Source organism: Bordetella genomosp. 2 (assembly GCF_002261345.1).
In the GTDB taxonomy this organism is placed as follows: domain Bacteria; phylum Pseudomonadota; class Gammaproteobacteria; order Burkholderiales; family Burkholderiaceae_B; genus Bordetella_A.
Window position 1 is genome coordinate 840,188 of sequence record NZ_NEVT01000006.1, and the last position, 113,028, is coordinate 953,215.

Genomic DNA, 113,028 nt, shown 5'->3' on the forward strand with positions numbered 1-113,028 from the left:
GCACGCCTGGACCTGTTGATGATATAACAGGCTGACAGGCGCCCGGCGCATCGCCCCGCCGCTTTTTCAGGCCGAACCCATGAGCTCACTGACCCAGACCCAGCAACGCGACGTCCAATACCAACTGCACTCCTACACCAACGCCGTCACGCACCAGCGCACCGGCCCCATCGTCATCGACCGGGGCGAAGGCGTGTATGTCTACGACGACCAGGGGCAGCGCTACCTGGAAGCCATGGCCGGCTTGTGGAGCGTGGCAGTGGGCTTCGGCGAGCAGCGGCTGGCCGACGCGGCGGCGCGCCAGCTGCAGAAATTGCCCTACTACCACACCTTCACGCATAAATCGCACGCGCCGGCCATCGAGCTCGCCGAACGCCTCATCGGTTATACCGGCGGCCGCATGGCCAAGGCGTTCTTCACCAACTCGGGGTCCGAGGCCAACGACACCGTGGTCAAGCTGGTGTGGTACTACAACAATGCGCTGGACCGCCCCGAAAAGAAAAAGATCATCGCGCGCCTGCGCGGCTACCATGGCGTGACGGTCGCCTCGGCCAGCCTGACGGGCCTGCCGGGCAACCACAAGGGCTTCGACCTGCCGCTGCCGCGCATCCTGCATACGGCGTGCCCTCACCATTACCGCCACGGCCAGCCCGGCGAATCGGAAGAAGACTACGCCACCCGCCTGGCCGACGAGCTGGAGGCGCTGATCCTGCGGGAAGGACCGGACACGGTGGCGGCGTTCATCGGCGAGCCGGTCATGGGCGCGGGCGGCGTCATCGTCCCGCCGCGCACCTATTGGCAAAAGATCCAGGCGGTATGCCGCAAATACGATGTGCTGGTGATCGCCGATGAAGTCATCACCGGCTTCGGCCGCCTGGGCCAGCGGTTCGGCAGCGACGTGTTCGGCATCGAGCCGGACATGATGGTGCTGTCCAAGCAGATCACTTCTTCATACCAGCCCCTGGGCGCGGTATTGCTCAATGCCAAGGTGGCGGACGTCGTGTCGGCCCACAGCGGCAAGCTCGGCACATTCGGCCATGGCTACACCGCCAGCGGTCATCCGGTGGCCACCGCGGTGGCCCTGGAGAACCTGGCCATCATCGACGAACGCGGCCTGATCGAGCATGCCGCCGAAATGGGCCAGCTGATGCAACAGGAATTGCGCGCGCTGGCCGACCATCCGCTGGTGGGGGAAATCCGCGGCGTGGGCCTGATCGCGGGCGTGGAGCTGGTGGCCGACAAGAACACCCGGCAGCCGTTCGACCCGCTGGGCAAGGCCGGCGCCCATGCCTACGAGCGCGCTCATGCGCATGGACTGATCGTGCGGGGCATCCAGGACACCGTGGCCTTCTGCCCGCCCCTGGTGATCGAGGCCGACCAGGTGCGCGACATGGTCCGGCGTTTTGCCGCCACGTTGGACGACGTCAGCGCATTCGTCGCCGCCTGAGAAGCTGCCCGGGCGGCCGCGTCCGCCGCCGGGCAGCCTTTCCTAGCGCCGCCGCGACCCCAGCAACGACCCCAGCACGCCGCGCACCAGTTGGCGCGCGAACGTGCGGGCCGTGCTCTTGACCACCGACTGCACCACGCCGTCGCGCCTGCCGCCGCGCGGGCCGGTGGAACCGAACAGCACTTCGTTCAGGCCATCCATCAAGCCGCCCGATTCGGCCGGCTGGGCGGGCGCCCGCCCGGCAGCCTGGCCCGGTCCTGCCTGCCCCGTCTCGGCCGGGGCTTCGGCGCTGGCGCGGGCGTTCAGTACCTCGTAGGCCGACTCGCGGTCCACCGACTGGGCATATTTGCCCGCCATTGCAGGATCCTGCAGGGCCTGGCGTTCGGCCGCGGTGGCCGGGCCGATGCGGCTGCCCGGCGGCAGGATCCAGGCCCGCTCGGTCGGCGCGGGCCGCCCCTTGGCGTCGAGCAGGGATACGAGCGCCTCGCCCACCCCCAGCTCGGTGATGGCGGCCTCGATGTCCAACCCGGGGTTTGGCCGCATGGTCTGGGCGGCCGTCTTCACGGCCTTCTGGTCGCGCGGGGTAAACGCCCGCAACGCATGCTGCACCCGGTTGCCCAACTGGCCCAGGACCGAATCGGGGATGTCGAGCGGATTCTGGGTCACGAAATACACCCCCACCCCCTTGGAGCGCACCAGCCGCACCACCTGCTCGATCTTGTCCAGCAGCGCCTTGGGCGCATCGTCGAACAGCAGGTGCGCCTCGTCGAAGAAGAACACCAGCTTGGGCTTGTCGGGGTCGCCCACCTCGGGCAGCTTCTCGTAGAGATCGGCCAGCAGCCATAGCAGGAAAACGCCGTACAGGCGCGGCGACTGCATGAGCTTGTCGGCGGCCAGGATACTGACGATGCCGCGCCCCTGGGCGTCGGTGCGCATCAGGTCGGCCACGTCCAGCATGGGCTCGCCGAAGAACTGCTGCGCGCCCTGCGACTCGAGCGTGAGCAGGCTGCGCTGGATGGCGCCGACCGAGGCCGAAGACACGTTGCCATAGCGCGTCTTCAACTCGGCGGCGCGGTCGGCCACGTTCTGCAGCATGGCGCGCAAGTCCTTCAGGTCGAGCAGCAACTGGCCTTCGTCGTCGGCGACGCGGAATACCAGCGTCAGCACGCCCTCCTGGGTGTCGTTGAGCTCGAGCATGCGCGACAGCAGCAGCGGCCCCATGTCCGACACCGTGGCCCGCACCGGCAGACCCTGCTCGCCGAACACGTCCCACAGCACGACCGGGCTGGCGCCCCAGGCGGGCTCGGGCAGCTCCAGCGTGGCCAGGCGCTCCTGCAGCTTGGGCGAGGCGGCGCCCGCCTGGGAGATGCCGGTCAGGTCGCCCTTGACGTCGGCCATGAACACCGGCGTGCCGATGCGGGAAAAGGCCTCCGCCAGCACCTGCAATGTAACCGTCTTGCCGGTACCCGTGGCGCCGGTGATACAGCCGTGGCGGTTGGCCAGCGCGGGCAGCAGCGCCAGGCTGGCCTTGGCGTTCTTGGCTATGACGAGGGGGTCGGGCATGGCAGCTCTCCAGGCAGCGCAAAAAAGGTGCCCCAAGTGTAGAGCGAGCGACGCCGATTGTGCGCACGGCCGCAACCAGGGGGGCCAAGCACGGTAAAATGCCATTTTTGCCGACATCATCTTCTGGGAAACCATGGCCGGACACAGCAAATGGGCCAATATCCAGCACCGCAAGGGGCGTCAGGACGCCAAGCGGGGCAAGCTCTGGACCAAAATCATCCGTGAGATCACCGTCGCGGCGCGCGCCGGCGGCCCGGACCCCGACAGCAATCCGCGCCTGCGCATGGCCTGGGACAAGGCCACCGACGCCAACATGCCCAAGGACAACATCCAGCGCGCCATCCAGCGCGGCGCTGGCGGCGCCGACGGCGACAACTACGAGGAAGTCCGCTACGAAGGCTATGGCATCGGCGGCGCGGCGGTCATCGTCGACTGCATGACCGACAACCGCACCCGCACCGTGGCCGAGGTGCGCCATGCGTTTGCCAAGAACGGCGGCAACCTGGGCCAGGAAGGGTCGGTCGCCTTCATGTTCAAGCATTGCGGCCAGTTCGTGTTCGCCCCGGGCACGCCCGAGGACGCGGTCATGGAAGCCGCCCTGGAGGCCGGCGCCGAGGACGTCACCACCGACGAGGAAGGCGTGATCGAAGTCATCAGCGCCCCGAGCGATTATGCTGCGGTGCGCAATGCATTCGAGGCCGCCGGCCTGAAAGCCGAAGTCGACGGCATCGTCATGAAGCCGCTGAACGAAACCGAACTCACCGGCGACGACGCCGCCAAGATGCAGAAGCTGCTCGACGCCCTGGAAGCCCTGGACGACGTACAGGAAGTCTATACCACGGTCGTATTCGACGAAGCGCAATGACCCGTCACCGGCGCGGCGAAAGGCGCCGCGCCGAACCTGTACGCCATGCGTGCCGCGGCATCGTCATGGCCACTTTAGAAAGCAACCCGACATGAAACTCCTGGTTATCGGTTCCGGCGGCCGTGAACACGCCCTCGCCTGGCGACTGGCCCGCTCTCCCCGCGTGCACAAAGTGTTCGTCGCGCCCGGCAACGGCGGCACCGAGCACGGCGACCTGCTGCAAAACGTACCGCTCACCAGCCCCGAGGACCTGGCCGATTTCGTGCAGCGCGAAGGCGTATCGCTGACCGTGGTCGGCCCCGAAGCGCCGCTGGCGGCCGGCGTGGTCGACCTCTTCCGCGCCCGCGGCCTGAAGATCTTCGGCCCCACCAAGGCGGCAGCCCAGCTGGAAAGCTCCAAGGACTACGCCAAGGCCTTCATGGTGCGCCACGGCATCCCGACCGCGCGCTACGAGACCTTCACCGACCCCGCCAAGGCGCACGCCTACATCGACCAGCAAGGCGCGCCCATTGTCATCAAGGCCGACGGCCTGGCCGCCGGCAAGGGCGTGGTCGTGGCGACCGACCTGGCGCAGGCGCACGCGGCCGTGGACGCCATGCTGGGCGACGGCAGCCTCGGCCAGGCCGGGGCCCGTGTGGTCATCGAGGAATGCCTGGTCGGCGAAGAAGCCAGCTTCATCGTCATGTGCGACGGCCGCAACGTGCTGGCCCTGGCCACCAGCCAGGACCACAAGCGCCTGCAGGACGGCGACGCCGGCCCGAACACCGGCGGCATGGGCGCCTATTCGCCGGCCCCGATCGTCACGCCGGAGCTGCACCACCGCATCATGCGCGAGATCATCCTGCCCACCGTGCAGGGCATGGCGCGCGACGGCATCCCGTACACCGGCTTCCTGTATGCGGGCCTGATGATCGCGCCGGGCGACGATCCCGACCGCGCCATCAAGACACTGGAATTCAACTGCCGCATGGGCGACCCGGAAACCCAGCCCATCATGATGCGGGTCAAGAGCGACCTGCTCGACGCCCTGGAGCACGCCGTCGACGGCACGCTGGACCAGGCCGACATCGTCTGGGACCGCCGCACCGCCCTGGGCGTGGTGCTGGCCGCCCACAATTATCCGGGCACGCCGCGCACCGGCGACGTCATCAGCCCGCTGCCGGCCGAGACGGAAGATTGCGCCATTTTCCATGCGGGCACCCGCCTCGAGGACGGCCAGCTCAAGACCGCCGGCGGGCGGGTGCTGTGTGTCACCGCCCTGGGCGATTCGGTGCGCATGGCGCGCGAGCGCGCCTACGAAGCGGTCGACGCGGTCCACTTCGATGGCCGCCAGTATCGCGGCGACATCGGCTGGCGCGCGCTCAGGCCCTCGCAACAGAAGGCCAAGCCGCAGGCCTGACCATGCAGGCAGCACCGATGAACGCGATCCCCGTTGCCGACGTCCACGCCTACCTGACCGGCCTGCAGGCGCGGATCGTCCAGGCCCTGGAACAGATCGGCGGGGAGAGCTTCCGCACCGATACCTGGCAGCGGCCGGAAGGCGGCGGCGGAGTATCGCGCCTGATCGAAGGCGGCCAGTTCCTGGAACGGGCCGGCGTGCTGTTCAGCCACGTGCAGGGTACGCGGCTGCCTCCTTCGGCCAGCGCCCACCGCCCCGAGCTGGCCGGGCGCACGTGGCAGGCCATGGGCGTGTCCATGGTGCTGCACCCGCGCAACCCGTACGTGCCTACCACGCACATGAACGTGCGCATGTTCGTGGCCGCCGCCCGGCCGGGCCACGACGAAAGCGACGTCTTCTGGTTCGGCGGCGGGCTCGACCTCACCCCCTACTACGCCTTCGAGGACGACGCCCGGCATTTTCACCAAGCCTGTCGCGCGGCGCTCGAACCGCATGGCGCGGAATACTATCCTCAGTACAAGCGCTGGTGCGACGACTACTTCTATTTGAAGCACCGCAACGAGATGCGCGGGGTCGGTGGCATCTTCTTCGACGACCTCAACGAGCCCGGGTTCGACGCCTCGTTCGCCCTGATGCGCTCGGTCGGCGACGCCTTCCTGCCGGCTTACCTGCCCATCGTCGAGCGTCGCCGCGACATGCCGTACGGGCAGGCGCAACGCGACTTCCAGGCCTACCGGCGCGGCCGCTACGTGGAATTCAACCTGGTGTTCGACCGCGGCACGCTGTTCGGGCTGCAGTCCGGCGGCCGGACCGAATCCATCCTGCTGTCGATGCCGCCCATGGCGCAATGGCGCTACGACTGGCATCCGGCCCCCGGCACCCCGGAAGCGGCGCTGGCCGCCTTCCTGCAGCCACGGGATTGGGCATGAACCGCATCGGCCTCCTGGGCGGCAGCTTCGACCCCATCCACCTGGCCCATCTGGCGTTGGCGCGCACCTCCCTGGACGAGCTGCAGCTGGCCCAGGTGCAGTTCATCCCGGCGGCCAACCCCTGGCAGCGGGCGCCCTTGCGGGCGGCGCCCGAGCACCGCCTGCGCATGATCGAGCTGGCCATCGACGGCGAAGCCGGCCTGGCCGTCAACCCTATCGAGCTCGAGCGCGGCGGCGCCACCTACACCATCGACACGCTGCGCGCCCTGCCCTCCGGCGTCCAGTACGTCTGGCTGCTGGGCGCGGACCAGCTCGCCAATTTCTGCACCTGGAATCAATGGCGGGAGATCGCCAAACTGGTCGACCTGGCCGTGGCGACCCGGCCCGGCTCCCCGCTGGCGCCGCCCGACGAACTGGCGCAATGGCTGGCCGCGCACGGGCGCCGCTTGCAGGCGCTGCCGTTCGCGCCCATGGACGTATCGGCGTCCGACATCCGCGCCCGGCTGGCGCGCGGCGAATCCACCTCCGGCCAGTTGGCGCCGCAAGTCGCCCGCTACATCGCCGACCATGGCCTGTACCGGTAAATCGGCCGGCCGGCTCCCCTGGCCGGGTTATATTTGAGAACATGGATATACAAAAACTGCAACGCGCCGTCATAGACGCCCTGGAAGACGTCAAGGCGCAGGACATCCGGGTCTTCAACACCACGCACCTGACCAGCCTGTTCGACCGGGTGGTGATCGCGAGCGCCACCTCGAACCGCCAGACCCGCGCGCTCGCTTCCAGCGTCGCCGACCGCGGGCGGTCGCTCAAGCTGGCCGGCATCACTGTCGAAGGCGAGGATACCGGCGAATGGGTCGTGGTGGACCTGGGCGACATCGTGGTGCACATCATGCAGCCCGCCATCCGCCAGTACTACAACCTGGAGGAAATCTGGGGCGACAAGCCGGTGCGCGTCAAACTGCTGCCCGGCTCGACCCGTCCCGGCGCGGCGGACAGCGGATTCGACGACGACGAAGGCTGAGCCGGCGTGAAGCTGATCGTCGTCGCCGTGGGCAATCGCATGCCGGCATGGGTCGAGACGGCCTGGAACGACTATGCCAAGCGGCTGCCCGCCGACTGCGCCCTGGAACTGCGGGAAATCAAGCCTGAACCCCGCACATCTGGCAAGACGCCGGCACAGATGATGGCGGCGGAAGCGCGCCGCATCGAGGCGGCGATTCCGGCCGGCGCCTTGCGGCTTGCCCTGGACGAGCGCGGCCGCGACCTCACCACCATGGCCTTGTCGCAACGGCTCGAGCAATGGCGCGCCAGCGGCCGCGATGCGGTGTTCCTGGTGGGCGGGCCCGATGGCCTGGACGAATCGCTGAAAAACGCCTGCGATGGCCAGATCCGGCTGTCATCGCTGACCCTGCCGCACCCGATGGTGCGCGTGGTGCTGGCCGAGCAGCTCTATCGCGCCTGGGCCATCCTGACCAACCACCCCTATCACCGCGCCTGAATGCCCATGGCCCCTGTCACGGATCCCGCGCCACGGCTCTACCTCGCCTCGGCCAGCCCGCGCCGGCACGAGCTGCTGACCCAGATCGGCCTGCCGCACACGGTCCTGACCGTGCCGGCTCCGCCCGGCGAGGACGAACCCCAGCACCCCGGCGAGGCGGCTGCCGATTACGTCCGGCGCACCGCGCGCGAAAAAGCCGAGCGGGCGGCGCTGTGGCTGGCGCAACAGGAATTGCCCATCCTGCCGCTACTGGCCGCCGACACCACCGTGATCCTGCGGGGACGAGTCCTGGGCAAACCCGTCGACCGGGCCGATGCGATTGCCATGCTGCAGCGCCTGTCCGGCGCCACGCACCAGGTGCATACGGCGGTCGTGCTGGGATATGAAGGAACACTGCGCGAGGCGGTGTCGATCTCTGAAGTGCGCATGCGGGAGTTGTCCGCCAGCGATATCGAGCGCTATTGCGATAGCGGCGAGCCCTACGGCAAGGCCGGGGCCTACGGGATCCAGGGCCTGGCCGGCGCCTTCGTGGCGCACCTGTCAGGCAGCTACACCGGCGTCATGGGCCTGCCCTTGTTTGAAACCGCCAATCTGTTGCGCCTGGCGGGTATCCATATACCTTGATCAGCGCGTCCGCGGCGCCTGCAACACCCGCAGGCAGGCCTGGGCCACCTGGGCCGGCGCGACCAGCTGGATATCGACCCGTCCCGAGTCTGGATATACGGCTTCCGTATAGGGGCGTGCCCAGAACCACTCGGGATTGGCCTCATTGAATATGCCGACATAGAGCACGCAGGCTCCCTGGCCGATATGCGACGGCCCGCAGTCGTTGGCCACGATCAGTCGCGCGTCCAGCATCAGCGCCGCCAGCTCTGCTACCGATCGGCCGCTGACCAGCTCGAAATCCGGTCGGTTGAGCGCCTGCAAGGCCGCCTGTTCGGCGGCTTCGGCGGGCCCCAGGATAAAACTGAAACGGGTCTGGGCGCCGAGCCGGGCCTTGAGCAGGTCGGCCAGCGCGACGAAGTTGCGTACTCCCCAGCGCTTGAATTCGCCATCGCCGCCGCCCGGGATCATGACGACATCCGCTGGCGGCACGGGCCGTTGCGCCAAGGCCGCGATGTGTTCGAAACAGGCGCGCGCCGCCGCCTCCGGCTGCACCGGCCGATACGTGCCGAGCATCAGCAGATTGGCCAGCCCGATATATTCGTTGATATCTTTGCGCCAGGCGTGCGACCACGCGAAGTCGAGCATGCGGCCATTCTGGAAGCCCAGCCGCACCTTGGGCCTGCGCAGCAGGCTGATGATGCCGTAGCGTTCGCTGCTGTGGTGCAGGTATACCGCCATGTCGGCCCGCCAGGGCATGGCCTTGGCGGCATCCAGCAGGCTTTCGGCCTGGACGTACTCGTCCACCCAGGGCAGCGCCAGATAATATCCCGACACCGCATGCTGTCCGACTACCCGCAGCGTGGCTTGCGGCCACCATTGTTTTAATTGATATAGCGCGGGAAACGAGACGATCTGGTCGCCAAACTTGGCCCGGCTGCGAATATAGACAACGACGTCTTCCATAGGCACCGTATTAATTTCCGGTAATGGAAATCCGGATGGTGCGCGATTCTAGCCCAAGGGCGGTGGGTCAGTCCCAGGGAATTATGAACAAATGGTTAGATTTTTTTCCGCTGCCTGAGCGCCGATCAGCCTTGGGGTGGCATTTTCCGTTTGTCCCAAAAGCAAAACCCCAGTGAGGGGAGCTCACTGGGGTTTTGGGGATAAGAGCCTGACGATGACCTACTTTCACACACGGATGTGCACTATCATCGGCGCGAAGGCGTTTCACTGTCCTGTTCGGGATGGGAAGGAGTGGGACCACCTTGCTATGGTCGTCAGGCGTAGCGGGTTGGGCGCAGGCCGAGTGTGGCCGGCGCCGCAATTCGGAAGAAGCACATCGCGCCCGGGATGGGGCGAGGGTTATGAAGTTTGTTTGAACGGCACTTGACTGCTACGCGCTCATACCAGGTCTATAAAACCCGCAGAGTTATAGGATCAAGCCGCACGGGCAATTAGTATCGGTTAGCTCAACGCATTACTGCGCTTCCACACCCGACCTATCAACGTTCTGGTCTCGAACGACCCTTCAGGGGGGTCAAGCCCCCGGGATACCTAATCTTCAGACGAGTTTCCCGCTTAGATGCCTTCAGCGGTTATCTCTTCCGTACTTAGCTACCCGGCAATGCCATTGGCATGACAACCGGTACACCAGAGGTACGTCCACTCCGGTCCTCTCGTACTAGGAGCAGGCTCCGTCAAGTATCCAACGCCCACGGCAGATAGGGACCAAACTGTCTCACGACGTTTTAAACCCAGCTCACGTACCTCTTTAAATGGCGAACAGCCATACCCTTGGGACCGGCTACAGCCCCAGGATGAGATGAGCCGACATCGAGGTGCCAAACACCGCCGTCGATATGAACTCTTGGGCGGTATCAGCCTGTTATCCCCAGAGTACCTTTTATCCGTTGAGCGATGGCCCTTCCATTCAGAACCACCGGATCACTATGTCCTGCTTTCGCACCTGTTCGACTTGTCAGTCTCACAGTCAAGCACGCTTATGCCATTGCACTATCAGCACGATTTCCGACCGTACCTAGCGTACCTTCGAACTCCTCCGTTACGCTTTGGGAGGAGACCGCCCCAGTCAAACTGCCTACCATGCACTGTCCCCGATCCGGATAACGGACCAAGGTTAGAACCGCAAACAAACCAGGGTGGTATTTCAAGGACGGCTCCACCGAATCTGGCGACTCGGTTTCTGCGCCTCCCACCTATCCTACACAGGCCGGTTCACAGTCCAATGCAAAGCTACAGTAAAGGTTCATGGGGTCTTCCCGTCTAGCCGCGGGTAGATTGCATCATCACAAACACTTCAACTTCGCTGAGTCTCAGGAGGAGACAGTGTGGCCATCGTTACGCCATTCGTGCAGGTCGGAACTTACCCGACAAGGAATTTCGCTACCTTAGGACCGTTATAGTTACGGCCGCCGTTTACCGGGGCTTCGATCAAGAGCTTGCACCCCATCACTTAACCTTCCGGCACCGGGCAGGCGTCACACCCTATACGTCGACTTTCGTCTTGGCAGAGTGCTGTGTTTTTAATAAACAGTCGCAGCCACCGATTCTCTGCGGCCCCATCGAGCTTGGCGCGCGGGCGCCTCACCCTACCGGGGCATACCTTCTCCCGAAGTTACGGTATCAATTTGCCGAGTTCCTTCTCCTGAGTTCTCTCAAGCGCCTTGGAATATTCATCCCGTCCACCTGTGTCGGTTTGCGGTACGGTCTCGTACAGCTGAAGCTTAGAGGCTTTTCTTGGAACCACTTCCAATCACTTCGCGAGACTTGCTCGCTCGTGCCACACCCTTGAATTACGCGCCCGGATTTGCCTAAAGCGCCTTCTCCAATGCAGCAACAGGGACATCCAACACCCTGATGACCTTCCGCGATCCGTCCCCCCATCGCACTGTACGACGGTGCGGGAATATTAACCCGCTTCCCATCAGCTACGCATCTCTGCCTCGCCTTAGGGGCCGACTCACCCTGCGCCGATGAACGTTGCGCAGGAAACCTTGGACTTACGGCGAGGGGGCTTTTCACCCCCTTTATCGCTACTCATGTCAGCATTCGCACTTCTGATACCTCCAGCAACCCTTACGAGTCACCTTCACAGGCTTACAGAACGCTCTCCTACCGCGTGTACAAAGTACACACCCGCAGCTTCGGTTTATCGCTTGAGCCCCGTTACATCTTCCGCGCAGGACGACTCGATCAGTGAGCTATTACGCTTTCTTTAAAGGATGGCTGCTTCTAAGCCAACCTCCTGACTGTCTATGCCTTCCCACTTCGTTTCCCACTTAGCGATAATTTGGGACCTTAGCTGGCGGTCTGGGTTGTTTCCCTCTTGAGTCCGGACGTTAGCACCCGGTGCTCTGTCTCCCAAGCTGGACTTGCGGGTATTCGGAGTTTGCCATGGTTTGGTAAGTCGCCATGACCCCCTAGCCATAACAGTGCTCTACCCCCCGCAGTCATACTTGAGGCACTACCTAAATAGTTTTCGGAGAGAACCAGCTATTTCCAGATTTGTTTAGCCTTTCACCCCTATCCACAGCTCATCCCCTAGTTTTTCAACACTAGTGGGTTCGGTCCTCCAGCACGTGTTACCGTGCCTTCAACCTGGCCATGGGTAGATCATCTGGTTTCGGGTCTACACCCAGCGACTGAATCGCCCTATTCGGACTCGCTTTCGCTACGCCTTCCCTATCCGGTTAAGCTCGCCACTGAATGTAAGTCGCTGACCCATTATACAAAAGGTACGCCGTCACCCCATTAAGAGGCTCCGACTGTTTGTATGCATACGGTTTCAGGATCTATTTCACTCCCCTTCCGGGGTTCTTTTCGCCTTTCCCTCACGGTACTGGTTCACTATCGGTCGATCACGAGTATTTAGCCTTGGAGGATGGTCCCCCCATCTTCAGACAGGATTTCACGTGTCCCGCCCTACTTCTCTTACGCCTAGTTCCACCAGCCAGATTTCGTCTACAGGGCTATCACCTGCTACGGCCGGGCTTTCCATCCCGTTCGACTATCTGATTGGCTAAATCGTAAAGGCTGCTCCGATTTCGCTCGCCACTACTTTCGGAATCTCGGTTGATGTCTGTTCCTCGAGCTACTGAGATGTTTCAGTTCACCCGGTTCGCCTCCACTGGCCTATGTATTCAGCCAGGGATACTGCTTGCGCAGTGGGTTTCCCCATTCGGACATCTGCGGATCAAAGCTTGTTTGCCAGCTCCCCGCAGCTTTTCGCAGGCTACCACGTCCTTCTTCGCCTGTGATCGCCAAGGCATCCACCATATGCACTTAGTCGCTTGATCCTATAACACTACCGTCTTATAGGACGCTGATATGTTTCGCGTTTGTGCCGTTCATAAGTTTCAAAGCCATCCCGATCCAACTGCGATCGGAATCTTGAGACTTGGAACTAAATCTATGCAATCACAACCCGTGCTCATTTTCATCGGCTCGCGCCGACTACTACATGAACACACTTTCGTTGTGCTTCTTCCTGATTGTTAAAGAACGATGTATAGCTCGCATTGGGCAAAACCCAACGCACAGGGCTGACTCGCAACCCTGGGCGTTGAACTCTGGCGCATGGTGGAGGTGAACGGGATCGAACCGATGACATCCTGCTTGCAAAGCAGGCGCTCTCCCAGCTGAGCTACACCCCCGTATCCCCTCATCCGCGGCCACTACCGGCCGCCGCCTCGGAAATACCTGGTGGGTCTGGTTGGATTCGAACCAACGACCCCCGCCTTATCAAGACGGTGCTCTAACCGACTGAGCTACAGACCCAAAAACCCTCTTCGGATCAGCAGTCAGGGTCGCGGCCCAGGGAGGACTCCCCCTCACCCAACGCCCGCAACCGATCCCGGCTACACATATAAACAACCGATAAGCGTGGACGCTTAATAGTCCGCACTTCAAGCTCTTAAAGGAGGTGATCCAGCCGCACCTTCCGATACGGCTACCTTGTTACGACTTCACCCCAGTCATGAATCCTACCGTGGTAATCGCCCCCCTTGCGGTTAGGCTAACTACTTCTGGTAAAACCCACTCCCATGGTGTGTCGGGCGGTGTGTACAAGACCCGGGAACGTATTCACCGCGACATGCTGATCCGCGATTACTAGCGATTCCGACTTCACGCAGTCGAGTTGCAGACTGCGATCCGGACTACGATCGGGTTTCTGGGATTGGCTCCCCCTCGCGGGTTGGCTGCCCTCTGTCCCGACCATTGTATGACGTGTGAAGCCCTACCCATAAGGGCCATGAGGACTTGACGTCATCCCCACCTTCCTCCGGTTTGTCACCGGCAGTCTCATTAGAGTGCCCTTTCGTAGCAACTAATGACAAGGGTTGCGCTCGTTGCGGGACTTAACCCAACATCTCACGACACGAGCTGACGACAGCCATGCAGCACCTGTGTTCCGGTTCTCTTGCGAGCACTGCCAAATCTCTTCGGCATTCCAGACATGTCAAGGGTAGGTAAGGTTTTTCGCGTTGCATCGAATTAATCCACATCATCCACCGCTTGTGCGGGTCCCCGTCAATTCCTTTGAGTTTTAATCTTGCGACCGTACTCCCCAGGCGGTCAACTTCACGCGTTAGCTGCGCTACCAAGGGCCGAAGCCCCCAACAGCTAGTTGACATCGTTTAGGGCGTGGACTACCAGGGTATCTAATCCTGTTTGCTCCCCACGCTTTCGTGCATGAGCGTCAGTGTTATCCCAGGAGGCTGCCTTCGCCATCGGTGTTCCTCCGCATCTCTACGCATTTCACTGCTACACGCGGAATTCCACCTCCCTCTGACACACTCTAGCCCGGTAGTTAAAAATGCAGTTCCAAGGTTAAGCCCTGGGATTTCACATCTTTCTTTCCGAACCGCCTGCGCACGCTTTACGCCCAGTAATTCCGATTAACGCTTGCACCCTACGTATTACCGCGGCTGCTGGCACGTAGTTAGCCGGTGCTTATTCTGCAGGTACCGTCAGTTGCCCCAGGTATTAACCAGGGCCGTTTCTTTCCTGCCAAAAGTGCTTTACAACCCGAAGGCCTTCATCGCACACGCGGGATGGCTGGATCAGGGTTGCCCCCATTGTCCAAAATTCCCCACTGCTGCCTCCCGTAGGAGTCTGGGCCGTGTCTCAGTCCCAGTGTGGCTGGTCGTCCTCTCAAACCAGCTACGGATCGTCGCCTTGGTAGGCCTTTACCCCACCAACTAGCTAATCCGATATCGGCCGCTCCAATAGTGCGAGGCCCGAAGGTCCCCCGCTTTCCCCCAAAGGGCGTATGCGGTATTAGCTACGCTTTCGCGTAGTTATCCCCCGCTACTGGGCACGTTCCGATACATTACTCACCCGTTCGCCACTCGCCGCCAGACCGAAGTCCGCGCTGCCGTTCGACTTGCATGTGTAAAGCATCCCGCTAGCGTTCAATCTGAGCCAGGATCAAACTCTTCAGTTCAATCTCTGTAGTTCGCGCACCGCTACCGAAGTAGCAGCACTTTGCTCAAAGGAAGTGAGGTTCGATGAATATCTTTGACATATTCAAGGTTCTTCACTTCGATGTGAGCACTTGGTTCTCTTTGGCCTGGCAAGCCCGGCTAAACCGGACCCGCCTCGCGCGGCCCACCAAGCGCCCACACTTATCGGTTGTTTCGTTGTTAAAGAACAGGTACCGCTTACTGCCCGCCAGCTGCTTCGCAACCGGCTTGCTGTCTCAGCAGCACAGAAACGAGATTATGAGGCCTTTTTTGAAACCTGTCAAATCGATCGGTGTCTGATTTGCCGCTTCCCGCTGCTCCGCCAAAACCACCGGCCGAACCGCGAAAAGGCGAGACTATACACGAATTTTTAGCCGCCTGCTAAACGTTCGATACGGGCCTGCGGCGGACGGTACCAGGCGCGCGATACTTGCCACGTGTCTGTCACCGTTTACTATTCGATCTGGACCATGATGCCCCACTCCCAGGCTATGACTGAAGACATCCTGATCAACGTTACTCCCTTCGAAACGCGGGTCGCCCTGGTGGAACAGGGCGCGGTCCAGGAATTGCACGTCGAGCGCAGCATCCAGCGCGGCCATGTCGGCAACATCTACCTGGGGCGCGTGGTGCGGGTGCTGCCCGGCATGCAGAGCGCCTTCATCGACATCGGCCTGGAACGGGCCGCCTTCATCCATATTGCCGATTTGCGCGAGAACCGCAGCGAGCGCAGCCAGGGCCTGACGCCGACGGCGATCGAGAAGCTGCTGTTCGAGGGCCAGACGCTGATGGTGCAGGTGATCAAGGATCCGCTGGGCACCAAGGGGGCCCGGCTGTCGACCCAGATCAGCATCGCGGGGCGCATGCTGGTCTACCTGCCGCACGATCCGCATATCGGCATCTCGCAGAAGATCGATTCCGAGGCCGAGCGCATCCAGTTGCGCGAGCGCCTGCAGGCGCTGATTCCGCCGGACGAGAAAGGCGGGCTCATCGTGCGCACCCAGGCCGAGGGCGCCACCGACGAGGAACTGAGCGCCGACCTGGAGTACCTGCGCAAGCTATGGAGCCGCGTCCAGGCCGGCGCCCGCAACCAGCCGGCCCCGGCCCTGCTGCACCAGGACCTGACCCTGGCGCAGCGCGTGCTGCGCGACATGGTGGGCCCGAACACCGGCGTGATCCAGGTCGATTCGCGCACCACCACGGCCGCGCTGAAAGAGTGGGCGCGCGTCTATACCCCCTCGGTGGCCGAACGCATCCAGCACTACAGCGGCGAGCGCCCGCTATTCGACACGGCCAATGTGGACGAGGAAATTGCGCGCGCGCTGTCGCGCCGGGTGGACCTGAAGTCGGGCGGCTACCTGATCATCGACCAGACTGAAGCCCTGACCACGGTGGACGTCAATACGGGCGGGTTTGTCGGCGGGCGCAATTTCGACGACACCATTTTCAAGACCAACCTGGAAGCCGCGCAGGCGATCGCGCGGCAGCTGCGGCTGCGCAACCTGGGCGGCATCGTGATCCTGGACTTCATCGACATGGAAGACCTGGAGCACCGTGAGACCGTGCTGGCCGAGTTGAAGAAGGCGCTGGCGCGCGACCGCACCCGCATGACGGTCAATGGCTTCACGCAGCTGGGCCTGGTGGAGATGACCCGCAAGCGCACCCGCGATTCGCTGGCGCACCAGTTGTGCGAGCCCTGCCCCATGTGCGAGGCGCGCGGCAATGTGCGCACCGCGCGCACCGTGTGCTATGAGATCCTGCGCGAGATCCTGCGCGAGGCGCGCCAGCTCAACCCGCGCGAGTTCCGCATCCTGGCGTCGCAGAACGTGGTCGACCTGTTCCTGGAAGAAGAAAGCCAGCACCTGGCGATGCTGGGCGATTTCGTCGGCAAGCCCGTGTCGCTGGAAGTCGAGACCGCCTATTCGCAGGAACAGTACGACATCATCCTGACCTGACCCCGGTGCGCCCCCGCCGCAGGCCAGCCAGCCGTGCGCCGGGGGTCGGCCCCGAGGGCGATCCCCGGCGCACGTCAGTCTTCGCGGAACTGCATGTTGTAGAGCGTGGCGTAGAGGCCCTGCGCGGCCAGCAGGTCGGCGTGCGACCCCTGCTCGACGATCTGGCCGCTGTCGAGCACGATGATGCGGTCCGCGTTCTGGACGGTGGACAGCCGGTGCGCGATGACCAGGGTGGTGCGGCCGCGCATGAGCCGCTCGAGCGATGCCTGAACCTGGCGCTCGGATTCGTTGTCGAGGGCGGAGGTGGCCTCGTCGAGGATCAGGATGGGCGCGTTCTTGATGAGCGCCCGCGCGATGGCCAGGCGCTGCCGCTGGCCGCCGGACAGGCGCGCGGCGTTCTCGCCCACCGGCGTGTGCATGCCCTGCGGCAGGCCTTCGACAAAGTCGAGCAGGTTGGCGGCCGCCAGCGCGTCGCGCACCTGTTCTTCGCTGGCCTGACCCAGCGCGCCGTAGCCCACGTTGGCCGCGATGCTGTCGTCGAACAGGACGACATCCTGGCTGACCAGCGACAGGTGCGAGCGCAGGCTGCGCAGGCTGAGTTCGTCGATGGGGACGTCGTCGACCAGGATGCTGCCGGAGTCCGGCAGCACGAAGCGCGGCAGCATGTTGACCAGCGTGGTCTTGCCGCTGCCCGAGCGCCCCACCAGCGCCACCGTCTGGCCCGGTTCGACCACGAACGAGACCGCGCTGACGGTATCGCGGTCGGCGTCGTCAAAGCGGTGCGTGACCTGGCGGAACTCGATCTTGCCGCGCACGGGCTCGGGCAGCGTGCGCTTGCCGGCATCGGCTTCCGGCGTCTGGTCGACCAGCGTGAAGACGCTTTCGGCGGCCACCAGCATCTTCTGCATCTTGCCCGCCAGGTTGGTCAGGCGCTTGATGGGGTCGAAGATCTGCGCCAGGGCCGCCATGAAGGAGGCGAAGCTGCCCACCGTGAGGGTGCCGTTGTTGGCCTGGCCGAGGGCGACCGCGATGATGGCCGCCACCGAGATCGAGATGCAGACCTGGGTCAGCGGCGTCATGGCGGCGTCGGCCGTGGCGGTGCGCATGGCGAAGCGGCGCAGCCGCGCATTGACGAACGAGAAGCGGCTGCGCTCGGCCTCGTAGCCGTCGAACAGCTTGATGACCCGTTGGCCGTCGATGCCCTCGCCCACCACCCGGGTCAGCTCGGCGTTCATGTTGACCGTCTCGCGGTTGATGCGGCGCAGCCGGCGGATGAACACCCGGGCGATCAGCACCGAGACCGGCAGCATGATCAGGATGATCAGCGTGAGCATCCACGACATGTACAGCAGCACGCAGATCAGGGCCACGACGACCAGGGTCTCGCGCACCAGCACGGTGATCACGTCGGTAGCGTAGCCGGTGACGTTGCCGGCATCGATGGTGAAGCGGTTGAGCAGCCGGCCGGTGTCGCCGCGCTTGAAATCGGCGTCGGGCAGGCCCAGCAGGCGCTCGAACATGTCGCGGCGGATGCCGAGCAGCACGTTGTTGGCGACCCAGGCCAGGAGATAATCGCTGAAGAAGTTACAGACGCCGCGCAGGAAGATCAGGCCGACGACCGCCAGGGGGATGGCCCACACATAATACGGCTTGGCGCCCGAAAAACCCTCGTCCAGCAGCGGTTTCATGATGACGGCCAGCGTGGGCTGGGTGGCGGCGGCGCCGGCCATCAGCACGATGGCCAGCAGCAGGCCTTTCCAGTAGGAACCTACGCGGCTGTAGACGCGCTTCCAGAGTTCGGCCTTGACCGGATGGGAACCGGCGGGTGCTTGGCGTGAGGCGGAATTCAAGGGGCGGCTCGCTTTAATACAATTGTGCCCGGGATTGTACCGTCCGCCTGCCGGAGAACCTGTTGCCCTCGATGCCCGAGATTTCCTGCCTGTATGTACGACTGCCCAACTGGGTGGGCGATGTCTGCATGAGCCTGCCCAGCCTGGAACTGCTGCGCGCCACCGGCCTGCCGCTGGTGTTGTGCGCGCGACCGTGGGCGCGCGATCTGCTGGCCGGCGTCCCGGCGCGCGGCTTCATTCCCATGCGCGGCCGCCTGCTGGACGACCGGCGCGCCGTGCGCGAGCACCAGCGGGCGCTCGGCGGCGATGCCGCGCGGGCGCGCGGCCTGGCCTTGCCGGATTCGCTGTCCAGCGCGGCCGTCTTCCGCCTGGCCGGCGTGCCCGTCGCCGGCTATCGCGACGACGGCCGCAGCCTGCTGCTGCGCTGGCCCATCGCCAAGCCGGCGGCCGGCCTGCACGCCGTAGAGTCGTGGCATTACCTGACCCGCAGCGCGCTGCAGCGCTGGGGGCTGCCGGCCGGCGACGCCCAGCCCGGCCCGCGGCTGCCCCTGCCCCTCACCCCCGAACACCAGGCCGCGGCCGACGCGCTGTTGCGTGAAACCGGCCTCGCCGGCCAGCCTTTCGTGCTGATCGCTCCCACCGCGACGGGCCTGCACAAGGGCCGCATCAAAGTGTGGCCCGGCTTCGATGCGTTGACGCGGACCCTGCAGGCGCGCGGCCATACCGTGGTAATGTGCCCGCCTCCCGCCGAGGCCGACGAGGCGCGCCGCAATGCGCCGACCGCCCGGCTGCTGCCGCCACTGCCGCTGGGCGCATTTGCGGCCTTGACCGCGCGCGCCGCGCTGGTGGTGTGCAATGATTCGGGGGTGTCGCATGTGGCCGCCGCCGCCGACGCGCTCCAATTGACGCTGTTCGGCGTGACCGACCCGGGGCGTACCGGGCCCTGGTCGCCGCGCGCGGTCTGCCTCGGGTCCGAGCAAGCCTGGCCCGAGGCCGCCGAGGTGGAGCGCCAGGCGTGCGCCTTGCTGGAATCGGCCTCCTGACCGGATTGTTTACATGACTATTACGCATTACCTGGCCAATCTGATCATCCCCCTGAATCTCTGCGTGACCCTGGTCGTCCTCGGTCTGGTGCTGGGCCTGTTCCGCCTGCGCCGCACGGGCGCCGCCCTGGCGGCCTTCGGGCTGGCCTGGGCGCTGGCCTGGTCGCTGCCGGCCACCTCGCTGTGGCTGGGCGGCCGACTCGAATCGCGCTATCCGCACCTGCCCCCGGCGCAGTTGCCGACCGCCGACGCCATCGTGGTGCTGGGCGGCAACACGGCCAACGGCCGGGCCAACTGGTTCCTGCCGTACGACAAGGAAACCGCCGTCGTGCGGGTGGACACCGCCATCAACCTGTACCGGGCGCATCGCGCCCCCAAGGTCGTGCTGTCGGGCGGCGCCCTGGAAGGCGACGTCAGCGAGGCGCGCGGCATGGCGTACCAGATGAAGCAGCAGGGCGTGCCGGAAAGCGCCCTGCTGCTGGAGAACTCCAGCCGCACCACGTATGAGAACGCCACCCTGACCGAAGACGAACTGAAGGAACACGGCTTCGGCAAGATTCTGCTGGTGACCTCGGCCCTGCACATGCCGCGCGCCATGGCGGCCTTCTCCAAGCAGGGCGTGGAGGCCATCCCGGCCTCGACGCCGCCGCAGATCGTGCTGCCGCCCGACGGCTCGGTGTCGCCCTGGATACCGCATATGCGCACCCTGGATGCGAGCCGCTCCATCATCAAGGAATACGCCGGCCTGCTGGTGTATTGGCTGCGCGGCTGGGTCTGAGCGATGACGCGCCCGGGGACGCTCGCCTGCCGGCCCGGCTGCGGGGCTTGCTGCATCGCCCCGTCGATCACCCGGCCGCTGCCCGGCATGCCCGACGGCAAGCCGGCCGGCGTGCCCTGCGTACAGTTGCTGCCGGATATGCGCTGCGCGATATTCGGCCATCCGTCGCGGCCGGACTTCTGCGGCGGCCTGCAGCCCCAGGCCGACATGTGCGGCAGCGACCGCGCGCAGGCGATCGCCTGGCTGGCGCGGCTGGAGGCGGCAACAGCGCCCGGGCGCTGACGCGGCCGCGGCTCAGCCGGCCGCCAGCAGCCCGGGCACGGCCAGCAGGCCGGCCAGCCGGGCGGCGGCGACCTGCTCCGGCGTGACCACGTCGGCCGTCATCAGGAAGTTGGCGGTGCCCAGGCACACGCCGCGGGCGACCACCGGCACATTGATCACCGAACGCAATCCCAGCGCCGCGATGGCGGCGTGATCGTCGAAGGCCTGGCGAATCGCCTCGCTGCCCTGCCCGATGAAAAGGCGCTGCTCGAGCAGCACCTGCCTGCCCCACTCCGTGCCGGCCTTGCGCTTGGAGCCGCCAGGCGGATAGGCCTGCGGGTTGGAGCTGTACAGGCGGACCACCGCCATGGGCCCGGGATCGTAGCGGTTGATGGTGCACAGGCGGTGGCCCAGCGCCTGGGCCGCGTAGGCATCGATGGCGCGGAACAAGGCCTGCGGATCGCGGTCGGCGCAGCCCCGCGCCAGGGCATCGACGTGCGGCAAGGCGCCGGCATAGGCATCTTGCATCATTGCAGCGTGATTCCCAGGTCGCGCACCAGCTTGCCGTACTTGTCGGCATCGCGCGACAGCGTCTCGGCGAACTCGGCCGGCGTGGTCTGCAGGACCTCCACGCCCATGTCGCCCATCTTCTTGATCACTTCGGGCTTGGCCAGCACCGCGTTGATTTCCTTGTTCAGCCGTTCGACCAGGGCGGGATCCATGCCGGCCGGCCCGAACGCGCCGTACCAGACGGCCAGTTCATAGCCCGGCAGGGTCTCGGCCACGGTGGGCACGTCCGGCAGCAGCGGCGAACGGCGGCTTTCCGTCACGGCCAGCAGCTTGAGCTTGCCGACCTGGACGTGCGGCAGCGTCTGGGTGCCGGCGCTGAACAGCAGCTGCGTGCGATCGGCCACGGTGTCCATGACGGCCGGCGCGCCGCCGCGGTACGGGATGTGCAGCATGCGGATGCCGGTGGCCTTCTCGAACAGCGCCGCGCTGAGATGGTTGGTCGAACCCGCGCCCGCCGAGGCATAGGCGATCTGGTCGGGCCGCGCCTTGGCGTATTCGATGAATTCGGCCACGCTGTCGACCGGCAGCGACGGGTTGACCACCATGGTGTTGGTGACCAGGGCCAGCTCGGCGATGGGGGTGAAGTCCTTCACGCCGTCGAACGGCATGCTGGAGTACATGGCCTGGTTCATGGTGTGGGTGCTCATGGAACCGACCAGCAGCGTGTAGCCATCGGGCGCGGCGCGCGCCACCTGGGCCGAGCCGATGTTGCCGGAGGCGCCCGAGCGGTTCTCGACCACCACCGGCTGGCCCAGCGACTGGGTCATGTGCTCCGAGAGCAGGCGCGCCAGGATGTCGGTGGAGCCGCCCGCCGCCCACGGCACGATGATGGTGATGGGTTTCTCCGGCCAGGCGGCCTGGGCCGTCCACGGCAGCAGCGCCGCGGCGGCGAGGGCCAGCGGCCCGAGGAATTTGCGTGCGGAAAAGGTCATGACGATACCCCCTTGCGTCCTGTGCGGACTGTTGTGTGAAACATGATGGCCGCGCTTCAGCGCCCGACGGCATACCCCTGCATGCCGCGCGGATTGGCGCCGGCCCGCAGCAGCAGGCCGCCCGCGGCGGGTTCGCGCGTGCAGGCGCTGACCCGCCCTTCGGACCAGGCCGGCCCGACCCGCACGTCGTGTCCCGCCGCGCGCAGCGCCTCGACCGTCTCGGCCGGGAAGCGCGATTCGAGCGTCAGGCGGTTGAGCACCGTGGTGCGCGGCCAGAACGAACCGGGAAAGTGGTCGACGTGCCAGGCCGGCGCGTCGATGGCTTCCTGCAGGTTCATGCCGAGGGCGGCATGGCGCAGGAAGAAGGCGACGGTCCATTGGTCTTGCTGGTCACCGCCCGGCGTGCCGAACACCATATAGGGCTCGCCGTCGCGCAGCGCCAGGCCGGGCGACAGCGTGGTGCACGGCCGCTTGCCCGGCTGCAGCGTGCCGGGCAGGCCGTCCTCGAGCCAGGTCATCTGCAGGCGCGTGTTGATGGAGAACCCCAGCTCGGGAATGGCCGGGCTGGACGACAGCCAGCCGCCGGACGGCGTGGCGGCCACCATGTTGCCATGACGGTCGATGACGTCCAGGTGGCAGGTGTCGCCGACGAAAATCTCGCGGCGCGCCCACTCCTGCACTGGCGGCAAGGCCGCAAAGGTGGGTTCGCCGACGCCATAGCGCGTGTCGGCGGCCGCCAGGGCGCGTTCGGCCGCCTGCAGGTCGGGCAGCCGGGCGACGCGGCCGTCCGGGCTGCCGGGCTGCAGCTGCGGCGCGGCGACGACGCCGATGCCGGCGGCGCGCTGGCGCGCGTAGGCATCGTCGAGCAAGGCCGCCAGCGGCACGTCGACGTGATCCGGATCGCCGTACCACGCCAGGCGGTCGGCAAAGGCCAGCTTGGCCGCTTCGGCCACGCGATGCACGAACGGCATCGAATCAGCCTGCAAACCTTCGATGCCCAGATGGCGCAGCATGGCGAGCTGCTGGAGGAACACCGGCCCCTGCGACCACGCTCCGCATTTGGCCACGGTATAGCGGCCGTAGTCGACCGTGGCCGGCGCGCCGTAGGTGGGACGCCAATCGGCCAGGTCTTCGCGGCGCAGCAACCCGGCGTTGCGTTCGCCGCTGCAGTCGCGCACTTGCTGCCCGCGGTAATAGGCGTCGATGGCCTCGGCGACGAAACCGCGATACCACGCCTCGTGCGCGGCCTCGATGCGGCCCGCCCGGCCGCCGGAGGCGCCGGCGGAAGCGGCCAGGATGCGCCGATAGGTGCGCGCAATGGCCGGCGTGCGGAACACGCTGTCCGGATGCGGCACGCGGCCGTCCGGCAGCCAGACGGCGGCCGAGGACGTCCATTCGGTGCGGAACAGCGATTCGACCGCGGCAATGGCCTGCGAAATGCGCGGCACCAGGGGAAAGCCGTGCTCGGCATAGGCGATGGCGGGCGCCAGCACCGCTTCGAGTTCCCAGGTGCCGTAGTCGCGCAGCAGCGCCAGCCAGGCGCCGAAGGCGCCCGGCACCGTAGCGGGCAGCAAGCCTATGCCCGGCACCAGCTCGAAACCGCGCTGCCGGAAGTAAGCGGACGTGGCCAGCGCGGGCGCCGGCCCTTGCCCGCACAGCTCGCGCACGCGCCGTTCGGATTCGCTCCAGAACAGTATCGGCACCTCGCCGCCCGGGCCGTTCAAGTGCGGCTCGACGACCTGCAGCACAAAGCCGCCCGCCACTGCCGCGTCGAAGGCGTTGCCGCCGCGCTCGAGCACGCCCATGGCGACCTGGGAGGCCAGCCAATGGGTGGACGAGACGACACCGAAAGTGCCGCGGATTTCCGGGCGAGTCGTGAAGGCGGGCGAAGTGGACACGGGCTGGTCAACGTGGAAGTGGCGGCCGAAGGCAGAGTATAGAAGCCATGAATAACGAATTTGCTTGTTTTATTCATGGCTTGATAACCATTCAGTTATATTTAGAAACCTGCCTCGACCTCGCCTTTGCCATGCGCCATGTCCACGCTCGTCCGCCTGACCAGCCGCCTGAAGAGCCGTCACCTGACCCTGCTGCTGGCCGTGGCGCGGCACCGGTCGCTGACCCGCGTCGCGCAGGAAGCCGGCGTGAGCCAGCCGGCCGCCACCAAGACGCTCGCCGAGATCGAGGACATCTTCGGCGGTCCGCTGTTCACGCGCTCGCGCCAGGGCTTGCAGCCCACGCCTCTGGGCCAGCTCGCGCTGGTGCGCGCCCAGCACATGCTGCAGGACCTGGAGCACTGGGCGGACGAAATCGACGCGCTGCGCAGCGGCCACGCGACGCACCTGAACATCGGCGCGGTGCCGTTCGTGTCGGGCCCGCTGCTCACCCGCGCGATCGAATGGCTGGGCAGCCGCCACCGCATCACCGTGACGCTGCAGCGCGCGACCACCGACCACCTGCTGCGGGCGCTGCGCAGCCACGAACTGGATTGCGTGATCGGCCGCGCCTCGGCCATTGCCGGGGCGCGCGACGTCTGGCACGAGCTGCTCTACCCGCAGCGCCCGGCGTTGATCGCCAACCCCCGCCTGGCGCGCCGCCTGGCGCGGCGCCGCCCCGACTGGCGCGAATTGGCGGGGATGAACTGGATCCTGCCGTCGCCCGCGACCCCTATCGGCACCATGGTCACCGAGCTGTTCGTGCGGGCCCAGGCCCAGCCGCCGGTGCCCATCGTGGAGACTTATTCGCTGGAAGTGATCGAGGGGCTGCTGGCCGGCCACGACGACTTGCTTTCGATCGTACCGCGCGACATCGCCCTGGAATTGTGCAAGAGCCAGCGCGTGGCGCTGGTGCCGTGGCAGTTCGACTGGGCCTTGCCGCCCATCAGCCTAATCCGGCGGGTGCGCGAGGTGCCGCTGCAGGCGGAAGAGCGCTTCGCCGAGATCCTGCGTGAACTGTGCGCCGCCATGGGCGGCGATTGAACGCGGCCCTCGCGCGGACACGCGGCCGGATGCCGCGCCCGGCGGCGGGCTGCCTCAGGCAGCCAGCGCGCGCTGATAGACAGCCAGCGTGGCCCGGGTGAACGTGGCAAGGTCGAAGGTGGCCACGGCGGTGCGGCGCGCGGCCGCGCCCATGGCCGCGACGCGGGCGGGATCCGCCAGCATGGCGCGCAGCGTTGCGGCGATGGCGGCGACGTCGCGCGCCGGCACGATCCAGCCGTCCTCGCCGTCCACCACATTCTCGGGCAGCCCGCCGGCATCGCTCACCAGGGCCGGCAGGCCCAGCGACATGAGTTCGCGGCAGGCATACGACAGTGCCTCGCGATACGACAGCACGAAGCCGGCATGGCAGCAGGCCAGCGCATCGCGCACGTCGTCCAGCAGGCCCGGGAACACCACCTGGTCCTGCATGCCGGCGGCGCGCACGCGCGCCAGCTTGGCTTCGGAGGGCGGATCGCCCGCTACGAGGATCAGGATGCGCTCGCGCTGCCCGGGCGGCAGGCTGCCCGCCGCATCGACCAGATCGAGCCAGCCCTTGCTGTAGTCGGTGCCGCCGGCGCTGCCCAGCAGCAGGCAGCCGCGCCAGCGGGGCCCGAAATAGCGGTCGCGCAAGGCCTCGAGCGCCTGCGGCGCCGGCGGCGCGAAATGATCGGTGTCGATGCCGTGCCGGATGGTAGTGATGGGCAGGCGCCGATACGGGGATTGTTCGAGCATGCCGCGCACGTAGTCGCTGACGGCAATGACCTGGTCGGTGGCCAGCCGCGCGCGCAGCCAATGCCCTACCGTGTCGAGCGGATGGTCGTTGTGTTTGGTGAACACCACGCGCGGGCGCCGGCGCAGGCCCGCCAGCGCCAGCATCACCTGCTTGTGGTCGCCCGTGCCGTTGACGTGGACGATGTCGTAGCCGCCCTGGACCACCAGGCGGCGCAACGCCGCCCGCTCGCCGAACCACGAGGCGGGCCGGGTCGAATAGCGCATGTCCACCGCCCGCGCGCCGGGGATCGCCGCGACGTAGCGGAACAGCCGGCTGGTGTCCGGGGTGGCCACGCAGACCTGGTGCGCGTCCGCCAACGCCCGCGCCAGGCTGGTCACGTACGTGGCATGTCCTCCACCGTTGCGCGGGTGGAAATTGGTGTAGAGAATCTTCACTTGCGGGCGTCGGAAAGGAAACTGAGCTTCGCGTAGCGGAAGAAGCTGCCGGCCGCCGCCGTCACCGCCAGCACCAGCCCGTGACGGCCATCCAGGAAGCCGCGACGGATCAGGTAGATGCGCACGAACGTCCAGAAGCCATGGCCGAGGGCGCTGAAGATGGTGGCGCGCTTGCCGCGCGCGTACATCATGGCGGCGGCATCGGACGAATAGCGATTGATCTTGGCGACCAGCGCGTCCAGGTTGGGGTACGGGTAATGCTCCAGATGGCCGCGCAGCCGCAGCGGCTGGCCCTGCGGCACGACGCGCTCGTGCACGGCCGCATCGTTGAAGCGCGCGGTGCCGCGCTTGAAGAGCCGCAGCACGTAGTCGGGCCACCAGCCGCTATGGCGGATGAAGCGGCCGCAGAAATCCGACAGGCGCGCGACTTCGTAGGCATCGGCCTGCGGCGCGGCCAGCACCGCCTGGATCTCGCGCGCCAGTTCGGGCGTGACCCGCTCGTCGGCGTCGATCGACAGGACCCAGTCGCCCGTGGCCAGGTCCAGCGCGCGATTCTTCTGGGGGCCGAAACCGGGCCAGTCGGGCGTGATCTCGACGCGCGCGCCGAAATCGCGCGCCAGCGCCACGGTATTGTCGGTGCTGCCCGAGTCGACCACGATGAACTCGTCGGCGAAGGCAACGGATTCGAGGCAGCCGACGATATGGGCGGCCTCGTTCTTGGCGATGATGATGACCGACAGCCTCATGCCCGGTTCCTCAAGCGTTTCTTCCAGCCCTTCCAGGCGTGATAGCGCGGTCCCACGACTGGATGGCGCGACAGCCAGATCCTGCGGTTGAGCCACGAGCCGCCCAGGTTGCGCACCGCGAAGCGGTAGATGTGGCCCGGATCGTTGCCCGGCAGGTTCTGGCCCAGCGCATCGGTGGTATACAGGTGGCGAAAGCCCGCCTCGCGGGCAGCCTGTACGTAATCGGCATCGAAATAGCCCTGCGGCCAGCAGAGGTGGTCGCTGACCTGGCCCAGCTCCTGGACCAGCATGGCGCGCGAATCGGCCAGCTCGCGGGCGATGTGCTCGCGCTTGGCGGCCACGTCGGGGCCGCATTGCTTGTCCCAGCGCGTGTGCGTGTGCGTGTGCGAATGGACCTCGAACGTGCCGGCCGCCAGCATGGCCTGCACTTCGCTCCAGCGCAGTATGACCTCGTCCGTGCGGCCCGCCGCCACCAGGCGCTTGGTCTCGCCGTGGTCGGGCGAGGCCGGCAGCGGCGCGCCCTGCCCCGCGTGCGGCCGCACCGCCCCCTGGCCGGCCCACCCGGTGACGAGGAACAGCACCGCCTTCATGCCATAGCGCTGCAGCACCGGATGCGCGTAGGTCCAGTTGTTGAGATAGCCGTCGTCGAAGGTAATGACCACCGACTTCTCGGGCACCCGGCCGCCGGCCAGGTAGGCGGCCAGCTGGCCGGTGCCGAGCGAGGTGTAGCCGGCGCGGGCCAGGCCGGCGATCTGCTGCTCGAACACCTCGGGCGTGACCGCGATCATGCCGCCCGAAGGGCTGACGTGGTGGTACATCAGTACCGGCACATTGGGTGCGTTGTTCATGAGCGCCGCTCCGCCAGCCATTTGCGATAGATCGCCTCGGTATTCTCGGCCAGCCGGGCAGGCGAGAACACGCCCTCGTCCCATACCATGGCGCGCCCGGCCGCGCCCATGCGGCGGCGCAGGTCCGGATCGTCGATCAGGCGCTGCAGCGCGGCGGTCAGCGCGGGCTGGTCCTGGACCGGCACCAGGATGCCGGTGACGCCATCGCGCATCATCTCGGGCACGCCGCCGACCTGCGTACCGATGACGGGCAGCCCGGCGGCCTGGGCCTCGACGTAGACCGTGCCGGAAGCTTCCTGCTGCGTGGCCAGGGCGAAGATGTCGAAACCCGCCAGCAGATTGGGCACGTCGCGCCGGGTGCCCATCAGGTGGATGCGATCTTGCAGGCCGAGCTCCCGCACGTAGGCCTGGGTCTGCTCGAACGTGGGCGAGCCGGCGCCCACGAACACCATGTGCAGGTTGGGCCGCTGCGCCATCAGCGGGCGGATGGCGTCGACCAGGTCCTTGTGGCCCTTGGCGGCGCGCATGACGGCGACGCAGCCGACCACGATGTCGTCGTCGGCCAGCCCGAGTTCGCCGCGCAGGGTGGAATGCTCGACCGGCGGCGGCAGCACCACCGGCGAGTACAGCGTGGCGATGTGCTCGGCCGGCACGCCGCGGCTGATCAGGTAGCGGCGCACGTACTCGCTGACCGTGGTGACCCGGTGCGGCAGCCAGGTGTACGACAGCATCGAGCCGACCTTGTTGGCCAGGTGGCGCGTGCGCACGATGAGCGGCGTGCCCGACAGGCGCGCCGCCGTGCCGGCGATGAGCGTGTCGATGCGGCTATGGGTGTTGACCACGTCGTAGCGGCCGTCGCGCAGGATGCGCCGCACGGCCGGGACGCCCTTCAGGTAGTTCGCCAGCCCGCCCATGGGAATGGTGTGCACCGTGAAGCCCGCATCGCGCAGGCGCGGCACCAGTTGCGCCTGCGGCTGGCAGACGGCCTCGAGATGATGGCCGCGCGCCCGCATGGCGTGCATTTCCTTGAAGATGCGGTGTTCCTGCCCGCCGAACGCGACGGCGGCCTCGGTGTGGAGAATGCGCAGCGGCTGCATCAGTAGGTGACCTCCACGCCATCGGGCTTGGCCCAGGCGGCCAGGTTCTCGAGCAGGGCATCGGCCATGCGCACGCGCCATTCCTCGCCCAGCCGCACCGTGCACAGGAAGTTGTCGCGCCGGTAGACGATATCGACGGGCACGCCGGGCACGCCGTTCTCGGGTTCGGCGCGGAAGGGGTTGAGCATCTGCCGCAGCCGCGCCGCGTCGGCCTGCCCGTTGAGCTTGACGCGCAACGATTTGGCGCGCGCCTCGCGGGCCAGCTGCAGGTCGTAGAGCTGTTCCGCGACGATGCGCATGCCGCCGGAATAGTCATCGTTGCTGACCTTGCCCTGCACGATGATGAGCTGGTCTTCGCGCAGGCGCGCGCGGTGCTTTTCGTAGAGCTCGTTGAAGACCGAGATCTCGACCTGGGCCGTGCCGTCGTCGAGCACCGCGAACACCATCTTGCCGCGCCGCGTCATCATGGTGCGCACGCCGGCCAGCACCCCGCACATCCATTGCAGGTCGCGCTGCGGCTCCAGGCGGGCCAGGGTCATGGGCACGATGCGGCGCACCTCGTCGCGCCAGTGGTCGAACAAGTGGCCGCTGAAGTAATAGCCCAGCGCGGATTTTTCCTCGGTCAGCTTGGTGTGCAGGTTCCAGGGCGCCACCTTGCTGAGCTCGCCGGCCACCACGTCGCCGCTGTCGTCGCCGAACAGCGACACCTGGTTGGCGCTGCGCGCCGCCTGTTCGGCGGCTTCCATGGCGGTGCCCACCGAAGCCAGCATGGCGGCGCGGTTGGGCTCGATGGTGTCGAACGCGCCCGCCTTGATCAGCGCTTCGATGGTGCGGCGGTTGACGGCATGCTTGTTGACGCGCCGGCAGAAGTCGAACAGGTTCTGGAACGGGCCGTCGGCCTGGCGGGCGCGCAGGATTTCCTCGACCGCGCCCTGCCCGGTGCCCTTGACCGCGCCCAGGCCGTAGCGCATGGTGCGCGGCGGCTTGCCCTGGCGGGTGTGCTCGTCGGCCACGGGCTCGAAGCGATAGCCGGAGGCGTTGACGTCGGGCGGCAGCACCAGCACGCCGTTGTCCTGCGCGTCGCGGCAGAACACCTGCACCTTGTCGGTATCGTCCATGTCCGAGGACATGGTGGCGGCCAGGAATTCGGTGGGATGGTAGGCCTTGAGCCAGGCGGTCTGGTAGGCGATCAGCGCATACGCGGCCGAGTGCGACTTGTTGAAGCCGTAGCCGGCGAACTTCTCCATCAGGTCGAACAGCTTGATCGCCAGATTGGGATCGTGGCCCTTTTCCTTGGCGCCCTTCTCGAACAGCTCGCGGTGCTTGGCCATTTCCTCGGGCTTTTTCTTGCCCATGGCGCGGCGCAGCAGGTCGGCGCCGCCCAGCGAATAGCCGCCGATGATCTGCGAGATCAGCATCACCTGTTCCTGGTAGACGATGACCCCGTAGGTGCTCTTGAGGGTGGCTTCCAGGTCCGGGTGGAAGTAGTCCACCGTGGCGCGCCCGTGCTTGCGGTTGACGAAGTCGTCGACCATGCCGGATTCGAGCGGCCCCGGACGATACAGGGCCAGCATGGCGATGATGTCTTCGAAGGTGCTGGGCCGCAGCTTCTTGAGCAGCTCTTTCATGCCGCGCGATTCGAGCTGGAACACGGCGGTGGTGTTGGCGTCGCACAGCACCTTGTAGGCCGCCGGGTCGTCCAGCGACAGCGCCATGATGTCGAAATCGCGCTTGCTCTCGTTGAACTGGCGCACATAGCGCACGGCCCAGTCCAGGATGGTCAGGTTGCGCAGTCCCAGGAAGTCGAACTTCACCAGGCCGGCGGCCTCGACGTCGTCCTTGTCGAACTGCGAGACGGCGCTGTTTTCCTGGCCGGGCTGGCAATACAGCGGGCAGAAGTCGGTCAGCTTGCCGGGCGCGATCAGCACCCCGCCGGCGTGCATGCCGATGTTGCGGGTCAGCCCTTCGAGCGGCCGCGCCAGGTCGACCAGGGCGCGGACCTCTTCTTCCTGCTCGTAGCGGTCCTTGAAGGCCGGCTCGTCCTTGAGCGTGCGGTCGAGCGACCAGGGATCGGCCGGGTTGAACGGGATGAGCTTGGACAAGCCGTCGCAGAACAGGTAGGGCATGTCGAGCACCCGCCCCGCGTCGCGCACCACCGCCTTGGCGCCCAGCGTGCCGAAGGTGGCGATCTGGCTGACGGCCTCGCGGCCGTATTTCATCTTGACGTAGTCGATGACGCGTTCGCGGTTGTCCTGGCAGAAGTCGATGTCGAAGTCGGGCATCGACACGCGCTCGGGATTGAGGAAGCGCTCGAACAGCAGGTCATAGCGGATCGGGTCGAGGTCGGTGATGCCCAGCGCATAGGCGACCAGCGAGCCGGCGCCCGAGCCGCGGCCCGGCCCCACCGGCACGCCGTTGTTCTTGCCCCAGTTGATGAAGTCCTGCACGATCAGGAAGTAGCCGGGGAAGCCCATCTGGATGATGGTCTTGCATTCCCAGCGCAGGCGCTCGTAGTACTGGGCGCGCTTGGACTCGCGCTCGGCCGGATCGGGAAACAGGAACTCCAGCCGCTTCTCCAGGCCCTCTTCGGACAGCTGGACCAGGTAATCGTCCAGCGAGATGCCGTCCGGCGTGGGAAAGTTGGGCAGCCGCGGCTTGCCCAGCACCAGCGTCAGGTTGCAGCGCTTGGCGATCTCGACCGTATTGGCCAGCGCCGACGGCACATCGGCGAAGCGCCGCGCCATTTCCTCGCTGCTCTGCAGGTATTGTTCCTTGGTGAAGCGGCGCACCCGGCGCGGGTCGGCGAGGATCTCGCCCTGGGCGATGCAGACGCGCGCCTCGTGGGCCTGGAATTCGCTTTCATCCAGGAATTGCACCGGATGGGTGGCCACCACCGGCAGGCCGGCCTCGGCCGCCAGCCGCATGGCGGCCTGTGTGTAGGCCTCGTCGCCATCGGCGCCGGCGCGCTGCAGTTCGATATAGAACGCGCCGGGAAACAACTGGGCCCACTGGCGCGCCAGCGACAACGCGGTGACCGCATTGCCGGCGTCGAGCGCATGGCCGATATCGCCGGCCCGGCCGCCCGACAGCACGATCAGGCCTTGCCGGCCCTGCAGCCATTCGCGGCGCACTTCGGCGCGGCCACGGCCCTGGTTTTCCAGGAACGACCGGGTCAGCAGTTCGCACAGGTTGAGGTAGCCCTGGTGGTTGCGCACCAGCAGCAACAGGCGGAACGGCTTGTCGGGATCGTCGTCGTTGGTCAGCCAGACATCGCAGCCGGCGATCGGTTTCACGCCGGCGCCCCGGGCGCCCTTGTAGAACTTGATCAGCCCGAAGATGTTGGAAAGATCGGTCAGCGCCACCGCGGGTTGCCCCAGCTTGGCGACGCGCTTGATCAGGTCGGGGATGCGGACGATGCCATCCACCACCGAGAACTCGGAATGGACGCGCAGGTGGACAAATGCAGGCGTGGTTGTAACGGCTTCGGACATGGCCCGAATTGTACCCAGTCGGCCATCGCGCCGGCGGCTTTTCCGCCGGCCGGCGGCCAGCTATGTAACAATAGCGGTTCCCCCATCCCGGCCCCTGGACGGGCCTCCCGCACTATGAAATGGCTGATACCGGGCATATGGCTGGCCTCCATTCTGTTTGCCCACTTTCGTGGCCGCGTCCGCCTGCGCCTGTCGCGGCAACTGCTCGATCACTCCGTCCTGCTGGCGCCCGTGAACGCCTTCATGGTGCTGTGCTCGCGGGTGCCCACCACCGCCTACCTGCCGACCCGGGAAATCCCCGAGCTGCAGGTGCTGGACGACAACTGGGAAGTCATCCGCGACGAGGCCCTGAAGATGGCCGAGCTGCGCCGCATCAAGGCGGCCGAACGCCATGACGACATCGGCTTCAATTCCTTCTTCAAGTACGGCTGGAAGCGCTTCTACCTGAAGTGGTACGACGCGCGCCACCCGTCGGCCGAGGAGCTGTGCCCGCGCACCGTGGCGATCCTGAAGGGCCTGCCCAAGGTGAAGGCGGCCATGTTCGCCGAGCTGCCGCCCGGCGGCAAGCTGAACCGCCATCGCGACCCGTTCGCCGGCTCGCTGCGCTACCACCTGGGCCTGGCCACGCCCAACGACGACGGCTGCCACATCATCGTCGACGGCGAACCCTACAGCTGGCGCGACGGCGAAAGCGTGGTGTTCGACGAGACCTACGTGCACGAGGCCTACAACAAGACCGAAGCCAACCGCATCATCCTGTTCTGCGATGTCGAGCGCCCGCTGAAATGGCGCTGGGCGGAAGCCTTCAACCGCTGGTTCGGGCGGGTGGTCATGTCGGCGGCCAGCTCGCCCAACGACGGTGGCGACCAGACCGGCGCCATCAACAAGCTGACCCACGCCCACTGGGTCATCGACCAGAAGCGCAAGCAGTTCAAGGCCTGGAACCGCACCGTCTACAAGTTGACCAAGTGGGGGCTGATCGTGCTGGCGGCGGTGGCCTTCCTGGCCTGGTAAGCACGGCCCGCCTGCTTGACTGGCGGGTGTCAGGCACCTGCGGCGCCCGGCACCCCGGAAGCGCCGGCCGCCTCCAGCCTGGCCCAGTGCCGCCGGTTCAGCATTCGACGATATTCACGGCCAGGCCGCCGCGGGCGGTTTCCTTGTACTTGGTCTTCATGTCGGCGCCGGTCTCGCGCATGGTCTTGATGACCGAGTCGAGCGACACATAATGGTGTCCGTCGCCGCGCAGGGCCATGCGGGCCGCGTTGACCGCCTTGATCGACGCCATGGCGTTGCGCTCGATACAGGGAATCTGCACCAGGCCGCCGACCGGGTCGCAGGTCAGGCCCAGGTTGTGCTCCATGCCGATCTCCGCGGCGTTCTCGACCTGCTCCACCGAGCCTCCCAGGACCGCGGCGAGCGCCCCGGCGGCCATGGAACAGGCCACCCCGACCTCGCCCTGGCATCCCACCTCGGCCCCCGACAACGACGCGTTGTACTTGTAGAGCAGGCCGATGGCGGCGGCGGTGAGCAGGAAATCGCGCACCCCCTGCCGGCTGGCGCCGGGCACGAAGCGGTCGTAGTAGTGCAGCACGGCCGGGATGATGCCGGCCGCCCCGTTGGTGGGCGCGGTGACGACCCGTCCGCCGGCGGCGTTTTCTTCGTTGACCGCCATTGCGTACAAGTTGACCCAGTCCATGACCGATAGCGGGTCGGACAAGGTGCGCTCGGCCCGCAGCGTCAGGCTGCGATAGAGCTCGGGCGCGCGGCGCCGCACCTTGAGCGGGCCGGGCAGGTCGCCGTCGGCCTCCGGGTAATTGATGCCGCAGCCGCGGCTGACGCATTCCTGCATCACCTGCCAGATGCGGTCCAGCGCGCCCTCCACCTCTTCCTGGCTGCGCCAGGTGAGCTCGTTCCGCAGCATGAGTTGCGCCACGCTGTGGCCGCTCGCGCGGCACATGTCGAGCAGTTCCCGGCCGGTCCGGAACGGGAACGGCAGCTGGTCGTGGGCGGCGATGACCTGGGTATTGGCGGCGCCGGCCGTCACGACGAAACCGCCGCCCACGGACAGGTAGCGCGCCTCGCGCAGGGGCTCGCCGGCGGCGTCGAAGGCATGGAACTTCATGCCGTTGGGATGTTCGGCGAGCGCCTCGCGGCGGTAGAACAACAGGTGTTCTTTCTCGATGAACGGCACGGCGTGGTGCCCCAGCACCGGCAGCGACCGGCTGGTGCGCGCGGCCTGCAGCAGGCCGGCGATGGCGGCCGGGTCGACCGTGTCGGGCGCCTGGCCCATCAGGCCCAGCAACACGCCCTTGTCGGTGCCGTGGCCCTTGCCGGTGGCGCCCAGCGAACCGTACAGCTCCACCCGCAGCGAGGCCACCCTGGGCAGCAGGCCGTCGCGTTCCAGCCCCTGGGCGAACAGCAAGGCGGCGCGCATGGGGCCGACAGTATGCGAACTGGACGGCCCGATGCCGATTTTGAACAGATCGAAGGCGGATACGGCCACAGGACAACCCCGGGAATCAGCAGTGGTCGGAGCATCATACGCGGGCGCCGGGGCCGTTCCAAGCGGCCCATTCCCCCGCGTGCCCGGCCGTGCGATCATTGTCGTCTTTGTGACACGTCATTTCAGGAGCCGGGATCGGTAGCTGCCATGTCGGGATTGCTTCCTCTGCTTGATTTCGCCGGCTATGTCGCCCTGCTGCTATGGGGCGTGCACATGGTGCAGACCGGCGTTCAGCGCGCGTTCGGCGCGGCGCTGGGGGCCGCGTTGGGCCGCGCGCTGGGCACCCGGCTGCGCGCCTTCGCGACCGGCCTGGGCATCACCGCCGCGCTGCAGAGCAGCACGGCGACCGGGCTGATGATCACCGGCTTCGCCGCCGGCGGCGTGGTCGGGCTGGCCCCCGCGCTGGCCGCGATGCTGGGCGCCAATGTGGGCACCACGCTGATCGTGCAGGTGCTGTCGTTCGACCTGGCCTCGCTGGCGCCAGTATTGATCCTGGCCGGCGTCTGGATGTTCCGCCGCTATCCGCCCGGCCGCACCCGCGACCTGGGCCGGGTGTTCATCGGCCTGGGCCTGCTGCTGCTGTCGCTGCACCAGTTGGTGGAGTTGTTCGCGCCGCTGCAGAACGCGCCGCTGCTGGCGCTGCTGCTGGATGCCCTGGCGACCCAGCCGGTCGCCGCCGTGCTGCTGGCGGCCGCGCTGGCCTGGGCGGCCCATTCCAGCGTGGCCATCGTGGTCCTGGTGATGTCGCTGGCCGACCATCATATGGTGGCGCCGGCGCTGGCCTTCGCGCTGGTGCTGGGCGCCAACCTGGGCACCGCCGTGAACCCCATGATCGAAGGTGTCAGCGGCGACGACCCGGCGGCGCGCCGCCTGCCGCTGGGCAACCTGCTGACGCGCGTGGCGGGCGTGCTGGTCGGGCTGATGCTGCTGCCCTGGCTGCCGGCCTGGATGAACGCGCTGGGCGGCGACAGCGCGCGCGAAGTGGCGAACTTCCATACCGTCTTCAACGCCGTCGTCGCGCTGGTGTTCCTGCCGCTGCTGACCCCCTATGCCGCCCTGCTGACGCGCTGGCTGCCCAAGCGCACCGACCCGAACGACCCGGCCCGGCCGCAGTATCTGGACGAATCGGCCCACGACGTGCCCGCCGTGGCGCTGGGCAATGCCGCGCGCGAAGCCCTGCGCATGACCGACATGCTGCAGACCCTGCTGCTGTACGCCCGCGCCGGCTTCAAGCGCGACAATCGCCACCGCATGGTGCAGGCGCGCCAGCTCGACAATGCGATCGACAAGCTCGAGAACGCCATCACCACTTACCTGGCGCTGCTCGACCGCGAGAACATGACCGACGCCGACGTGCGGCGCCTCGACGACATCCTGGCGTTCGCCAGCAACATCGGCCACGCCGCCGACATCGCCCACCATGGCCTGCTCAACCATGTGGCGCGGCTGCGCAAGCAGGGCTGGACGCTGCCGCCCGAACAGCACCAGCGGCTGGACGAGACGCTGGCCCGGCTGGTGTCGAACCAGCGCGAGGCCGCCGCCCTGTTCGTCAATGACGACGTGCGCCAGGCGCGCGAACTGGCCGGCGAGAAGGCGCGCTTCCGGACGCTCGAAACCCAGGAGGCGGAGGCGCACCTGCAGAAGATCAAGTCGGGCGAGATCGAGGCCGTCGAAGTCGGCGCCCTGTACCTGGACATCCTGCGCGACATGAAAAGCATCAACTCGCACCTGGTGGGCGCCTCGGCCTACCCCTTGCTGGCGCGCCACGGCGAGCTGCTGCCCAGCCGCCTGCGCGAATCGAGCGACTGACCGGCGCGGCCTACTTCACCGCGCCGGAAGACCGGCTTAGGCAATAAAAAATAGGCGATCCCGCCGGACGGCCAGCACACTAGCGCCATAAAGAAGCCGCGCGGCATCGCCCGGACGCCGCGCCACACCACCGGCAGGAGACAAGCATGCCGTCGATTCGTTGGGCCGCCGCGGCGGCCGGTGTTCTGCTGTGCGCGTCCGCCTCGGTCTCGGCGGCCTGGCCCGAACGGCCCATCACCATCATCGTGCCGGCCGCCCCGGGCGGCACCACCGACATGGCCAGCCGCATCATCGCCGACAAGCTGGCCGCCCGGCTCGGGCAATCGGTGGTGGTGGAGAACCGCGCCGGGGCGGCGGGGATCATCGGCACGCAGCAGCTCGTGCGGGCAGCCCCGGACGGCTATACGCTCATCATGGGCAACATCGGGCCCAATGCGATCAACTACAGCATGTATGCCGACCTGCCCTACAAGCCGGCGGACTTCGCGCCCATTACGCTGGTCATCTCGGTGCCCAACGTGCTGGTGGTGAACGCCCAGTCGCCCGCCAGGAGCGCCGGGCAGTTGATCGACATGCTGCGCAAGGATGCAGGCAAGGATTCGTTCGACTCGTCCGGCACCGGCCAGTCGCCGCACCTGTCGGCCGAGCTGTTCAAGCAGCGCGCCGCCGTGCAGGCCACCCACGTGCCGTACAAGGGCGCCGGGCCGGCCGTGGCGGCATTGCTGGCCGGCCAGTTCACCTTCATGATCGACAACCTGCCGAGCTCCATGCCGCATATCCAGGCGGGCAAGCTGCGGGCGCTGGCGGTGACCAGCGCCGAGCGCGTGCCGCAATTGCCCGGCGTGCCGACCATGCGGGAGGCTGGCATCGACGACATGGTGGTGACCGCCTGGTTCGGCCTGATGGCGCCGGCCGGCACGCCGGCCGCGGTGATCGACCGGCTGGCCGGCGCGGCGCGCGAGGTGCTGGCCTTGCCCGAAGTGCGGCAGCGCTTCGGCGCCATGGGCGGACAGGCGGGCGGCAACTCGCCGGCCGAGTTCGCCGCCTTCATCGACGCCGAGCGCGCGCGTTGGCAGGCTACCGTACAGGCCGCCGGCCTGGCGCCGAGGTAAGGCATGATCGACAAGGTCCAGGCCTCGATCGCCGCCGCGGTGGCGCCCATCCACGATGGCGCGCAGGTGCTGGTGGGCGGCTTCGGCGACGCCGGGGTTCCCTATGAACTGCTGCATGCCCTGCTCGACCAGGGCACGCGCGACCTGACCCTGGTGTGCAACAACGCCGGCACGCGCGACACCGGTGTCGCGGCGCTGATCCTGGCGCGGCGCGTGCGCAAGATCATTTGCTCGCACCCGCGTCCGCCCATGTCGGATGCCTTCGCCAATGCCTATCGGGCCGGGCAGGTAGAGCTGGAATGCGTGCCGCAGGGCACCCTGGCGGAGCGGCTGCGCGCCGGCGGCGCCGGGTTGGGCGCCTTTTTCACGCCCACCGGCTACGGCACCTTGCTGGCCGAGGGCAAGGAGCAGCGGGTGGTGGACGGCGTCGGCTATGTGCTCGAACAGCCGCTGCGCGGCGACTTCGCCCTGATCAGGGCGCACCTGGGCGACCGCTGGGGCAACCTGATGTACCGCTGGGCGGCCCGCAATTTCAACCCCGTCATGTGCATGGCGGCGCGCCACGCCGTCGCCCAGGTCGACCGGGTCGTGGAACTGGGCGCGCTGGCGCCCGAGGCCATCATGACGCCCGGGATTTTCGTCAAGACAGTCGTCCCCCTGGAGCACTGAGATGGCATCCGCCCAGACCGCGCCGCGCCCGCCGTCGCCGCCTCATGGCCTGCCCGCCCTGACCCGCGACCAGATCGCCCAGCTGGTCGCCAGCGACATTCCCGACGGCTCGATCGTCAACCTGGGCATCGGCATCCCGACGCGCGTGTCCGACTTCCTGCCGGCCGGCCGCGAGATCGTGCTGCACAGCGAGAACGGCATCCTGGGCATGGGCGAGGCCGCCGTCGGTCCGGCCATCGACACCGACCTGATCAATGCCAGCCGCGTTCCGGTCACCCTGGTGCCGGGCGCATCGATCAGCGAACACACTGTGTCGTTCGCCATGATGCGCGGCGGCCACCTGGACTATACGGTGCTGGGCGGGTTCCAGGTGGCCGCCAACGGCGACCTGGCCAATTGGTTGACCCAGTCGGCCGATGCCATCCCGGCGGTGGGCGGAGCCATGGACCTGGCGGTGGGCGCGCGCCACGTGTACGTGACCATGGAGCATCTGACGCGCGACGGACGGCCCAAGCTGCTGGAGCGCTGCACCTACCCCTTGACTGGCGCCGGCGTGGTCGACCGGGTCTATACCGACCTGGCCGTGATCGACGTCGATGCGGCCGGCTTCATCGTCCATGCCCTGCCGGAGGGCATTTCGCTGGCGCAGTTGCAAGCCCTGACCGGCGCCCCGCTGCGCAGCGGCGAGCGGCTGCTGCGCATCGTGCGCGACGGCGCGGGCCGCGCGCACTATGCCTCGCCCTGACCCTGACCCGCACGGAGACATCCCATGCGCCACGCCCTGTCCCGCCTGACCCTGCTGCTGTCGTGCTGCGCCCTGCTGCTGGGCAGCCCGGCACTGGCCGAAACGTCCTACCCGGACCGTCCCATCACCCTGCTGATCCCGTACCCGCCCGGCGGCAGCGCCGACATGCTGGGCCGGCCGCTGTCGGCGGCGCTGCAGGAGCGACTGGGCCAGCCCGTGGTGCTGGAATACAAGCCCGGGGCCGGCGGATCGATCGCCACCGCGCAATTGGCGCGCGCCCGGCCGGACGGCCATACCGTGCTGATGGTGCTGGCCGCCCATGCGATCAACCCCAGCCTGTACAAGTCGCTGCCGTACGACACGCGCAAGGATTTCGCCCCGGTATCGCTGGTGGCCACCCTGCCCATGCTGGTGGCCGCCCCCTTGTCCACGCCGGCCGACAACATCCCGCAGCTGATCGACTATGCCCGCGCCCATCCCGGCAAGCTCACCTTCGCCTCGGCGGGCCCGGGCAACACCAGCCACTTGTCGGCCGAGATGTTCAAGACCGCCACGGGCATCCAGATGCTGCATGTTCCCTACAAAGGCAGCGGCCCGGCGGTGGTGGCGCTGCTGGCGGGCGAAGTGTCGCTGATGTTCGACAGCATCTCCACCTCGCTGCCGCAGGTCAAGGCCGGCAAGCTCAAGGCCCTGGCGGTGACCGGCGAGGTCCGCTCGCCCCTGCTGCCGGAAGTGCCGACGGTGCAGGAGTCCGGAGTGCCGGGCTTCGTGGTCAACGGGTGGTACGGCATCCTGGCGCCGGCCGGCACGCCGCCCGGGGTGGTGGACACGCTCAGCCGGGCCATCGCCGACGCGCTGCGCGAGCCCGGCCTGCGCCAGCAGTTGGCCGGCTACGGATATGCGCCGGTCGGCAGCACGCCGCAGGCTTTCGGCCAGCTCATAGACAGCGAGCTGCAACGCTGGAGCAAGGCTGTCAAGGACTCGGGCGCGACGGTGCAGTAGCGCCGGCCGGCCCGTCCAGCAAGGACTGGACGTCCTCGAGCATGGCGTCCCATTCGGCCTGGTCGATATCCATGAAACCGAAGAAGCGCAGCATGAACGCGCCCTCGGTGGCCAGGAAAGCCAGGCGGGCGCGGCGGCCCGCGTCAGTCGCCAGGTCCAGTCCGGCGATGCGCTCGCGGTACCAGGCGCGCGTGCTGGCCAGGTGCTCGGGCGTCTGCGCCAGGGCGGCCAGCAGGCTGGCCGATTTGGCGCTCGCCTCGTCGGAGGGCCGCGTAGCGGCCACATGGGCCCGCACCTTGTCCAGCGGGTTGCCTTCCGGGCCCGCGACCTGCGCGAAGATGCGGTCATAGGCGGCGCCCCAGCGCTCGAACAGCGCGTCGATCAGGGCGTCCTTGTTGCCGAAGCAGTATTGCACCCCGCCTTTGGTGATGCCGGCCGCCTTGGCCACGGCGTCGATGGTGAGCCCGGCGGCCCCGGAGGCCTCGATGATGGCCTCGGCGGCGTCCAGCAACTGCTCGCGGTCTACGGTACGGCGGCGACCCATTGTTACCTCTTTTTCAATACATACGTATGGAATGGAATTATAATGACCAGCATATCGCGGCGCCAGGCTGGAGGCCGGCCCTTCCCGCCGGCCTCGCTTCAGCGCCCCCGAGAAATTCCATGTCTACCCGGTTCCATCGCTGGCTGGTATTGGCCATCGTGTCCGTCGATCTGTTCCTGATCGTCATCGACATGTCGGTACTCTACACGGCCCTGCCGCATCTTACCCAGGCCCTGGGCGCGTCGGCGTCCGAGAAGCTGTGGATCGTCAACGCCTACCCGCTCGCCGTGGCGGGCCTGCTGCCGGGCATGGGGACGCTGTCCGACCGCTACGGCCCCAAGCGGCTGTTCACCAGCGGCCTGGCCGTGTTCGGCGTGGCGTCGCTGGCCGCGGCCTATGCGCCGACGCCAGCCGCGCTGATCGCGGCGCGCGTGCTGCTGGCGGTCGGCGCGGCCATGATGATGCCCGCCACGCTGGCCATCATCCGCCATACCTTCGACGATGCGCGCGAGCGCGCGCTGGCCATCGGCATCTGGGCGTCGGTGGCATCGGGCGGCGCCGCTTTCGGCCCGGTGGTGGGCGGCGCGCTGCTCGAACATTTCTGGTGGGGCTCGGTGTTCCTGATCAACGTGCCCATCGTCATGGTGGTGCTGCCGCTGGGGCTGCGCTTTGTGCGTCCGCAGCGCGGCGCCAGCCGGCGCGCCTGGGATGTCATCGGCTCGCTGCAGATCCTGGTCGGCCTGACCGGGGTGGTCTACGCCGTCAAGGAAATCAGCCTGCGCGATCCGTCGTATCCGGCCGCCGCCGCCGCGGCGCTGGGCGGCGCGGCCTTCCTGGCGCTGTTCGCGCGCCGGCAACTGCGCGCGGCCGATCCCCTGATCGATTTCCGCCTGTTCCGCAACCGGATGTTCAGCGGGGCGGTAGGCGTGGCGCTGGTGGCGTCGGTCGCCTTTTCCGGCATCGAACTGATCTTCAGCCAATGGCTGCAATTGGTGCGCGGCATGTCGCCGCTGCAGGCCGGCCTGTTCATCCTGCCGGCCCCCCTGGCCGCATTCGTGGCAGGCCCGGTGGCCGGGCTGTTGTTGCCACGCCTGGGGGAGCGGCGCAGCATGTGGATGGCCATGGCGGCGGCGGGCCTGGGCGCGCTGGCCCTGGCGCTGCTGTACCGGGCCGCGCCGGAATTGCAGCTGGCATGCCTGGCGCTGCTCGGCTTCGGGCTGGGCGCGGCCATGACGGCCGCCTCCAGCGCCATTCTGGTGGGCGCCCCGGCCGACCGCGTCGGCATGGCCGCGTCGGTCGAAGAGATGTCATACGAGGTGGGCGCGGTGCTGGGGGTGGCGCTGATGGGCAGCCTCGCCACCGCCGCCTACGGGACGGCGCTGGTGCTGCCCGAAGGCCTGGCCGTGCCGGCGGCGGTGCGCGACAGCCTGGACGAGGCGTTGGCGGCGGCAGCCGCGGCGGCGCCCGAGCCGGCGGCGCTGCTGGCCGCCCTGGCGCGGCGGGCATTCGACCACGCTTTTGTGGCGGTGCTCGTCGCCACCGCGCTCCTGTTGCTGGCGACCGCCTGGGCGCTCGGCCGGACGGGATCCGGGCCGCAGGGGCAGCCGCGCCGGACGGCTCAGGCCAGGTAGCGCTCGAACCACGCCAGCATGCGCTGCCAGCCGTCGCGCGCATCGTCCTCGCGATAGCTGGGACGGTAGTCGGCCAGGAAGGCGTGGCCGGCTTCCGGATAGACCACCACCTCGGAGGCGCGCGCCGCCGCGTTGCCCTGCGCCAGGCGGGCCTTCAGCGCATCGACATCCTGCAGCGGGATGCTGGCGTCCTGGCCGCCATACAGGCCCAGCACCGGCGCGTGCAGATCGGCCGCCACGTCCAGCACCACCTGTTTGATCAACGGCCCGTGGCCGCTGCTGAGTTTGCCGTACCAGGCGACCCCGGCCTTGACGGCGGGATTGTGCGCGGCATACATCCACGTGATGCGACCGCCCCAGCAGAAACCGGTAATGCCCGTGCGCGCGGTGTCCCCGCCATGGGCCGCGGCCCATGCCAGGCACGCGTCGAGGTCGCCATAGACTTGTTCATCGGGCACCTTGGAGACGATGTCCGCCACCAGCTTGGGGATGTCCGTGTACTGCGATGCGTCGCCCTGCCGCTGGTACAGCTCGGGCGCGATGGCCAGGTAGCCGGCCTTGGCCAGGCGGCGGCAGACGTCCTTGATGTGCTCGTGGACACCGAAGATCTCCTGTACCACCAGCACCACCGGCAGGCCGGTCTTGCCCTGCGGCGCTGCGTGATAGGCGGCAATCGTGCCGTCGGCCACGGGCAGTTCGAAATCGCCGTGGGACAGGCCCTGGGGATCGGTATGGATGGTCGTGGCGGCCGGCTGGCCGGCCGCGGGAGAAAAACTCATAGCGGGCTCCTGGAGGCGCACCGGCCGGCCCGCGGCGCTGGCGCGCCGGCCCTAGTGCGAGTGAATGGCCGGCGCCGCCGTGCCGTGCTCCGCGTGGTCGTGCGCGGCGCCATGGGCATGGTCGTGCAGGTGGCCGTGATGCATGAATGAGGTAACGCCATAAATGACGATAACCCCGGCGCCGACCAGCAGCAACTGGGGCACCGCGTCGGCCAGCGAGCCGCGCTCGTGCATCTGCGGAATCAGGTCGGCCACCGAGATGTACAGGAAACTGCTGGCGGCGATGACCAGCACATAAGGGACCAGGTCTTGCGCCTGCTGCAGCACGAAGTAGCCCGCCAGCCCCCCCAGCGCCGTGCACAGGCTGCTGAACAGGATCAGCACGAAGGCCCGGCGGCGCGCCAGCCCGGCATTGAGCAGCACCACGAAATCGCCCAGCTTGTGCGGCACTTCGTGCACGATGATGGACGCTGCCGTGAGCAGCCCCAGCAGCGGGTCGGCCAGGAAGGCGGCCGCCACCAGCACGCCGTCGCACAGATTGTGCAGGGAGCTGCCGATCAGGATGAGCACCCCGCCGCGCCCCGCCTCGTGGCGGTCGTGCCCCTTGTGATGGTGGTGGCCGTCGCCTTCGTGGTGGTGACTGTGGCGCAGCAGCGCGATCTTCTCGAGCACGAAGAAGCCCAGCAATCCGGCCAGCATCAGGCCGAACAACACGTGCATATCGGCCCCGGCGCTCTCGAACGCCTCCGGCAGCAGGTGCAGCAACGCGACCGACAGCAGCACGCCCACCGACAGGCTGACCATGTGATGCAGGTACTTGCTGAAAACGCGATAGGCCAGCCAGCTGGCGATGGACACAGCGATCAGTCCGCCGGCCACGGTGGCCAGCAAGATCCAGAGGAGCAGCATGGGGAAAGGAGGTCGGGATGGGGCAAGAGGGCAATATTATATCGTTACACGGCCGCCCCTGCCCCCGCGGCTCAGTGCGCCTGTTCCCAATTGGGGCCCGCGCCGACTTCCGCCACCAGGGGCACCCGCAGCTCGGCCACCCCGCACATCAGTTCGGGCAGGCGCGCGCGCACCAGGTCGAGTTCCTGGTCGGGCACTTCCAGCACGAGTTCGTCGTGCACCTGCATGATCATGCGCGTCCCCAGGCGCTCGGCGTCGAGCCAGTCCTGCACCGCCACCATGGCCATCTTGATGAGGTCGGCTGCCGTACCCTGCATGGGCGCGTTGATGGCGGCGCGCTCGGCGCCCTGGCGGCGCGGCCCGGAGCCGGCGCGGATGTCCGGCAGTTGCAGGCGGCGGCCGAACACCGTTTCGACGTAGCCCTGCTGGCGCGCCAGCTGGCGGGTATGTTCCATGTACTGCGCCACGCCGGGATAGCGGGCGAAATAGCGATCGATGTAGGCCTGGGCGGCGTCGCGGGTGATGCCCAGGTTCGACGCCAGGCCGAACACGCCCATGCCGTAGATCAGGCCGAAATTGATCGCCTTGGCGGCACGACGCTGGTCGGCGGCGACCTCGGCCAGCGGCACGCCGAAGATCTCGGCCGCGGTGGCGCGGTGGATGTCTTCGCCGGCGGCGAAGGCCTGCTGCAAGTTGGCGTCGTCGGACACGTGCGCCATGATGCGCAGTTCGATCTGCGAATAATCGGCCGACAGCAGCAGGCCGCGCTCGGCCACGAAGGCCTCGCGCACGCGGCGGCCCGCCTCGGTGCGCACGGGAATGTTCTGCAGGTTGGGATCGGACGAGGCCAGCCGGCCGGTGATCACGGCGGCCTGGGAATAATGCGTGTGCACGCGCCCGGTGCGCGCGTTGATCATGCGCGGCAACTTGTCGGTGTACGTGGACTTCAGCTTCGACAGGCCGCGATACTCGAGCAGCACCTGCGGCAGCGGGTAGTCCTGCGCCAGCTTGCTGAGCACTTCTTCGTCGGTGGAGGGCGCGCCGCTGGCGGTCTTGCGCACCACCGGCAGCTGCATGCGGCCGAACAGGATTTCTCCCAGTTGCTTGGGGGAATTCAAGTTGAAAGGCTGGCCGGCCAATTCGTAGGCGCGCTGCTCGAGCGTCAGCATTTCCTGACCCAGCCGGTGGCTCTGGCGGCCCAGTTCGTCGGCGTCGACCTTGACGCCGTTGCGCTCGACCACGGTCAGCACGCGCGAGACCTGGATCTCGAGCCGGTAGATGCGTTCCAGGCCGGCGTCAGCGGCCACGCGCGGCCGCAGCGCCTGGTGCAGCTGCAGCGTGAAATCGGCGTCTTCGCAGGCGTAGTGGCCGGCCTTGTCGACCGCGACCTCGTCGAAGCCGATCTGCTTGGCGCCCTTGCCGCACAGGTCCTCGTAGGTGACGCCGCCGCGCCCCAGGTAGCGCTGCGCCAGGTCGTTCAAGCCCACGCTGCGGTGCGACTCGAGCACATAGGCCTGCAGCATGGTGTCTTCCTGGATGCCGGCCAGCGCGATGCCTTCGTTGGCGAACACATGCGCATCGTACTTGGCGTGATGCAGCAGCTTGGCGCGCGCCGGGTCTTCCAGCCAGCCGCGCAGGCGCTCCAGCACTTCCGCCTTGGGCAGTTGCTCGGCGGCGTCGGGGCCGCGGTGGGCCAGCGGGATGTAGCACGCGACGCCCGGCGCCACGGCCATCGAAATGCCCACCAGGCGCGCCTGCATCTCGTCGAGCGAGGTGGTTTCGGTATCGAGCGCGACCAGCGGCGCCGCGGCCGCCTGCGCCATCCATTCGTCGAACGCGGGCCAGCCGGCGATGATCTGGTAGCGCAGCTCGGCCGGCGCGGCCGGGGCCTCGGCAATGATGCGCGCGTCGCCCTGCGGCACGCGCTGCGCGTCGCCGGTGAGTTCGCGCAGCCAGGTGCGGAAGCCATAGCGCTCGTACAGCGCCTGCAGGGTGTCGGTGTCGGGCTGGCGCGGCGCCAGGTCGCCGATGCTGTCGACGTGGCCGGTCAGGTCGCAATCGCATTTCACGGTGAGCAGTTGGCGCGTCAGCGGGAATTGCGCGAGCGCCTCGCGCAGGTTGTTGCCCGCCACGCCCTTGATGCTGTCCGCCTGGGCGGCCAGCGCGTCGATGGAGCCGAACTCCGCCAGCCATTTGGCGGCCGTCTTGGGGCCGACCTTGGTCACGCCGGGGACATTGTCCACGGCATCGCCCACCAGCATCAGGTAGTCGACGATGCGCTCCGGCGGCACGCCGAATTTGTTCAGCACGCCCGGCTCGTCGAGCACTTCGCCGCTCATGGTGTTGACCAGCGTGACATGCGCGTCGACGAGCTGGGCGAGGTCCTTGTCGCCGGTCGAGACGATGGTGTGGATGTCCTGCCGCGCAGCCTGGCGTGCCAGCGTGCCGATGATGTCGTCGGCCTCGACGCCTTCGATCGCCAGCACCGGCCAGCCTAGCGCCCGCACCGCCTGGTGGATGGGTTCGATCTGCGCCGCCAGGTCTTCCGGCATGGGCGGCCGATGCGATTTATAGTCGGGATAGAGTTCGTCGCGGAATGTCTTGCCGCGCGCGTCGAAGATGCAGGCCGCGTAGTCTGCCTTATGATCCGAGACCAGCTTGCGCAGCATGTTCACCACGCCGTACAGCGCGCCCGTGGGTTCTCCTTGCGCATTGCGCAAATCGGGCATAGCGTGGAAGGCGCGGTACAAGTAGCTCGAACCGTCTACCAGCAATAAGGTTTTTTTCATGGTTACAAAAGCAGAACGAGAAATGCCCGCCGGCAAGCAAATACCGGTGATTATGTCAGAGATACGGACGGCGGCAGAGAAACTGGCCGGCATCGGCCCCGCCGTCAGCGTGTTCGGCAGCGCCCGCATCAGCCGCGACTCGCCCCACTACGAAACCTGCGAGGCCATTTCGGCCGCCCTGGCCGAGGCCGGCTTCGCCGTCATCGCCGGCGGCGGGCCGGGCATCATGGAAGCCGCCAACAAGGGCGCCTTCGAGGCCGGCGGCACCAGCGTCGGGCTGAACATCAGCCTGCCGCACGAAGCGCACAACAATGAATACCAGACTATCAGCCTTTCGTTCGAATATTTCTACTCGCGCAAGGCCACTTTCTTCATGCACAGCTTCGCCTATGTGGCGCTGCCGGGCGGCTTCGGCACCATGGACGAACTGTTCGAGGCGCTGACGCTGATCCAGACCGGCAAGGTGCCGGCCGCGCCGGTCATCCTGGTGGGCAGCGAATACTGGCAGGGCCTGGTGGACTGGCTGGCCGACCAGATGCTGCCCAACGGCATGATCGCGGCCCACGACCTGGAACTGTTCACGCTGGAGGACGATCCGCGCAAAGTGGTGCGGCGCGTGGTGGAATTCCACGCCGAGCGCCAGAGCGGCGCCGAGTACGCGCCGTCCCTGCCGGGCTGATCCGGCGCCTCAGGCCAGCGCCTGGGCCACCGCCTCGCGGGCGCGGGCGACGAATTCGTTGTCGGCGGCTCCCGAGAGCAGGCGGAACTGCGCCTGCGGCAACGCCGGCAGGCCGGCGCGCGCCAGCCGCGCCACGCCCGGCGCCAGGGCGGACTCGTTCAGGCACGCCACTCCCAGGCCGGCCGCCAGCGCGAGCTGCAGGCCGGCCACTCCGGAAGCCACGTGGGCGACCGTGTACGGCAGGCGCCGGCGTATCAGCACCGTTTCGGTGAATTGCCGCAGGGCGCAGGTCTCGGGCAGCACCAGCAGCGGCAACGGCGCGTCACGGTCCAGCTGGAGGCCCTCGGCGGCCATCCACCACAACGCCTCGCGCCGCAGCAATACCCCCGGCGCGCGCGGCGCGGCGCCCGGCGCGCGCACATGCATCGCCACGCCCAGGTCGAACTGGCCGCGCGCGCAGGCCGCCTCGACCTCGCCGCTCTTGAGGATGGCGACATGCAGGCGCACCTGCGGATACTGCTGGTTGAGCCGGCGCAGCAGCCCGGCGATGTCGCGCGGCCGGAAATAGTCGGTCAGCGCCAGTCGCAGTTCTCCCTGCAGCGGCACCCCGCGCAAGTCGCGCAGGGCCTCGTCGCTCAGGGCCAGGATGCGGCGCGCGTGGGCCAGCAGGCGCAGCCCGGCCGGCGTGGCGTGCACGCCCGCCTTGGTGCGCACCAGCAGCACCTGGCCGGCGCGCTCCTCGAGCTTGCGGACCTGCTCGCTGACCGCCGACTGGGACAGGTGGACGATCGGCGCGGCGGCGGTCAGGCTGCCCGCGTCGAGCACCGCGGTATACGTGCGCAGCTGTTCCAGGTCGAATCCAGGCATGGCCAATCCATCGGTTTTTCCGTTGGATTAGATCTTAAATTCCCGTTTTTCCGGTGTCAAAGAAGGCTCTAGACTGCCCAGGCGGTCGATCTCCCGGCCGCCTTTCGAACAGGAGCCTCGTCATGCCCCACCTAGTCGTCCACCTTTCCGGTCGCCCCGATCCCGCCACCAGCCGCCGCGTCGTCGAGCGCGTCACGGCATTGACGCAATCCGTCCTGGGCAAGGAACTGCCGCTGATCGCCATCACGCTGCAATACATCGCCCACGACGCCTGGTTCATTGGCGGGCGCTCGCTGGCCGACACGGGCCACAATGCGTTCCACCTGGATATCAGCGTGACCGACGAGACCAACACCAAGCACGAAAAGGCGCGCTTCATCGCCGCGGTATACGCGGCGTTCCAGGAACTGTTGGGAAACCTGCACGAATGCTCGTACGTGCACGTGATCGACGCGCGCGCGGCCGCCTACGGCTATGGCGGCGCCACGCAGGAATACCGCCACCAGCGGGCGGGCGTCGTCTGATCCAGGCCGCTGGGACGTCTCCCCACGGGCCGGCACGGCGCGGACGCGCCGAGCCGGCCCGTGGGCGGGAATCAGGCGGCGTTCTCGCGCGCCGCGCGGCGGCGCTCGTGCTCCTGCAAATGGCGCTTGCGCAGGCGGATCGACTTGGGCGTGATCTCGACCAGCTCATCGTCGTCGATGAACTCGACCGCGTACTCCAGCGTCAGCTGGATCGGCGGCACCAGGCGCACGGCCTCGTCCGTGCCCGAGGCGCGGATGTTGGTCAGCTGCTTGCCCTTGATGGGGTTGACCACCAGGTCGTTGTCGCGGCTGTGGATGCCGATGATCATGCCTTCGTACAGCGCCTCGCCGGGGCTGACGAACATGCGGCCGCGGTCCTGCAGCTTCCACAGCGCATAGGCCACGGCCTCGCCGTTGTCCTGGCTGATCAGCACGCCATTGCGGCGCTCGCCGATGGCGCCCTCGCGCACGGGCGCGTACTCGTGGAAGATGTGGCTCATCAGGCCGGTGCCGCGCGTCAGCGTCAGGAACTCGTTCTGGAAGCCGATCAGGCCGCGCGCCGGGATCAGGTATTCCAGGCGGGTGCGGCCGCGGCCATCCGGCTGCATGTCCTGCAGGTCGCCCTTGCGGCGGCCCAGTTCTTCCATGACGCCGCCCTGGTGGGCGTCTTCCACGTCGATGGTCAGGGCCTCGAACGGCTCGCAGCGGACGCCGTCGATCTCCTTGAACACCACGCGCGGCCGCGACACGGCCAGTTCATAGCCTTCACGCCGCATGGTCTCGAGCAGGATGGTCAGGTGCAGTTCGCCGCGGCCCGACACTTCGAACACCGTGTCGTCGCCGGTATCGCGCACGCGCAGCGCCACGTTGGACTTGAGCTCGCGGTCGAGCCGGTCGCGCAGCTGGCGGCTGGTGACGAACTTGCCTTCGCGGCCGGCCAGCGGCGAGGTGTTGACCATGAAGTTCATGGTCAGGGTGGGCTCGTCGATGCGCAGCATGGGCAGCGGCTCGGGCTGGGCCGGATCCATCACGGTGCAGCCGATGCCGATCTCTTCGATGCCGTTGATCAGCACGATGTCGCCGGCCTCGGCCTCGTCCACCAGTTCGCGCTCCAGGCCCTTGAACTTCAGCACCTGGTTGATCCGGCCCTTGCCGGACGCGCCGTCGGGACCGAACTGGTACGTCACTTCCATGCCGGGACGCATGCGGCCGCGATTGATGCGGCCGACGCCGATCTTGCCCACGTAGCTGTTGTAGTCCAGCGAGATGATCTGCATCTGCAGCGGGCCGTTGGGATCGTCGTCGCGCTGCGGCACGTGCTGCAGGATGGCTTCGAACAGCGGCCGCATGTCGCCGTCGCGCACGTCGGGCGTGAGGCCCGCGTAGCCCGACAGGCCGGAGGCGTAGATCACCGGGAAGTCGAGCTGCTCTTCGGTGGCGCCCAGCTTGTCGAACAGGTCGAAGGTGGCGTTGATGACGTAGTCCGGACGGGCGCCGGGACGGTCGATCTTGTTGACCACCACGATCGGCTTGAGGCCCAGCGCCAGCGCCTTGCGGGTCACGAAGATGGTCTGTGGCATGGGCCCTTCGACCGCGTCGACCAGCAGCAGCACGCCGTCGACCATCGACAGCACCCGCTCCACCTCGCCGCCGAAGTCGGCGTGCCCCGGGGTATCGACGATGTTGATGTGGGTGCCCTGGTATTCGACCGCGCAATTCTTGGCCAGGATGGTGATGCCGCGCTCTTTTTCCAGGTCGTTGGAATCCATGACCCGCTCCGTCACGGCCTGGTTCTCGCGGAAGGTGCCGGATTGGCGCAGTAGCTGGTCGACCAGCGTGGTCTTGCCGTGGTCGACGTGGGCAATGATGGCGACGTTGCGCAGGGCGCGAGTCATAGCGTGTCCTTTAAGGTCTTGACGGGCAGCAGGCCCGCCGGCAATTCAGTCAGTGCAAGCAAGGCCTGCTTGGGGTCTGGCATGGCCTGCAGGGCCTCCAGCGTGACGGCGCGGTCCAGCGAAAATGGCCCGACGTGCGTGCGCCGCAGCGCCGCCAGGTGGGCATGGCAGCCCAGCACCCGCCCGATGTCCTGGGCCAGGGTACGGATGTACGTGCCCTTGCTGCAGGCCACGTCGATCTCGGCCTGCGTGCCCGACAGCGACAGCAGATCGATGCGATGGATGGTCACCTGGCGCGCCGGGCGCTCGAGTTCGATGCCCTGGCGCGCGTACTCGTACAGCGGCTTGCCATCGCGCTTGAGCGCCGAGTACATCGGCGGCACCTGCTCGATGATGCCCTGGAAACGTGACAGCGCATCGCGCAGGCTGGCCTCGTCCACGGCGAAACCGTCGGGCGCGCGGGCCACCACGTTGCCGGTCAGGTCGCCGGAATCGGTTTCCTCGCCGAACTGCAGCGTGGCGCGGTACGCCTTGTCGGCGTCGAGCATCGCCCCGGATATCTTCGTGGCCCGCCCCATGCAGCACACCAGCAGGCCGGTGGCGAATGGATCGAGCGTGCCGGTGTGGCCGGCCTTGGCCGCGTCCAGGCAGCGCCGTGCCCGTTGCAGGGCGTGGTTGCTGGACAACCCCACGGGTTTATCCAGCAACAGGACACCGTCGAGCGCAAGCCCGCGTCGTTTGGCCATCGTCGAATCCGGAAAAAAGAGTGCAGAGACGACAGCCGGTCAGGACTGGTCTTCAGGTTCGTCCGGGACGCCCGAGGACGGGCCGGACCGGTTGGCGCGGTCGATCAGGGCCGACATTTCGATGCCGCGCGCCACCTGGGCGTCGTGCACGAAGCGCAGCGTGGGGACGGTATGGATGTGCAGCAGCTTGTACAGCTGCGAGTGCAGCCAGCCGGCCTTCTCGTTGAGCAGCGCGGCGGCGGCATCGGGCTCGGCGCCCAGCACCGTGAAATACACCTTGGCGTGCGCGTAGTCGGCCGACAGTTCCACACCGGACAGCGTGATCAGCCCCGCGCGCGACGTGTCGATCTCGCGCTGGATCAGCCCGGCCAGATCCTTCTGGATCTGGTCGGCCAGCCGCAGGTTGCGGCCGGGGATGGATTTGGACTTGTGACGGCTCATGAAAAACTTGCGGATACGCCGCACCCCTTACAGGGTGCGGGCGATCTCCTTGATTTCGAAGACTTCCAGTTGGTCGCCCACCTGGATGTCGTTGCTGCCGCGCAGCGTCAGGCCGCAATCGAAGCCCGACTTGACTTCCTTGACGTCGTCCTTGAAGCGGCGCAGCGATTCGAGATGGCCGGTCCAGTGGACCACGTTGTTGCGCAGCAGGCGGACTTGCGAATCGCGGCGCACCACGCCGTCCAGCACCATGCAGCCGGCGACGTTGCCGATGCGCGAGATGGAGTAGACCTCGCGGACCTCGACCAGGCCGATGATCTCTTCCTTCTTCTCGGGCGCCAGCATGCCGGACATGGCCGCTTTCACTTCATCCACGGCGTCGTAGATGATGTTGTAGTAGCGCAGGTCGATGCCGTTGGACTCGGCCAGCTTCTTGGCGCTCTGCTCGGCACGGACATTGAAGCCGATGACGACCGCGTTGGACGCGATGGCCAGGTTGACGTCGCTTTCCGAGATGCCGCCCACGGCCGCGTGCACCACCTGCACCCGCACCTCGTCGGTGGAGAGCTTGGTGAGCGAGGCGACCAGGGCTTCCTGGGAACCCTGCACGTCGGTCTTGACGATGAGCGGCAGGGTCTGCGTGCCCTCGCCCAGGTTGTCGAACATGGACTCGAGCTTGGCGGCCTGCTGGCGGGCCGGCTTGACGTCGCGGAACTTGCCCTGGCGGAACAGCGCGATCTCGCGCGCCTTGCGCTCGTCGGCCAGCGCGATGAGCTCGTCGCCGGCGGCGGGCACGTCGGTCAGGCCCTGGATCTCGACCGGGATGGACGGACCGGCTTCCTGGATCTGCTTGCCGTTTTCGTCGACCATGGCACGCACGCGGCCGAAGCTGGCGCCGGCCAGCACCACGTCGCCGCGCTTGAGCGTGCCGCTCTGCACCAGGATCGTGGCCACCGGGCCGCGGCCCTTGTCGAGGCGGGCCTCGATGACCAGGCCCTTGGCCGGGGCATCGACAGGCGCCTTGAGTTCGAGGATTTCAGCCTGCAGCAGCACGTTCTCGAGCAGGTCGTCGATGCCGGCGCCGGTCTTGGCCGACACGGGCACGAACGGCACGTCGCCGCCGTACTCTTCGGGCACGACCTCTTCCGCCACCAGTTCCTGCTTGACGCGCTCGGGGTTGGCTTCCGGCTTGTCGATCTTGTTGACCGCCACGACCAGGGGCACGCCGCCGGCCTTGGCATGGTGGATGGCCTCACGCGTCTGGGGCATGACGCCATCGTCGGCGGCCACCACCAGGATGACGATGTCGGTCGCCTTGGCGCCGCGCGCACGCATGGCGGTGAACGCCTCGTGGCCCGGGGTGTCGAGGAAGGTGACCACGCCACGCTCGGTCTCGACGTGATAGGCGCCGATGTGCTGGGTGATGCCGCCGGCCTCGCCCGCGGCGACCTTGGCGCGCCGGATGTGGTCCAGCAGCGAGGTCTTGCCGTGGTCGACGTGGCCCATGACGGTGACCACGGGCGCGCGCGGCAGCAGCTCGGCCTCGGTGGCGGCCGGGGTCTCGTCCAGGAAGACCTCGGGATCGTCCAGCTTGGCGGCGATCGCCACGTGGCCGAGCTCCTCGACCACGATCATGGCGGTTTCCTGGTCCAGCACCTGGTTGATGGTGACCATCTGGCCCAGCTTCATCAATTGCTTGATGACCTCGGCGGCCTTGACGGACATCTTGTGCGCCAGGTCGGCCACGCTGATGGTCTCGGGCACGTGCACTTCACGCGCGATGAATTCCTGCGGCGCGGGCTCGTGGCGACGGTCGGCCTGCTGGTTGCGGCTGTTGCGGCCGCCCTTGCCGCCCTTGCCGCCGGCGCGCCAGCCGTCGCGGCTGGGCGCGGAGGGCTTGTCGGCGGGCTTCTTGCGCGACGAGTCGTCGCTCCAGGTGGAAGCGACCTCGGCCGTCTTGATGGTCTTCTTGGACCCGCTGGCCGGCTTGGCGTCTTTCTTGGCGCCCGCGGCGGCAGCGGCCTTGGCGGCCGGCTTGTGCAGGGTGCCCGACAGCGCCGCGGGATTCTCGGGTTCGGGCGCGCGCAGCACCTTGCGCGGGCGGTTCAGCATTTCGCGCAACGCGGCGGCCTCGGCCTCGGCGGCGCGGCGGGCTTCCTCGCGCGCGGCGGAATCGGCCGTGGCGGCCGGAGCGGCGCGGCGCACGTCGGGACGGCCGGCCTTGGGCGCCGCTTCGGGCGCGGGCTTGGCGGCTTCCGGCTGCTGCGGCTCGGCAGGCTCGGCGGGTTCGGCCTCGGCCGGCTGCTCAGCGGCGGCAGCCGCGGGCGGCTCGGCCGGAGCCTCGGGTTCGGCGGGCGCGGCGGCCGGTTCCGGCGCGGCGGGCTCGGCTTCACGTTCGGCCTCGCGCTGCGCGGCCGGCTCGGCGACGGGCGACGCCGGCGCTTCGGCCGGCGCCTGCGCCGCCACGGGCTCGGCTTCGGGCTGCGGCTCGGGCTGGGCCTGCGGCTCGGGCTGCGGCGCAACCGATTGCGCCTGCGGCGTCGGCTCTGCCACGGCGGGCGTTGCCGGCGCCTCGGCCGCGGCCGGCGCGGGCTGCTCGACGGGCGCCACCGGGGCGTCGGGCGCCGCTTGCGCAGCCTCGGCGCGCGCGGCCTCGAGGGCGATCTCGGACGGATCGCGCTTGACGAACACGCGCTTCTTGCGGACCTCGACCTGGATGGTGCGCGACCGGCCGGTGGCATCGGCCTGGCGGATCTCGGAGGTCTGACGACGCGTCAAGGTGATTTTCTTGCCCTCGGTCGCGCCATGGGCGCGGCGCAGCGAGTCGAGCAACTTCGCCTTGTCGCTGTCGGTAACCGCGTCGTCCACCGAGTTGAGGTCAACACCGGCCGAACGCAGCTGCTCCAGCAGCACGTTGGCGGGCATCTTCAGCTCGGTAGCGAACTGGGCGACAGTATTACTCGACATTAGGCTCTCTTCCCTATATGCAGCGATTACAACAAAGCAAAGGCGGATGGGCGGCCTGGCCGTGCATCCACCGGACGGTACCCTTGCCGGTTACTCTTCATCGAACCAGTGGGCCCGGGCGCGCATGATCAGCTCGCTGGCTTGCTGCTCGTCGAGATCGGCGATTTCGGCCAATTCGTCGGTGGCCAGCTCGGCCAGATCGTCGCGCGTCAGCACTTGCCGTTCGGCCAGCTTGGCGGCCAGCTCCGGCGTCATGCCCTCGAGTTCGAGCAGGTCCTGGGCCGTTTCAAGGCGCTCTTCCTGGGCGATGGCCTCGGTCAGGAGCGCATTGCGGGCACGGGCGCGCAGCTCGTTGATGGTGTCTTCGTCAAACGCCTCGATTTCCAGCAGTTCCTGCATGGGCACGTAGGCGATTTCCTCGATACCGGTAAACCCTTCGTCGATGAGGATGTCGGCGACTTCTTCATCGACGTCGAGCTTGTTCATGAACGTGGCGCGCAGGCCGGCGCGCTCGGTTTCCTGGCGGCTCAGGCTTTCTTCCGGCGTCATGATGTTGATCTGCCAGCCGGTGAGCTCGGACGCCAGGCGCACGTTCTGGCCCTTGGCGCCAATGGCCTTGGGCAGGTTTTCCTCGTCGACCACCACATCCATGGCGTGCTTGTCTTCGTCCACCACGATGGACTCGACGTTGGCCGGCGCCAGGGCGCCGATGACGAACTGGGCGGGATCTTCCGACCACAGCACGATGTCGACCTGTTCGCCGCCCAGCTCGTTGCGCACCGCGGTGACGCGCGAGCCGCGCATGCCCACGCAGGTGCCGATGGGGTCGATACGCTTATCGTACGCCACCACGGCAATCTTGGCGCGCACGCCCGGATCGCGCGCGGCGGCCTTGATCTCGAGCAGGCCCTGCTCGATCTCGGGAACTTCGTTCTCGAACAGCTGGCGGATGAACTCGGGCGACGTGCGCGACAGGATGACCTGCTGGCCGCGCGCGGCGTGATCGACCCGCAGCACATAGGCACGCAGGCGGTCGCCGACCCGGAAGTTCTCTTTGGGGATCATCTCGGAACGCGGCAGGCGGGCTTCGATCTTGCCGGTCTCGACGATGATGTCGCCCTTGTCCATGCGCTTGATGGTGCCCGAGATGATCGTCTCGCCGCGATCGAGGAAGTCGTTGAGGACTTGCTCGCGCTCGGCGTCGCGGATCTTCTGCAGGATGGCCTGCTTGGCCGCCTGGGCGCCGATGCGGCCGAATTCGACCGGCTCGAGCGGTTCCTCGATGTACTCGCCGACTTCGATATTGGGCACCAGCTCGCGCGCGTCGGACAGCATTTCCTGCTTGTCGGGCTCTTGCAGGCCGGCTTCGTCGGGCACCACCAGCCACCGGCGGAAGCCTTCGTGGCTGCCGGTTTCACGGTCGATGGAGACGCGGATCTCGGCGTCTTCCTTGAAACGCTTTTTCATGGCCGAAGCCAGCGCGCTTTCGAGCGCTCCGAAAACCACTTCGCGCGTGACGTTCTTTTCACGCGCCAAGGCATCGACCAACAGAAGAATTTCGCGACTCATCGCTTTTTGCCCTTGAAATCCAGAACGGGATCCAGTTTGGCACGCTCGATGTCGGCGAGCGTGAAGTTCAGCACCTGGATGTCGTCCTTCTTTGCCTCAAATTCGAGACCGAACACGGTCTGGTGCGCTTCGGCGGCCGTGCCGCCATCGGCCGCCTGGCCGGCCTCGGGGGCGGTCAGGATGCCGGAAAACACCTTGCGGCCGTCCAGCGGCTGGCGCAGTTTGATCTCGACGCGTTCGCCCGCGAAGCGGCGCAGCTCGGCCTCGGTGCGCAACGGGCGATCGACGCCCGGCGAGCCGACTTCCAGCCGCTTGTAGTCGATGTTCTCGACCTCGTAGACGCGCGACAACTGGCGGGAGACCTGTTCGCAATCTTCGATGCGCACGCCACCCGCCTTGTCGATGGTGACACGCAAAAGACCGAGCGCAGCACGTTCGACGTCGACCAGTTCGACGTCCATGCCAGCCAGTGCCTCTTGGGTCAATGCGTATAAATCAGCCATACACTCAAAAAAAATGGGCTGCATGCCCAGCCCACCGTATCGCCCGGCGCCCGGATCGGGTTTCTGCGAAGCGCCAAGCTCCGCCGCGGGATGCCCCGCCAGGAAACCCAATACCGGGCCCGAGCCCAAATATTGCGACCTTGTTTTCCGCCCCGGGCCCAATCCGGCGACCGCGCTTCGGGTCGGACCGGATACCGCCGGGCGCGGCATCCGGCGCGCAACCAAAGGCGTGCGCGCCATGAAAACCAACAATTTTACCAGATAACCGGGAAAATTACCTGATGCGTCGCGGGTTTACGGCCAGGGCGCCACGCCCGCGCGCGCCTGGCGCGACAGCGGCCGGTCAGCGACCGCCCCGCCCTCGTCCGCCGCCCAGGAACCCGAGCCGGGATTCGTGCGCCGAAGCGCTCTTGGGCTGCCAGTCGTCGCCGCGGCCGCCGCTGCGCTGCGAGCGGGATTTGCCGGACGACGCCTTGCCGGGCCGCGCGGGCTGGTTGCCGCGTGCCGCCCCCTGGCCGCCGGGCTTGGCCCGGCCGCCCTTGCGGGGGCCGGCCGGCGCGGCCGCAACATCGGCCGGATTGGCCGCCGCGGCACCGGCCGGCGCATTCTTGCCACGGCGCGGCTTGCCGCTCTTGGTGGCCTTGCCGCCCGCCGCCGCCTTGCCGCCGGCCGGCTTGGGCTTGCCGCCGGCCGCCTTGCCGCCGCCCTTGCCGGCCTTGCGGCCGGAATCCTTGCCGAGGGGATGGCCGTTGGCATATCCGCCCGTGAACATCAGGCCGGTGCCGAACGGATCGGAAGGACACGCCGCCACCTGTCCGGCACTGCCCTGGCGGCCGCCCTGCAGCTTGCCGCGCCGGCCGATGCGCGCGCCGTTCATGCCGTTGCGCTCCAGGGTGCCGAACCCGGGCGGCAGCGCGCTGTCGTGCGAGCGCGGCTGGCGCGCGTGCCGGCCGTCGTCGTCGGCGTCGTCGTCGCGCAACAGACCGAGCTGGACCATCAGCGCCGTCACCAGCGACGGCTCTAGCTCCTCCCAGCGGCCGCGCCGCAAGGTGCGAGGCAGGACGATGTCGCCGAAACGGGTGCGGATCAGGCGGCTGACCGTGACGCCCACCGCCTCGAACATGCGGCGCACTTCGCGGTTGCGCCCCTCTTGCAGGGTCACGCGGTACCAGCGGTTGCTGCCGTCGCCGCCCAGGTAGTCGAGCGCGCCGAAAGCGGCCTGGCCGTCCTCCAGCTCGATGCCCTCGACCAGCGACTTGCGCGCCGCCTCGTCCATTTCGCCCAGCACGCGCACCGCGTATTCGCGTTCGGTGCCGTAGCGCGGATGCATGATGCGATTGGCCATGTCGCCCGACGTGGTGAAGATGAGCAGGCCTTCGGTATTCAGGTCCAGGCGCCCCACCGACAGCCATTTGCCGGTGCGCAGCTTCGGCAGGCGGGCGAATACGCTGGCCCGGCCGCCCGGGTCGTCATGGCTGACGATCTCGCCGGCCGGCTTGTGATACAGGATGACGCGCGGCGGCTTTTTGGCGTTGGGCCGGGCGATCGGCTTGCCGTTGACGCGCACCTGGTCCGACGGCGACACGCGCTGCCCGATATGGGCCGGCTCGCCATTGACCGACACCCGGCCGGCGGTGATGAGTTCTTCCATTTCGCGGCGCGAGCCGATACCGGCATCCGCCAGCACCTTGTGCAGCTTGGGCATGGCCGCATCGCTGTTCAGATACTTGCCCAGCCGCTGCTCGAGGCGGGCGGACTGATCCAGGTAGGCCAGCGCCTGTTCGGCCTCGCGCTCGGCGGCGCGGGGATCGGCCTCGGAAGCCGGCGCGGCCGGCTCGGCCCGGGCTTCGCCCTGGCCCTGGCCGGCCGCCGCGGCATCGCCCCGGCGGCGGCGGAATGGCGTGCGCAGCTTGCGGCCGCGACCGCGGTTGCCCGCCGCGGCGTCGCCGCCTTCGCCCCCCGCGCCATCGGCCGGCACGGGCTCGGCCACTGCGGGCGCCGCCGTGGCGCCCAGTTCGGAAACGGGAAAATCGTCTTGTTGCATCGTATTCGTTGTATTCGTTGTATTGGTTGTCACAGAGACAGCTCCAGATTTCAAGCTTGGGCGAGCCCGCCGCGGGCCGGCTCGTCTGTATCGGGGGTCGGCGGCACCTCGGGCGCGTGATCAGGCCCGGGCGGCTCGACATCCGGGCCGGGCTCCTGCGGTTCGACCTCGGGCTCGGGCGGCTGCGGTTCGACTTCGGGTTCGGGCGGCTGCGGCTGAACGTCCGGTTCGGCAGGCTGCGGCTCGACTTCCGGCTCGGGAGCAGGCGGCGCGATTTCGGGCGTGGTCGCGGGCGGTTCGATCTCCGGCCGGGATGCCGGAAGAGCGATCTCCGGCCCGGGCGTCACGGGCTCGGCCTCGGGAGGCGTCTGCCCCGGGGCAATGGTATCGGGCGCCGGCGGCGCCACTTCCGGCTCGCGCGGAGCGGCATTGTCCGCTGCGGCCGCGGCGGCGACGATGGCGGCGCCGGCGGCCACGCCCGTCCCCTCGCCTTCCGTCGTGGCGGCCTCTTCGCCTTGCGCCACGTCGGCCTCGGCCGGCGCGTCGGGCTCGAGGGTGACCTCCGAGCCGCCCAAGTCCAGCCCTTGCAGGGCCGCGGCCGCCTGGGCCGTATCGAGCGGCGGCAGTTCGTCCAAGGCGTGCAGCCCCAGGTCGTCCAGGAACTGGCGAGTGGTGCCGAACAGGGCCGGGCGCCCCGGCGCGTCGCGATGACCGATGACCTCGATCCAGCCCCGGTCTTCGAGCGTCTTGACGATCTGCGACGAGACGGTCACGCCGCGGATGTCTTCGATATCGCCGCGCGTCACCGGCTGGCGCCAGGCCACGATGGCCAGCGTCTCCATCACGGCGCGCGAGTACTTGGGAGGTTTCTCGGGATTGAGGCGCTCGAGGTAGCGTTGCATCTGCGGCCGGCTCTGGAAGCGCCACCCGGTGGCCAGCTGGGCCAGCTCCAGGCCCCGCTCTGTCCATTGGGCCTGCAACCCCTCCAGCAGCGTGCGCAGCCTGGCGTTATCGAACTCCGGATCCTCGCCGAACAGCTTGCGCATGTCGGCCAGTTGCATCGGCTGGCTCGCGCACAGCAGCGCGGCCTCCAGCACGCATGTTGCCTCACTATCGTTCATCGATACTCTGTCTGTAAAAATGGGCTAATTTGCGCTAACTGTAAAAAACGGCTATGATCTTTCTTCTCAGACGCGGGGTGGAGCAGTCTGGCAGCTCGTCGGGCTCATAACCCGAAGGTCGTAGGTTCAAATCCTGCCCCCGCAACCAAATTCCTTGAAGGCCCGGCGCATCGCCGGGCCTTTTTGCTTGGCGCCGCCGCGGGCGCCACGGCCGCCATGGAATGCGACGGGCGCGATCGCAGACGCGACCCCGCCCTGCCCCGCGATGCGGAGGCTAGTCGAAGTGGCGCAGACTTGCGTAATGTTCACGACGTTCCTGTAGACACAGCCTGTGGGGAGATGCGCCGAAACGCCGGCGCCTCGGACCCGCACAATGCCGCGCGTATCAGTGCGCAGCGCCGCCATGGCGGCATTTGCTGAAAAAATGAACCTGAACCGCCTGGCGCCAGGAAACTGGACGAAGGCGCAGGATACCCCTTGCCCCGAGGCAACCACCACGCCGGATCAGGTGCGGCTCGATGAACGAACCCTGTTGACCATGCGGCGGCGCCGAGCCGGCGATTCTTAGACGTATGGGACGACCATGCTGCCTGCGCGAGCGACCGGCGTATATGCGGCCTGCCAACCTGCCTGGCAACCACCACGCGGAACCCTGGGCCCGCGGTAGCGGCACCGGTTGCGTGGAGCCCGCGACGGCGATACCCGCCGCGGCGTTGCCTGCGGCCCCGAACCTGCGACATGGCCATTGCCATGATTTTCGCGGCTGCCAATGCGGGCAGTACCGGCCGGGACGATGTTGGTCTTCACGAAGACAGTGTGTCCATTATACCTGCAATACCTGGCCGCACAAAGCATGGCGGGCGCCCGCACCATCATGTGCGCGCATCCCACGGGGCGTCGCCGAAGCGCTCGGCGAGGAAATCAAGCATGGTCCGCAGGATCAGCGGCATCTGGCGCCGCGAGGCATAAACCCCATAAATGCCGAGCTCCTCGGGCGGGGTGCCAGTCAACAGCGGGACCAGGCGCCCGGCGGCAATCTCGGGCCCCGCCAGGTAGGTGGGCAGCATGGCGATGCCGCTGCCGCGCACCGCCGTGCGGGCCAGCAGCAACGCGTCGTTGGCGGTGATGCTGCCGCTGACCGGGACATCGACCCACTCGGCGTCGCGCCTGAAGCGCCAGAGGCTCTTGCCAAAGTGCGTATGCGTCAGGCAATTGTGCTTGACCAGGTCCTCCGGCCGCGCCGGCGTGCCGTGCGCCTTCAAGTATGCCGGGGCCGCGCATACCGCCGACCGGCATGGCGCCAGCTTGCGGGCAATCAGGTTGGGGTCGAGCTCGTTGGTGATGCGCACCGCAAGATCGATGCCGTCCTCGACCAGGTTGACGATACGGTCGACCAACTGCAGGTCGACCGACGCGCCCGGGTAGCGGTCCACGAAATCGGCCACTGCGCCGGCCAGCTGCGCGGCGCCGAACGACAGGCTGACGCTGACGCGCAACTGCCCGCGCGGCTCGGCATCGGGCGCGGCCACCGCTTCGTGCATGTCGCCCATCAGATCGAGCATGCGGCGACAGCGCGGCAGGGTCTCGGCGCCGGCCGGCGTGAGGCTGAGCCGGCGGGTCGTGCGATGCAGCAAGCGCGCGCCGACCCACGCCTCGAGCTCGGCCAGGTAGCGCGACACCATGGCGCGCGACATGTCCAGCCGCTGCGCCGCCGCCGACAGGCTGCCCCGGTCGACGACTTCGACGAACACCTGCATGGCTTTCAGGCGGTCCATGATTGTCTCGCTCGCTGCACCAATGCCTGTTTATACCGTATTCCCCGGGCCAACGGCACGGCCCGCCGGCATTCAGGCGGGCTGGCCCAGCGCCTGGCGCACCGCCCCGGCGACGGCGTCGGGATCCAGCTCGCGCAGAATGAACACCAGGCGCGTCTGGGGCTGGCCGTCCGGCCAGGCGTCGAGCGGCTCGAGGGGATACAGGTCGCGGTGCACCGCGTGCGCGACGCTGGGCCCGCCTTCGTCCTGCAAGCGCACCAGCCCTTTCATGCGCAGCAGGCCGCGGTGATGCACCTCCAGCACGCGCGACATGCCGGTCAGGAACGCGGCGCGGCTGACCGGCGCGGGCAGCGCCAGCACCGTATGACGCACCTGCGGATGGCGCCCCGCCGCCGCGGGCGCGAAGGCGCCCAGCCAGCGTCCCAGCGCCCCCGGTTCGCGCCGGGCCGGCGCCGAGTCGAACAGCCGGCGGTCCAGCTCGACGCCAGGCCGCACGACACATTGCACCGCCGCCGGATTGACCTGGGCCACCGCCTGCCGCGCGGCGGCCAGGTCGTCCGCGCCCGCCAGGTCGGCCTTGGCGCAGGCCACGACATCGGCCAGCGCCACCTGCTGGAGCGCCTCCGGCTGGTCCAGCAGTTGCCGCCGGATGTGCCGGACGTCGACGACGGTCAGCGTGCCGCCATAGATATAGCGCTCGGCCAGGAACCGCTCGTGACGCAGGGTGAACAGGATCGCCGCTGGCGCGGCCAGCCCGGTGGTCTCGATCAGGACACGGCGGAACGGCTTGATCTGGCGCCGCAGCGCCAGCATGAACAAGTCCCGCAAGGTGTCGACCAGACCGCCATTGACGGTGCAGCAGATGCAGCCGCCCTCGATCACCGCGACGCGGCCGTCCGCATGGCGCACCAGGTGATGATCCACCCCCACCTCGCCAAGCTCATTGACGATCACGGCGGCGTCGGCATAGGCTGGATCCCGCACCAGCCGGTTCAGTAATGTAGTTTTGCCGCTGCCGAGGAACCCGGTCAGCACGGTGACGGCGATGCGCGGGTCCGCGGCCGGGCCCGCCGATTGCGTGGCTGGAATACCTGCTTTCAAGGAGTCAGTATGGCGCTGCATCATGCCCGCTCGGGTGAATTGATCGACATCCGGCCGCTGGGGCCGGCCCTGAAGCACGCACGTTCGCAGGCGCTGGTGCGGGCGGACCAGATGGAAATACTACGCCTGGTGCTGCCCGCGGGCCACGTGCTGCCCACCCACGACATCGACACCAGCGCCGTTGCCCTGCAATGCCTGGAAGGCATTGCCGAACTCGAGGCGCACCACACGACGCAGGTCCTGCGGGCCGGCACGCTGGTGTACCTGGCGCCGGGCGTGCCGCGCCGCCTCACGGCGCTGGAAGACTGCGCGCTGCTGGTCACGCTGTTCCTGGACCGGTCGTAGCCGACGCGCGTCGTGCGGCATCGCCGCGCAAGGGCGACCAGAAAGCCAAAAGGGCCGTTCACTTGCGTGAACGGCCCTGCATACTTTGGCTCCCCGAGCTGGGCTCGAACCAGCGACCTGCGGATTAACAGTCCGTCGCTCTACCGACTGAGCTATCGGGGAACTGCTAAAGAAGCGAGATTATGACGCATCTTTTTTTTTGATGCAAGTGGCGTGGATGCAATCGTACGGGCAATCGACTTCGGCACCTGGCCATGCGTGGCGTGGCAAACTCTGATATGATCTCGGTCTTTCGAGACGGCGCGCCATGGCGCGGCAACTTGGAAAGCGGCGCACAGCGCGCCTGTGCCAGGCCGGCATAGCTCAGTTGGTAGAGCAGCGCATTCGTAATGCGAAGGTCGTAGGTTCGACTCCTATTGCCGGCACCAGTTTCAAGTAAAAAGGGCAGCCCACATGGGCTGCCCTTTTTGCTGTGCGCCGCCCTATTCGGCGTCGGGCTGCTTTTCCGGCGCGGCCAGGTCGAAGGCCGGCAGTTCGCGGCAGGCGGCGTCGATGCGCGTGATGGTGGGCAGCGCGGACAGGTCGCAGTCGAAGCGGCGCGCGTTGTAGACCTGCGGCACCAGGCAGAGGTCGGCCAGGGTGGGCGTGTCGCCGTGACAATAACGGCCGGTGGACGAGGAATGCGCCAGCATGGCCTCGACCGACTCCAGGCCCAGCTTGACCCAGTGCCGGTACCAGTCGTTCTTGGCTTCTTCGCTGACCTGCAGGTCGCGCTTGAGGTACTTGAGCACGCGCAGGTTGTTCAGCGGATGCGTGTCGCAGGCGATGGTCTGCGCGATGGCGCGCACCCGCGCGCGCCCGACGGGATCGGCCGGCAGCAGCGCGGGCTGCGGATGGGTTTCGTCGAGGTATTCCATGATGGCCAGCGACTGCCCGATGACGGCGTCGCCGTCGACCAGCGTGGGCACCAGGGCGCTGGGGTTGAGCGCCCGGTACGATTCGGCCAGCTGCTGCCCGCCGTCTTTCAGCAGATGCACGCCCAGGTATTCGTAAGACAGGCCTTTCAGGTTCAGCGCGATGCGCACGCGGAAGGCGGCCGAACTGCGAAAGTAGCTGTACAACTGCATGAGGTCTCCTTGGACGGACGTAGGGGCCGGGATGGCTCAGGACGAAGCGGATGCATCGGGCGCCGCCTTGCGCGACAGGCCCTTGGGCAGCGGGAAGGCGACGTTCTCTTCGAGGCCGGGCATGGTGCGCACCGATACCGCGCCCAGTTCTTTCAGGCGCTGCACCACCTGCTGGACCAGGATCTCGGGCGCCGAGGCGCCGGCGGTGATGCCGATGCGCTGCTTGCCCCGCAGCCAGGCCGGGTCGATGGCGTGCGCGCCGTCCACCAGGTGCGCCTCGGTGCCGATGCGCTCGGCGACTTCGCGCAGGCGGTTCGAATTGGAGCTGTTGGGGCTGCCGACCACCAGCACCAGGTCGCAATCGGGCGCCAGCAGCTTGACCGCGTCCTGGCGGTTCTGCGTGGCATAGCAGATGTCGCTTTTCTTGGGCTCGACGATGTCGGGAAAGCGCGCGCGCAGCGCCGCCGACACGGCCGCCGCGTCGTCGACCGACAGCGTGGTCTGCGTGACGAACGCCAGGTTGGAGGGATCCGTAACCTGGAGGCTGGCGACATCGGCGGCGGTCTCGACCAGGTACATGCCGCCCTGGGCCTGGCCCAGGGTGCCTTCGACCTCGGGGTGGCCCTTGTGGCCGATCATGATGATCTCGCGGCCGGCGGCGCGCATGCGCGCGACCTCGATGTGCACCTTGGTGACCAGCGGGCAGGTGGCGTCGAATACCTGCAAGCCGCGCGCCTCGGCTTCCTGGCGCACGGCCTTGGACACGCCATGGGCCGAGAACACGACGATGGCGCCGGCGGGAGCCTGGTCGAGCTCGTCGATGAAGACGGCGCCCTTGGCGCGCAGGTCTTCGACGACGTAGCGGTTGTGGACGATTTCATGGCGCACGTAGATGGGCGCGCCGTGCAGTTCGAGCGCGCGCTCGACGATGTCGATGGCGCGGTCGACGCCGGCACAGAAGCCGCGCGGCTGGGCCAGCACGACCTCGGCGTCGGCGGCGGTGACGTGGTCGGCCATTACAGGACCCCCAGGATATCGACATCGACCCGCAGCGCGGTGCCCGCCAGCGGATGGTTGAAATCGAACAGCGCCCAGTCGGGCGTGATCTGCTTGAGCACGCCGGAATAGCGGCCCCCGTTGGGCGCGCTGAACTCGACCAGGTCGCCGGGCTCGAAGGTGGCGTCGGCGCCGGCGTGCTCGGCCAGCATGGCGCGCGTGATTTTCTGGACCAGGTCGGGGTTGCGGTCGCCGTAGGCCTGCGCCGGCGCGAGCTCGATGCTGAAGCGTTCGCCTTCGGCATGGCCGAGCAGCGCGTCTTCGAGGCCCGGCGCCCATTGGCCGCTGCCCATTTGCAGGGTGGCGGGACGTCCGTCGAAGGTATCGGCGAACACCGAGCCCTGCCCGGGCCCGGAGGCCAGCACGATGCGGTAATGCAGGGTCAGGTAGGAATCGGAACGGACGATGGGGGTCGCCTGGTCGGCGGCGGTGCTGCTCAAGGTGGTCACCGTGGAAAATGAATCGGTAAACCTGGATTTTAGAACGTCTTGGCGCAACCGGCCGCCGCGTGCCCCGGCCGGGGCATGACGTAGTTCGACGACGGGACAAAATCGTTCACTGCCGCCCCGCCGGCGGCCCGTCCCTGGCATCTTGAAGGCTTGTCCGTTCCCGCCGCCCCGCCATGAGCCTGCCCCACGACCTGCCCGAACACGAACGCCCGCGCGAGCGCCTGCTGCGCCATGGCCCGGCCTCGCTGCGCGACGCCGAATTGCTGGCGCTGGCGCTGCGCACCGGCACGCGCGGCCGCACCGCCATCGACATGGGCGCCATGCTGATGCACCGCTACGGCGGCTTGCGCGGCCTGTTCGCCGCCACGCCCCAGGAACTCATGTCGCTGCCCGGCCTGGGCACGGCCAAGGCCGGCTCGCTGGCAGCCGTACTGGAGCTGGCGCGCCGCGCCACCGAGGAACGCCTGATGCGCACGCCCGCATTGGCCGAGCCCGGCGCCGTCAAGCTCTACTTCAAGACCGCGCTGACACACCGCACGGTGGAACATTGCCTGGCGCTGTACCTCGACAACCGGCTCAACCTGATCGCCAGCGGCGAGCTGGCGCGCGGCACGCTGGCGCAGGCGCCGGTGTATCCGCGCGAGGTGGTGCGCGAGGCGCTGCGCCACCACGCGGCCGCCCTGATCCTGGCGCACAACCACCCGTCCGGCTCGGCCCAGCCCAGCCAGGCCGATCGCGAACTCAACACCCGCCTGAAGCAGGCGCTGGCGCTGGTCGACGTGCGGCTGGTGGACCACCTCATCGTGGCCGCCGACTCGGTCGTGTCGATGGCGGAACTGGGCCTGCTGTAGCGCCGCGCGCGCCGGCGCTAGGGCCGGGCGGCGCGGCCCAGCTCGCCGCCGACGAAAACGAGGAACGCGGCCGCCATGGGCGGCAAGGCGTGGCCTTGCAGCGTCAGGATCTGGATGGTGCGCTGCTGCATTTCGGGATTCGAGAACGGCACGGCCGTCAGGCGCCTGGCATGCGGTTGGCCGCGCACCACCAGATACCCGGACAGGGCCACGATGAGGTTGCCCGGCAGCAGCGGCAGGAAGGCCGCCGAGTAGTTCGACACATAGGCCGGCTCCAGGTGCAGGCCGGCATTCGCGCAGCAGGTGTCGAACAATTGCCGCACGGTCGTCTCGCTGTCGCCCAGCGCCAGCGGGTAGTCGAGCAATTGGCGCACGTCGACCGATTTGCGGCTTGCCAGCGGATGCTTGCGGCACATGATGGCGTACACCGGCGCGGCGCATAATGCGTGGGTCTCCAGCCGCGGATCGGCGGCCACGCTGTAGCGAATGCCGATGTGCGACAGGCCTTCGGCCACCCGCCGGCCGACTTCCTGGCCGTGGCCCACGTGCATGTGGAACCGCACGTCGGCATGCTGGCGCTTGAAGCGGGCCATCGCCTGGGACAGGAACTGCTGGGCGAAACCCTCGGTGCTGGCGATGTGTACGGTCACGTCGCCCAGCGCACTGTCCTGGCGTATCGAACTGAGCACCCGCTCCGCTTCCAGGGCGCTGGCGCTGGCATAGGCCGACAGCCTGCGCCCGGCATCGCTGAGCCGCATGCCGCGCGGCAGCCGCTCGAACAAGGGCACCCCGACCATCGCCTCCAGCTTGCCGATCTGCCGACTGACGGCCGACGGCGCCACATGCAGGCGCTGCGCCGCCCGCGCAATGGACCCGGTACGCACGACCTCCAGAAAATGCCGCATCGCGGTCGAGATCATCGGCGCTGCTCCTTATTGGATTGCCATAAAGGCAATGATTATGTGCAAAAGTTCTAATTGTGGCATTCATACCGCTGTAATAAGTTTGGCGTTTTCAACCAGACGCGCCCTCCGCTGGCGCCGCGCCCAGTGACCCGCTCCGAAGCCATCTCGTCCGCCGTCCAGCAATTCGACGACGGCCGTTTTCTTGCCACGCTCGCCCGCCGGATCGCATACCAGACGGAAAGCGAGGAACCCGCCCAGGCGGCCGCGCAGCACGCCTACCTGCGCGAAGAACTGGCTCCGCTGCTACAGCGGCTGGGCTTCTCGCTGACCATCCACCCCAATCCTGCCGGCGTCGACCTGCCGCTGCTGGTGGCCCAACGCATCGAAGACCCGGACCTGCCCACGGTGCTGATGTACGGACACGCCGACGTGGTGCGCGGCAACGCCGCCCGGTGGAGCGCCGGACGCGACCCCTGGCGCCTGCAGGTCGAGGGGGATCGTTGGTACGGACGGGGCACGGCCGACAACAAAGGCCAGCACTCCATCAACCTGGCCGCGCTGGAATCGGTCATGGCCGCGCGCGCAGGCCGGTTGGGTTTCAATGCCAAGCTGCTGATCGAAACCGGCGAAGAAGCCGGCTCGCCAGGCTTGGCCGCCTTCTGCGCCAGCCACCGCCCCGCCCTGGCGGCCGACCTGTTCCTGGCCAGCGACGGCCCCCGGCTGGCGGCCGAACGGCCGACGCTGTTCATGGGCTCGCGCGGGGCCGTGAATTTCGAGCTGTCGGTGCATCTGCGCGAGCGCGCATACCATTCGGGCAATTGGGGCGGCCTGCTCGCCAACCCGGCGATCCTGCTGGCGCATGCGCTCGCCTCGCTGGTGGATGCGCGCGGCCGCATTGCGGTAGACGCCCTGCGGCCTCCGGCCATGCCGCCGCAGATCCGGCAGGCGCTGGCCGGCCTGCCGGTGGGCGGCGGTATCGACGACCCCGACGTCGACCAGGATTGGGGCGAGCCAGGGCTGGGCCCGGCCGAGCAGGTGTTTGGCTGGAACAGTCTTGATGTGCTGACCCTGTCGGCGGGCGACGCCGCCAAGCCGGTCAATGCCATCCAGCCGCGGGCCAGCGCCTGGTGCCAATTGCGTTTCGTGGTGGGTACGGACTGGCGCGGCCTGCAACAGCATGTGCGCGACCATCTGGACCGCCACGGCTTCCCGATGGTGCAGGTGCGCCTGGGCGCGCAGGCCGCCGCGACCCGGCTCCTGCCCGACCATCCATGGGTGCAGTGGGCGGCGCAGTCGCTGCGCCAGACCACTGGCCGCGACGCCGTGCTGCTGCCCAACTTGGGGGGCTCGCTGCCGAACGACATCTTCGCCGACCAGCTCGGACTGCCCACCGTGTGGGTGCCGCATTCCTATCCGGCCTGCGCCCAGCACGCGCCCGACGAGCACCTGCTGGGCGGCGTGGCCCGCGAAGGCCTGGCCGTCATGGCGGGCCTGTACTGGGACCTCGGCGAAGCCGGCCTGCGGCCCGCGCCACGGCGCTGAACCGGTCGCGGCGCGCAGCAACTCAGATCACGACAAGGGGAATACACATGAAGCGCATCCTGGGCCTGGCCGTCATGGCCTGCTTCCTGGCCGGCACCGCGCCGGCGACCGCGGCGTATCCGGCCAAGCCGGTCAAGATCGTGGTGCCGTTCACGCCCGGCGGCGCCACTGACGCCGTCGCGCGCCATCTGGCCAGGAAGCTGGCGGAGCGGCTGGGCCAGCCGTTCATCGTGGAGAACCGTCCGGGCGCCTCGACCATCATCGGCGCGCAGGCCGTGGCCGAGGCCGCGCCGGACGGCTACACCCTGATGCTGTCCGGATCGACCACCTACACAGTATTGCCGGCATTGAAGAAAAACCTGCCGTACTCGCCCCTGGCCAGCTTTGCGCCGCTCGCGATCGTGGCCCTGGCCCCGGTGGTGCTGCTCGCCAAGAACGACCTGCCGGCCGGCAATGCCGCCGAACTGGCGGCCCTGGCGCGGCAGCGGTCGGGCCAGGCGGGACTGATGTACGGCACCTTCGGCGCGGGCTCCGCCCCGCACCTGACCGGCGAGATGTTCGCCCAGGCCGCCGGGGCCGCGCTGTCGCCGGTGCCCTATAAGGGCAGCGCGCAACTGGTCACGGCGCTGATCGGCGGCGAAATCGACCTGGGCGTCGACACGGTGTCGTCGGCCGCGCCGCATGTCAAGGCCGGCAAGGTCCGCGCCATCGCCGTCACCGGCAGCCAGCGCGCCGGGCAACTGCCGGATGTGCCCACCTTCGCCGAGGCCGGCATGCCGTCCGTCTCGTTGATGGGATGGTACGGCCTGGCGGCGCCGGCCGGCACGCCCGCCCCGGTGCTGTCTACCCTGGAACAGGCGGTTGCCGCTATCATGCAGGATGCCGAGATCGACGCGGCTTTCTCCGCGATGGCGCTGCAGCCCGTCGCATGGGGGCCGGCGGCGTTCCGACGACAAATCGGGCAAGAGCTGCAGGTCTTCGGCGACATCGGCGCGCGCGCCGCGATTTCCCTTGACTGAACCGAGCCCTTCCTCCGCTTCCGCATCCATGAAACGCCTCTGGGATATTTCGCCGCCGGTATCGGCCGACTCGCCGGTATTTCCGGGCGACACCCCATACCGGCAGCAATGGAAGTGGTCGCTGACGCCGGAGTGCCCGGTCAACGTCAGCGAGATCACGCTGTCGCCGCACACCGGCGCGCATGCCGACGCCCCGCTGCACTATCGCAACGGCGCGCCGGCCATCGGCGCGCTGCCGCTCGAGCCGTTCCTGGGGCCGTGCCGGGTGATCCACGCCCTGGACTGCGGCCCGCTGATCCTGCCCGAACACTTGCGGCACGCGGCCGACGACCTGCCGCCGCGGGTGCTCGTGCGCACCGCCAAGCACGCCGCGCTGGACTGGTGGACCGACGACTTCACGGCCTACGCGCCGCATACCATCGAATGGCTGGCCGAGCGCGGCGTCATGCTGATCGGCCTGGACACGCCCAGCATCGACCCCGCCAGCAGCAAGACCCTGGACAGCCATCACGTCATCTTGCGGCGCGACATCCGCGTGCTGGAAAACCTGCTGCTCGACGACGTCGCGGAAGGCGACTACGAACTGATCGCCCTGCCGCTGGCGCTGGCCCAGGCTGACGCCAGCCCGGTGCGCGCGGTATTGCGCGAGCTGGGCTGACCCGCCCTGCCGGGCCGCGCGCCCGGCGGCGGCACCATCCCGAGACCGCCATGAATACACCTGAACGACCCGAAGACATCGTCCGCACCGAGAACGCGCAGCTGGATTACGCGCGGGACATGACCTACGGCGACTACCTGCACCTGGACGAACTGCTGGGCGCCCAGCATCCGCTGTCGCCGGAACACAACGAAATGCTGTTCATCGTGCAGCACCAGACTTCCGAGCTGTGGATGAAGCTGATGCTGCACGAACTGCGCGCCGCGATCGCCAGCGTGGCCGCCGACCGCCTGCCGCCGGCCTTCAAGATGCTGGCGCGCGTCAGCAAGATCATGGAACAGCTCGTGCATGCCTGGGATGTGCTGGCCACCATGACGCCGCCCGAGTATTCCGCCCTGCGCCCGCACCTGGCGCGCTCGAGCGGCTTCCAGAGCTACCAGTATCGCCAGATCGAGTTCCTGCTGGGCAACAAGAACGCCGCGATGCTCAAGCCGCACGCCCATCGGGCCGACCTGCTGGCGCAGGTACAGGCGGCCTACCAGGCGCCGTCGCTGTACGATGAATCGCTGCGGCTGCTGGCCCGCAACGGCCTGCCGGTGCCGGCCAGCCACACCGAGCGCGACTGGACCAGGCCGTACCAGGCCGATCCGGCGGTCGAGGCCGCCTGGCTGGAGGTCTACCGGCAGCCCGACAAGTATTGGGACCTGTACCAGCTGGGCGAAAAGCTCACCGACCTGGAAGACGCATTCCGCCTGTGGCGCTTCCGCCACGTCACCACCGTGGAGCGCGTCATCGGCTTCAAGCGCGGCACGGGCGGCACCTCCGGGGTGGCGTACCTGCGCAAGATGCTGGACGTGGTGTTGTTCCCGGAGATCTGGGCCTTGCGCACCGACCTGTGAACCATGCTAGAATGTGTGGTTACTTCCTGGATACGTGGCTGACGTGACCGCAACCCTGGCGAACCCTGGGTGTTGTGCGACCGCTTGGCTGGCGACCCGCAAACCCCCGGCCCAGCACCGGAAGAACTGGAATAGATCATGAAAGAAGGCATTCACCCCGAATACCGTGAAGTGGTGTTCATGGACGTGCAGACGGGCGGCAAGTTCGTGACCCGCTCGACCATCCACACCCGCGAAACCATCGAGCTCGACGGCAAGACGTACCCGCTCTTCAAGTGCGACGTCACCTCCGAATCGCACCCCTTCTATACCGGCGCCCAGACCCGCATCGTCGAAACCGGCCGCGTCGAGAAATTCCGCGCCCGCTTCGCCCGCACCACCGGCGCGGTCAAGTCGGCGTCGTAAACTTGCTGCTCCAGCGGCGCAGCCAGAAAAGCAGCCTCCGGGCTGCTTTTTTTTCCGCGCCGCACCGATCCATCCCCGTTTCATGGCGACGCGGCCCGAGCCGCCCGGTTACGTTACATTAGCCCAGTGTCTCCCATCACGCGTTCGACTCCGGCTCGACTGACCATTCCGGCCACCGCCAAGCTGCCCCGGCTGGTGCTGCTCGGCCTGTCGCTGGCCTATATCGTGGCCGGCCTGTTCATGCGCGACCCCTGGAAGACCGACGATGCGGTGGGGCTGGCGACGATGATCACCGCGGTGCGCGAAGGCGGCCTGACCTGGCTGCTGCCGCAAGTGGGACAACTGGCCTATGCCGAGGAAGGCCCGCTCATCACCTGGGCCGGGGCGATCTGCATCTGGCTGTTCGGCCCGCTGATCGGCGACATCCCGGCCGGCCGGCTGCCCAACCTGCTATGGTTCGGCATCACCACGGTCAGCGTCTGGTACGGCACCTACCTGCTCGGACGGCGCGCGGAAGCGCAGCCGCTGGCGCTGCCGTTCGGCGGCGAACCCTCCGCGCGCGACTACGGCCGCATGCTGGCCGACGCGGCGCTGCTGCTGCTGCTGGCGACCGTGGGCATCCTGCAGCGCACCCACGAATCGTCCGTGGTGCCGGCCATCATGGCGGCCCAGGCGCTGGCGTTCTACTCGCTGGCGCGCACCCTGGACCGCCCGGCCACCGGCGCCGCCACGCTGGGGGTAGCGCTGGCGGCCAGCTTCCTGATCCGCGGCTGGCTGGGCGCCCTGCCGGTCATGGCGGCGGCGCTGCTGGCGTTCCACCCGCGCAGCGCGCTGTGGGCCCGCCGCCGCTGGCTGCCGTTGGCGGCCGCGGTCGCCGCCGCGCTGATCCTGGCCTGGTGGATTCCCGCCACGCAAGGCAGCGAATACTGGATCCGCAGCTGGAAGATCTGGAACCTGACATTGTTCGACTGGCCCAGCCTGTCGGACACCGGCCGCACCCTGCGCGACCTGCCCTGGTACCTGTGGCCGACCTGGCCGCTGGCGGTGCTGGCGGTGTGGCGCTGGCGCGACTGGCTGTACGCGCCCCACATCTGGCTGCCGCTGGTCGCGGTGGCCTGCGCGGGGCTGGAACTGTTCTTCCTGGAAGAACCCACCGACTCCGAATTCATCATGCTGGCCGTGCCCTGCGCGATCCTGGCGGCGTTCTCCCTGCCGACGCTGCGACGCGGCGTGGTCAACACGCTGGACTGGTTCGCGGTGATGTGCTTTTCGCTGACCGTGGCCACCGCCTGGCTGGGCTGGATCGCGCTGCATTTCGGCTGGCCGGCGCAGATCGCGCGCAACATCGCGCGCCAGACCACCGGCTATGAGCCGGTCATTTCGTGGTTCGCCTTCGCCCTGGCCGTGGTGGTCACCGCGGCCTGGGTGCGGCTGGTGGTATGGCGCCTGCGCTCGCATCCGGCCGCGCTGTGGCGCGGCACGGTGCTGTCGGCCAGCGGCCTGACCGCCACCTGGATCCTGCTGGTGCTGCTGTGGCAGCCGGCGGTGGACTACGCGCGCAGCTACCGCGACATGTCGGCCGAACTGGCGGCGGCGCTGGCGCAGTACCGCCAGCCCGGCGAATGCGTGCGCGGCCTGAGCGTGGGCAGCGGCCAGCGCGCTTCGCTGCTGATTTTCGACAACCTGACCCTCAGCTACGATTCGCGCTGCCCGCTGGTGTTGCAGCAGACCACGCGCGAACGCCTGCGCGACGGCGAAGCGGCCTACAGCGAAGGCGCCGAGGAATTGTGGCAAGGCGGCCGGCGCGCCGACCGGCACGAGATATTCCGCCTGCTGCGCGTCGCCCCTTCGCGATGAACCCGCCCGCCGCTCCCGCCGGCGGCTTCGGCGCCGCGATGCTCGGCATCGCGCGGCAGGCCTGGCCGGTGCTGATCAGCCAATGGGCCGGCATCGCCTTCGGCGTGCTGGACACCGCGATGAACGGCCACGCCAGCGCCACCGACCTGGCGGCCATGTCGCTGTCCATGTCGGTGTACATCACCATCTTCGTGGGCCTGATGGGCGTGGTGCACGCGCTGATTCCCATCCTGGCCCAGCACTTCGGCGCCGGCCGCCACCACGAGGTCGGCCGCACCTGGGGACAAGGGGTGTGGCTGGCGCTGGGACTGGCCGCGGTGGGCGCGGTGCTGATGATGTTTCCCGACACCTGGCTGTCATTGTCGGGCGACGTGGCGCCGGAGGTGCGCGACCGCGTGGCCGGCTATCTGCGCGCGCTGGCGTTGGCCCTGCCGGCGGCGCTGGTGTTCCGCACCATCTATGCCCTGGGCACCGCCCTGTCGCGCCCCAAGATCGTGATGACCATCAACCTGGCCGCGGTGGGCGTGAAGGCGCTGTTGAACTGGGTGCTGATCTACGGCCATCTCGGCCTGCCGGCCATGGGCGCCACCGGCGCCGGCCTGGCCACCGCGATCGTGTCCTGGATCAGCCTGGGGATCGGCCTGCTGGTGATCACCCGCGACCGCTACTTCCACCGCTTCGCGCTGACGCTGGGACGGCCGTCCTGGCCGGCCCAGAAGGAACTGCTGCGGCTGGGCCTGCCCATGGGCGGTTCATACCTGGTGGAAGTCTCGGCCTTCACGTTCATGGCGCTGCTGGTGGCGCGCGAAGGCACGTATGTCAGCGGCGGGCACCAGATCATGTCGAACCTGGCCGCGCTCTGCTACATGATGCCGATGGCGCTGGGCGTGGCCACCGCCGCGCTGACCGCGCAGGCGATCGGCGCCGGCAACCTGGCGCTGGCCGAGCGCACCGGCGCGGCCGGCATGGCGCTGGGCCTGCTGGGCGCGCTGCTGACCGCGGTGGTGCTGCTGGCGGGACGGCCGCTGATCCTGGCGGCCTACACTGACGACGCCCAGGTAGCCGCCGTGGCCGGCGCCCTGCTGACGATGATCCCGCTGTTCCACCTGTGCGACTCGATGCAGTGCATCAACTCGTATGTGCTGCGGGCGTACAAGGTCGCCGTGGTGCCGCTCTTGCTGCAGATCGTGGCGCTGGCCGTGGTGGGCCTGCTGGGCGGCTGGTGGCTGGGTTTCGGCCCCGGCCGCGGCGGCCTGGACTGGCTGCGCCTGCTGGTGATTCCCGGCTCGCCGATGGGCGCCGGCACCATGTGGCTCATGGCCATGATGGGCCTGGCGCTATCGGCGCTGCTGCTGCATGCGTGGTACCGGAAGATCCTCCGGGATTACCGGTTGCGCGAGCGCTGAGCGTCGCGCCCTAGCGAGGTTTCGGCGGGACGGGCGGTTTCGGCGGCGGACTCGCCCGCGGCCGGCTCGCGTTCCTGCGTCAGGGAACGGGCTTCGCGCTGGCCGTCGGCGTCGCGCTGCCCGGCATGGGCCGGACCGGCGGCCAGGCCCAGGCACAGCGCCGACGTGGAAAGAAAAGCGGCGATTCGAGCGGGAGTGGTCATGAGGGTACCTCCTGTGAAACTGTCCGGACCGACGGCCCGGGCTTTATTGGAGCATGCCCGCGGCCGCAGGTTCCGCGGCGCGGGAAAGTCTTGCCGACATTAACGTCCGGTCATGACTGCGCTGGCGCGAGTATCCAGCGGTGTAGACATGCGGCCGCCCCGCCCGTGGCGCTAGGCTTCGAAGATCAGCAATGCCACCGTGGCGAACAGCATCGCCGCGAAGCAGGCGCGCAGCTTGCGCTCCGGCAGGCGGTAGGCCAGGCGCACCCCCACCGGCACGAACACCAGGCTGCCGGCCGCCAGCGGCAGCCCGACCCACCAGTTGGCCTGGCCGGCCCAGCTGTAGGCCACCAGGGCAATGGTGGAGCCGGGGATGATCATGGTCAGCGCCAGGGCCTGCGCCGAGGTCTGCGGCAGGCGGAACAACGAGGTCAGGATGGGCACCGCCATGACCGCCCCGCCCACGCCGAAGAAGCCGCCCAGCGTGCCGCAGGCCACGCCCAGCAGCGCGGCACGCGGCCGCGTGAAGGCCGGCGCGGGACGTGCGCGCTCGGGCCGGCCCGACACCGCGGCGCGCGGCCGGTGCGCGATCTTGTAGACGTAGAAGACCGCCACGAAGAACAGGAACACGGCGAAGCTCAGGCGCAGCGTGCGCGAAGGAATGCCGAGCGCCAGTTGGGCGCCGACCCAGGTGAACGCCACCGCGCCCGCCGCGCCCGCCAGCGCGACCGGCCGGTCGATGCGCGCGTGCTGGTTGTACTTGCGCACGGCCATCATGATGGTGGGCAGCACCATGATCAGCGCCGTGCCCTGCGCCAGTTGCTGCGACATGCCCATCAGCAGCACCAGCGCCGGAATGGCGATCAGCCCGCCGCCGATGCCCAGCACGCCGCCCAGGAAACCGATCAATGCGCCGCACGCCAGGCAGATGCCCACGACTACCCACAGGCTCATGCCCGCGACTCCTCGATGATGAAGGGAAATGGCCGGGACGGCGCGCGCGCTGGCGCGGCGCCGCTCATCGCAATTTGTCCAGCGCGGCGTCCAGGCGGTCGACGGCCCAGATTTCCAGCCCCTCGATGGGCTGGCGCGGGGCATTGGCCTTGGGGATGAGCGCCACGCTGAAACCGAGCTTGGCGGCCTCGCGCAGGCGTTCCTGGCCGCGCGGCGCGGGCCGGATCTCGCCGGCCAGGCCCACTTCGCCGAATGCCACCAGGCCGCGCGGCAGCGGCCGGTCGCGCAGCGACGACATGATGGCCAGCAGGACCGGCAGATCGGCGGCCGGCTCGGTGATACGCACACCGCCCACCGCGTTGACGAATACGTCCTGGTCGTAGGTGGAGACCCCGGCGTGCCGGTGCAGCACCGCCAGCAGCATGGCCAGGCGATTGCCTTCCAGGCCGACGGTCAGGCGGCGCGGGTTGGGCGCGTGGGAACTGTCGACCAGCGCCTGGATCTCGACCAGCAGCGGCCGGGTGCCCTCCTGGGTGGCCATGACGCACGAGCCCGCCACCTGCTGCGCATGCTGCGACAGGAATAGCGCCGAGGGGTTCGCCACACCGCGCAGGCCGCGGTCGGTCATCGCGAACACGCCCAGCTCGTTGACCGCGCCGAAGCGGTTCTTGAAGGCGCGCACCAGGCGGAACGAAGAATGCGTGTCGCCCTCGAAGTACAGCACGGTGTCGACGATGTGTTCCAGCACGCGCGGGCCGGCCAGCGCGCCGTCCTTGGTGACGTGGCCGATCATGACGATGGCGATGCCGGTCTGCTTGGCCAGCCGCGTCAGCTGCGCCGCGCATTCGCGCACCTGCGAGACCGAGCCCGGCGCGGCGGTCAGCTCGCCGCTGTACAGCGTCTGGATCGAATCGATGACGGCCACCGCGGGCTGCTGCTCGGACACGGCCGCCTGGATCGCTTCGAGGCGGATTTCCGCGAGCAGGTTCACGTCGCCGGTGGGCAGCCCCAGCCGCTTGGCGCGCAGCGCTACCTGTTCGGCGGACTCTTCGCCGGTGACATACAGCACGCGTGCGCTGGCCGACAGGGACGCGAGCGCCTGCAGCAGCAGGGTCGACTTGCCGATGCCCGGATCGCCGCCGATGAGCACCACGGCGCCGGCCACCAGGCCGCCGCCCAGCACGCGGTCGAACTCGTCCAGGCCGGTGGGCTGGCGCGGCGTCTCGCGCGCCTCGATGTCGGCTAGGCTGCGCACCGGGCTGGACGCGGCCAGCGGCGCATAGCGATGCGCGGCGGCGGCCGGGCCGCCCGCCTCGACGGTTTCTTCCAGGGTGTTCCAGGCGTTGCAATGGGGGCATTTGCCCTGCCATTTGGGACTGGTGCCGCCGCATTCGGCGCAGACATAGACGGTTCGGGGCTTGGCCATGGCGCAAGTTTACCGGTAATGCGACAGCGGCCTCGGCGGCTGTGCGCCGGCCTGGCGCGGATACGATTTCTTGCAAAAACCCTGGCCGACAGCCAACCCCGCCGACCGGCCTGGCGCGTTTAACAGATACGCCCACCAGACAAGGATCGGAACCATGAACCCGAACAAGACCCCGGCTCGCCTGATCTGCACCACCCTGGCCGCCGCGCTGCTGGCGGCATGCTCGCCGCCGCAGCAGGAACAAGCCGGCGTTGCCGCGCCGGCCGCGGCAACGCCGGCCATCCGGCAACCGCCTGCCGCCACGCCGGCCGCCGACGCGGCGGCCCCGCAAGCGACGTTCGGCGCGGCCGCGCCGGCGACGCTGCGCCGGGAATACGCGCCGCACGCCTACCTGGCGCGGCCGGCGCCCGCATCGTTGCTGCCCGGCCACTACCCGGCGCCGCAAGCGGAAGACCGCGAGAACTACGCGAGCTATCGCGACAACCCGGTCCATGCGACGCAGCAGCAGCCGGTGTCCACCTTCGGCGTGGACGTCGACACCGGCTCGTACACCAATGTGCGCCGGCTGCTGAACGAAGGCCGCCTGCCACCCGCCGACGCCGTGCGCGCGGAGGAGTTCATCAATTACTTCGACTACGGCTATGCGCCGCCGCCGTCGCGCGCGGCGCCGTTCAGCATCACCACCGAATTGGCCGCCGCGCCGTGGAATCCCTCGCGCCAGTTGCTGAAGATCGGCGTGCAGGGCTGGCGCGTGGCGCCGCAGGACATTCCGGCCGCCAACCTGGTGTTCCTCATCGACACCTCCGGCTCGATGGCCGACCGCGACAAGCTGCCCCTGCTCAAGGGCGCGCTGAAGCAACTGGTGGCCGGGCTGCGCGCGCAGGACCGGGTGGCGATCGTCACCTATGCCGGCGAAGCCTCGATGACGCTGGACTCGACGCCGGGCGACCAGAAGGCGCGCATCCATGCCGCCATCGACGGGCTGCAGGCGGCCGGCTCCACCAATGGCGGCGCCGGCCTGGACCTGGCCTATGCGCAGGCCGCCAAGGGCTTCATCAAGGGCGGCGTGAACCGCATCCTGCTGGCCAGCGACGGCGATTTCAACGTGGGGGCGACCGACCTGGACACGCTGAAGGACAGGATCGCGCGCCAGCGGCAAAGCGGCATCGCCCTGACCACGCTGGGCGTGGGCGGCGGCAATTTCAACGATGCGCTGGCCGTGCAGCTGGCCGATGCCGGCAATGGCAGCTACCACTACCTGGACAGCCTGCGCGAGGCCCGCAAGGTGCTGGCCGGCGAACTGTCGGCCACCTTGATGACCATCGCCCGCGACGTGAAGATCCAGGTCGAGTTCAATCCGGCCGTGGTCGCCGAGTATCGCCTGATCGGCTACGAGAAGCGCGCCCTGGCGCGCGAGGATTTCAACAACGACCGGGTCGACGCCGGCGAGATCGGCGCGGGCGCCAACGTGACCGCCCTGTACGAGATCACGCCGGTGGGCGCGCCGCAAGCGCGGCTGGAGCCGTTGCGCTACGGCAAGCCCGCGGCGGCGGCCGCGCCGGGCGATGAGCTGGCGTTCGTGCGCATCCGCTACAAATCGCCCGACGCCCAGGCCAGCCGCCTGGTCGAGCAGGCAGTGGCGCATACGGCCACGCCGGGCCCGGGTTCCGAAGGGCTGCGGCGCGCCGCGGCGGCCGCGGCCTTTGCCCAGTGGCTGCGCGGCGGCAAGTACCTGGACGGCTACACGCCCGCGCAGATCGCCGCCCTGGCGCGCGAAGCGCGCGGCGCCGACCCGCATGGCCTGAATGCCGAGCTGGCGGCCCTGGTGGAGCTGGCCGCCGGCTTGGGCACGCCGGCCGTGCAATGAGCCTGGCAGCCCCGGCCGCCAGCGCGGCGTCCGGCGGATGCGCGATCCCGGCCGAACGGATACACTCGGCCGCCATGGACATCCCGGGCGCCGACGATGAAACGCTGATGCAGGCCTACGCCGCAGGCAACCTGGCGGCGTTCGACGCGCTGTATGCGCGCCACCGCGCCGGGCTGTACCGCTACATCCTGCGCAGTGTCCGCAACCCGCACCTGGCCGACGATATTTTCCAGGAAACCTGGAGCCGGGTGATCGACGCCCGCGCGCGCTGGCAGCCGCGCGCGAAATTCACCACCTGGCTGCTGCGGATCGCGCATAATCTGGCGGTGGATGCGCATCGGCGCCATGCGCCGCAGGCGAGCGCAGAGGCCGAGGCGGCCTTGGCGGCCCTGCCGGCGGCCGAACACGAACAGCCCGACCGGCAGCTATCCGATTTCCAGATGCGCCGCCGGCTGCAACTGGCCATCGAACGCCTGCCGGACGAACAGCGCCATGCCATACTGCTGCGGCTGGAACACGAATTGAGCCTGGAAGAGATCGCCGCCGTGACCGGCGCGCCGCGCGAAACCGTGAAATCGCGCCTGCGCTACGCCACGCAGCGCATCCGCGAGGAGTTAGGGCCTGTTGCCGCTGAAAGGAGCCCCGCATGACGGCCCATCATCGCCCGCCCCACGACGAACAAGACGACCTGGACCTGCGGGCGCTGTACCGCACCTTGCCGAGCACCGAGCCCGGGCCCGAGCTCGACGCCGCGGTGCGCGCCACGGCGGCGCGCGCCGCCGCGGCCGACCGCCGCGTGCAGCGCCAGCGCCGGCTCTGGCACCCGGGCTGGGGCGTGGCCGCCTCGATCGTGCTGGCCAGTTCGCTGTTCCTCCTGTCCGACTTCCAGGACCCGGAAGTGGCCGGACTGGCCGATGCGCCGCCGGTGGACCGCGAACTCGCCAGCCCGCCCCGCACCCTGGAGCGCCCGGCCGCGCCGCCGGCCGCCGCCCCCGTCCGCCCCGAAGCGTCGGCGGCGCTGCGCCGCGTCGCGCCTCCCGCCCCGCAGGCCGACCAGGCCGCGCCAGCCCAACCTGCCGCGCCCGCGCAGCAGTACAGCGCCCGGCCGCAGCTGGAAGCCGCGCCGCCGACGGATTCGGCCGCCGAGGCCGACCCTCGCATCGAGCGCGTGCGCGAGCTGCTGCGTGCCGGCGAACGCGAGCAGGCCCTGGCGGCGCTGCGCGCGCTGCAAGACCAGGCCCCCGGCCTGGCGCTGCCGCCGGACCTGCAGGCGCTGCTGCCGCGCCAGTGAGGCCCCGCACCGATCGTTCCCCTCCCGCCACACCGCCATGGACCTCCTCACCAACACCTTCAAGCAAGCCCTGCACGCCAAGCGCCCCCAGATCGGCCTGTGGGTCGGACTGGCCAATGCCTATACCGCCGAGATCTGCGCCGGTGCCGGTTTCGACTGGCTGGTGATCGACGGCGAGCATTCGCCCAACACGCTGCAGACCACCCTGGCGCAACTGCAGGCGGTGGCACCCTACCCCGTCATGCCGGTCGTGCGGCCGGCCTGGAATGACCCGGTCGAGATCAAGCGCATCCTGGACGCCGGCGCGCAGACGGTGCTGGTGCCCATGGTGCAGTCGGCTGCCGAGGCAGCGGCGGCGGTGGCCGCGGTGCGCTATCCGCCGCAGGGCATCCGCGGCGTGGGCAGCGCCCTGGCGCGGGCGGCCCGCTGGAACCGCGTGCCCGACTACCTGGCGCGGGCCAATGCGGAAATGTGCGTGCTGGTGCAGATCGAGACGCCCCAGGGCCTGGAGGCGCTGGAAGACATCGCGGCGGTCGAGGGGGTGGACGGCGTGTTCATCGGGCCGGCCGACCTGTCGGCCAGCATGGGCTACCTGACCCGGCCCGACCACCCCGACATGCTGCGCACGCTGGACGATGCCATCGCGCGCATTGCGCGCACCGGCAAGGCGCCCGGCATCCTGCACGGCGATCCGGACCTGGCGCGCCGCTTCCTGGCGGCCGGCGCGCTGTTCGTGGCCGTGGGCGCCGACGCCAGCCTGCTGGCGCGCGCCACTGAACGCCTGGCCGCCGAGTTCAAGGACCTGCGGCCCGCGACCGGCGCCGGGCCGTATTGATTCGCGCCGGCGTCAGCGTCCGGCCAGGCTGCCGCCGCCGTCCACGCCCAGGACCTGGCCGGTGATGAAACCGGCCTCGTCGGACAGCAGGAAGGCGATGGCGGCCGCGACTTCGGCCGGCGTGCCCAGCCGCTTCATGGGTATGGAAGCCAGCGCGCGCTTCTCGCCGTCGCTGCCGGCCGGCTGGGCCTGGCGGAACAGCTCGGTCTCGATGGGGCCGGGCGCGACCGCGTTGACGGTGACGCCGTATTCGGCCAGCTCCAGCGCCCAGGTGCGCGTGCACCCGACCAGCGCGCTCTTGGCGGCCGAATAGCTGGTGCGCTCGTAGCCGCCGTGGATGACGCGGCTGCATACGTTGACGATGCGGCCGGTGCGGCGCACTTTCATGGAATCGACGAATGCCTGCGTGACTTGCACCGCCACGCGCACGTTCAGGTCCATGACGCTGTAGAGCGAGGCCAGGTCGATTTCGCCCAAGGGTTGCGGGCGCACGATGCCGACGTTGTTGACGATGGCGTCGACCGGGAATTTCTCGCGGATCTCGCGCAGCACTTCCTCGGTGCGGCCGGCATCGGCCAGGTCGCAGGCATACAGGTAGCCGGGAAAATCGACATGGTCGGTATTGCGCGCGATGCCCACGACATGACAGCCGAGATCGGTCAACCGCTGGGTCAAGGCCCAGCCGATGCCCTTGGTCGCGCCCGTGACGAGCACACATTTGTCCTTCATGGGATCCTCGCTAAAGAATGATCAGGGGTCGCGCTTGACCGGCACGCGGGGAGTCGGGGCGCACAGCAGTTCGTACCCGATGGTGCCGGCCGCCTGGGCGACCTCGTCGACCGACGGGCCGTCCTGGCCCCACAACGACACGGGCGTGCCGACCCCCGCGGCGGGCACCGGGTCGAGATCGACCGCCAGCATGTCCATGGACACCCGCCCGACCAGCCGGGTGCGCACCCCGCCGACCACCACCGGCGTGCCGGTGCCGGCATGGCGCGGATAGCCGTCGGCATAGCCGCAGGCCACCACTCCGACCCGCATGGGGCGATCGGCCCGGAAGGTGGCGCCGTAGCCGACCTCGGCGCCGGCGGCCAGGTCCTGCACGCCGATGATCTGCGAACGCAGCGACATGGCCGGGCGCAGGCCGAACTCGGCGGCGCTGACATCGGCGAACGGCGAAGCGCCGTACAGGCAGATGCCGGGCCGCACCCAGTGCGGCTGGCGGACGCGGTCCACGGCGACCTCCGGGTAGCGCAGGGTGGCGGCCGAATTGCAGACGCTGACCGGCCCCTCGCCCAGCCCGCCGGTGACGGCGTCGAACACGCGCAGCGGTTCGGCCACGCCCTGCGGGCCGTCGGCGCAGGCGAAGTGGGTCATCTTGCCGATGGCGCCCACCACGCCCTGCTCACGCAGTTGCAGGGCGCGGGCATGCGCGCCGCCGTAGGCGTCCGGCATGAAGCCGAGGCGGTTCATGCCGGTGTTGAGCTTGAGCATGATGTCGACCCGCCGCGACGGCCGCGCGTGCGCCAGCATGTCGAGCTGCTCGCGCGTGTGCACGGTGGTGCTGAGGTGATAGCGGTCGACCAGTTCCAGGTCGGCGGGCTGGAAGAGGCCTTCCAGCAGCAGGATGGGGCCGCCCCAGCCTGCCTCGCGGCAGCGCACCGCCTCGGCCAGGTCGAGCATGGCCAGGCCCTGGGCGGCCGAGAAGCCGGCCACCGCCGTTTCGATGCCATGCCCGTAGGCATTGGCCTTGATGACCGCCCAGATGGACGGCACGGCGCCGCCGGTGGCCTGCGCGGCCTGCTCGAGGCGGCGCCTGACCACGTCGAGGTTGTGGCTGAGCGCGGAGAGCGAAATGGATGCTTGGATGGGGCGTGGCATGGCGCGGATAGTCTAACTGATCTGGCCGGCGGCCGGCGATGGCGCGGCGCGCCGGTGAAGCCCCACTAAAATAACCCGCATCGCGGCAAAAGGTCCGCTGCTGTGCACGATTTATGGCTGTCGATCATTACGAGAATTTTCCAGTGGCATCGCTGCTGCTGCCGCGCCGGCTGCGCGGCGCGGTGCGCGATATCTATCGCTATGCGCGCGCGGCCGACGACATTGCCGACGAAGGCAATGCCACCGACGCCGAGCGGCTGGCCCGCCTGGCCGCCTTCCGGGCCGAGCTGCACCGCATCGGCGCCGAGCCGGGCAGCGTGCCGGCCGCCGCGCCCGAACTGGCGCCCATCTTCGCGCCGCTGGCCGGCACCATCGCCCGCCACCAGTTGCCCATCACCCCGTTCTTCGACCTGCTGTCGGCCTTCGAGCAGGACGTCACCGTCAAGCGCTACGACGACTACGCCAGCCTGCTGGACTACTGCTCGCGCTCGGCCAACCCGGTCGGCCGCCTGATGCTGCACCTGTACGGCGCGGCCGCTCCGGACAACCTGGCGCAGGCCGATGCCATCTGCACCGGGCTGCAGCTCGCCAATTTCTGGCAGGATGTGCGGGTGGACTGGCGCAAGCAGCGCATCTATCTGCCGGGCGAAGACCTGCGCCGCCATGGCGTCAGCGAAGAAGACCTGGCGGCCTGCCGCCTGACGCCCGCCTGGCGCGCCCTGATGGCGTTCCAGGTCGAGCGCACGCGCGCACTGCTACACTCTGGCGCTCCGCTGGCGCATCGCCTGCCGGGCCGCGTCGGCCTGGAACTGCGCATGGTCGTGCAGGGCGGGCTGCGTATCCTCGAGCGCATCGAGCGCGCCGGCTACGACGTGTTCATGAACCGCCCCGAACTGGGCGTGCGCGACTGGGCCGCCATGGCGTGGCGCACACTGAGAACCTTCACCCATTTATGACGCCTGACGACTACTGCCAGGAAAAAGCCGCCAAAAGCGGTTCGAGTTTCTACTATTCGTTCCTGTTCCTGCCGCCCGAGCGCCGCCGCGCGATCACCGCGCTGTACGCGTTCTGCCGCGAGGTCGACGACGTGGTCGACGAATGCTCCGACCCGTCGGTGGCGCGCATCAAACTGGCCTGGTGGCGCACCCAGGTCGACCAATTGTTCGCGGGCCACGCCGAGCATCCGGTGGCGCGCGCCCTGCAGCCGCACCTGCAGACCTGCGACATTTCGCGCGAGCGCATGCAGGCCGTGATCGACGGCATGGAAATGGACCTGGACCAGACCCGCTACCTGGACTGGCCGGGCCTGCGCAAATACTGCTGGCACGCGGCCGGCGTGGTGGGCGAGCTGTCGGCCGGCGTCTTCGGCTATACCGACCCGCGCACGCTCGAGTACGCCAGCAAGCTGGGGCTGGCGTTCCAGCTCACCAACATCATCCGCGACGTGGGCGACGACGCGCGGCGCGGCCGCATTTACCTGCCGGTCAACGAGCTGCAGCAGTTCGACGTCAAGGCCGCCGAGATCCTCAACGGCACCTATTCCGACCGTTTTTCGGCGCTCATGAAATTCCAGGCCGAGCGCGCCCGCCAGCTGTACGGCGAAGCGATGGCCAGCCTGCCCGAGGCCGATCGCCGCGCGCAGCGGCCGGGCCTGATGATGGCGGCCATCTACCACGCGCTGCTCGACGAAATCGAGCGCGACGACTGGCAGGTGCTGCACCAGCGCATCTCGCTCACGCCGCTGCGCAAGCTGTGGCTGGCCTGGAAAACCTGGGTGGGCGGCGGCCGCGGCCTGGTGCGCCGCCTGGCGCGATGAAGGCCGCCGTCATCGGCGCCGGCTGGGCCGGCCTGGCCGCCTGCGCCGCGCTGCGCGAAGCCGGGGCCCAGGTCACGGTGTTCGAAGCCGGGCGCACCCCGGGCGGCCGCGCCCGGCGCGTGGTGCACCCCGAATTCGGCAGCCAGCTCGACAACGGTCAGCACATCCTGCTGGGCGCCTATGACCAGACCCTGGCGCTGATGCGCCGGCTGGGCCGCAACCCGGCGGCGCTGCTGATGCGCCGGTCGCTGCGCCTGGCCAGCCTGGACGGCCGGTTCCGCCTGGCGGCGCCGCCCCTGCCCGCGCCCTGGCATGCCGCGGCCGCCCTGCTCACCGCGCGCGGCCTGTCATGGCGCGACCGCCTGGACGCCATGCGCCTGATGCGCGGGCTGAAGGAAATGGCCTGGACGCCGCCGCGCGACTGGACCGTCGCGCAGTTGCTGGCGCACTATCGCCAGCCCGATACGCTGGTGCGCGCGGTCTGGGAGCCGCTGTGCCTGGCGGCGCTCAACACGCCGCCGGCCGAGGCCAGCGCCGGCCTGTACGCGCGCACCCTGCAGGACAGCCTGACCGGCCAGCGCCACGACAGCGACCTGCTGCTGCCCTGTGTCGACCTGTCGGCGCTGTGGCCCGATGCCGTGGCGCTGCATGCCACCATGCGCTATGGCGCCACGGTGCGCCACCTGGTGCCGTCCACGCGCGGCGTGGACGTCAACCGCGAGCGCTTCGACGCCGCCGTGCTGGCCGTGCCGCCATCGGTGGCGGCGCGCCTGCTCGGCGAGGCGCTGCGCGAGGCCGGCACGCCAGGCCTGCTGCGCGCGCTGCAGGCCTTCGACTACGAACCCATCGCCACTCTCAACCTGAGGCTGGCGGCGCCCTGGCCGCTGCCCGAGCCGATGATGATGCTGCGCGACGATCCGGCGCGCGGCCATGTCGGCCAATGGGTGTTCGACCGGGCGCGGCTCACCGGCAAGGCGCGCGCCGGCGAACTGGCCGTGGTGGCCAGCGCCGCGCGCAGCCTGGCCAACGCCGACCGGGCATCCGCCATCGCCGCCCTGACGGCCCAGGTGGCCGAACAGGCGGCGCGCCATCCGGCGCGGCTGGCGCCGATGCCGGCCGTAGAGGCCGCCGAACTGTTCATCGAAAAGCGCGCCACCTTTGCCGCGGTGCCCGGGCTGGTGCGCCCGCTGAATACCACGCCGTGGCCGACCCTGGCGCTGGCCGGCGACTGGACCGACACCGGCTATCCGGGCGTGCTGGAAGGCGCCGTGCGCAGCGGCCTGCAGGCCGCCCGCGTGCTGCTGGCGCGCTGAGCCGCGCCCGACGGACGCTAGCGCAGCGCCTGCACGCTGGCCAGCCCCAGCGCCGTCAGGGCCAGCGACCCCAGCAGGCTGGCGGCGGCATAGCCCAGGGCGCCGCCATAGGCGCCGCGCTCCAGCATGGCGACCGTCTCGGCCGAGAACGTCGAGAATGTCGTCAGCCCGCCCAGGAAGCCCGTGACCGCCGCCAGCCGCACCCATTGCGGCCATTCCGGGTGGCCCGCCACCAGGGCCAGGGCCACCCCGACCAGGTAGCCCCCCAGCAGATTGACGGCCAGCGTGCCCCAGGGCCAGTGCGCCACGTTCAGCCACGAGCCGACCAGCCAGCGCGCCCAGGCGCCCATGGCCGCGCCGATGCCGACGGCCAGGAAGTTCAGCGGAATCAAGGTCTGGGACATGATTTTTTGAGACTCATTCTCATTTAAGTGCTAGAATCCGCAGCCTCCGACACCCTAATGTCTCATGGACGGCACCGCTACTTCCCGGCGACGGGCCTATTGGCTCAAGACACTGCATCAATGGCATTGGATCAGTTCGGCATTATGCCTGCTGGGCATGCTGCTCTTCGCCGTCACCGGCCTGACCCTGAACAATGCCGCGCTGATCGACTCCGCCGCCGAAGTCACGGTGCGCCAGGGCCAGTTGCCAGCGCCCCTGCTCGACGCGCTCAACGCCGCCAACCGCGACGTGAAGCACGCCCGGGTGCCGGAGCCGGTGGCGCAGTGGCTGGACGAGCAGTTCGACGTGCGCGTGGCCGGCCGCCACGTCGAATGGTCGCCGGATGAAATCTACGTCTCGCTGCCGCGCGCCGGCGGCGATGCCTGGCTGTCCATCGACCTGGCCGACGGCGCGCTCGAGTACGAGCGGACCGACCGTGGCTGGATCGCCTACCTGAACGACCTGCACAAGGGCCGCCACACTGGCACGGCATGGAGCTGGTTCCTGGACCTGTTCGCCGTGGCCTGTCTGGTGTTTTCGCTGACCGGGCTGGTGCTGCTGAAAATGCACGCCGGCCAGCGCGCCGCCACCTGGCCCATGGTCGGCCTGGGCGTGCTGATCCCGCTGCTGCTGGCCCTGCTGTTCATTCATTGAAGACCGTTCGACCGGAGAATTTATGCGCAAGCTGCTGCTGTCCGCCCTGCTGGCCGGCCTGATCGCCCGCACGGCCCAGGCCGCCGACCTGGGCCTGAACGTCGAGATCCCCCGTCTCGACGTGGCCGAGTACCACCGGCCCTATGTGGCGATCTGGCTGGAAAACGCCGACCAGGGCGTGGCCGCCGACCTGGCCGTCTGGTACGACGTGGCCATGAAGAACAACGAAGGCACTGAATGGCTCAAGGACATGCGGCAATGGTGGCGCCGCAGCGGCCGCAACCAGCAGTTCCCGGTGGACGGGGTGAGCGGCGCCACGCGGCCGGCCGGCCAGCACCAGTTGTCGTTCGCCGGCGCCGCCAGACCGCTGGCCGACCTGAAGCCGGGACGCTATGCGGTAGTGGTGGAAGCCGCCCGCGAAGTGGGCGGCCGCGAACTGGTGCGCGTGCCGTTCGACTGGCCCCCGGCCAAGGCCGAGCGCCTGACCGCGCGGGGCGAGCACGAGCTCGGCGCCGTGGCCCTCGACCTGAAACCCTGATTGCACGCGACCCTACGGAGCACTGATGAAAAACGCTGTTCGATTCGCCGCCGCCCTGGCGCTCTGCCTGCCTGCCGCGGCCCACGCCCACGACGTATGGATGGTGCCGTCCTCCACCGTGCTGTCGGCCACCGGCAGCTGGATCACCGTGGACGCCGCCGTCGGCAACGACAAGTTCTATTTCAACCACGCGCCGCTGCGCCTCGACAACCTGGCGATCCAGGCGCCCGGCGGCCAGCCCGCGCAGGCCGAGAACCTCAATCGCGGCAAGCTGCGCAGCACCTTCGACCTGCAACTGGCCGAGGCCGGCACTTATCGCATCGCGGTGGTCAACGACGGCGTGTTCGCGCGCTGGAAGGAAGATGGCAAGCCCAAGCGCTATTTCGGCAAGCCCGAAGGCCTGGCCAATGCCGTACCCGCGCAGGCGCAGGACCTGGAAATCTCGCAGAGCATGGGCCGCGTGGAGACCTTCGCCACGGCGGGCAAGCCCAGCGTCATCAAGCCGGCCGGCAAAGGCCTTGAAATGATGCCGGTCACGCATCCCAACGACCTCTACGCGGGCGAGACCGCCACCTTCCAGATGCTGCTGGACGGCCAGCCGGCCGCCGGCCTGCAGATGACCATCGTGCCCGGCGGCAGCCGCTACCGCGACCAGATCGGCGAGATCGAAGTACAGACCGGCCAGGACGGCAAGTTCGCGGTCAAGTGGCCGCAGCCCGGCCTGTACTGGGTGGAGGCCCGCGCCGAAGACGACCAGACCAGCGTGCCGCAAGCCAGCAAGCGCCGGCTGTCGTACGTGGCGACGCTGGAAGTGCTGCAACCGTAATCCCCCCGTTGCACACCGGCGCCGCACACGCGCGGCGCCGGCGCGCTTGCCGCATGCCCGCCACCCCTTCATACGCACCTGCCGGCCCCGGATCGGCCGCCGCGCCCCGCCTCGGCGCGCGGCCGGCTGGCTATGGGGCGCTGCCTGGCGTCGCCGTCGCGGCGCCGGCCGCGCTGGCGGGCGCGACCATGGGCACCACCTGGTCGGCCCGCCTGGCGCTGCCGCCGGGGGTGGCCGCGCCGGCCGCGCGCGCCGCCATCCAGCAGGCGCTGGACCAGGTGGTCGCGCAGATGAGTACCTGGGACGACCGCTCCGACCTGTCGCGCTACAACCGCGCGGCGACCGGCTGGCAAACGCTGCCCGACGACTGCCTGTTCGTGCTGGACCATGCCTTGCGGCTGGCCGCCGCCACGGAGGGCGCCTATGACCCCACGGTGGGGCCGCTGGTCAACGCCTGGGGCTTCGGCCCGCCGCCGCACCCCAGCGAGCCGCCGTCGGCCGCCGTGCTCGACGCGCTGCGCCAGCGCTGCGGCTGGCGGCGGGTGCGGCTGGATGCCGCCGGGCGGCGCGCCTGGCAGCCGGGCGGCGCCTATCTGGACTTGTCCGGCATTGCCAAGGGCCACGGGGTCGACCGCGCGGCGCAGGCCCTGGAGCAGTTGGGCGTGCGCGATTATCTGGTCGAAGTGGGCGGCGAACTGCGCGCCGGCGGCGCGCGCCCGGACCGCCAGCCCTGGCGGGTGGCGGTCGAAGTGCCGGACGGCAGCGCCGATCATGCCCTGGCGCTTGCGCTGCGCGGCTGCGCGATCGCCACTTCGGGCGATTACCGGCGCTACCGCGAAGGCGCCGCCGGCCGCTATGCCCATACGCTGGATCCGCGCAACGGGCGGCCGGTCGACAACGGCGTCGCCTCGGTGACAGTGGTCCACCGCTCCTGCATGCAGGCCGATGCGCTGGCCACCGCCCTGACCGTGCTGGGCGAGCGCAACGGCCTGGCCTACGCGCAGCGCCACGAGGTGGCGGCGCTGTTCATCGTGCGCACTGCCGGCCGGCTGCAGCTGGCCGCCAGCAGCGCCTTCGCCGCGCTGGCGGGCGCGTGAGCCGCCGATGACCGCGCGCCTGCTCGCCGCCTGCTGCGCCTGCGCGTCGTGGCTGTTGCTGTGCCTGTGGGCCTGGCGCCAGGCCCGCCGGCGCGCCGCGCAGGCGGCGGGGGCGGCGCGCGAACTGCGCGCCCCCGCCGGCGACGCCGTGCTGGTGGCGCACGCCAGCCAGACCGGGCAGGCCGAGGCCCTGGCCCGCCAGACCGCCGAGTCGCTGCGGCTGGGCGGCCTGCAGGCGCGCGTGGCGGCGCTCGGCCAACTGGACCTGCATGCCTTGCGGGCCTATCCCCGCCTGCTGGTGGTGGCCAGCACCTATGGCGAAGGCGATCCGCCCGACAGCGCGGCGGCCTTCGCCGACACGCTCATGGGCGCGGACGGCGCGGTCGCGCTCGACGGGCTGGGCTACGCCGTGCTGGCGCTGGGCGACAGCGGCTACCGCCATTTCTGCGGCTTCGGCCGGCGCCTCGACGCCTGGCTGCGCGGCCGCGGCGCCACGCCGCTGTTCGACCGCGTCGAAGTCGACAACGCCGATGCGGCGGCGCTGCGGCACTGGCAGCATCACCTGGGCCTGCTGGCCGGCCGCGGCGACCTGCCCGACTGGGAGACCCCCGCCTACCAGCCATGGCGGCTGGCGCGGCGCGTCCTGCTCAATCCCGGCAGCCAGGGCGGACCCTGCTTTCATCTGGAATTGACACCACCCGAGGGCCTGGCCATCGCGTGGCAGGCCGGCGATATCGCCGAGATCGGCCCGCGCGACGCCCGCGGCGGCGCGCTGCTGCCGCACCGCGAGTATTCGGTCGCCTCGCTGCCCGCCGATGGCGCGGTCCACCTGCTGGTGCGCCAAATGCGCGGCGGCGATGGCGGCCTGGGGCTGGGCAGCGGCTGGCTGACGCACCTCGCGCAACCCGGCGATCTTATCGACCTGCGGCTGCGCGCCAATCCCAATTTCCACCCGCCGGCCGACGCGCGTCCGCTGCTGCTGATCGGCAACGGTACCGGGCTGGCCGGCCTGCGGGCCTTGCTCAAGGCCCGCATCCGGGCGGGCCGGCATCGCAATTGGCTGGTGTTCGGCGAACGCAGCGCGGCGCACGACTGGTTCCATCGCGACGAAATGCAGGGCTGGCTGGCCGCCGGCGCCCTGCAGCGCCTGGATGCGGTGTTCTCGCGCGATACGCCCGAACGGCGCTATGTGCAGCACGCCCTGCTGGATGCCGCCGAGGCAGTGCGGGCCTGGATCGCCGCGGGCGCCGACATCTATGTCTGCGGCAGCCTGCATGGCATGGCCGAGGGCGTCGACGCGGCGCTGGCGCGCATCCTCGGCGCCGACGGCCTGGCCGCCCTGCGCCGCGACAACCGCTACCGGCGCGACGTGTACTGAGCGGCGCGCCGCCCGGCCGCGCCTATTGCAGCTTGATCTGCGCCTTGGCGATCACGCCGCCCCAGCGGTCCCGCTCGGCCTGGATCTGCGCGCCGAACTCATCCGGGCTGTTGCCCAGCGCGAACGCGCCGGTTTCCGCCAGCTTGGCGGCCGTGGCCGGGTCGCGCACCGCCTGGGCAAACGCCTGGGCCAGCTTGTCGCGCACCTCGGCGGGCAGGCCGGCCGGGCCCACCACGCCGTACCAGGCGGTCACGTCGTAGTCCTTGTAGCCCTGCTCGGCAAAGGTCGGCACGTCCGGCAGCTGCGGATTGCGCTGCGCGCCGGTAATGGCCAGGCCGCGCAGGTGGCCGCTCTTCACGTAGGCCTGCGACGACGGGAAGTTGTCGAACACCACCGGGACCACGCCGCTCACGGCGTCGGTCAGCGCGGGCGCCGAGCCGCGATACGAAATGCTGTTCATCTTGCCGCCGATGATCTGCAGGAACCAGATCATGCCCAGGTCGTTCACCCCGCCCGCGCCGGCGTTGGCGTAGCCTTCCTGGTCCGGGTGGGCGCGCACGTGCTCGACGAAGCCCGCCAGGTCCTTGGCCGGATACGAAGGATGGACGCTGAGGATATTGGGGCTGGTGACCAGATTGCTGATCGGCGTGAAGTCCTTGACCGGGTCGTAGGCCAGCTTGGGGAACAGGTGCGGCGCCGTGCCGTGGGTGCTGACCGTGGCCAGCCCGACGGTATAGCCATCCGGCTTGGCGCGCGCGGTGGCGGTCATGCCGATCGTGCCCGACGCGCCGGTGCGGTTCTCGACCACGATCTGCTGGCCGAGGATCTCGCCGGCCTTGGCGGCTGCGATGCGGCCGACGATGTCGGTCGGGCCGCCGGCCGAGAACGGCACGATCAGGGTAATGGGGCGGTCCGGGAAATCGGCCCGGGCCGCCGGCACGGCCGCCAGCAGGGCCAGCACCAGCAGAGTCTTGCGCATCTTCATGTTTCCTCCTTGGGTTTGTGATTCTGGGTGTCGCGCCGCAGGATATGGCCGGGACGGCGGCCCTGCGGCGGTCCGGGGTGGACTTGCACGCCGTTGACCAGCACCGCTTCGATGCCGTCCGACGCCTGGGTGGGCGCGTCCCAGGTCGCGCGGTCGATCACGCGGTCGGCATCGAACACCACCACGTCGGCCCAGGCGCCGGCCTGCAGCAGGCCGCGGCCGGCCAGGCCGAACACCCGGGCGGGCAAGGCCGTCATCTTGGCCACCGCCTGCTCCAGGCTGACGATCTGCGCCTCGCGCACGTAGCGGCCCAGCACCCGCGTGAAAGACCCCCATAGGCGGGGATGCGGATGCGCGTCGTTCGGCAAGCCGTCGGAGCCGACCATGCAGCATTCGTGGCGGAAGATCTGCCGCACCTCGGCCTCGTCCATGGCGAAATAGATCGCGCCCGCGGGCGACAGGCGCCGCGCCGCCTCGGTCTTGTCGCAGCCCCAGCGCGCGGCGATGTCGCTCAGGTACTCGCCGCTGCACTCGGGGTGCGGCGTCGACCAGGTGATGCGGATGTCGTCGATCAGATCGGCCCGCTCGGGGATGAGAATGGTGGAGCTGCCCGGGTACGGGTAGATGTCCAGCGCGACCGCCACCCCGTCGGCGCGGGCGCGGTCGATATTGGCCAGGGTGGCGCGGCTGCGGCCCCAGTTGCGGGCCAGCATGCACTTGTGATGCGACAGTACGGTGGCGCATTGCGTGGCCCGCCCCACTTGCAGGACTTCGTCCACCGCGCTTTCGACTTCGTCGCCTTCATTGCGGATGTGGCTGGTGTGCAGGCAGCCGTGGCGCGCCGCCACGCGCGCCAGGCCTTCCAGCTCGGCGGGCCGGGCCGCGCCGCCCGGCTCATAGGCCAGGCCCGTGCTGAAACCCACCGCCCCCGCTTCGAGCGCCTGGGCCAGCATCGCTTCCATGGCGGCCTGCTCCTGCGCCGTCGGCGTGCCGGACGGGTCGGCCATGGCGGCCAGCCGCAGGTTGGCGTGGCCGACCAGCGCCGCGACGTTGATCATCGGCTGCTGCGCGCGCAGTGTCTCGAAGTAGCTGGCCATGTCGGCGAACAAGGGAGTCTCGCCCAGCAGCGCGAGCGCCGCCGCCGTGTTGCCCGGGCGCGGCGCGGGCGCGCCGCTGACGCCGCAATTGCCGACCACCACCGTGGTGATGCCCTGTGAAATCTTCCAGGGTAGGCCGGGACGCTCCACGAACATGAGATCGTCGTGGCCGTGCACATCGATGAAGCCGGGGGCCACGATCTTGCCGCGCGCATCGAGTTCGCGGCGGGCCGGCCGGCCCGCCAGGTCGCCCACCGCCGCGATGCGTTCGCCCACGATGCCGAGGTCGGCGCGGCGGCGCGCCGCGCCGCTGCCATCGATGACCCAGCCGCCGGTGATTTTCAGATCCAGGATTGTTGCGTCGTCCATGCCTGCCGCCCGCCGCGCGCCGCCGGGCGGCGCGCGCAGTTGCTGATTGGGAAAAACGACGAGTATCGTCCGGGATATCAATCTGTGAAAATCATTTTAGTTTATTCATCAATCTGAATTCATGATCAATCGACTGCCCAAGCACGTCACCCTGAAGCACTTGACCGCCTTCGTCGCGGTGGCCCAGGAAGCCAGCTTCACGCTCGCCGCGCGCCGGCTGTTCCAGACCCAGTCGTCGATCACCGGCCTGGTGCGCCAGCTCGAGGACGCGCTGGGTATCCAGCTGTTCACCCGCACCAGCCGGCACGTGGCGCTCACGCCCATCGGGCAAGAGTTCCTGCCCCGCGTGGTGCGCCTGCTGGCGGATTTCGACGGCACTATCGAGGATGTGGTGCGCTACGGCCTGCTGGAACGGGGCCGCGTCGCGGTGGCGGCGGCCCCGTCGGCCATCACCGAGATCATCGCCCCGGCGGCGGCCGCGTTCGTGCAGCGCCGGCCCGGCATCCGCCTGTATCTGCGCGACGACAACTCCGGACGCATCCAGCGGCTGGTGGCCAGCCAGGAAGTCGATTTCGGGCTGACCAGCCATTGGGCCGATGCGCCCAGCCTGGTCTTCGAGGCCTTGCTGGAAGACCGTTTCGGCGTGCTGTACCGTGCCGACGATGAAACGCTGCGGCCGGACCGGGCCGGCTACGTCCGCTGGACCAGCCTGGCCGACCGCAAGCTGGTGGGGGTGGTGGACGAAACCGGCATCATGGCGCTGCTGCGCGGCCGTGCCGACCTGCCGATTGCCGCGGCGGCGCCGTTTTATGAAGCTTCCAGCACCACCTCGCAGGCGGCGCTGGTGAAGGCCGGGCTGGGCGTGGCGCTGCTGCCGGCCCTGGCGGCGCAGCGCGTGCAGGAGCCGCAACTGCGCTTCGCGCTGCTGGCGGGGCCCACGCTGGTGCGCACGCTCTGCCTGATACGGCATCGCGACCATGCCCTGACGCCGGCCGCGCAGGAACTGATGCAGGCCCTGCGCGCCCATGTGGCGGACATGGCGCTGCCGCGCGGCTGCCGGGCGGTGCCGGGGCCGCGCGGCCAGGGGCTTACTGCAGGGTCCGCGTGAACACGAACTTGCCGTCGTTCCAGTCCACCGGCACCACGTCGCGCGGCCCGAACTCGCCTTCCAGGATCAGCTTGGCGACCGGGTTCTCGATCTGCTGCTGGATGGCGCGCTTCAGGGGCCGCGCGCCGAACACCGGATCGAAGCCCGCGCGCGCCAGTTCGGCCAGCGCCGCGTCGGTCACCTCCAGGCGCATTTCCTGGCGCTCCAGGCGGTCGGCCAGGCGCTTGAGCTGGATGCGCGCGATCGATTCGATATGCTGCGCTTCCAGTCCGTGGAACACCACGACCTCGTCGATGCGGTTGAGGAACTCGGGGCGGAACGACTGCTTGAGCTCGTCCCACACCACTTCCTTGATCACCTCGTACGGCTGCCCGGTCATGCTCTGGATGTGCTGCGACCCCAGGTTGGAGGTCATCACGATGACCGTGTTGCGGAAGTCCACGGTGCGCCCCTGGCCGTCGGTCAGGCGGCCGTCGTCCAGCACCTGCAGCAGCACGTTGAAGACGTCCGGGTGGGCTTTCTCGACTTCGTCGAGCAGCACCACGCTGTACGGCTTGCGCCGCACCGCCTCGGTCAGGTAGCCGCCTTCCTCGTAGCCCACGTATCCGGGCGGCGCGCCGATCAGGCGGGCCACCGAGTGCTTCTCCATGAATTCGCTCATGTCGATGCGGATCATGCGCTCTTCGGAATCGAACAGGAAATCGGCCAGCGCGCGGGTGAGTTCCGTCTTGCCGACGCCGGTCGGGCCCAGGAACAGGAACGAACCGTAGGGGCGCGACGGATCGGCCAGCCCGGCGCGCGAGCGGCGGATGGCGTCGGACACCAGGCGCACGGCCTCGTCCTGGCCGACCACCCGCTTGTGCAGGTGGTCTTCCATCTGCAGCAGCTTCTCGCGCTCGCCCTGCATCATCTTGGCCACCGGGATGCCGGTGGCGCGCGACACCACTTCGGCGATTTCCTCGGCGCCCACCTGGGTGCGCAACAGGCGCGGCTGGCCGGACTCGGCCTGGCCGCCCTGCTCGGCGCTATCGGCCGCCTGCAGGCGCGCCTCGAGCTCGGGCAGCTTGCCGTACTGCAGCTCGGCCAGCTTGTCGAACTGGCCCTTGCGCTGCAGCTCGGCCATCTCGGCGCGCACGCGGTCGATCTCTTCCTTGATGGCCTGCGTGCCCTGCACGGCGGCCTTCTCGGCTTTCCAGATTTCCTCGTAGTCGTTGTATTCGCGCTGCAGCTTCTCGAGCTCTTCCTCGATGACGGCCAGGCGCCGCTTGGAGGCGTCGTCGGTTTCCTTGCGCACCGCCTCGCGCTCGATCTTGAGCTGGATGATGCGGCGGTCGAGCTTGTCCATCACTTCCGGCTTGGAGTCGATTTCCATGCGGATGCGCGCGGCCGCTTCGTCGATCAGGTCGATGGCCTTGTCGGGCAGGAAGCGGTCGGTGATGTAGCGGTGCGAGAGCTCGGCCGCGGCCACGATGGCCGGGTCGGTGATCTCGACGCCGTGGTGGATCTCGTAGCGCTCCTGCAGGCCGCGCAGGATGGCGATGGTGGACTCGACATCGGGCTCGTTGACCAGCACCTTCTGGAAGCGGCGTTCGAGCGCGGCGTCTTTCTCGATGTACTTGCGGTATTCGTCGAGGGTGGTCGCGCCGATGCAGTGCAGCTCGCCGCGCGCCAGCGCCGGCTTGAGCATGTTGCCGGCGTCGATGGCGCCCTCGGCCTTGCCGGCGCCCACCATGGTGTGCAGCTCGTCGATGAAGACGATGTTCTGGCCGTCGTCCTGCGCCAGCTCTTTGAGCACCGCCTTCAGGCGTTCCTCGAATTCGCCGCGGAACTTGGCGCCGGCCAGCAGGGCCGCCAGGTCGAGCGACAGCACGCGCTTGCCGCGCAGGGTCTCGGGCACTTCGTCGTTGACGATGCGCTGCGCCAGGCCTTCCACGATGGCGGTCTTGCCCACGCCGGGCTCGCCGATCAGGACCGGATTGTTCTTGGTGCGGCGCTGCAGGATCTGGATGGTGCGGCGGATTTCGTCGTCGCGGCCGATGACCGGATCGAGCTTGCCCTGGCGGGCGCGGTCGGTCAGGTCAAGGGTGTACTTGGCGAGCGCCTCGCGATTGGATTCGCCTTCGGCCGCGGACACGTTCTCGCCGCCGCGCACCGCGTCGATGGCGGCTTCCAGCGCCTTCTTCTGCAGGCCCGCGTCGCGCAGGATGGTGCCCGCCGGCCCCTTGTCGTCGGCCAGCGCCAGCAGGAACAGTTCGCTGGCGATGTAGGTGTCGCCGCGCCGCGCCGCTTCCTTGTCGGTGCGCGTCAGCACGGCCTGCAGGTCGCGGCCGACCTGGACGTTCTCGCCGCCCTGCACCTGCGGCAGGGATTTCAGCGCCGAATCGAGCGCGGGCCCGACCCGATTGACGGCGACGCCGGCGCGCGCCAGTAGGCTGGAGGCGCCGCTGTCGGGGTCGCCGAGCAGTGCCGCCAGCACGTGGACGGGCTCGATATAGGGGTGGTCGTTGCGGCCGGCCAGGCTTTGCGCGTCGGCCAGCGCCTGTTGGAATTTGGTCGTGAGTTTGTCGAATCGCATAGTGGTCGCAAGGCTTGATGGGGAGCCTGACCGGCTGCTGCGCGGCGGGCTCGATGACCTGAATGTGCAGACGCGACAGGGGTTTTTCAAGACCTGGCGACCGCCTGGACGAGGCGCGGGCCTGTACCGCCAGCATAGACCGTTCGCACCGCCGCCGCCACCGCGCGCCCCGCCGCGCGCGCCGGCCCGGCCCCGGCAGCGGTTCGGCATCATCTCCGCCAGGGAATACAATAGGGTTTCTTGTTCATTTGCTGCCAAGCACCGGCTCGCATCAGGGCTTGAGCAACATAAGGTAAATCATGCAAAAACGAGTCCCCCTGCCGCCGGATTCGCCCCACTGCTCCACCTGCATGCTCGGCCACGTCTGCATCCCCGTCGGCATGGCCGCCAACGAGGTCGAGCAGCTCGACGAGCTCGTGCAAGAGCGCGTGCGGGTCGAGAAGGGCAAATCCCTCTACACCCTGCAAGACCCGCTCGACGCGGTCTACAGCCTGCGCTACGGCAGCATGAAGACCCAGATCGAGGACGCGGCCGGCCACGTCCAGATCACCGGGTTCCACCTGCCCGGCGAAGTGGTGGGCCTGGACGGCATGCTCGAGGGCAAGCACATCTCCACCGCGCTGGCCATGGAAGACTCCGAGGTCTGCGTCATCCGCCTGTCGCAGATCGACCACGTCGCCAGCCACCTGCCGTCGCTGCAGCACCAGTTCCGCCGCCTCATGAGCCGCGAGCTGGGGCGCTCGTACCAGATGCTCGCCTCGCTGGGCGCCATGCGCTCCGAACAGCGGCTGGCGGCCTTCCTGCTGAACCTGTCGCAGCGCTACGCGGCGCTGGGCTACTCCTCCACCGAGTTCGTGCTGCGCATGAGCCGCGAGGAAATCGGCAACTACCTGGGCCTCACCCTGGAAACGGCCAGCCGCCTGTTCTCGCGTTTTGCACGCGAAGGTTTGATCCGCATCAATCAACGTGAAGTTCGTTTGATCGACGTACCGGCCCTGAAGCAATTGCTGGGCCAGGAACACTGCTGAGCGTCGCGCCGCCCATGCGTACCCGCCGTCCCCGCCTGCGTTCGCGTACGTGGGTGGCGGCCGGGCTGGCCATGGCCCTGGCCGGTTCGTCGGGCATGGCCCGCGCCCAGACCCCGCTGCCGCCTCCCTACAACTACGACGAGCCGCTGCCGCGCGCCCCGCGCCCCGCGCCGCCCTGGCAGGATCTCGCCCTGGGCCCGGAGGACCAGCGCTACCGCATGCCGGTATATGCCAACCGCAAGCTGGCCGGCAAACTGGACACGGTGCGGCGCGCCATCGTCGTGCTGCACAGCGCCCGCCGCGACGCCAGCCGCCACTACCAGGACATCGCCGCGCTGGTCGAGCGCGACCCGGCGCGCCGGGCCGACACGCTGATCCTGGCGCTGGAATTCCCCGCCCCCATCGACGCGGCCTTCGCCGGCCGCCCGGCCTGGCGCCGCAACAGCTGGGAAAACGGCGCCGACAGCGTGCGCGCGTCCGGACGGCCCGCGCCGGTCAGCGCCTTCCGGGTGCTGGACGACATACTGCGCTGGCTGGCCGAACGCGAGCGCCTGCCGGCGCTGTCCGACATCGTCGTGGCCGGCCATGGCGGCGGCGCGCAGCTGCTGCAGCGCTACGCCGTGCTCAACGACATCGACGGCCAGGTGCGCCGGGCCGGCCTGGGGCTGCGCTACGTCATCGCCAACGCGCCGTCCTACCTGTACCTGACCAATGAGCGGCCGCGCCGCGCGGGTTCCGGCTACGCCCCGTACGAGCGCGGCATCTGCCCGACCTACAACCAGTATCCGTACGGGCCGCAGCAGTTGCCCGCCTACGCGGCCGGCCAGGACCCGGCCGGCCTGTACGTGCGCTATGCGGCGCGCGACGTGGTGTACCTGCTCGGCAGCGCCGACACCAACCCCGAGGACCACGGGCTCGACAAGCGCTGCGGCGCCGAAGCCCAGGGCGCCACGCGGCTGTCGCGCGGCCTGGGCTACGTGCGCTACGACCTGCTGCTGGCCGGGCGCGGCGCGCGCCGCGTCACGCTGGCGCACGAGCACCAGCAGGTGATGGGCGTCGGCCACGAAAGCGCCGCCATGTTCGGCTCGCTGTGCGGCACGCGCGCCCTGCTGGGCGACGCCGCGCGCACCGCGACCGATGCGGCGGCCTGCCAGCCGGTCGACCGCGCGCCCGCGCGCTAGTCCCGCGCGGGCGCCGGCTCTCAGAACCGGTACATCACCTTGAGCTGCCCGGCGTGGCTGGTCGCCTTGCTGGAGGCTTCGCCGTCGTATTGCAGGCGGAAATCCAGCCCCGAACGGGTGTTGACCTGCATGCCCACGCCGAAGCGGCCGATGACGCTGTCGCCCGGCAGCGCGGCATTGAAGGTGCCGGCGGCGCCCGGCGCGCCGCTCAAGCGCACGTCGGTGTTCCAGGAATCATCGCTCAGGAAGGAGGCGCCCGCGTACGCATAGGGCCGCAGCGTGGCGCCTTCCGGCAGGTCGACCCGGCCGCCGAATTCCAGCATCGGCGACAGCGCGAACAGGAACTGGTCGCTGCCATCCACCTCGAGGCTGAGGGCATCGCCGGACTCGGTGTAGCCGGACATGCGCGTATACAGCATGTCGAGGTCGACGTAGGGTTTCAGGTACAACTGCCGGTTCAGGCCGATATGGCGCGCGGCGCGCAGGCGCGCGCCCAGGCTGTAGACATCGGGGCTGCTGCTGGCCGAGGGCTCGTAGCCCGCGATCGCCAGGTTGCGCTCCATGTCGTACGAGGCGTAGCCGCCGCCCAGGCTTCCCGAAAACACCCAGGGGCCGGCCTGGCGCTTGAGCACCACGCCGACGTACCCGGCATCGCCGCTGCCGCTGGCGCGCCCGTCGCTGCCGCGCAGGTGACTGTTCTGGTAGGCGACGGATGCGCCGATGAACCAGTCGGGACGGAACTCGAACTGGCCGCCGGCCTGGTACGTGGTGCTGTTGTAGGAAAAGCCGGAATATCCGTCGTGCGCGTCCTGGTCGGTGCGCCGCGTGGACGCCTGGCCCCAGACGCAATCGCGCTCACGTCCCTGGGTGTCGCCGCCGTCCATCGCCGGGCACGACATCATGTTGCTGGTAAAGCGCGTCATGCCCGCCGCCATCTGCGCGGCCGGCGCCAGCGTCACGCCGGGCGACAGGTCCGACAGGCGGTCGCTGTAGGCGCTGCCGCCCTGCCGGGAAGCCTGGTCAAGGCTGGCGAACAGCGGCGCGAGCGCCGCGCTGCCGCCGGCATCCCAGCTGTGCTGCAGATGGTCCGCGATGCGGCTCTGGTTGCCTTCCAGGCCCATGGCGGTCGCGTTGAAGTCGGCGCCGCCGACGCTGATCCGGTAGTCCTGGCCCGCCTTGCGCAGGTCATAGTCGAATACCGGCGAGTCGTAGGCCTCGGGCATGCCGGAGGCCGCGCCCTCGACGCGCAGCACGGTAAGCTCGCGGCCGGGCAGCAGGCTGACGGGCGCGGCATCGACCACCCCGCCGAGCCGCGCGTCGCCCTGCACCACCATGCGGGCGGCGCGCATCTGCGCGAAATCCACTTCGCTGCGCAGCACGCCGCTGTCCGACTGGGAAAAATCGCCGGCCACGGTAAGGCGGTCATACCTGCCGCTGCGCCCTACCTGCAGCAGTCCGGCATTGTCGACGTGAGCCTGGTAGAGGAGCGCGTCCGACAACACCCCCGTGCGGCGATTGTCGAGCGTGGCATACGCGGATGGCGCCACCGCGACATCCGCGCTCATCACTACATCGCCCGCGACCTGGCCCGCGTTGCTGACGATGGGACTGACCGAGGTCGCGTACGGGTCGTAGCGCACCGCGGTATTGGACAGCGCCGACACGAGCGCGCCTTCCTGGATGTCGACCACATTCGCGTTGCCATTCATGACCCAGATGCCGACGCCGTCGCCCGACCCGCCCTGCACCGTGTTGTTGACGTTGACCTTGATGCTGCCGGTGCCTCCCGGCCCGACGCTCTGCGCCAGGATGCCGATGCCGCCGTCGCCGGTCGCCGCCACGGTGCCATCCACGGTCACCGTTACATCGTCCGACACCGCGCCGCCGCTGGTGCCCGGACTGGTGGTGCCGGCGAAGCCGCCATCGAGGAAACCGCTCAGGCCGCCGCTGCCGCCGATAGACTGCGCCACGACGCCGATGGCGTTGGCGCCGTCGACCCGCACCTGGAATCCGCTCTGGATGGCCACCGCGACCGTGCCGCCGTTGCCGCCATCGACATTGCCGGTGCTGGACGCCACGCCGCTGCTGTTCGGGTTAATCGCCTGGCTGATATCGCCGACAATGCCGCCGCCGCCACCGATCGACTGGGCGACAATGCCATGAGCGCCCGCGCCATGCGTATGCAGGGTGCCGTTGGACAGCGTCACGGCGACGGCCGCGCCATGGCCAACCGCCGGGGAGTTGTAGCCGAGCACGATGCTGTCCAGCGTGTCGGCGGGGCCCGCCGTCGCCAGGCCGCCGCCGCCGCCGATGGACTGGGCGATGATGCCGATGGAACGCGCGCCGGCCGTCTGGATCATGCCGCCCGTGTTCAACGTGACCGTTCCGCCACTGCCCGAATTGCCCTCGGCGCCGTTCAGGGCCAGGTTGACCGACGATGCCGCATTGCCGGCCGCCATGGTGACGATGCCGCCGCCACCGCCGATCGATTGCGCGATCAGGGCATGGGCATCGTCGCCCGCGGTCGACAGCGCCGCCCAGCTGGCGGCCAGCATATCGATCGACCCGCCGTCGCCCCAACCGTTGCCTACGTGGATGTTCGTCATCGTGGCCGGGCCCGCCGTCGCCATGCCGCCGCCGCCGCCGATCGATTGCAGGACCATGGCGTGCGCGCCATAGCCGGCGGTGTTCGACGAACTGCCGTCATTGCTGTCGTCCAGCACCAGCGTGATGGCGCCGCCGGCGCTGGCGGCCGCCTGGTCGGCCCCGCCCAGCTGCACGGTCGTGTCGGACGAGCCGGGCGCCGCCGCGAATATGCCGCCCAGGCCGCCTCCGCCGCCGATCGATTGCACGACGACCCCGTCGGCGAAATCGCCGTCGGTGCTGACATGCGCGGCGATGCGGGCCGGGTCGCTGGCCGTCCCGATGGCGCCGCCATTGCCTGACGCCGCCATGCTGCCCAAGGTGAGGGTCGTGGAACCGACCGATGCCGGCCCGCCAGCCACCCCCGCCAGCCCGCCGCCGCCGCCGATGCTCTGCACCACCAGGCCATCGGCGCCGGCGCCCGCTGTCTGGATGATGCCGTCCGCCTGCAGGTCGATCTGGCCGCCGGAGCCCGGCGTGGCCGACGCATGGCTGCCGCCCAACTGCACATCGACGACGCCGGTCGGGGCACCGGCCACGCCGATCCCGCCGCCGCCGCCGATCGACTGGGCCACCACGCCATAGGCGCGCTCGCCCTGGGTGGCGACCACCAGGCCTTGATCCGTGCTCAGCGTGACGCCGTTGCCCACGCCCTCCAGCGCCCCGCCCACCACCATGTCGAGGTCGGTCAGGTCGTGGCCATCGAGGGCCAGGACGCCGCCCACGCCGCCGCCGCCGCCGATCGACTGCGCGACCAGGCCCGCCGCGTCCGCCCCCGCCGTATAGACAGACTGGGCCTGCGCTTGCAGGTCGATCACGCCGCCGTTGCCGCCGACGCTGTCGGACGCCTGGGGATTGATCCAGCCGCCTACCTGGATGGCGACGGCCGAGTCGGCGGCCACGCCGGTGCCCAGCCCGCCGCCGGCCCCGATCGATTGCGCCAGCACGCCATAGGCGCCGGCCGCGGCGGTCTGGATGCCGCTGCCCTCATTGGCCTGCAGGGTGACATCGACGGCGGCGCCATTGCCGCTCGCATTGCCCCCGGCGCCCACGCTGATCTTGCTGCCCAGGCATCCGGAACCGCTGCTGCCAGGGGCGCACGTGCCGGAGGGGTTGGCCGCCAGGCCGCCATGCCCGGTACCGCCGCCGCCGCCGATCGACTGGGCCAGCAGCCCGACCGACCAGCGTCCCTGGGTAAGCAGCTTGCCGTTGCTCATCACGCTGACCGCGGCATGCGAATCGGGATTGACGCTGCTGCCGCTGACCCGGTCGGAGCCCTGCCCGCCGCCCACCGTGACCGCATGGGCGATTTCGTCCAGCGGGGCCGCGGCCAGCGGCTCTTGATGCAGGCTGGTGCCGGCGATCCCCCCACCGCCGCCGATGGACTGCGCCACCAGGGCGTGCGACCAGTCGCCGTGGGTCGCGGTCTGGCCGCCGGTCGACACCGACACTCCGCCGCCGTCGCCGCCCGCGCCGGCCGAGCCGCCCAGCGTGAGCGAATACACGCCCTTGTGCACCTGGGCGAGGGAAGTGGAACTCGCCGAACTGGCCAGGCCGCCGCCGCCGCCGATGGACTGCACGATCACGCCGGCCGAGAAGTCTCCATAAGTGGCGATGAGGTATTGGCCCTGCACGGAGGCCAGCCCACCGGCGCCGCCATCGCCGCCCGCGCCGCCAACGCTGAGGTCCACCGAATAATTGGCGCCCGCCTTGGTGCGGGCCGGATCGCCGAGGCCGCCCAACCCGCCGCCGCCGCCGATGGACTGCGCCAGCATGCCAGTGGCGTAATCCCCGACGGTCTGGATGCGGGTCGCGGCGCAATTGCCGTCGCTGCACACGCCGACGGTGCCGCCATCGCCGCCGTTGCCGCCCGCGCCGCCCACCAGCAAGTCCGCCTGGAACGTCAGCATCGATGTCTCGCCGCCGCCGCCCTGGGCCGTGCCGCCGGCTCCGCCGCCGCCGCCGATGGATTGCAGGACCACGCCGTGGGCCTGGTCGCCATAGGTATACACGCCGCCGCTGTTGCCGGTGTCCTGCCGGGAAGTGAACTTGACCGTGCCGCCCGCGCTGCCCTCGCCGCCGCCGCCGCCGATACCGGCACCGATGCTGACAATTGCGCGCGTGGCCAGGGTACCAGTGCCGCCCTGGCCGCCGCCGCCGCCAATCGACTGGCCGAGCACGCCGTAGGCGGCATAGCCCTGGGTCTGCACGACCGACTGGTCCGCCAGCCAGATCTCGACCGCGCCGCCCGTGCCTCCCGAGCCGCCGGCGCCGCCGACCGACACATTGGCGGCCACGCTCTGGATGCTGGTGCCGGACGTGCTGGCGCCGCCGGCCCCGCCGCCGCCGCCGATCGATTGCACGACGATGCCGTCGGCATAATCGCCGCTGGTCAGGATGGAGCCGTAGTGCGTCGCGGAGGCCGAGCCGCCCACGCCGCCGGAGCCGCCCTTGCCGCCGACCTGCACATTGAGCGAGCCGCTGAACGCCACCGGGCTGTACTGCTGCTCGCGCGCATTCAGGGTACGAATCGCGTTGGACACCACATCGAGCGTATCGCCATCGTCGGCGCCCATCGAGCCGCCCAGGCCGCCGCCGCCGCCGATGGACTGCACAACGATGCCGTCGCCGTCGCGCCCCGAGGTCTGGACCAGGCCGTAGTTCGCCACCGAGGCGGCGCCGCCGGTGCCGCCCGTGCCGCCCGTCATGCCTACGCCCACGCTGACGGATGCCGATGGCAACTTGACGTCGCCGACCGAGCCGCTTGCGCCCAGCGAGGCGCTGGTGCCCTGGCCAGTGCCCCCGCCGCCACCGATCGACTGCGCCAGGATACCCTTGGACCCGGCGCCGTCGGTGACGATCGCGGCGTCGTAATAAGCCGTGGCCTGGCTGGACCCGCCGTGTCCGCCGGAACCGCCCTGCCCGCCCACCTGCACGGCGGCGTTGATATTGAGCGTGGTGTCGAGGGTGAACGCGTAGGTGTCGGCGGTGCCGCCGTCGCCGCCGCCGCCGCCAACGGACTGCACCAGCACGCCATGCGAATAATCGCCATGGGTAGCCAGCAGGGTCGATGCGGTGACGGGCGTGGCGCTGGAGCCGAGCGTCACCGCCGCGCCGCCACCGTCGCCGCCGGCGCACTGGCTGCCGCTGCGGCATTGGCCGCCCACCGCGGCCACCGCCTGCAGATTCACGGAGGTGGCATCGTCGGCCGCCGCCAGCGAGTAAATCGAGGCCGAGCCGCCATCGCCGCCACCGCCGCCCACCGACTGGGCATAGATGCCATGGGAAAACTGGCCATAAGTGGTGACGTCGGTGTCGGACACCGTCAATTGCACTTGGCCGGCTCCGGACCCGCTGCCGCCGGACCCGCCCACCGCCACGCCCAGGTCAATGTCGACCGAGGTTTCTTCGTCCACGGGAATGGGCAGCCCGAGGATCAACCCCTGGTCCACCACATTGCCGCCCGAGCCTCCGCCGCCGCCGATGGACTGCGCCAGGATGCCGACGGCGTCGCTGCCGGATGCGTCGGCCGAGCCGGTAGTGATGCTCGACGAGCCGATGGTGGCGGAGATGTCGCCGCCGGCGCCGCCCGCGCCGCCCTTGCCGCCGACGTCGGCGGAAATCGACAAGCCGAGGGCGACCGAATCGGCGCGCACGCCGCCGCCCGCGCCGCCACCGCCGCCGATCGACTGCAGCATGATGCCGCGGGCGCCGCTGCCCGCGGTGCGGATGTCGAGATTCTGCCAGCCGAAATTCACGTGGCCGCCCGAACCGCCATGGCTGCCCGACCCGCCCACCGACATGGTCAGGGCATTCAGGCCGGCGCTGGCGACCGCGCCGCCCGCCCCGCCGCCGCCGCCGATCGATTGCGCGAGAATGCCGTGGGCATGCAAGCCGCCCGTCTGGATGGTGGCCGGCGCCGCGCCGCTGAACAGGATGTCGCCGCCATTGCCCGCCGCGCCGCCGGCGCCGCCTATGCCGAAAGCGACCCCCGCGTCGACATCGAGCACGTCGCCGCCGTTGCCGCCGCCGCCGCCGATCGACTGCGCCAGGATGCCGTACGAAAAAGCGCCCGCGGTGGTAATGGCGCCCAGCTCGCCGGCGAAATCCAGCGTGCCGCCGTTGCCGCCGGCCGCGCCTTGGCCGCCCACGCTGAATATCCCGGCCGAGCCGCCGGCATTGCCGCCGCCGCCGCCGATCGACTGCGCGCTGATCCCGACGGCGGCGTCGCCCGAGGTCGTGATGGTGCCGAGATTCTGCACCGTCACCCCCGCGCCACTGGTCTCGACCTGGCTGCCCGGATTGCCGCCGACCGAGATGGCGCCGCCCGCCGCCCCCGCATTGCCGCCGCCGCCGGCCACCGACATGGCCACGATGCCGGACGCGCCGTAGCCGGAGGTCTGGATCGTGCCGGTATTCGTCACGGTAACGGTGCCGGTGTTGCCGCCGATGCCGCCGTCACCGCCCACCTGGACGACCAGCCCGTCGGCCACGCCGCCCGCGCCGCCTCCCCCGGAAATCGACTGTGCGTCCAGCCCGTAGGCGAAGTCTCCCGAGGTGACGATATGCCCGGCCTGGTTGACGGTCACCGCGCCCGCGTCGCCGCCCTGGCCGCCATTGCCGCCGGCCCCGCCCAGCACGTCGACGAAATCGCCGCCGGCGCCGCCGCCGCCGCCGAGCGACCAGGCCACCACCCCGCTGGAAAAATGCCCCGAGGTGACAATGGATGCGCCCGCGTCCGTGGTGACGTTCACCGTGCCGGCCTTGCCGCCGACGCCGCCGCCGCCCGCCTCCCCGACGACTCCGCCGGCCGAATCGCCATCGCCGCCGAAGCCGCCGCGCGACATGGCCAGCACGCCGAAGGTGGAGTCGCCGGTGGTGCTCAAGGTGTAGCCGGCCTGCGTCGTGGGCGCCAGCAGATGAACCTCGACCGCGCCCGCCTGCCCGCCGGTGCCGCCGGTATTGCCTTCCGGGCCCTTGCCGCCCTGGCCGCCGGCCGAGCGCGCCAGGATCGCCGCGCCGCTGGCTCCGCTCACATCGATGTCGATATCGCTGGAGACATTTACCGTGACAGGGCCGCCGGTGCCGCCGCTGCCGCCGGGGTCCGAATCGTCCTGGGAATCGAACCCGGCGGCGCCTTCGGACAAGGCCCGGATGCCGTACACGGAGGAACCGGAATCCGCCTCGGCCGCGATCTTGAGCAAGCCGCCCGTATGCTCGACCGTCACGGAGCCAGCCGTGCCCGCATTGCCGTTGTACTGCCCGCCGGCCCCGGACTTGGATTCGGCGCGCAGCGCCGACACCATGCTGCCGTTGGTGATCTGCAGCGCGCCGCTGCCCCCGCCGGCGATCGAGTCCCCCATGAAAATGAGGGAGCCGCTGTTGCTGACGGCCACCAGGCCGCCCGCGCCGCCGGTGCCGCCCCGTTGATCGTCGATGGCGCCGGAATTCTGGTGACCGCCCGTTCCGCCGGTGGCGTTCGCGAACACCCCCGACATGTCCTGGCTGATGACGCCCGCGACGTGGAAATCGGCCTGCGCGGAAATGGTGACCTGCACCGGGCCGGCGCCGCCGCCGTTGCCCCCGTTCGAATCGTTGTTCTTGTTGTCGGTCGAGCCGCTGCCGCCGATGCTCTGGGCGAACATCACCGCGGCCGTCTGCGGGCTGCCGTTGCCCACCACCAGGTTCACTTCGCTGCCGCTGGTCATGGTGACGGCCCCGCCGGAACCAGCCGCATTGTCGTCATGCCCGCTGCCGCCGGTCGACTGCATGTACATGACGCCGCGCCAGTCGTTCGCGGTGCCGCCGGAGGCGGCCGGATCCAGGTTGAATATCGCGCCCTGGGCATCCATTTCCACATTGCTGCCGTTGTGCGCGGGCTCCTGGTCATTCTGGCCGGCGGTCGACAGGCCCTGCGCCTCTGTGTACACCTGCCCATTGTCGAGCGTGACGCAGAGCGCCCCGGGGTCCTCGCAAGCCGCCGCGCCGGAGGGGGCCAGGGTGCCGGCTGACAACGCCCCTGCCAGCATGGAGGCATGCCACACGCTGCGCGTCTTGTCGTGCGCGGAATATCGGCTCATTGCGGATCCCCATCAGAAGAATATCCGCCCTGAATCTACCTACGCCGCATCATTTGTTGCGCAATTTTTCGATGAAATGCCCGTTTTGTTCGACGAAATGCTTCGGCGCGGCATCATGCGCCGCTGCGCCGGGGCGAACCGGAACCCCCGGGCTGGCGCAGCGGCTGCAACAGCCCGGCCAGGCCGTTGTGGTCCAGTTCGTGCATCAGCGCCAGCAGCCGGCCGATTTCCCCCGGCGGGAAGCCCTTGCGCGCGAACCAGGCCAGGTACGGCCCGGGCAGGTCGGCGATGAGCCGGCCCTGGTACTTGCCGTAGGGCATTTCGCGGCTGACCAGCAGTTCAAGGTCGCGCGGGTTCATCGACGTCCTGCCAGTCGAGCGGCCAGCCATTTTGCAGCACGTTCTGCAGCCACAGCGTGCAGGCCAGCGTCTTGGAATCGGTGACCAGGCCGGCGCGGCACGCCTCGTACAGGTCGTGCGGGATGGCCGCGTGCGTGTCGAGGAATTCGTCCTGGTCCAGCCGGGCCGCGCCGGCGACCAGGCCGCGGGCGAAGAAAATGTGGATGACCTCGGTGGAATACGAGATCGCCAGGTGCATGGCGCCCGCCTTCGCCCACTGGCGGGCCGTGTAGCCGGTTTCCTCGAGCAGCTCGCGGCGGGCGCAGGCCAGCGGGTCTTCGCCCGGATCCAGCTTGCCGGCGGGGAATTCGGTCATGACGCGGCCCATGGGGTGCCGGTACTGGCGCTCCAGCAGCACCCGCCCGTCGTCCAGCAGCGGGATCACGACCACCGCGCCGGGATGCAGGATGTACTCGCGCTGGCCCAGGCGGCCGTCGGGCAGCCGCACGGTGTCGCGGCGCGCCTTCAGGAAAGTGCCCTCGAACAGGGTCTGGCTCTCGACCAGGGTCTCGATCAGGTGCGCGTCTTCGTCGGGTTCGATCATGGCATGTGCGGCCGGCAGTGGAATCAGCCGGCCAGCTTACCATTCGCGCCGGCCCGGCTACTGCTGGCCGCGGCGCGCCTCGAGGTCCTTCAGGCAGGCGGCCACGCCGATCTGCAGCTGCTCGTTGCCGATGGCTTCGCGATCGACCTTGTTGCGGCAGCGCTGGTATTGCTCGATGCTTTGCGGCGTATCGCGCACGGCGGGCGCCGCGCCGGGCTGCGCCTGCTCGGTGATGCGCAGCGTCGACGGCGGCGACTTGCTGCCGTCGGTCGAGGGGAACGAGTATTCCTGCGCCGGCTGCGCCTGGGCCGCGCCCAGCGGGCCCAGCAGGCATGCCAGGGCAAGGCCGGAAATCGCGAATATCTTCATGACGATGCTTCCTCGTAGGTCTCTGGCGGACGCCGGACCGGGCGCCCATGCCAGCCGGTATCGTAACGTCGCGCCGGCCCGCGATGGTGCCAAACGGCAACAAACGCAAGGGGCTGTTAACCATGGCGGCGGCATGTCGCATACTGTGCGCCATCGACGCCCCCCGAGGAACCGCATGATTCTGCTGGATACCTGCTTCGAACGCACGCTGGAGGCCTGGCAGCGCGAGTACGCCGGCGGCGCCTGGCGCGGCGCCGCGCTGGAAGGCTGGCTGTTCGAGGACCGCGCCGCGCGCCGCGCGGCCGAGGCCCGCCTGGCGCGCGCCGGCGTCGCGGCGCGGCTGCGCAGCGCCTACAAGCCGCTGCTGCATTTCTTCCTGGAAGAGGTCGAACTCGCCGGCCTGGCGAGCGCCACGGTGCATTACCCGGTGCATCCGCTGGCCCGGCCCAACCGCTTCACGCTGGAGGCCTACCCGCTGGTCGACCTGCTGGCGGACGCGACGCTGCGCTTCGTGGCCGGCACGGCCGACCTGCATTACCGGGTCGAGCTGCGCTACGCCGACGGCCGGCAGGTGCAGGCCAGCGTGTTCGCGCCGAATGTCGCCGGCAGCGCCGACGACGGCACGCCGCTGCTCTCGCCCACCGGCTGGCTGCGGCTGCGCGATGCCGGCGGCGCCGTGGTGCAGGACGCGGCCTGCGACACGGAATGGCGCGCCGCGTTCGACGCTGCAGTCCAGGCGGTGCGCGAGCACCCCTGGAGCCACGAGGCGCCGCATTTCGAACGCCTGGACATCCGCGTCGACCTCCCCGGCATGGAGTTCGACGCCGCCGGCGACGCGGGCCTGGTCAGCACTTACGAAGCGCTGCATGAAGACCTGTACTTCACGCTGATCGAGTACTTCCAGCGCCATGCCGGCCTGCCGCCGGGCGACCGCCGGCTGCGACCCGGGCAGATCGTGCCGGACGTGCGCCCCGCGGCGGGACCGGCGCGGGTGCGCGTGGCGCTGCGGCCCTTCGCCGGGCCGGTATCCGAGCCTGCGGCCGTGCCGCCGCTCGACCTGGCGCGCGCCGAGGCGCCGCTCGAGCCCGCCCAGATCGCCGCCCACATGGCGGCGCTGGGCGGCGAGCCGTTCCAGGCGCAGTCGCGCCAGGGCCGGCCGGTGCTGGGCGCCTATTTCGCCGGGCCGGGCCCGGCGGTCTTCATTTCCGGCGCGCAGCACGCCAACGAGACCTCCGGCGTGGTGGGCGCGCTGCGCGCCGCCCAGGCGCTGCGGGCGGCCGGCCCGGCCCACTTCGCCCTGGTGGCGGCCGAGAATCCCGACGGCTATGCGCTGCACCGCGAGCTGTGCGGCCAGCACCCGCGCCACATGCACCATGCCGCGCGCTACAGCGCGCTGGGCGACGACATCGCCTACCGCAGCGGCGAGCCCGTCTGGGAGCAGGCGGCGCGCCGCCATGCCCTGGCCCGCAGTGGCGCGCGGCTGCACATCAACCTGCACGGCTATCCGGCGCACGAATGGACGCGCCCGCTGTCGGGCTACCTGCCGCGCCAGTTCGAATCCTGGACCCTGCCCAAGGGCTTCTTCCTGCTGTTGCGCCATCACCCCGGCTGGGGCGAAGCGGCGCAGCAGTTCATGGACGGCATCGCCCTGCGCCTGGCGCGGGTGCCGGGCCTGGTGGCGTTCAACGCGCGGCAGGCCGCGCGCTACCGCGCCCACGCACTCGAAGCCGGCTTCGACACGCGCCACGGCATTGCCTGCGTGGTGGCCGAGAGCAGCGTGGAAATGGCGCCGCTGTCGCTGATCTCGGAATTCCCCGACGAGACGGTGTACGGGGCCGCCTTCCGCTACGCCCACACCGTGCAGATGGAAACCGTGCTGGCCGCCGTGGCGGTGTATCAGGAACTGGCGCCCAGGTGCGCCAGCTTGTCCGGGTTGCGCACCATGTAGAGCGCGGCGATGCGGCCGTCGCGGATCTCCAGCGAGATCGCGCGCGGCAGCCCATCGGGCTCGGTGACGACCAGGCCCGGCATGCCGTTGAGCCAGGCCAGGCGGGCCGCCAGCGTGCGGCTGCTGTCCTTGTGCGCGATCCCGGCGAAGAACCGGGCGATCTTGGCGCCGCCGCGGATGGGACGCAGCGTCGCCAGCTTGCGGCCGCCGCCGTCGGTGTGCAGCACGGCGTCCTCGGCCAGCAGTTGCTGCAAGGCCGCCAGGTCTCCGTCGCGCGAAGCCCGCAGGAACGCCTCGGCCAGCCGCTGGGCGTCCTGCTGGCTGGCGCCGAAGCGCGGCCGGGCCTCGCGCACGCGGGTGCGCGCCCGCGCGGCCAGCTGCCGGCACGCGGCCGCGTCGCGCTCCAGAATGGCGGCGATCTCCGCG

93 protein-coding genes, 5 tRNA genes and 3 rRNA genes (1 of these 101 running past the window's edge) are annotated in these 113,028 nt (G+C 69.1%); 50 read left to right on the forward strand and 51 right to left on the reverse strand.

What is annotated here, in order from left to right:
* Positions 1-79 precede the first annotated feature (79 nt).
* Positions 80-1,447, forward strand: coding sequence for an aspartate aminotransferase family protein (locus tag CAL24_RS14180; protein ID WP_028355511.1), 1,368 nt, complete (start codon positions 80-82; stop codon positions 1,445-1,447).
* Positions 1,448-1,489: 42 nt separating this feature from the next.
* Here CAL24_RS14180 and CAL24_RS14185 read toward each other — a convergent pair whose 3' ends face one another.
* Positions 1,490-3,010 (reverse strand): helicase HerA-like domain-containing protein, encoded by a 1,521-nt coding sequence (locus tag CAL24_RS14185; RefSeq protein ID WP_028355512.1) that lies wholly within the window; start codon positions 3,008-3,010, stop codon positions 1,490-1,492.
* Between the two features lie 133 nt (positions 3,011-3,143).
* Here CAL24_RS14185 and CAL24_RS14190 point away from each other — a divergent pair, with 133 nt between their 5' ends.
* The 7 genes from CAL24_RS14190 (at position 3,144) to CAL24_RS14220 (ending at position 8,328) form a co-directional block, all read left to right on the forward strand.
* Positions 3,144-3,875: a YebC/PmpR family DNA-binding transcriptional regulator gene (locus CAL24_RS14190; protein WP_028355513.1), complete on the forward strand. Its 732-nt coding sequence runs from the start codon at positions 3,144-3,146 to the stop codon at positions 3,873-3,875.
* 91 nt (positions 3,876-3,966) lie between these two features.
* Complete coding sequence (gene purD / locus CAL24_RS14195; RefSeq protein ID WP_028355514.1) at positions 3,967-5,274, forward strand: phosphoribosylamine--glycine ligase; 1,308 nt, start codon at positions 3,967-3,969, stop codon at positions 5,272-5,274.
* A 17-nt stretch (positions 5,275-5,291) separates the two neighbouring features.
* Positions 5,292-6,203: an oxygen-dependent coproporphyrinogen oxidase gene (gene hemF / locus CAL24_RS14200; RefSeq protein ID WP_028355515.1), complete on the forward strand. Its 912-nt coding sequence runs from the start codon at positions 5,292-5,294 to the stop codon at positions 6,201-6,203.
* Positions 6,200-6,787, forward strand: a complete 588-nt coding sequence (nadD, locus tag CAL24_RS14205; protein WP_094807005.1) for a nicotinate (nicotinamide) nucleotide adenylyltransferase — start codon at positions 6,200-6,202, stop codon at positions 6,785-6,787. Before hemF ends, nadD begins: the two co-directional genes overlap by 4 nt.
* Positions 6,788-6,828: 41 nt before the next feature.
* Complete coding sequence (gene rsfS / locus CAL24_RS14210) at positions 6,829-7,227, forward strand: ribosome silencing factor (protein ID WP_028355517.1); 399 nt, start codon at positions 6,829-6,831, stop codon at positions 7,225-7,227.
* A 6-nt stretch (positions 7,228-7,233) separates the two neighbouring features.
* A complete protein-coding gene (rlmH, locus tag CAL24_RS14215; protein ID WP_028355518.1) occupies positions 7,234-7,704 on the forward strand; it encodes a 23S rRNA (pseudouridine(1915)-N(3))-methyltransferase RlmH in 471 nt (156 codons plus the stop codon).
* Positions 7,705-7,710: 6 nt separating this feature from the next.
* Positions 7,711-8,328, forward strand: a complete 618-nt coding sequence (locus CAL24_RS14220) for a Maf family protein (protein WP_419670674.1) — start codon at positions 7,711-7,713, stop codon at positions 8,326-8,328.
* Here CAL24_RS14220 and CAL24_RS14225 read toward each other — a convergent pair whose 3' ends face one another.
* The 6 genes from CAL24_RS14225 to CAL24_RS14250 form a co-directional block, all read right to left on the reverse strand.
* Positions 8,329-9,273: a glycosyltransferase family 9 protein gene (locus CAL24_RS14225; protein WP_094807006.1), complete on the reverse strand. Its 945-nt coding sequence runs from the start codon at positions 9,271-9,273 to the stop codon at positions 8,329-8,331.
* 206 nt (positions 9,274-9,479) lie between these two features.
* A 5S ribosomal RNA gene (gene rrf / locus CAL24_RS14230) occupies positions 9,480-9,592 on the reverse strand.
* A 151-nt stretch (positions 9,593-9,743) separates the two neighbouring features.
* A 23S ribosomal RNA gene (locus tag CAL24_RS14235) occupies positions 9,744-12,626 on the reverse strand.
* A 281-nt stretch (positions 12,627-12,907) separates the two neighbouring features.
* A tRNA-Ala gene (locus CAL24_RS14240) sits at positions 12,908-12,983 on the reverse strand.
* A 47-nt stretch (positions 12,984-13,030) separates the two neighbouring features.
* Positions 13,031-13,107 (reverse strand) — tRNA-Ile (locus tag CAL24_RS14245).
* A gap of 138 nt (positions 13,108-13,245) precedes the next feature.
* Positions 13,246-14,776, reverse strand: a 16S ribosomal RNA gene (locus CAL24_RS14250).
* The 16S, 23S and 5S rRNA genes sit together here with 2 tRNA genes alongside, the layout of an rRNA operon.
* Positions 14,777-15,286: 510 nt before the next feature.
* Between CAL24_RS14250 and rng the strand changes: the two genes are divergently transcribed.
* A complete protein-coding gene (rng, locus tag CAL24_RS14255; RefSeq protein WP_094807007.1) occupies positions 15,287-16,750 on the forward strand; it encodes a ribonuclease G in 1,464 nt (487 codons plus the stop codon).
* 74 nt (positions 16,751-16,824) lie between these two features.
* On the opposite strand, the gene msbA is transcribed toward rng, so the two are convergent.
* Positions 16,825-18,600: a lipid A export permease/ATP-binding protein MsbA gene (gene msbA, locus CAL24_RS14260; protein WP_028353923.1), complete on the reverse strand. Its 1,776-nt coding sequence runs from the start codon at positions 18,598-18,600 to the stop codon at positions 16,825-16,827.
* A 71-nt stretch (positions 18,601-18,671) separates the two neighbouring features.
* Between msbA and CAL24_RS14265 the strand changes: the two genes are divergently transcribed.
* Genes CAL24_RS14265 through CAL24_RS14275 form a run of 3 tightly spaced genes read left to right on the forward strand, consistent with a single transcriptional unit; the run spans position 18,672 to position 20,703 of the window.
* Positions 18,672-19,643, forward strand: coding sequence for a glycosyltransferase family 9 protein (locus tag CAL24_RS14265; protein ID WP_094807008.1), 972 nt, complete (start codon positions 18,672-18,674; stop codon positions 19,641-19,643).
* A gap of 13 nt (positions 19,644-19,656) precedes the next feature.
* Positions 19,657-20,421, forward strand: coding sequence for a YdcF family protein (locus CAL24_RS14270; RefSeq protein WP_028353925.1), 765 nt, complete (start codon positions 19,657-19,659; stop codon positions 20,419-20,421).
* Positions 20,422-20,424: 3 nt separating this feature from the next.
* Positions 20,425-20,703: a YkgJ family cysteine cluster protein gene (locus CAL24_RS14275; RefSeq protein ID WP_028353926.1), complete on the forward strand. Its 279-nt coding sequence runs from the start codon at positions 20,425-20,427 to the stop codon at positions 20,701-20,703.
* 12 nt (positions 20,704-20,715) lie between these two features.
* On the opposite strand, the gene CAL24_RS14280 is transcribed toward CAL24_RS14275, so the two are convergent.
* The 3 genes from CAL24_RS14280 to CAL24_RS14290 are packed head-to-tail and all read right to left on the reverse strand — an operon-like array spanning position 20,716 to position 24,082.
* Positions 20,716-21,213 carry a GAF domain-containing protein gene (locus tag CAL24_RS14280; protein WP_094807009.1) on the reverse strand — a complete coding sequence of 166 codons (498 nt, stop codon included), beginning with the start codon at positions 21,211-21,213 and terminating at the stop codon, positions 20,716-20,718.
* A complete protein-coding gene (locus tag CAL24_RS14285) occupies positions 21,210-22,184 on the reverse strand; it encodes a Bug family tripartite tricarboxylate transporter substrate binding protein (RefSeq protein WP_028353928.1) in 975 nt (324 codons plus the stop codon). Before CAL24_RS14285 ends, CAL24_RS14280 begins: the two co-directional genes overlap by 4 nt.
* 56 nt (positions 22,185-22,240) lie before the next feature.
* The gene (locus tag CAL24_RS14290; RefSeq protein WP_249278540.1) at positions 22,241-24,082 is read right to left on the reverse strand and encodes a gamma-glutamyltransferase family protein; all 1,842 of its coding nucleotides are present in this window, start codon (positions 24,080-24,082) and stop codon (positions 22,241-22,243) included.
* 138 nt (positions 24,083-24,220) lie between these two features.
* Here CAL24_RS14290 and CAL24_RS14295 point away from each other — a divergent pair, with 138 nt between their 5' ends.
* Positions 24,221-25,162 carry a LysR substrate-binding domain-containing protein gene (locus tag CAL24_RS14295; RefSeq protein WP_094807010.1) on the forward strand — a complete coding sequence of 314 codons (942 nt, stop codon included), beginning with the start codon at positions 24,221-24,223 and terminating at the stop codon, positions 25,160-25,162.
* Positions 25,163-25,216: 54 nt separating this feature from the next.
* Here CAL24_RS14295 and CAL24_RS14300 read toward each other — a convergent pair whose 3' ends face one another.
* Genes CAL24_RS14300 through dnaE form a run of 5 tightly spaced genes read right to left on the reverse strand, consistent with a single transcriptional unit; the run spans position 25,217 to position 32,511 of the window.
* Positions 25,217-26,329, reverse strand: coding sequence for a glycosyltransferase (locus CAL24_RS14300; protein WP_094807011.1), 1,113 nt, complete (start codon positions 26,327-26,329; stop codon positions 25,217-25,219).
* On the reverse strand, positions 26,326-27,075 hold the full coding sequence (locus CAL24_RS14305; RefSeq protein WP_028353932.1) for a glycosyltransferase family 2 protein: 750 nt from the start codon (positions 27,073-27,075) through the stop codon (positions 26,326-26,328). The genes CAL24_RS14300 and CAL24_RS14305 overlap by 4 nt, the downstream gene beginning before the upstream one ends.
* A complete protein-coding gene (locus CAL24_RS14310) occupies positions 27,072-27,923 on the reverse strand; it encodes a polysaccharide deacetylase family protein (protein WP_028353933.1) in 852 nt (283 codons plus the stop codon). The genes CAL24_RS14305 and CAL24_RS14310 overlap by 4 nt, the downstream gene beginning before the upstream one ends.
* A complete protein-coding gene (locus tag CAL24_RS14315; RefSeq protein ID WP_028353934.1) occupies positions 27,920-29,020 on the reverse strand; it encodes a glycosyltransferase family 4 protein in 1,101 nt (366 codons plus the stop codon). The genes CAL24_RS14310 and CAL24_RS14315 overlap by 4 nt, the downstream gene beginning before the upstream one ends.
* Positions 29,020-32,511: a DNA polymerase III subunit alpha gene (dnaE, locus tag CAL24_RS14320; protein WP_028353935.1), complete on the reverse strand. Its 3,492-nt coding sequence runs from the start codon at positions 32,509-32,511 to the stop codon at positions 29,020-29,022. The genes CAL24_RS14315 and dnaE overlap by 1 nt, the downstream gene beginning before the upstream one ends.
* A gap of 114 nt (positions 32,512-32,625) precedes the next feature.
* Between dnaE and lpxO the strand changes: the two genes are divergently transcribed.
* Positions 32,626-33,525 carry a lipid A hydroxylase LpxO gene (gene lpxO, locus CAL24_RS14325; protein WP_028353936.1) on the forward strand — a complete coding sequence of 300 codons (900 nt, stop codon included), beginning with the start codon at positions 32,626-32,628 and terminating at the stop codon, positions 33,523-33,525.
* 97 nt (positions 33,526-33,622) lie between these two features.
* On the opposite strand, the gene CAL24_RS14330 is transcribed toward lpxO, so the two are convergent.
* Entirely contained in the window at positions 33,623-35,014 is a 1,392-nt protein-coding gene (locus tag CAL24_RS14330) for an L-serine ammonia-lyase (RefSeq protein WP_094807012.1), read from the reverse strand.
* A gap of 147 nt (positions 35,015-35,161) precedes the next feature.
* Between CAL24_RS14330 and CAL24_RS14335 the strand changes: the two genes are divergently transcribed.
* The 5 genes from CAL24_RS14335 (at position 35,162) to CAL24_RS14355 (ending at position 40,351) form a co-directional block, all read left to right on the forward strand.
* A complete protein-coding gene (locus tag CAL24_RS14335; RefSeq protein ID WP_094807013.1) occupies positions 35,162-36,823 on the forward strand; it encodes a Na/Pi cotransporter family protein in 1,662 nt (553 codons plus the stop codon).
* A gap of 146 nt (positions 36,824-36,969) precedes the next feature.
* Positions 36,970-37,935 (forward strand): Bug family tripartite tricarboxylate transporter substrate binding protein, encoded by a 966-nt coding sequence (locus CAL24_RS14340; RefSeq protein WP_094807014.1) that lies wholly within the window; start codon positions 36,970-36,972, stop codon positions 37,933-37,935.
* A 3-nt stretch (positions 37,936-37,938) separates the two neighbouring features.
* Positions 37,939-38,604, forward strand: a complete 666-nt coding sequence (locus CAL24_RS14345; protein ID WP_094807015.1) for a 3-oxoacid CoA-transferase subunit A — start codon at positions 37,939-37,941, stop codon at positions 38,602-38,604.
* Between the two features lies 1 nt (position 38,605).
* Positions 38,606-39,349, forward strand: coding sequence for a 3-oxoacid CoA-transferase subunit B (locus CAL24_RS14350; RefSeq protein ID WP_094807016.1), 744 nt, complete (start codon positions 38,606-38,608; stop codon positions 39,347-39,349).
* A gap of 24 nt (positions 39,350-39,373) precedes the next feature.
* A complete protein-coding gene (locus CAL24_RS14355) occupies positions 39,374-40,351 on the forward strand; it encodes a tripartite tricarboxylate transporter substrate binding protein (RefSeq protein WP_028353942.1) in 978 nt (325 codons plus the stop codon).
* Here CAL24_RS14355 and CAL24_RS14360 read toward each other — a convergent pair.
* Positions 40,323-40,895, reverse strand: coding sequence for a TetR/AcrR family transcriptional regulator (locus CAL24_RS14360; protein ID WP_094807017.1), 573 nt, complete (start codon positions 40,893-40,895; stop codon positions 40,323-40,325). The two genes, CAL24_RS14355 and CAL24_RS14360, sit on opposite strands and share 29 nt — an antisense overlap.
* 119 nt (positions 40,896-41,014) lie before the next feature.
* On the opposite strand from CAL24_RS14360, the gene CAL24_RS14365 reads away from it, so the two are divergent.
* On the forward strand, positions 41,015-42,526 hold the full coding sequence (locus tag CAL24_RS14365) for an MFS transporter (protein ID WP_094807018.1): 1,512 nt from the start codon (positions 41,015-41,017) through the stop codon (positions 42,524-42,526).
* Here the strand turns inward: CAL24_RS14365 and CAL24_RS14370 are convergent.
* The 3 genes from CAL24_RS14370 to polA form a co-directional block, all read right to left on the reverse strand.
* A complete protein-coding gene (locus tag CAL24_RS14370) occupies positions 42,514-43,305 on the reverse strand; it encodes a dienelactone hydrolase family protein (RefSeq protein WP_094807019.1) in 792 nt (263 codons plus the stop codon). The two genes, CAL24_RS14365 and CAL24_RS14370, sit on opposite strands and share 13 nt — an antisense overlap.
* Before the next feature lie 51 nt (positions 43,306-43,356).
* Positions 43,357-44,214 (reverse strand): ZIP family metal transporter, encoded by an 858-nt coding sequence (locus CAL24_RS14375; protein WP_028353945.1) that lies wholly within the window; start codon positions 44,212-44,214, stop codon positions 43,357-43,359.
* A 71-nt stretch (positions 44,215-44,285) separates the two neighbouring features.
* Positions 44,286-47,003 (reverse strand): DNA polymerase I, encoded by a 2,718-nt coding sequence (gene polA / locus CAL24_RS14380; protein WP_028353946.1) that lies wholly within the window; start codon positions 47,001-47,003, stop codon positions 44,286-44,288.
* Between the two features lie 52 nt (positions 47,004-47,055).
* Between polA and CAL24_RS14385 the strand changes: the two genes are divergently transcribed.
* Positions 47,056-47,682, forward strand: coding sequence for a TIGR00730 family Rossman fold protein (locus CAL24_RS14385; RefSeq protein ID WP_028353947.1), 627 nt, complete (start codon positions 47,056-47,058; stop codon positions 47,680-47,682).
* 9 nt (positions 47,683-47,691) lie between these two features.
* Here the strand turns inward: CAL24_RS14385 and CAL24_RS14390 are convergent, their stop codons facing one another.
* Complete coding sequence (locus CAL24_RS14390; protein WP_028353948.1) at positions 47,692-48,549, reverse strand: LysR substrate-binding domain-containing protein; 858 nt, start codon at positions 48,547-48,549, stop codon at positions 47,692-47,694.
* 122 nt (positions 48,550-48,671) lie between these two features.
* Between CAL24_RS14390 and CAL24_RS14395 the strand changes: the two genes are divergently transcribed.
* The gene (locus CAL24_RS14395; protein ID WP_028353949.1) at positions 48,672-49,073 is read left to right on the forward strand and encodes a tautomerase family protein; all 402 of its coding nucleotides are present in this window, start codon (positions 48,672-48,674) and stop codon (positions 49,071-49,073) included.
* Between the two features lie 71 nt (positions 49,074-49,144).
* On the opposite strand, the gene typA is transcribed toward CAL24_RS14395, so the two are convergent.
* The 8 genes from typA to scpB all read right to left on the reverse strand — a co-directional run bounded on the left by typA (position 49,145) and on the right by scpB (position 60,359).
* Complete coding sequence (gene typA / locus CAL24_RS14400; protein ID WP_094807020.1) at positions 49,145-50,968, reverse strand: translational GTPase TypA; 1,824 nt, start codon at positions 50,966-50,968, stop codon at positions 49,145-49,147.
* Positions 50,965-51,714 carry a tRNA pseudouridine(55) synthase TruB gene (gene truB / locus CAL24_RS14405; protein ID WP_028353951.1) on the reverse strand — a complete coding sequence of 250 codons (750 nt, stop codon included), beginning with the start codon at positions 51,712-51,714 and terminating at the stop codon, positions 50,965-50,967. Before truB ends, typA begins: the two co-directional genes overlap by 4 nt.
* Before the next feature lie 39 nt (positions 51,715-51,753).
* A complete protein-coding gene (gene rbfA, locus CAL24_RS14410; RefSeq protein ID WP_028353952.1) occupies positions 51,754-52,155 on the reverse strand; it encodes a 30S ribosome-binding factor RbfA in 402 nt (133 codons plus the stop codon).
* A 27-nt stretch (positions 52,156-52,182) separates the two neighbouring features.
* The gene (gene infB / locus CAL24_RS14415) at positions 52,183-55,122 is read right to left on the reverse strand and encodes a translation initiation factor IF-2 (protein WP_094807021.1); all 2,940 of its coding nucleotides are present in this window, start codon (positions 55,120-55,122) and stop codon (positions 52,183-52,185) included.
* Between the two features lie 90 nt (positions 55,123-55,212).
* Entirely contained in the window at positions 55,213-56,691 is a 1,479-nt protein-coding gene (gene nusA / locus CAL24_RS14420; RefSeq protein ID WP_028353954.1) for a transcription termination factor NusA, read from the reverse strand.
* Positions 56,688-57,194 (reverse strand): ribosome maturation factor RimP, encoded by a 507-nt coding sequence (gene rimP, locus CAL24_RS14425; RefSeq protein ID WP_094807022.1) that lies wholly within the window; start codon positions 57,192-57,194, stop codon positions 56,688-56,690. Before rimP ends, nusA begins: the two co-directional genes overlap by 4 nt.
* A 343-nt stretch (positions 57,195-57,537) precedes the next feature.
* Entirely contained in the window at positions 57,538-59,238 is a 1,701-nt protein-coding gene (gene rluB, locus CAL24_RS14430) for a 23S rRNA pseudouridine(2605) synthase RluB (protein ID WP_170947086.1), read from the reverse strand.
* A 50-nt stretch (positions 59,239-59,288) separates the two neighbouring features.
* Positions 59,289-60,359 (reverse strand): SMC-Scp complex subunit ScpB, encoded by a 1,071-nt coding sequence (gene scpB / locus CAL24_RS14435; protein ID WP_094807024.1) that lies wholly within the window; start codon positions 60,357-60,359, stop codon positions 59,289-59,291.
* A 71-nt stretch (positions 60,360-60,430) separates the two neighbouring features.
* On the opposite strand from scpB, the gene CAL24_RS14440 reads away from it, so the two are divergent.
* Together CAL24_RS14440 and CAL24_RS24035 are read left to right on the forward strand one after the other, a co-directional pair.
* Positions 60,431-60,507, forward strand: a tRNA-Met gene (locus CAL24_RS14440).
* Positions 60,508-60,732: 225 nt separating this feature from the next.
* Positions 60,733-60,927, forward strand: coding sequence for a hypothetical protein (locus CAL24_RS24035; protein WP_141218087.1), 195 nt, complete (start codon positions 60,733-60,735; stop codon positions 60,925-60,927).
* 304 nt (positions 60,928-61,231) lie between these two features.
* On the opposite strand, the gene CAL24_RS14445 is transcribed toward CAL24_RS24035, so the two are convergent.
* Entirely contained in the window at positions 61,232-62,134 is a 903-nt protein-coding gene (locus tag CAL24_RS14445) for a LysR family transcriptional regulator (RefSeq protein ID WP_094807025.1), read from the reverse strand.
* Positions 62,135-62,206: 72 nt separating this feature from the next.
* A complete protein-coding gene (locus tag CAL24_RS14450; protein ID WP_432759289.1) occupies positions 62,207-63,259 on the reverse strand; it encodes a CobW family GTP-binding protein in 1,053 nt (350 codons plus the stop codon).
* Here CAL24_RS14450 and CAL24_RS14455 point away from each other — a divergent pair.
* Positions 63,245-63,580 carry a cupin gene (locus CAL24_RS14455; protein ID WP_094807027.1) on the forward strand — a complete coding sequence of 112 codons (336 nt, stop codon included), beginning with the start codon at positions 63,245-63,247 and terminating at the stop codon, positions 63,578-63,580. The genes CAL24_RS14450 and CAL24_RS14455 overlap by 15 nt on opposite strands.
* Before the next feature lie 86 nt (positions 63,581-63,666).
* Here CAL24_RS14455 and CAL24_RS14460 read toward each other — a convergent pair.
* Positions 63,667-63,742, reverse strand: a tRNA-Asn gene (locus CAL24_RS14460).
* 190 nt (positions 63,743-63,932) lie between these two features.
* On the opposite strand from CAL24_RS14460, the gene CAL24_RS14465 reads away from it, so the two are divergent.
* Positions 63,933-64,008, forward strand: a tRNA-Thr gene (locus CAL24_RS14465).
* A 54-nt stretch (positions 64,009-64,062) separates the two neighbouring features.
* Here CAL24_RS14465 and maiA read toward each other — a convergent pair.
* From maiA to CAL24_RS14480, 3 genes are read right to left on the reverse strand one after another with little or no spacing between them, the layout of a single operon-like run.
* Entirely contained in the window at positions 64,063-64,707 is a 645-nt protein-coding gene (gene maiA / locus CAL24_RS14470) for a maleylacetoacetate isomerase (protein ID WP_094807028.1), read from the reverse strand.
* Positions 64,708-64,743: 36 nt separating this feature from the next.
* Positions 64,744-65,724: a 4-hydroxy-3-methylbut-2-enyl diphosphate reductase gene (gene ispH / locus CAL24_RS14475; protein WP_028353963.1), complete on the reverse strand. Its 981-nt coding sequence runs from the start codon at positions 65,722-65,724 to the stop codon at positions 64,744-64,746.
* Positions 65,724-66,170 (reverse strand): FKBP-type peptidyl-prolyl cis-trans isomerase, encoded by a 447-nt coding sequence (locus CAL24_RS14480; RefSeq protein ID WP_028353964.1) that lies wholly within the window; start codon positions 66,168-66,170, stop codon positions 65,724-65,726. The genes ispH and CAL24_RS14480 overlap by 1 nt, the downstream gene beginning before the upstream one ends.
* A 215-nt stretch (positions 66,171-66,385) precedes the next feature.
* On the opposite strand from CAL24_RS14480, the gene radC reads away from it, so the two are divergent.
* Complete coding sequence (radC, locus tag CAL24_RS14485; RefSeq protein ID WP_094807029.1) at positions 66,386-67,063, forward strand: RadC family protein; 678 nt, start codon at positions 66,386-66,388, stop codon at positions 67,061-67,063.
* Between the two features lie 17 nt (positions 67,064-67,080).
* Here radC and CAL24_RS14490 read toward each other — a convergent pair whose 3' ends face one another.
* The gene (locus CAL24_RS14490; protein ID WP_094807030.1) at positions 67,081-67,983 is read right to left on the reverse strand and encodes a LysR family transcriptional regulator; all 903 of its coding nucleotides are present in this window, start codon (positions 67,981-67,983) and stop codon (positions 67,081-67,083) included.
* Between the two features lie 129 nt (positions 67,984-68,112).
* On the opposite strand from CAL24_RS14490, the gene CAL24_RS14495 reads away from it, so the two are divergent.
* The 7 genes from CAL24_RS14495 to CAL24_RS14525 all read left to right on the forward strand — a co-directional run bounded on the left by CAL24_RS14495 (position 68,113) and on the right by CAL24_RS14525 (position 75,754).
* Positions 68,113-69,510: a M20 family metallopeptidase gene (locus tag CAL24_RS14495; protein WP_094807031.1), complete on the forward strand. Its 1,398-nt coding sequence runs from the start codon at positions 68,113-68,115 to the stop codon at positions 69,508-69,510.
* Positions 69,511-69,557: 47 nt separating this feature from the next.
* On the forward strand, positions 69,558-70,529 hold the full coding sequence (locus CAL24_RS14500; protein WP_094807032.1) for a Bug family tripartite tricarboxylate transporter substrate binding protein: 972 nt from the start codon (positions 69,558-69,560) through the stop codon (positions 70,527-70,529).
* A gap of 28 nt (positions 70,530-70,557) precedes the next feature.
* Positions 70,558-71,187 carry an arylformamidase gene (gene kynB, locus CAL24_RS14505; RefSeq protein ID WP_094807033.1) on the forward strand — a complete coding sequence of 210 codons (630 nt, stop codon included), beginning with the start codon at positions 70,558-70,560 and terminating at the stop codon, positions 71,185-71,187.
* Between the two features lie 50 nt (positions 71,188-71,237).
* Positions 71,238-72,086 (forward strand): tryptophan 2,3-dioxygenase, encoded by an 849-nt coding sequence (kynA, locus tag CAL24_RS14510; RefSeq protein WP_094807034.1) that lies wholly within the window; start codon positions 71,238-71,240, stop codon positions 72,084-72,086.
* Positions 72,087-72,224: 138 nt separating this feature from the next.
* Positions 72,225-72,491 carry a type B 50S ribosomal protein L31 gene (locus tag CAL24_RS14515; protein ID WP_028353971.1) on the forward strand — a complete coding sequence of 89 codons (267 nt, stop codon included), beginning with the start codon at positions 72,225-72,227 and terminating at the stop codon, positions 72,489-72,491.
* A gap of 126 nt (positions 72,492-72,617) precedes the next feature.
* Complete coding sequence (locus CAL24_RS14520) at positions 72,618-74,348, forward strand: ArnT family glycosyltransferase (RefSeq protein ID WP_028353972.1); 1,731 nt, start codon at positions 72,618-72,620, stop codon at positions 74,346-74,348.
* Positions 74,345-75,754 (forward strand): MATE family efflux transporter, encoded by a 1,410-nt coding sequence (locus CAL24_RS14525; RefSeq protein WP_094807035.1) that lies wholly within the window; start codon positions 74,345-74,347, stop codon positions 75,752-75,754. Before CAL24_RS14520 ends, CAL24_RS14525 begins: the two co-directional genes overlap by 4 nt.
* Here CAL24_RS14525 and CAL24_RS14530 read toward each other — a convergent pair.
* The 3 genes from CAL24_RS14530 to radA form a co-directional block, all read right to left on the reverse strand.
* The gene (locus CAL24_RS14530) at positions 75,733-75,957 is read right to left on the reverse strand and encodes a hypothetical protein (protein WP_038853348.1); all 225 of its coding nucleotides are present in this window, start codon (positions 75,955-75,957) and stop codon (positions 75,733-75,735) included. The two genes, CAL24_RS14525 and CAL24_RS14530, sit on opposite strands and share 22 nt — an antisense overlap.
* Before the next feature lie 171 nt (positions 75,958-76,128).
* Entirely contained in the window at positions 76,129-76,911 is a 783-nt protein-coding gene (locus CAL24_RS14535; RefSeq protein ID WP_094807036.1) for a sulfite exporter TauE/SafE family protein, read from the reverse strand.
* A gap of 64 nt (positions 76,912-76,975) precedes the next feature.
* The gene (radA, locus tag CAL24_RS14540) at positions 76,976-78,337 is read right to left on the reverse strand and encodes a DNA repair protein RadA (protein WP_028353975.1); all 1,362 of its coding nucleotides are present in this window, start codon (positions 78,335-78,337) and stop codon (positions 76,976-76,978) included.
* Positions 78,338-78,491: 154 nt separating this feature from the next.
* On the opposite strand from radA, the gene CAL24_RS14545 reads away from it, so the two are divergent.
* From CAL24_RS14545 to hpaI, 4 genes are read left to right on the forward strand one after another with little or no spacing between them, the layout of a single operon-like run.
* Complete coding sequence (locus tag CAL24_RS14545; protein ID WP_094807037.1) at positions 78,492-80,204, forward strand: vWA domain-containing protein; 1,713 nt, start codon at positions 78,492-78,494, stop codon at positions 80,202-80,204.
* Positions 80,201-80,854: an RNA polymerase sigma factor gene (locus CAL24_RS14550; protein WP_249278541.1), complete on the forward strand. Its 654-nt coding sequence runs from the start codon at positions 80,201-80,203 to the stop codon at positions 80,852-80,854. The genes CAL24_RS14545 and CAL24_RS14550 overlap by 4 nt, the downstream gene beginning before the upstream one ends.
* A complete protein-coding gene (locus CAL24_RS14555; protein WP_094807038.1) occupies positions 80,851-81,495 on the forward strand; it encodes a hypothetical protein in 645 nt (214 codons plus the stop codon). The genes CAL24_RS14550 and CAL24_RS14555 overlap by 4 nt, the downstream gene beginning before the upstream one ends.
* A gap of 37 nt (positions 81,496-81,532) precedes the next feature.
* On the forward strand, positions 81,533-82,330 hold the full coding sequence (hpaI, locus tag CAL24_RS14560; RefSeq protein ID WP_094807039.1) for a 4-hydroxy-2-oxoheptanedioate aldolase: 798 nt from the start codon (positions 81,533-81,535) through the stop codon (positions 82,328-82,330).
* A gap of 12 nt (positions 82,331-82,342) precedes the next feature.
* Here hpaI and CAL24_RS14565 read toward each other — a convergent pair whose 3' ends face one another.
* Positions 82,343-83,059 carry an SDR family oxidoreductase gene (locus tag CAL24_RS14565; protein WP_028353980.1) on the reverse strand — a complete coding sequence of 239 codons (717 nt, stop codon included), beginning with the start codon at positions 83,057-83,059 and terminating at the stop codon, positions 82,343-82,345.
* A 21-nt stretch (positions 83,060-83,080) separates the two neighbouring features.
* Complete coding sequence (gene alr / locus CAL24_RS14570) at positions 83,081-84,211, reverse strand: alanine racemase (protein WP_094807040.1); 1,131 nt, start codon at positions 84,209-84,211, stop codon at positions 83,081-83,083.
* Positions 84,212-84,324: 113 nt separating this feature from the next.
* Between alr and hpnC the strand changes: the two genes are divergently transcribed.
* The 3 genes from hpnC to hpnE are packed head-to-tail and all read left to right on the forward strand — an operon-like array spanning position 84,325 to position 87,340.
* Entirely contained in the window at positions 84,325-85,167 is an 843-nt protein-coding gene (gene hpnC, locus CAL24_RS14575) for a squalene synthase HpnC (protein ID WP_094807041.1), read from the forward strand.
* Positions 85,164-86,027: a presqualene diphosphate synthase HpnD gene (gene hpnD / locus CAL24_RS14580; protein ID WP_094807042.1), complete on the forward strand. Its 864-nt coding sequence runs from the start codon at positions 85,164-85,166 to the stop codon at positions 86,025-86,027. Before hpnC ends, hpnD begins: the two co-directional genes overlap by 4 nt.
* Positions 86,024-87,340 carry a hydroxysqualene dehydroxylase HpnE gene (gene hpnE / locus CAL24_RS14585; RefSeq protein WP_094807043.1) on the forward strand — a complete coding sequence of 439 codons (1,317 nt, stop codon included), beginning with the start codon at positions 86,024-86,026 and terminating at the stop codon, positions 87,338-87,340. The genes hpnD and hpnE overlap by 4 nt, the downstream gene beginning before the upstream one ends.
* 17 nt (positions 87,341-87,357) lie before the next feature.
* On the opposite strand, the gene crcB is transcribed toward hpnE, so the two are convergent.
* Positions 87,358-87,744: a fluoride efflux transporter CrcB gene (gene crcB, locus CAL24_RS14590; protein ID WP_028353985.1), complete on the reverse strand. Its 387-nt coding sequence runs from the start codon at positions 87,742-87,744 to the stop codon at positions 87,358-87,360.
* Positions 87,745-87,808: 64 nt separating this feature from the next.
* Here crcB and CAL24_RS14595 point away from each other — a divergent pair, with 64 nt between their 5' ends.
* The 5 genes from CAL24_RS14595 to CAL24_RS14615 are packed head-to-tail and all read left to right on the forward strand — an operon-like array spanning position 87,809 to position 92,277.
* Complete coding sequence (locus tag CAL24_RS14595; protein WP_028353986.1) at positions 87,809-88,438, forward strand: PepSY-associated TM helix domain-containing protein; 630 nt, start codon at positions 87,809-87,811, stop codon at positions 88,436-88,438.
* A gap of 22 nt (positions 88,439-88,460) precedes the next feature.
* Positions 88,461-88,976 carry a DUF2271 domain-containing protein gene (locus tag CAL24_RS14600; RefSeq protein ID WP_028353987.1) on the forward strand — a complete coding sequence of 172 codons (516 nt, stop codon included), beginning with the start codon at positions 88,461-88,463 and terminating at the stop codon, positions 88,974-88,976.
* Between the two features lie 25 nt (positions 88,977-89,001).
* A complete protein-coding gene (locus CAL24_RS14605; RefSeq protein WP_094807044.1) occupies positions 89,002-89,802 on the forward strand; it encodes a DUF4198 domain-containing protein in 801 nt (266 codons plus the stop codon).
* Between the two features lie 53 nt (positions 89,803-89,855).
* A complete protein-coding gene (locus tag CAL24_RS14610; RefSeq protein WP_094807045.1) occupies positions 89,856-90,899 on the forward strand; it encodes an FAD:protein FMN transferase in 1,044 nt (347 codons plus the stop codon).
* Between the two features lie 7 nt (positions 90,900-90,906).
* Entirely contained in the window at positions 90,907-92,277 is a 1,371-nt protein-coding gene (locus CAL24_RS14615; protein ID WP_094807046.1) for a sulfite reductase subunit alpha, read from the forward strand.
* A gap of 22 nt (positions 92,278-92,299) precedes the next feature.
* Here CAL24_RS14615 and CAL24_RS14620 read toward each other — a convergent pair whose 3' ends face one another.
* Both CAL24_RS14620 and CAL24_RS14625 read right to left on the reverse strand, forming a co-directional pair.
* The gene (locus tag CAL24_RS14620; protein ID WP_094807047.1) at positions 92,300-93,256 is read right to left on the reverse strand and encodes a tripartite tricarboxylate transporter substrate binding protein BugE; all 957 of its coding nucleotides are present in this window, start codon (positions 93,254-93,256) and stop codon (positions 92,300-92,302) included.
* Positions 93,257-93,258: 2 nt separating this feature from the next.
* The gene (locus tag CAL24_RS14625) at positions 93,259-94,728 is read right to left on the reverse strand and encodes an N-acyl-D-amino-acid deacylase family protein (RefSeq protein WP_028353992.1); all 1,470 of its coding nucleotides are present in this window, start codon (positions 94,726-94,728) and stop codon (positions 93,259-93,261) included.
* A gap of 124 nt (positions 94,729-94,852) precedes the next feature.
* On the opposite strand from CAL24_RS14625, the gene CAL24_RS14630 reads away from it, so the two are divergent.
* Positions 94,853-95,836: a LysR family transcriptional regulator gene (locus CAL24_RS14630; RefSeq protein ID WP_094807280.1), complete on the forward strand. Its 984-nt coding sequence runs from the start codon at positions 94,853-94,855 to the stop codon at positions 95,834-95,836.
* Here the strand turns inward: CAL24_RS14630 and clpB are convergent.
* Positions 95,817-98,411 carry an ATP-dependent chaperone ClpB gene (gene clpB / locus CAL24_RS14635; RefSeq protein WP_094807048.1) on the reverse strand — a complete coding sequence of 865 codons (2,595 nt, stop codon included), beginning with the start codon at positions 98,409-98,411 and terminating at the stop codon, positions 95,817-95,819. The two genes, CAL24_RS14630 and clpB, sit on opposite strands and share 20 nt — an antisense overlap.
* 299 nt (positions 98,412-98,710) lie before the next feature.
* On the opposite strand from clpB, the gene CAL24_RS14640 reads away from it, so the two are divergent.
* Positions 98,711-99,439, forward strand: coding sequence for a helix-turn-helix domain-containing protein (locus tag CAL24_RS14640; protein WP_028353995.1), 729 nt, complete (start codon positions 98,711-98,713; stop codon positions 99,437-99,439).
* Between the two features lie 14 nt (positions 99,440-99,453).
* Positions 99,454-100,620: a hypothetical protein gene (locus CAL24_RS14645; RefSeq protein WP_094807049.1), complete on the forward strand. Its 1,167-nt coding sequence runs from the start codon at positions 99,454-99,456 to the stop codon at positions 100,618-100,620.
* Positions 100,621-100,640: 20 nt separating this feature from the next.
* On the opposite strand, the gene CAL24_RS24040 is transcribed toward CAL24_RS14645, so the two are convergent.
* From CAL24_RS24040 to CAL24_RS14665, 4 genes are all read right to left on the reverse strand, one after another.
* Positions 100,641-109,343, reverse strand: a complete 8,703-nt coding sequence (locus CAL24_RS24040; RefSeq protein WP_141218088.1) for an autotransporter outer membrane beta-barrel domain-containing protein — start codon at positions 109,341-109,343, stop codon at positions 100,641-100,643.
* 113 nt (positions 109,344-109,456) lie between these two features.
* A complete protein-coding gene (locus CAL24_RS14655) occupies positions 109,457-109,702 on the reverse strand; it encodes a DUF3820 family protein (RefSeq protein ID WP_028353997.1) in 246 nt (81 codons plus the stop codon).
* Entirely contained in the window at positions 109,683-110,285 is a 603-nt protein-coding gene (locus CAL24_RS14660; RefSeq protein WP_094807050.1) for an NUDIX domain-containing protein, read from the reverse strand. The genes CAL24_RS14655 and CAL24_RS14660 overlap by 20 nt, the downstream gene beginning before the upstream one ends.
* A 57-nt stretch (positions 110,286-110,342) precedes the next feature.
* A complete protein-coding gene (locus CAL24_RS14665; RefSeq protein ID WP_028353999.1) occupies positions 110,343-110,654 on the reverse strand; it encodes a hypothetical protein in 312 nt (103 codons plus the stop codon).
* Between the two features lie 175 nt (positions 110,655-110,829).
* Between CAL24_RS14665 and CAL24_RS14670 the strand changes: the two genes are divergently transcribed.
* On the forward strand, positions 110,830-112,602 hold the full coding sequence (locus CAL24_RS14670; protein WP_094807051.1) for a peptidase M14: 1,773 nt from the start codon (positions 110,830-110,832) through the stop codon (positions 112,600-112,602).
* Here CAL24_RS14670 and CAL24_RS14675 read toward each other — a convergent pair.
* On the reverse strand, positions 112,551-113,028 hold the 3' portion of the coding sequence (locus tag CAL24_RS14675; RefSeq protein ID WP_094807052.1) for a sigma-70 family RNA polymerase sigma factor. It continues 428 nt past the right edge of the window; only the last 478 of its 906 coding nucleotides appear in the window; its start codon lies off the right edge, out of view — the gene reads right to left on this strand; it ends in the stop codon at positions 112,551-112,553. The two genes, CAL24_RS14670 and CAL24_RS14675, sit on opposite strands and share 52 nt — an antisense overlap.

What these genes read in the sequence shown, in the direction of transcription:
- CAL24_RS14180 (WP_028355511.1), top strand. Translation starts at nt 80, where the DNA reads ATGAGCTCACTGACCCAGACCCAGCAACGCGACGTCCAATACCAACTG.
- CAL24_RS14185 (WP_028355512.1), bottom strand. Translation starts at nt 3,010, where the DNA reads ATGCCCGACCCCCTCGTCATAGCCAAGAACGCCAAGGCCAGCCTGGCG.
- CAL24_RS14190 (WP_028355513.1), top strand. Translation starts at nt 3,144, where the DNA reads ATGGCCGGACACAGCAAATGGGCCAATATCCAGCACCGCAAGGGGCGT.
- purD (WP_028355514.1), top strand. Translation starts at nt 3,967, where the DNA reads ATGAAACTCCTGGTTATCGGTTCCGGCGGCCGTGAACACGCCCTCGCC.
- hemF (WP_028355515.1), top strand. Translation starts at nt 5,292, where the DNA reads ATGAACGCGATCCCCGTTGCCGACGTCCACGCCTACCTGACCGGCCTG.
- nadD (WP_094807005.1), top strand. Translation starts at nt 6,200, where the DNA reads ATGAACCGCATCGGCCTCCTGGGCGGCAGCTTCGACCCCATCCACCTG.
- rsfS (WP_028355517.1), top strand. Translation starts at nt 6,829, where the DNA reads ATGGATATACAAAAACTGCAACGCGCCGTCATAGACGCCCTGGAAGAC.
- CAL24_RS14220 (WP_419670674.1), top strand. Translation starts at nt 7,711, where the DNA reads ATGGCCCCTGTCACGGATCCCGCGCCACGGCTCTACCTCGCCTCGGCC.
- CAL24_RS14225 (WP_094807006.1), bottom strand. Translation starts at nt 9,273, where the DNA reads ATGGAAGACGTCGTTGTCTATATTCGCAGCCGGGCCAAGTTTGGCGAC.
- rng (WP_094807007.1), top strand. Translation starts at nt 15,287, where the DNA reads ATGACTGAAGACATCCTGATCAACGTTACTCCCTTCGAAACGCGGGTC.
- CAL24_RS14265 (WP_094807008.1), top strand. Translation starts at nt 18,672, where the DNA reads ATGCCCGAGATTTCCTGCCTGTATGTACGACTGCCCAACTGGGTGGGC.
- CAL24_RS14270 (WP_028353925.1), top strand. Translation starts at nt 19,657, where the DNA reads ATGACTATTACGCATTACCTGGCCAATCTGATCATCCCCCTGAATCTC.
- CAL24_RS14275 (WP_028353926.1), top strand. Translation starts at nt 20,425, where the DNA reads ATGACGCGCCCGGGGACGCTCGCCTGCCGGCCCGGCTGCGGGGCTTGC.
- CAL24_RS14280 (WP_094807009.1), bottom strand. Translation starts at nt 21,213, where the DNA reads ATGATGCAAGATGCCTATGCCGGCGCCTTGCCGCACGTCGATGCCCTG.
- CAL24_RS14285 (WP_028353928.1), bottom strand. Translation starts at nt 22,184, where the DNA reads ATGACCTTTTCCGCACGCAAATTCCTCGGGCCGCTGGCCCTCGCCGCC.
- CAL24_RS14295 (WP_094807010.1), top strand. Translation starts at nt 24,221, where the DNA reads ATGTCCACGCTCGTCCGCCTGACCAGCCGCCTGAAGAGCCGTCACCTG.
- CAL24_RS14305 (WP_028353932.1), bottom strand. Translation starts at nt 27,075, where the DNA reads ATGAGGCTGTCGGTCATCATCATCGCCAAGAACGAGGCCGCCCATATC.
- CAL24_RS14310 (WP_028353933.1), bottom strand. Translation starts at nt 27,923, where the DNA reads ATGAACAACGCACCCAATGTGCCGGTACTGATGTACCACCACGTCAGC.
- CAL24_RS14315 (WP_028353934.1), bottom strand. Translation starts at nt 29,020, where the DNA reads ATGCAGCCGCTGCGCATTCTCCACACCGAGGCCGCCGTCGCGTTCGGC.
- dnaE (WP_028353935.1), bottom strand. Translation starts at nt 32,511, where the DNA reads ATGTCCGAAGCCGTTACAACCACGCCTGCATTTGTCCACCTGCGCGTC.
- lpxO (WP_028353936.1), top strand. Translation starts at nt 32,626, where the DNA reads ATGAAATGGCTGATACCGGGCATATGGCTGGCCTCCATTCTGTTTGCC.
- CAL24_RS14335 (WP_094807013.1), top strand. Translation starts at nt 35,162, where the DNA reads ATGTCGGGATTGCTTCCTCTGCTTGATTTCGCCGGCTATGTCGCCCTG.
- CAL24_RS14340 (WP_094807014.1), top strand. Translation starts at nt 36,970, where the DNA reads ATGCCGTCGATTCGTTGGGCCGCCGCGGCGGCCGGTGTTCTGCTGTGC.
- CAL24_RS14345 (WP_094807015.1), top strand. Translation starts at nt 37,939, where the DNA reads ATGATCGACAAGGTCCAGGCCTCGATCGCCGCCGCGGTGGCGCCCATC.
- CAL24_RS14350 (WP_094807016.1), top strand. Translation starts at nt 38,606, where the DNA reads ATGGCATCCGCCCAGACCGCGCCGCGCCCGCCGTCGCCGCCTCATGGC.
- CAL24_RS14355 (WP_028353942.1), top strand. Translation starts at nt 39,374, where the DNA reads ATGCGCCACGCCCTGTCCCGCCTGACCCTGCTGCTGTCGTGCTGCGCC.
- CAL24_RS14360 (WP_094807017.1), bottom strand. Translation starts at nt 40,895, where the DNA reads ATGGGTCGCCGCCGTACCGTAGACCGCGAGCAGTTGCTGGACGCCGCC.
- CAL24_RS14365 (WP_094807018.1), top strand. Translation starts at nt 41,015, where the DNA reads ATGTCTACCCGGTTCCATCGCTGGCTGGTATTGGCCATCGTGTCCGTC.
- CAL24_RS14370 (WP_094807019.1), bottom strand. Translation starts at nt 43,305, where the DNA reads ATGAGTTTTTCTCCCGCGGCCGGCCAGCCGGCCGCCACGACCATCCAT.
- CAL24_RS14375 (WP_028353945.1), bottom strand. Translation starts at nt 44,214, where the DNA reads ATGCTGCTCCTCTGGATCTTGCTGGCCACCGTGGCCGGCGGACTGATC.
- polA (WP_028353946.1), bottom strand. Translation starts at nt 47,003, where the DNA reads ATGAAAAAAACCTTATTGCTGGTAGACGGTTCGAGCTACTTGTACCGC.
- CAL24_RS14385 (WP_028353947.1), top strand. Translation starts at nt 47,056, where the DNA reads ATGTCAGAGATACGGACGGCGGCAGAGAAACTGGCCGGCATCGGCCCC.
- CAL24_RS14390 (WP_028353948.1), bottom strand. Translation starts at nt 48,549, where the DNA reads ATGCCTGGATTCGACCTGGAACAGCTGCGCACGTATACCGCGGTGCTC.
- CAL24_RS14395 (WP_028353949.1), top strand. Translation starts at nt 48,672, where the DNA reads ATGCCCCACCTAGTCGTCCACCTTTCCGGTCGCCCCGATCCCGCCACC.
- typA (WP_094807020.1), bottom strand. Translation starts at nt 50,968, where the DNA reads ATGACTCGCGCCCTGCGCAACGTCGCCATCATTGCCCACGTCGACCAC.
- truB (WP_028353951.1), bottom strand. Translation starts at nt 51,714, where the DNA reads ATGGCCAAACGACGCGGGCTTGCGCTCGACGGTGTCCTGTTGCTGGAT.
- rbfA (WP_028353952.1), bottom strand. Translation starts at nt 52,155, where the DNA reads ATGAGCCGTCACAAGTCCAAATCCATCCCCGGCCGCAACCTGCGGCTG.
- infB (WP_094807021.1), bottom strand. Translation starts at nt 55,122, where the DNA reads ATGTCGAGTAATACTGTCGCCCAGTTCGCTACCGAGCTGAAGATGCCC.
- nusA (WP_028353954.1), bottom strand. Translation starts at nt 56,691, where the DNA reads ATGAGTCGCGAAATTCTTCTGTTGGTCGATGCCTTGGCGCGTGAAAAG.
- rimP (WP_094807022.1), bottom strand. Translation starts at nt 57,194, where the DNA reads ATGGCTGATTTATACGCATTGACCCAAGAGGCACTGGCTGGCATGGAC.
- rluB (WP_170947086.1), bottom strand. Translation starts at nt 59,238, where the DNA reads ATGCAACAAGACGATTTTCCCGTTTCCGAACTGGGCGCCACGGCGGCG.
- scpB (WP_094807024.1), bottom strand. Translation starts at nt 60,359, where the DNA reads ATGAACGATAGTGAGGCAACATGCGTGCTGGAGGCCGCGCTGCTGTGC.
- CAL24_RS24035 (WP_141218087.1), top strand. Translation starts at nt 60,733, where the DNA reads ATGCCGCGCGTATCAGTGCGCAGCGCCGCCATGGCGGCATTTGCTGAA.
- CAL24_RS14445 (WP_094807025.1), bottom strand. Translation starts at nt 62,134, where the DNA reads ATGGACCGCCTGAAAGCCATGCAGGTGTTCGTCGAAGTCGTCGACCGG.
- CAL24_RS14455 (WP_094807027.1), top strand. Translation starts at nt 63,245, where the DNA reads ATGGCGCTGCATCATGCCCGCTCGGGTGAATTGATCGACATCCGGCCG.
- CAL24_RS14450 (WP_432759289.1), bottom strand. Translation starts at nt 63,259, where the DNA reads ATGATGCAGCGCCATACTGACTCCTTGAAAGCAGGTATTCCAGCCACG.
- maiA (WP_094807028.1), bottom strand. Translation starts at nt 64,707, where the DNA reads ATGCAGTTGTACAGCTACTTTCGCAGTTCGGCCGCCTTCCGCGTGCGC.
- ispH (WP_028353963.1), bottom strand. Translation starts at nt 65,724, where the DNA reads ATGGCCGACCACGTCACCGCCGCCGACGCCGAGGTCGTGCTGGCCCAG.
- radC (WP_094807029.1), top strand. Translation starts at nt 66,386, where the DNA reads ATGAGCCTGCCCCACGACCTGCCCGAACACGAACGCCCGCGCGAGCGC.
- CAL24_RS14490 (WP_094807030.1), bottom strand. Translation starts at nt 67,983, where the DNA reads ATGATCTCGACCGCGATGCGGCATTTTCTGGAGGTCGTGCGTACCGGG.
- CAL24_RS14500 (WP_094807032.1), top strand. Translation starts at nt 69,558, where the DNA reads ATGAAGCGCATCCTGGGCCTGGCCGTCATGGCCTGCTTCCTGGCCGGC.
- kynB (WP_094807033.1), top strand. Translation starts at nt 70,558, where the DNA reads ATGAAACGCCTCTGGGATATTTCGCCGCCGGTATCGGCCGACTCGCCG.
- kynA (WP_094807034.1), top strand. Translation starts at nt 71,238, where the DNA reads ATGAATACACCTGAACGACCCGAAGACATCGTCCGCACCGAGAACGCG.
- CAL24_RS14515 (WP_028353971.1), top strand. Translation starts at nt 72,225, where the DNA reads ATGAAAGAAGGCATTCACCCCGAATACCGTGAAGTGGTGTTCATGGAC.
- CAL24_RS14525 (WP_094807035.1), top strand. Translation starts at nt 74,345, where the DNA reads ATGAACCCGCCCGCCGCTCCCGCCGGCGGCTTCGGCGCCGCGATGCTC.
- CAL24_RS14530 (WP_038853348.1), bottom strand. Translation starts at nt 75,957, where the DNA reads ATGACCACTCCCGCTCGAATCGCCGCTTTTCTTTCCACGTCGGCGCTG.
- CAL24_RS14535 (WP_094807036.1), bottom strand. Translation starts at nt 76,911, where the DNA reads ATGAGCCTGTGGGTAGTCGTGGGCATCTGCCTGGCGTGCGGCGCATTG.
- radA (WP_028353975.1), bottom strand. Translation starts at nt 78,337, where the DNA reads ATGGCCAAGCCCCGAACCGTCTATGTCTGCGCCGAATGCGGCGGCACC.
- CAL24_RS14545 (WP_094807037.1), top strand. Translation starts at nt 78,492, where the DNA reads ATGAACCCGAACAAGACCCCGGCTCGCCTGATCTGCACCACCCTGGCC.
- CAL24_RS14550 (WP_249278541.1), top strand. Translation starts at nt 80,201, where the DNA reads ATGAGCCTGGCAGCCCCGGCCGCCAGCGCGGCGTCCGGCGGATGCGCG.
- CAL24_RS14555 (WP_094807038.1), top strand. Translation starts at nt 80,851, where the DNA reads ATGACGGCCCATCATCGCCCGCCCCACGACGAACAAGACGACCTGGAC.
- hpaI (WP_094807039.1), top strand. Translation starts at nt 81,533, where the DNA reads ATGGACCTCCTCACCAACACCTTCAAGCAAGCCCTGCACGCCAAGCGC.
- CAL24_RS14565 (WP_028353980.1), bottom strand. Translation starts at nt 83,059, where the DNA reads ATGAAGGACAAATGTGTGCTCGTCACGGGCGCGACCAAGGGCATCGGC.
- alr (WP_094807040.1), bottom strand. Translation starts at nt 84,211, where the DNA reads ATGCCACGCCCCATCCAAGCATCCATTTCGCTCTCCGCGCTCAGCCAC.
- hpnC (WP_094807041.1), top strand. Translation starts at nt 84,325, where the DNA reads ATGGCTGTCGATCATTACGAGAATTTTCCAGTGGCATCGCTGCTGCTG.
- hpnD (WP_094807042.1), top strand. Translation starts at nt 85,164, where the DNA reads ATGACGCCTGACGACTACTGCCAGGAAAAAGCCGCCAAAAGCGGTTCG.
- hpnE (WP_094807043.1), top strand. Translation starts at nt 86,024, where the DNA reads ATGAAGGCCGCCGTCATCGGCGCCGGCTGGGCCGGCCTGGCCGCCTGC.
- crcB (WP_028353985.1), bottom strand. Translation starts at nt 87,744, where the DNA reads ATGTCCCAGACCTTGATTCCGCTGAACTTCCTGGCCGTCGGCATCGGC.
- CAL24_RS14595 (WP_028353986.1), top strand. Translation starts at nt 87,809, where the DNA reads ATGGACGGCACCGCTACTTCCCGGCGACGGGCCTATTGGCTCAAGACA.
- CAL24_RS14600 (WP_028353987.1), top strand. Translation starts at nt 88,461, where the DNA reads ATGCGCAAGCTGCTGCTGTCCGCCCTGCTGGCCGGCCTGATCGCCCGC.
- CAL24_RS14605 (WP_094807044.1), top strand. Translation starts at nt 89,002, where the DNA reads ATGAAAAACGCTGTTCGATTCGCCGCCGCCCTGGCGCTCTGCCTGCCT.
- CAL24_RS14610 (WP_094807045.1), top strand. Translation starts at nt 89,856, where the DNA reads ATGCCCGCCACCCCTTCATACGCACCTGCCGGCCCCGGATCGGCCGCC.
- CAL24_RS14615 (WP_094807046.1), top strand. Translation starts at nt 90,907, where the DNA reads ATGACCGCGCGCCTGCTCGCCGCCTGCTGCGCCTGCGCGTCGTGGCTG.
- CAL24_RS14620 (WP_094807047.1), bottom strand. Translation starts at nt 93,256, where the DNA reads ATGCGCAAGACTCTGCTGGTGCTGGCCCTGCTGGCGGCCGTGCCGGCG.
- CAL24_RS14625 (WP_028353992.1), bottom strand. Translation starts at nt 94,728, where the DNA reads ATGGACGACGCAACAATCCTGGATCTGAAAATCACCGGCGGCTGGGTC.
- clpB (WP_094807048.1), bottom strand. Translation starts at nt 98,411, where the DNA reads ATGCGATTCGACAAACTCACGACCAAATTCCAACAGGCGCTGGCCGAC.
- CAL24_RS14640 (WP_028353995.1), top strand. Translation starts at nt 98,711, where the DNA reads ATGCAAAAACGAGTCCCCCTGCCGCCGGATTCGCCCCACTGCTCCACC.
- CAL24_RS14645 (WP_094807049.1), top strand. Translation starts at nt 99,454, where the DNA reads ATGCGTACCCGCCGTCCCCGCCTGCGTTCGCGTACGTGGGTGGCGGCC.
- CAL24_RS24040 (WP_141218088.1), bottom strand. Translation starts at nt 109,343, where the DNA reads ATGAGCCGATATTCCGCGCACGACAAGACGCGCAGCGTGTGGCATGCC.
- CAL24_RS14655 (WP_028353997.1), bottom strand. Translation starts at nt 109,702, where the DNA reads ATGAACCCGCGCGACCTTGAACTGCTGGTCAGCCGCGAAATGCCCTAC.
- CAL24_RS14660 (WP_094807050.1), bottom strand. Translation starts at nt 110,285, where the DNA reads ATGATCGAACCCGACGAAGACGCGCACCTGATCGAGACCCTGGTCGAG.
- CAL24_RS14665 (WP_028353999.1), bottom strand. Translation starts at nt 110,654, where the DNA reads ATGAAGATATTCGCGATTTCCGGCCTTGCCCTGGCATGCCTGCTGGGC.
- CAL24_RS14670 (WP_094807051.1), top strand. Translation starts at nt 110,830, where the DNA reads ATGATTCTGCTGGATACCTGCTTCGAACGCACGCTGGAGGCCTGGCAG.